At 40.3% G+C, this 115,343-nt stretch carries 115 protein-coding genes, 1 pseudogene, 1 riboswitch and 1 other annotated feature (1 of these 118 running past the window's edge); of the genes and pseudogenes, 73 read left to right on the top strand and 43 right to left on the bottom strand.

The genetic code is table 11. The features are described from left to right. Window positions 1-328 precede the first annotated feature (328 nt). The 4 genes from Q4550_RS16725 to Q4550_RS16740 form a co-directional block, all read right to left on the bottom strand. On the bottom strand, window positions 329-898 hold the full coding sequence (locus tag Q4550_RS16725; RefSeq protein ID WP_303534710.1) for a manganese catalase family protein: 570 nt from the start codon (window positions 896-898) through the stop codon (window positions 329-331). Window positions 899-918: 20 nt separating this feature from the next. After that, window positions 919-1,182, bottom strand: coding sequence for a spore coat protein CotJB (locus tag Q4550_RS16730; protein WP_226612532.1), 264 nt, complete (start codon window positions 1,180-1,182; stop codon window positions 919-921). A 3-nt stretch (window positions 1,183-1,185) separates the two neighbouring features. Continuing rightward, a complete protein-coding gene (locus tag Q4550_RS16735) occupies window positions 1,186-1,401 on the bottom strand; it encodes a spore coat associated protein CotJA (protein ID WP_303534712.1) in 216 nt (71 codons plus the stop codon). A gap of 112 nt (window positions 1,402-1,513) precedes the next feature. Then, window positions 1,514-1,708: a hypothetical protein gene (locus tag Q4550_RS16740; RefSeq protein ID WP_194221130.1), complete on the bottom strand. Its 195-nt coding sequence runs from the start codon at window positions 1,706-1,708 to the stop codon at window positions 1,514-1,516. 189 nt (window positions 1,709-1,897) lie between these two features. Here Q4550_RS16740 and addB point away from each other — a divergent pair, with 189 nt between their 5' ends. From addB to Q4550_RS16780, 8 genes are all read left to right on the top strand, one after another. Next, window positions 1,898-5,398, top strand: a complete 3,501-nt coding sequence (gene addB / locus Q4550_RS16745; protein ID WP_303534715.1) for a helicase-exonuclease AddAB subunit AddB — start codon at window positions 1,898-1,900, stop codon at window positions 5,396-5,398. Next, a complete protein-coding gene (gene addA / locus Q4550_RS16750; RefSeq protein ID WP_303534717.1) occupies window positions 5,382-9,104 on the top strand; it encodes a helicase-exonuclease AddAB subunit AddA in 3,723 nt (1,240 codons plus the stop codon). The genes addB and addA overlap by 17 nt, the downstream gene beginning before the upstream one ends. 77 nt (window positions 9,105-9,181) lie before the next feature. Beyond that, window positions 9,182-10,342, top strand: a complete 1,161-nt coding sequence (locus tag Q4550_RS16755) for an exonuclease SbcCD subunit D (RefSeq protein WP_303534719.1) — start codon at window positions 9,182-9,184, stop codon at window positions 10,340-10,342. 14 nt (window positions 10,343-10,356) lie between these two features. Beyond that, a complete protein-coding gene (locus tag Q4550_RS16760) occupies window positions 10,357-13,707 on the top strand; it encodes an SbcC/MukB-like Walker B domain-containing protein (RefSeq protein ID WP_303534721.1) in 3,351 nt (1,116 codons plus the stop codon). Between the two features lie 122 nt (window positions 13,708-13,829). Beyond that, window positions 13,830-14,480 carry a hypothetical protein gene (locus Q4550_RS16765; protein WP_303534723.1) on the top strand — a complete coding sequence of 217 codons (651 nt, stop codon included), beginning with the start codon at window positions 13,830-13,832 and terminating at the stop codon, window positions 14,478-14,480. A gap of 23 nt (window positions 14,481-14,503) precedes the next feature. Continuing rightward, window positions 14,504-15,652, top strand: coding sequence for an efflux RND transporter periplasmic adaptor subunit (locus tag Q4550_RS24590; RefSeq protein ID WP_303534725.1), 1,149 nt, complete (start codon window positions 14,504-14,506; stop codon window positions 15,650-15,652). A gap of 214 nt (window positions 15,653-15,866) precedes the next feature. Then, the gene (locus Q4550_RS16775) at window positions 15,867-16,739 is read left to right on the top strand and encodes a fumarylacetoacetate hydrolase family protein (RefSeq protein WP_303534726.1); all 873 of its coding nucleotides are present in this window, start codon (window positions 15,867-15,869) and stop codon (window positions 16,737-16,739) included. Window positions 16,740-16,808: 69 nt separating this feature from the next. Next, complete coding sequence (locus tag Q4550_RS16780; RefSeq protein WP_303534728.1) at window positions 16,809-18,233, top strand: NAD-dependent succinate-semialdehyde dehydrogenase; 1,425 nt, start codon at window positions 16,809-16,811, stop codon at window positions 18,231-18,233. A 46-nt stretch (window positions 18,234-18,279) separates the two neighbouring features. On the opposite strand, the gene Q4550_RS16785 is transcribed toward Q4550_RS16780, so the two are convergent. Then, window positions 18,280-19,476: an ornithine--oxo-acid transaminase gene (locus Q4550_RS16785; protein WP_303534730.1), complete on the bottom strand. Its 1,197-nt coding sequence runs from the start codon at window positions 19,474-19,476 to the stop codon at window positions 18,280-18,282. Between the two features lie 173 nt (window positions 19,477-19,649). Between Q4550_RS16785 and Q4550_RS16790 the strand changes: the two genes are divergently transcribed. The 5 genes from Q4550_RS16790 to asnB all read left to right on the top strand — a co-directional run bounded on the left by Q4550_RS16790 (window position 19,650) and on the right by asnB (window position 27,461). After that, entirely contained in the window at window positions 19,650-20,000 is a 351-nt protein-coding gene (locus Q4550_RS16790) for a DUF1516 family protein (protein ID WP_303534732.1), read from the top strand. Between the two features lie 189 nt (window positions 20,001-20,189). Beyond that, window positions 20,190-23,051 (top strand): EAL domain-containing protein, encoded by a 2,862-nt coding sequence (locus tag Q4550_RS16795; protein WP_303534733.1) that lies wholly within the window; start codon window positions 20,190-20,192, stop codon window positions 23,049-23,051. A 119-nt stretch (window positions 23,052-23,170) separates the two neighbouring features. After that, window positions 23,171-24,502, top strand: a complete 1,332-nt coding sequence (locus Q4550_RS16800) for an FAD-dependent oxidoreductase (RefSeq protein ID WP_303534734.1) — start codon at window positions 23,171-23,173, stop codon at window positions 24,500-24,502. Between the two features lie 16 nt (window positions 24,503-24,518). Continuing rightward, complete coding sequence (locus Q4550_RS16805) at window positions 24,519-25,514, top strand: class I SAM-dependent methyltransferase (RefSeq protein ID WP_303534736.1); 996 nt, start codon at window positions 24,519-24,521, stop codon at window positions 25,512-25,514. 105 nt (window positions 25,515-25,619) lie between these two features. After that, window positions 25,620-27,461, top strand: coding sequence for an asparagine synthase (glutamine-hydrolyzing) (gene asnB, locus Q4550_RS16810; protein WP_303534738.1), 1,842 nt, complete (start codon window positions 25,620-25,622; stop codon window positions 27,459-27,461). Window positions 27,462-28,000: 539 nt separating this feature from the next. Here the strand turns inward: asnB and Q4550_RS16815 are convergent. The 3 genes from Q4550_RS16815 to Q4550_RS16825 form a co-directional block, all read right to left on the bottom strand. Beyond that, entirely contained in the window at window positions 28,001-29,401 is a 1,401-nt protein-coding gene (locus tag Q4550_RS16815) for an ammonium transporter (RefSeq protein ID WP_303534739.1), read from the bottom strand. A gap of 22 nt (window positions 29,402-29,423) precedes the next feature. Further along, the gene (locus tag Q4550_RS16820; RefSeq protein ID WP_303534741.1) at window positions 29,424-29,765 is read right to left on the bottom strand and encodes a P-II family nitrogen regulator; all 342 of its coding nucleotides are present in this window, start codon (window positions 29,763-29,765) and stop codon (window positions 29,424-29,426) included. Window positions 29,766-30,008: 243 nt separating this feature from the next. Further along, window positions 30,009-31,742, bottom strand: a complete 1,734-nt coding sequence (locus tag Q4550_RS16825; protein WP_303534742.1) for an alpha-glycosidase — start codon at window positions 31,740-31,742, stop codon at window positions 30,009-30,011. Between the two features lie 296 nt (window positions 31,743-32,038). Here Q4550_RS16825 and Q4550_RS16830 point away from each other — a divergent pair, with 296 nt between their 5' ends. From Q4550_RS16830 to Q4550_RS16850, 5 genes are all read left to right on the top strand, one after another. Then, window positions 32,039-33,322 (top strand): extracellular solute-binding protein, encoded by a 1,284-nt coding sequence (locus Q4550_RS16830; protein WP_303534743.1) that lies wholly within the window; start codon window positions 32,039-32,041, stop codon window positions 33,320-33,322. Window positions 33,323-33,417: 95 nt separating this feature from the next. Then, window positions 33,418-34,701 carry a carbohydrate ABC transporter permease gene (locus Q4550_RS16835; protein WP_303534745.1) on the top strand — a complete coding sequence of 428 codons (1,284 nt, stop codon included), beginning with the start codon at window positions 33,418-33,420 and terminating at the stop codon, window positions 34,699-34,701. Between the two features lies 1 nt (window position 34,702). Then, window positions 34,703-35,545 carry a sugar ABC transporter permease gene (locus Q4550_RS16840; protein ID WP_226612558.1) on the top strand — a complete coding sequence of 281 codons (843 nt, stop codon included), beginning with the start codon at window positions 34,703-34,705 and terminating at the stop codon, window positions 35,543-35,545. A gap of 228 nt (window positions 35,546-35,773) precedes the next feature. After that, window positions 35,774-36,814, top strand: a complete 1,041-nt coding sequence (locus tag Q4550_RS16845) for a LacI family DNA-binding transcriptional regulator (protein ID WP_303534748.1) — start codon at window positions 35,774-35,776, stop codon at window positions 36,812-36,814. 167 nt (window positions 36,815-36,981) lie between these two features. Then, on the top strand, window positions 36,982-37,521 hold the full coding sequence (locus Q4550_RS16850; RefSeq protein ID WP_303534749.1) for a BclA C-terminal domain-containing protein: 540 nt from the start codon (window positions 36,982-36,984) through the stop codon (window positions 37,519-37,521). Window positions 37,522-37,674: 153 nt separating this feature from the next. On the opposite strand, the gene Q4550_RS25190 is transcribed toward Q4550_RS16850, so the two are convergent. The 3 genes and pseudogenes from Q4550_RS25190 to Q4550_RS16860 form a co-directional block, all read right to left on the bottom strand. Next, complete coding sequence (locus Q4550_RS25190; RefSeq protein WP_483298568.1) at window positions 37,675-38,427, bottom strand: DUF11 domain-containing protein; 753 nt, start codon at window positions 38,425-38,427, stop codon at window positions 37,675-37,677. An 87-nt stretch (window positions 38,428-38,514) separates the two neighbouring features. After that, window positions 38,515-39,093: pseudogene (locus Q4550_RS25200) on the bottom strand (hypothetical protein); the annotation flags it as partial. 162 nt (window positions 39,094-39,255) lie between these two features. Next, entirely contained in the window at window positions 39,256-40,125 is an 870-nt protein-coding gene (locus tag Q4550_RS16860) for an SDR family oxidoreductase (protein ID WP_303534753.1), read from the bottom strand. Between the two features lie 145 nt (window positions 40,126-40,270). Here Q4550_RS16860 and Q4550_RS16865 point away from each other — a divergent pair, with 145 nt between their 5' ends. The 5 genes from Q4550_RS16865 (at window position 40,271) to Q4550_RS16885 (ending at window position 45,215) form a co-directional block, all read left to right on the top strand. Beyond that, the gene (locus Q4550_RS16865) at window positions 40,271-41,434 is read left to right on the top strand and encodes a histidine kinase N-terminal domain-containing protein (protein WP_303534754.1); all 1,164 of its coding nucleotides are present in this window, start codon (window positions 40,271-40,273) and stop codon (window positions 41,432-41,434) included. 39 nt (window positions 41,435-41,473) lie between these two features. Beyond that, window positions 41,474-41,576: riboswitch (TPP riboswitch) on the top strand. Between the two features lie 136 nt (window positions 41,577-41,712). Beyond that, entirely contained in the window at window positions 41,713-42,405 is a 693-nt protein-coding gene (gene tenA / locus Q4550_RS16870) for a thiaminase II (protein WP_303534756.1), read from the top strand. After that, the gene (locus Q4550_RS16875; protein WP_226612570.1) at window positions 42,402-42,980 is read left to right on the top strand and encodes an ECF transporter S component; all 579 of its coding nucleotides are present in this window, start codon (window positions 42,402-42,404) and stop codon (window positions 42,978-42,980) included. Before tenA ends, Q4550_RS16875 begins: the two co-directional genes overlap by 4 nt. An 11-nt stretch (window positions 42,981-42,991) precedes the next feature. Beyond that, complete coding sequence (locus Q4550_RS16880; RefSeq protein WP_303534774.1) at window positions 42,992-44,443, top strand: ABC transporter ATP-binding protein; 1,452 nt, start codon at window positions 42,992-42,994, stop codon at window positions 44,441-44,443. Further along, window positions 44,421-45,215 carry an energy-coupling factor transporter transmembrane component T family protein gene (locus Q4550_RS16885; protein WP_303534776.1) on the top strand — a complete coding sequence of 265 codons (795 nt, stop codon included), beginning with the start codon at window positions 44,421-44,423 and terminating at the stop codon, window positions 45,213-45,215. Before Q4550_RS16880 ends, Q4550_RS16885 begins: the two co-directional genes overlap by 23 nt. A 41-nt stretch (window positions 45,216-45,256) precedes the next feature. On the opposite strand, the gene Q4550_RS16890 is transcribed toward Q4550_RS16885, so the two are convergent. Then, window positions 45,257-45,388, bottom strand: coding sequence for a DUF3941 domain-containing protein (locus Q4550_RS16890; protein WP_226612574.1), 132 nt, complete (start codon window positions 45,386-45,388; stop codon window positions 45,257-45,259). A 77-nt stretch (window positions 45,389-45,465) separates the two neighbouring features. Continuing rightward, window positions 45,466-46,320 carry a DegV family protein gene (locus tag Q4550_RS16895; protein ID WP_303534779.1) on the bottom strand — a complete coding sequence of 285 codons (855 nt, stop codon included), beginning with the start codon at window positions 46,318-46,320 and terminating at the stop codon, window positions 45,466-45,468. A gap of 277 nt (window positions 46,321-46,597) precedes the next feature. Here Q4550_RS16895 and Q4550_RS16900 point away from each other — a divergent pair, with 277 nt between their 5' ends. Further along, window positions 46,598-47,446, top strand: a complete 849-nt coding sequence (locus Q4550_RS16900; RefSeq protein WP_303534781.1) for a YitT family protein — start codon at window positions 46,598-46,600, stop codon at window positions 47,444-47,446. Window positions 47,447-47,950: 504 nt separating this feature from the next. Here the strand turns inward: Q4550_RS16900 and Q4550_RS16905 are convergent. Beyond that, on the bottom strand, window positions 47,951-48,211 hold the full coding sequence (locus Q4550_RS16905) for a NifU N-terminal domain-containing protein (RefSeq protein WP_303534782.1): 261 nt from the start codon (window positions 48,209-48,211) through the stop codon (window positions 47,951-47,953). Window positions 48,212-48,278: 67 nt separating this feature from the next. Further along, entirely contained in the window at window positions 48,279-48,737 is a 459-nt protein-coding gene (locus Q4550_RS16910; RefSeq protein WP_303534783.1) for a GNAT family N-acetyltransferase, read from the bottom strand. A gap of 150 nt (window positions 48,738-48,887) precedes the next feature. Between Q4550_RS16910 and Q4550_RS16915 the strand changes: the two genes are divergently transcribed. Together Q4550_RS16915 and Q4550_RS16920 are read left to right on the top strand one after the other, a co-directional pair. Then, the gene (locus tag Q4550_RS16915) at window positions 48,888-49,547 is read left to right on the top strand and encodes a Dph6-related ATP pyrophosphatase (protein ID WP_303534784.1); all 660 of its coding nucleotides are present in this window, start codon (window positions 48,888-48,890) and stop codon (window positions 49,545-49,547) included. Between the two features lie 27 nt (window positions 49,548-49,574). After that, on the top strand, window positions 49,575-50,156 hold the full coding sequence (locus tag Q4550_RS16920) for an SGNH/GDSL hydrolase family protein (protein WP_303534786.1): 582 nt from the start codon (window positions 49,575-49,577) through the stop codon (window positions 50,154-50,156). Between the two features lie 75 nt (window positions 50,157-50,231). Here Q4550_RS16920 and Q4550_RS16925 read toward each other — a convergent pair whose 3' ends face one another. From Q4550_RS16925 to Q4550_RS16935, 3 genes are all read right to left on the bottom strand, one after another. After that, a complete protein-coding gene (locus Q4550_RS16925) occupies window positions 50,232-50,447 on the bottom strand; it encodes a DUF3813 domain-containing protein (protein WP_303534787.1) in 216 nt (71 codons plus the stop codon). A gap of 2 nt (window positions 50,448-50,449) precedes the next feature. Then, a complete protein-coding gene (locus Q4550_RS16930; protein WP_303534789.1) occupies window positions 50,450-50,593 on the bottom strand; it encodes a hypothetical protein in 144 nt (47 codons plus the stop codon). Between the two features lie 91 nt (window positions 50,594-50,684). Next, window positions 50,685-51,524, bottom strand: coding sequence for a Cof-type HAD-IIB family hydrolase (locus Q4550_RS16935; protein WP_303534791.1), 840 nt, complete (start codon window positions 51,522-51,524; stop codon window positions 50,685-50,687). A 182-nt stretch (window positions 51,525-51,706) separates the two neighbouring features. Between Q4550_RS16935 and Q4550_RS16940 the strand changes: the two genes are divergently transcribed. The 3 genes from Q4550_RS16940 (at window position 51,707) to Q4550_RS16950 (ending at window position 53,322) form a co-directional block, all read left to right on the top strand. After that, window positions 51,707-52,024 carry a hypothetical protein gene (locus tag Q4550_RS16940; RefSeq protein ID WP_194221169.1) on the top strand — a complete coding sequence of 106 codons (318 nt, stop codon included), beginning with the start codon at window positions 51,707-51,709 and terminating at the stop codon, window positions 52,022-52,024. A 128-nt stretch (window positions 52,025-52,152) separates the two neighbouring features. After that, window positions 52,153-52,920, top strand: coding sequence for a prolyl oligopeptidase family serine peptidase (locus Q4550_RS16945; protein ID WP_303534793.1), 768 nt, complete (start codon window positions 52,153-52,155; stop codon window positions 52,918-52,920). Window positions 52,921-53,001: 81 nt separating this feature from the next. Continuing rightward, entirely contained in the window at window positions 53,002-53,322 is a 321-nt protein-coding gene (locus tag Q4550_RS16950; protein ID WP_194221171.1) for a metal-sulfur cluster assembly factor, read from the top strand. A 93-nt stretch (window positions 53,323-53,415) separates the two neighbouring features. On the opposite strand, the gene Q4550_RS16955 is transcribed toward Q4550_RS16950, so the two are convergent. Beyond that, complete coding sequence (locus Q4550_RS16955) at window positions 53,416-55,089, bottom strand: LysM peptidoglycan-binding domain-containing protein (protein WP_303534795.1); 1,674 nt, start codon at window positions 55,087-55,089, stop codon at window positions 53,416-53,418. Between the two features lie 136 nt (window positions 55,090-55,225). Between Q4550_RS16955 and Q4550_RS16960 the strand changes: the two genes are divergently transcribed. Genes Q4550_RS16960 through moaD form a run of 4 tightly spaced genes read left to right on the top strand, consistent with a single transcriptional unit; the run spans window position 55,226 to window position 57,676 of the window. After that, on the top strand, window positions 55,226-56,482 hold the full coding sequence (locus Q4550_RS16960) for a molybdopterin molybdotransferase MoeA (protein WP_303534797.1): 1,257 nt from the start codon (window positions 55,226-55,228) through the stop codon (window positions 56,480-56,482). Continuing rightward, entirely contained in the window at window positions 56,482-56,982 is a 501-nt protein-coding gene (gene mobB / locus Q4550_RS16965) for a molybdopterin-guanine dinucleotide biosynthesis protein B (protein ID WP_303534799.1), read from the top strand. The genes Q4550_RS16960 and mobB overlap by 1 nt, the downstream gene beginning before the upstream one ends. A 2-nt stretch (window positions 56,983-56,984) precedes the next feature. Next, a complete protein-coding gene (locus Q4550_RS16970) occupies window positions 56,985-57,446 on the top strand; it encodes a molybdenum cofactor biosynthesis protein MoaE (RefSeq protein WP_303534801.1) in 462 nt (153 codons plus the stop codon). Continuing rightward, window positions 57,443-57,676, top strand: coding sequence for a molybdopterin converting factor subunit 1 (moaD, locus tag Q4550_RS16975; RefSeq protein ID WP_194221175.1), 234 nt, complete (start codon window positions 57,443-57,445; stop codon window positions 57,674-57,676). Before Q4550_RS16970 ends, moaD begins: the two co-directional genes overlap by 4 nt. Window positions 57,677-58,434: 758 nt before the next feature. On the opposite strand, the gene Q4550_RS16980 is transcribed toward moaD, so the two are convergent. Continuing rightward, entirely contained in the window at window positions 58,435-59,124 is a 690-nt protein-coding gene (locus Q4550_RS16980) for a Crp/Fnr family transcriptional regulator (protein WP_283152363.1), read from the bottom strand. Window positions 59,125-59,245: 121 nt separating this feature from the next. Further along, entirely contained in the window at window positions 59,246-60,040 is a 795-nt protein-coding gene (locus tag Q4550_RS16985; RefSeq protein WP_303534803.1) for an undecaprenyl-diphosphate phosphatase, read from the bottom strand. Between the two features lie 172 nt (window positions 60,041-60,212). Between Q4550_RS16985 and Q4550_RS16990 the strand changes: the two genes are divergently transcribed. Beyond that, on the top strand, window positions 60,213-60,401 hold the full coding sequence (locus Q4550_RS16990) for a YjzC family protein (RefSeq protein WP_194221177.1): 189 nt from the start codon (window positions 60,213-60,215) through the stop codon (window positions 60,399-60,401). A gap of 59 nt (window positions 60,402-60,460) precedes the next feature. On the opposite strand, the gene Q4550_RS16995 is transcribed toward Q4550_RS16990, so the two are convergent. Together Q4550_RS16995 and Q4550_RS17000 are read right to left on the bottom strand one after the other, a co-directional pair. After that, the gene (locus Q4550_RS16995; protein WP_306558496.1) at window positions 60,461-60,640 is read right to left on the bottom strand and encodes a YjzD family protein; all 180 of its coding nucleotides are present in this window, start codon (window positions 60,638-60,640) and stop codon (window positions 60,461-60,463) included. Window positions 60,641-60,715: 75 nt separating this feature from the next. Continuing rightward, on the bottom strand, window positions 60,716-61,177 hold the full coding sequence (locus Q4550_RS17000) for a TspO/MBR family protein (RefSeq protein WP_303534807.1): 462 nt from the start codon (window positions 61,175-61,177) through the stop codon (window positions 60,716-60,718). Between the two features lie 212 nt (window positions 61,178-61,389). Here Q4550_RS17000 and Q4550_RS17005 point away from each other — a divergent pair, with 212 nt between their 5' ends. Beyond that, complete coding sequence (locus Q4550_RS17005) at window positions 61,390-62,112, top strand: hypothetical protein (protein ID WP_303534809.1); 723 nt, start codon at window positions 61,390-61,392, stop codon at window positions 62,110-62,112. 1 nt (window position 62,113) lies between these two features. Here the strand turns inward: Q4550_RS17005 and Q4550_RS17010 are convergent, their stop codons facing one another. Beyond that, a complete protein-coding gene (locus tag Q4550_RS17010; protein ID WP_303534811.1) occupies window positions 62,114-63,304 on the bottom strand; it encodes an NAD(P)/FAD-dependent oxidoreductase in 1,191 nt (396 codons plus the stop codon). 109 nt (window positions 63,305-63,413) lie between these two features. On the opposite strand from Q4550_RS17010, the gene Q4550_RS17015 reads away from it, so the two are divergent. Genes Q4550_RS17015 through Q4550_RS17030 form a run of 4 tightly spaced genes read left to right on the top strand, consistent with a single transcriptional unit; the run spans window position 63,414 to window position 65,279 of the window. Continuing rightward, entirely contained in the window at window positions 63,414-64,331 is a 918-nt protein-coding gene (locus tag Q4550_RS17015; protein ID WP_303534813.1) for an NAD-dependent epimerase/dehydratase family protein, read from the top strand. A 16-nt stretch (window positions 64,332-64,347) separates the two neighbouring features. After that, window positions 64,348-64,902 (top strand): DinB family protein, encoded by a 555-nt coding sequence (locus Q4550_RS17020; protein ID WP_303534815.1) that lies wholly within the window; start codon window positions 64,348-64,350, stop codon window positions 64,900-64,902. Between the two features lie 44 nt (window positions 64,903-64,946). Further along, window positions 64,947-65,123, top strand: coding sequence for a ComZ family protein (locus Q4550_RS17025; RefSeq protein ID WP_194221184.1), 177 nt, complete (start codon window positions 64,947-64,949; stop codon window positions 65,121-65,123). 12 nt (window positions 65,124-65,135) lie between these two features. Next, window positions 65,136-65,279 carry a hypothetical protein gene (locus Q4550_RS17030; protein WP_159782169.1) on the top strand — a complete coding sequence of 48 codons (144 nt, stop codon included), beginning with the start codon at window positions 65,136-65,138 and terminating at the stop codon, window positions 65,277-65,279. Window positions 65,280-65,310: 31 nt separating this feature from the next. Here the strand turns inward: Q4550_RS17030 and Q4550_RS17035 are convergent, their stop codons facing one another. Then, window positions 65,311-65,664 (bottom strand): YppG family protein, encoded by a 354-nt coding sequence (locus Q4550_RS17035; RefSeq protein ID WP_303534818.1) that lies wholly within the window; start codon window positions 65,662-65,664, stop codon window positions 65,311-65,313. A 178-nt stretch (window positions 65,665-65,842) separates the two neighbouring features. Here Q4550_RS17035 and Q4550_RS17040 point away from each other — a divergent pair, with 178 nt between their 5' ends. The 3 genes from Q4550_RS17040 to Q4550_RS17050 all read left to right on the top strand — a co-directional run bounded on the left by Q4550_RS17040 (window position 65,843) and on the right by Q4550_RS17050 (window position 69,536). Continuing rightward, complete coding sequence (locus Q4550_RS17040) at window positions 65,843-66,781, top strand: beta-ketoacyl-ACP synthase III (RefSeq protein WP_303534820.1); 939 nt, start codon at window positions 65,843-65,845, stop codon at window positions 66,779-66,781. Window positions 66,782-66,812: 31 nt separating this feature from the next. After that, window positions 66,813-68,051: a beta-ketoacyl-ACP synthase II gene (gene fabF, locus Q4550_RS17045; RefSeq protein ID WP_303534822.1), complete on the top strand. Its 1,239-nt coding sequence runs from the start codon at window positions 66,813-66,815 to the stop codon at window positions 68,049-68,051. A 738-nt stretch (window positions 68,052-68,789) separates the two neighbouring features. Further along, on the top strand, window positions 68,790-69,536 hold the full coding sequence (locus Q4550_RS17050; RefSeq protein WP_194221188.1) for a YjbA family protein: 747 nt from the start codon (window positions 68,790-68,792) through the stop codon (window positions 69,534-69,536). A 94-nt stretch (window positions 69,537-69,630) separates the two neighbouring features. On the opposite strand, the gene trpS is transcribed toward Q4550_RS17050, so the two are convergent. Next, a complete protein-coding gene (gene trpS / locus Q4550_RS17055; RefSeq protein ID WP_303534825.1) occupies window positions 69,631-70,620 on the bottom strand; it encodes a tryptophan--tRNA ligase in 990 nt (329 codons plus the stop codon). Window positions 70,621-70,680: 60 nt separating this feature from the next. Then, window positions 70,681-70,907 (bottom strand) — a binding site (T-box leader). A gap of 53 nt (window positions 70,908-70,960) precedes the next feature. Then, entirely contained in the window at window positions 70,961-71,332 is a 372-nt protein-coding gene (locus Q4550_RS17060; protein ID WP_283152353.1) for a DUF3899 domain-containing protein, read from the bottom strand. 462 nt (window positions 71,333-71,794) lie between these two features. Here Q4550_RS17060 and Q4550_RS17065 point away from each other — a divergent pair, with 462 nt between their 5' ends. The 6 genes from Q4550_RS17065 (at window position 71,795) to Q4550_RS17090 (ending at window position 78,326) form a co-directional block, all read left to right on the top strand. After that, window positions 71,795-73,480, top strand: coding sequence for a peptide ABC transporter substrate-binding protein (locus Q4550_RS17065; protein WP_303534826.1), 1,686 nt, complete (start codon window positions 71,795-71,797; stop codon window positions 73,478-73,480). Window positions 73,481-73,656: 176 nt separating this feature from the next. After that, a complete protein-coding gene (gene opp3b, locus Q4550_RS17070) occupies window positions 73,657-74,586 on the top strand; it encodes an oligopeptide ABC transporter permease (RefSeq protein WP_303534827.1) in 930 nt (309 codons plus the stop codon). A 5-nt stretch (window positions 74,587-74,591) separates the two neighbouring features. Beyond that, window positions 74,592-75,614: an oligopeptide ABC transporter permease gene (opp3C, locus tag Q4550_RS17075; protein ID WP_303534950.1), complete on the top strand. Its 1,023-nt coding sequence runs from the start codon at window positions 74,592-74,594 to the stop codon at window positions 75,612-75,614. Window positions 75,615-75,625: 11 nt separating this feature from the next. Further along, window positions 75,626-76,696, top strand: coding sequence for an ABC transporter ATP-binding protein (locus Q4550_RS17080; RefSeq protein WP_303534828.1), 1,071 nt, complete (start codon window positions 75,626-75,628; stop codon window positions 76,694-76,696). Beyond that, a complete protein-coding gene (locus Q4550_RS17085; RefSeq protein ID WP_303534829.1) occupies window positions 76,689-77,621 on the top strand; it encodes an ABC transporter ATP-binding protein in 933 nt (310 codons plus the stop codon). The genes Q4550_RS17080 and Q4550_RS17085 overlap by 8 nt, the downstream gene beginning before the upstream one ends. Window positions 77,622-77,927: 306 nt before the next feature. Further along, window positions 77,928-78,326, top strand: a complete 399-nt coding sequence (locus Q4550_RS17090; RefSeq protein WP_303534830.1) for a hypothetical protein — start codon at window positions 77,928-77,930, stop codon at window positions 78,324-78,326. On the opposite strand, the gene Q4550_RS17095 is transcribed toward Q4550_RS17090, so the two are convergent. Next, the gene (locus tag Q4550_RS17095; protein WP_303534831.1) at window positions 78,323-78,859 is read right to left on the bottom strand and encodes an HD domain-containing protein; all 537 of its coding nucleotides are present in this window, start codon (window positions 78,857-78,859) and stop codon (window positions 78,323-78,325) included. The genes Q4550_RS17090 and Q4550_RS17095 overlap by 4 nt on opposite strands. Window positions 78,860-79,037: 178 nt before the next feature. On the opposite strand from Q4550_RS17095, the gene Q4550_RS17100 reads away from it, so the two are divergent. After that, window positions 79,038-80,246: a putative glycoside hydrolase gene (locus Q4550_RS17100; RefSeq protein WP_303534832.1), complete on the top strand. Its 1,209-nt coding sequence runs from the start codon at window positions 79,038-79,040 to the stop codon at window positions 80,244-80,246. 83 nt (window positions 80,247-80,329) lie between these two features. Here the strand turns inward: Q4550_RS17100 and Q4550_RS17105 are convergent, their stop codons facing one another. Beyond that, window positions 80,330-80,509, bottom strand: a complete 180-nt coding sequence (locus Q4550_RS17105; protein WP_303534833.1) for a hypothetical protein — start codon at window positions 80,507-80,509, stop codon at window positions 80,330-80,332. Window positions 80,510-80,665: 156 nt separating this feature from the next. Here Q4550_RS17105 and Q4550_RS17110 point away from each other — a divergent pair, with 156 nt between their 5' ends. After that, a complete protein-coding gene (locus tag Q4550_RS17110) occupies window positions 80,666-81,229 on the top strand; it encodes a GNAT family N-acetyltransferase (RefSeq protein ID WP_303534834.1) in 564 nt (187 codons plus the stop codon). Between the two features lie 33 nt (window positions 81,230-81,262). Beyond that, window positions 81,263-81,391, top strand: a complete 129-nt coding sequence (locus tag Q4550_RS17115) for a hypothetical protein (protein WP_255462008.1) — start codon at window positions 81,263-81,265, stop codon at window positions 81,389-81,391. A 47-nt stretch (window positions 81,392-81,438) separates the two neighbouring features. On the opposite strand, the gene Q4550_RS17120 is transcribed toward Q4550_RS17115, so the two are convergent. After that, window positions 81,439-84,504, bottom strand: coding sequence for an efflux RND transporter permease subunit (locus Q4550_RS17120; RefSeq protein ID WP_303534835.1), 3,066 nt, complete (start codon window positions 84,502-84,504; stop codon window positions 81,439-81,441). Window positions 84,505-84,515: 11 nt separating this feature from the next. After that, the gene (locus tag Q4550_RS17125) at window positions 84,516-85,718 is read right to left on the bottom strand and encodes an efflux RND transporter periplasmic adaptor subunit (protein ID WP_303534837.1); all 1,203 of its coding nucleotides are present in this window, start codon (window positions 85,716-85,718) and stop codon (window positions 84,516-84,518) included. 288 nt (window positions 85,719-86,006) lie between these two features. On the opposite strand from Q4550_RS17125, the gene spxA reads away from it, so the two are divergent. Beyond that, window positions 86,007-86,402, top strand: coding sequence for a transcriptional regulator SpxA (spxA, locus tag Q4550_RS17130; protein WP_098443134.1), 396 nt, complete (start codon window positions 86,007-86,009; stop codon window positions 86,400-86,402). 196 nt (window positions 86,403-86,598) lie between these two features. On the opposite strand, the gene Q4550_RS17135 is transcribed toward spxA, so the two are convergent. Further along, the gene (locus Q4550_RS17135; RefSeq protein ID WP_303534839.1) at window positions 86,599-87,276 is read right to left on the bottom strand and encodes a TerC family protein; all 678 of its coding nucleotides are present in this window, start codon (window positions 87,274-87,276) and stop codon (window positions 86,599-86,601) included. Window positions 87,277-87,545: 269 nt separating this feature from the next. Between Q4550_RS17135 and mecA the strand changes: the two genes are divergently transcribed. The 3 genes from mecA (at window position 87,546) to pepF (ending at window position 91,513) form a co-directional block, all read left to right on the top strand. Continuing rightward, the gene (gene mecA / locus Q4550_RS17140) at window positions 87,546-88,229 is read left to right on the top strand and encodes an adaptor protein MecA (protein ID WP_194222276.1); all 684 of its coding nucleotides are present in this window, start codon (window positions 87,546-87,548) and stop codon (window positions 88,227-88,229) included. A gap of 186 nt (window positions 88,230-88,415) precedes the next feature. Continuing rightward, on the top strand, window positions 88,416-89,597 hold the full coding sequence (locus Q4550_RS17145; RefSeq protein ID WP_283152343.1) for a competence protein CoiA: 1,182 nt from the start codon (window positions 88,416-88,418) through the stop codon (window positions 89,595-89,597). A gap of 92 nt (window positions 89,598-89,689) precedes the next feature. Beyond that, window positions 89,690-91,513: an oligoendopeptidase F gene (pepF, locus tag Q4550_RS17150; protein WP_303534842.1), complete on the top strand. Its 1,824-nt coding sequence runs from the start codon at window positions 89,690-89,692 to the stop codon at window positions 91,511-91,513. A gap of 49 nt (window positions 91,514-91,562) precedes the next feature. Here the strand turns inward: pepF and Q4550_RS17155 are convergent, their stop codons facing one another. The 4 genes from Q4550_RS17155 to Q4550_RS17170 all read right to left on the bottom strand — a co-directional run bounded on the left by Q4550_RS17155 (window position 91,563) and on the right by Q4550_RS17170 (window position 93,880). Beyond that, window positions 91,563-91,742 (bottom strand): hypothetical protein, encoded by a 180-nt coding sequence (locus tag Q4550_RS17155; protein WP_226612623.1) that lies wholly within the window; start codon window positions 91,740-91,742, stop codon window positions 91,563-91,565. A gap of 133 nt (window positions 91,743-91,875) precedes the next feature. Then, a complete protein-coding gene (locus Q4550_RS17160; RefSeq protein WP_303534953.1) occupies window positions 91,876-92,700 on the bottom strand; it encodes a ClpXP adapter SpxH family protein in 825 nt (274 codons plus the stop codon). 92 nt (window positions 92,701-92,792) lie between these two features. Beyond that, window positions 92,793-93,188 (bottom strand): globin domain-containing protein, encoded by a 396-nt coding sequence (locus tag Q4550_RS17165; RefSeq protein WP_371017520.1) that lies wholly within the window; start codon window positions 93,186-93,188, stop codon window positions 92,793-92,795. A gap of 116 nt (window positions 93,189-93,304) precedes the next feature. Next, a complete protein-coding gene (locus tag Q4550_RS17170; protein ID WP_303534843.1) occupies window positions 93,305-93,880 on the bottom strand; it encodes a CYTH domain-containing protein in 576 nt (191 codons plus the stop codon). 140 nt (window positions 93,881-94,020) lie between these two features. Here Q4550_RS17170 and Q4550_RS17175 point away from each other — a divergent pair, with 140 nt between their 5' ends. The 4 genes from Q4550_RS17175 to Q4550_RS17190 all read left to right on the top strand — a co-directional run bounded on the left by Q4550_RS17175 (window position 94,021) and on the right by Q4550_RS17190 (window position 96,879). After that, complete coding sequence (locus Q4550_RS17175) at window positions 94,021-94,401, top strand: UPF0738 family protein (RefSeq protein ID WP_303534844.1); 381 nt, start codon at window positions 94,021-94,023, stop codon at window positions 94,399-94,401. Between the two features lie 26 nt (window positions 94,402-94,427). Further along, window positions 94,428-95,063 carry a GTP diphosphokinase gene (gene yjbM, locus Q4550_RS17180; RefSeq protein ID WP_194221210.1) on the top strand — a complete coding sequence of 212 codons (636 nt, stop codon included), beginning with the start codon at window positions 94,428-94,430 and terminating at the stop codon, window positions 95,061-95,063. A gap of 26 nt (window positions 95,064-95,089) precedes the next feature. Continuing rightward, window positions 95,090-95,890 carry an NAD kinase gene (locus tag Q4550_RS17185; protein ID WP_194222277.1) on the top strand — a complete coding sequence of 267 codons (801 nt, stop codon included), beginning with the start codon at window positions 95,090-95,092 and terminating at the stop codon, window positions 95,888-95,890. A 113-nt stretch (window positions 95,891-96,003) separates the two neighbouring features. Further along, window positions 96,004-96,879, top strand: coding sequence for an RluA family pseudouridine synthase (locus tag Q4550_RS17190; protein WP_483298569.1), 876 nt, complete (start codon window positions 96,004-96,006; stop codon window positions 96,877-96,879). Here the strand turns inward: Q4550_RS17190 and prpE are convergent. Both prpE and Q4550_RS17200 read right to left on the bottom strand, forming a co-directional pair. Further along, entirely contained in the window at window positions 96,863-97,597 is a 735-nt protein-coding gene (gene prpE, locus Q4550_RS17195) for a bis(5'-nucleosyl)-tetraphosphatase PrpE (protein ID WP_303534848.1), read from the bottom strand. The genes Q4550_RS17190 and prpE overlap by 17 nt on opposite strands. Before the next feature lie 96 nt (window positions 97,598-97,693). After that, window positions 97,694-98,878, bottom strand: a complete 1,185-nt coding sequence (locus Q4550_RS17200; RefSeq protein ID WP_283152336.1) for an FtsW/RodA/SpoVE family cell cycle protein — start codon at window positions 98,876-98,878, stop codon at window positions 97,694-97,696. 272 nt (window positions 98,879-99,150) lie between these two features. Between Q4550_RS17200 and mgtE the strand changes: the two genes are divergently transcribed. The 4 genes from mgtE to fabI all read left to right on the top strand — a co-directional run bounded on the left by mgtE (window position 99,151) and on the right by fabI (window position 103,539). After that, on the top strand, window positions 99,151-100,512 hold the full coding sequence (mgtE, locus tag Q4550_RS17205; protein ID WP_303534849.1) for a magnesium transporter: 1,362 nt from the start codon (window positions 99,151-99,153) through the stop codon (window positions 100,510-100,512). A gap of 39 nt (window positions 100,513-100,551) precedes the next feature. Further along, entirely contained in the window at window positions 100,552-102,399 is a 1,848-nt protein-coding gene (locus tag Q4550_RS17210; protein WP_194221214.1) for a monovalent cation:proton antiporter family protein, read from the top strand. Between the two features lie 120 nt (window positions 102,400-102,519). Then, a complete protein-coding gene (locus Q4550_RS17215; protein WP_303534851.1) occupies window positions 102,520-102,672 on the top strand; it encodes a hypothetical protein in 153 nt (50 codons plus the stop codon). A gap of 90 nt (window positions 102,673-102,762) precedes the next feature. Next, window positions 102,763-103,539 carry an enoyl-ACP reductase FabI gene (fabI, locus tag Q4550_RS17220; protein ID WP_194221216.1) on the top strand — a complete coding sequence of 259 codons (777 nt, stop codon included), beginning with the start codon at window positions 102,763-102,765 and terminating at the stop codon, window positions 103,537-103,539. Between the two features lie 33 nt (window positions 103,540-103,572). Here the strand turns inward: fabI and Q4550_RS17225 are convergent, their stop codons facing one another. Then, on the bottom strand, window positions 103,573-104,106 hold the full coding sequence (locus Q4550_RS17225) for a hypothetical protein (protein WP_303534853.1): 534 nt from the start codon (window positions 104,104-104,106) through the stop codon (window positions 103,573-103,575). A 245-nt stretch (window positions 104,107-104,351) separates the two neighbouring features. On the opposite strand from Q4550_RS17225, the gene Q4550_RS17230 reads away from it, so the two are divergent. Next, entirely contained in the window at window positions 104,352-104,573 is a 222-nt protein-coding gene (locus tag Q4550_RS17230; protein ID WP_303534855.1) for a hypothetical protein, read from the top strand. Between the two features lie 58 nt (window positions 104,574-104,631). Beyond that, window positions 104,632-105,543: a glycosyltransferase gene (locus tag Q4550_RS17235; RefSeq protein WP_303534857.1), complete on the top strand. Its 912-nt coding sequence runs from the start codon at window positions 104,632-104,634 to the stop codon at window positions 105,541-105,543. A 12-nt stretch (window positions 105,544-105,555) separates the two neighbouring features. Here Q4550_RS17235 and Q4550_RS17240 read toward each other — a convergent pair whose 3' ends face one another. Beyond that, window positions 105,556-106,620, bottom strand: coding sequence for a glycosyltransferase family 4 protein (locus Q4550_RS17240; RefSeq protein ID WP_303534859.1), 1,065 nt, complete (start codon window positions 106,618-106,620; stop codon window positions 105,556-105,558). Between the two features lie 90 nt (window positions 106,621-106,710). Further along, window positions 106,711-107,127 (bottom strand): hypothetical protein, encoded by a 417-nt coding sequence (locus tag Q4550_RS17245; protein ID WP_303534861.1) that lies wholly within the window; start codon window positions 107,125-107,127, stop codon window positions 106,711-106,713. A gap of 192 nt (window positions 107,128-107,319) precedes the next feature. Between Q4550_RS17245 and wecB the strand changes: the two genes are divergently transcribed. Genes wecB through Q4550_RS17275 form a run of 6 tightly spaced genes read left to right on the top strand, consistent with a single transcriptional unit; the run spans window position 107,320 to window position 112,841 of the window. Then, on the top strand, window positions 107,320-108,414 hold the full coding sequence (gene wecB / locus Q4550_RS17250) for a non-hydrolyzing UDP-N-acetylglucosamine 2-epimerase (protein WP_303534863.1): 1,095 nt from the start codon (window positions 107,320-107,322) through the stop codon (window positions 108,412-108,414). After that, window positions 108,404-109,390, top strand: coding sequence for a polysaccharide biosynthesis protein (locus Q4550_RS17255; protein ID WP_303534864.1), 987 nt, complete (start codon window positions 108,404-108,406; stop codon window positions 109,388-109,390). Before wecB ends, Q4550_RS17255 begins: the two co-directional genes overlap by 11 nt. Next, window positions 109,390-110,217 carry a dTDP-4-dehydrorhamnose reductase family protein gene (locus tag Q4550_RS17260; protein WP_303534866.1) on the top strand — a complete coding sequence of 276 codons (828 nt, stop codon included), beginning with the start codon at window positions 109,390-109,392 and terminating at the stop codon, window positions 110,215-110,217. Before Q4550_RS17255 ends, Q4550_RS17260 begins: the two co-directional genes overlap by 1 nt. After that, on the top strand, window positions 110,210-111,070 hold the full coding sequence (locus Q4550_RS17265; RefSeq protein WP_303534869.1) for an NAD-dependent epimerase/dehydratase family protein: 861 nt from the start codon (window positions 110,210-110,212) through the stop codon (window positions 111,068-111,070). The genes Q4550_RS17260 and Q4550_RS17265 overlap by 8 nt, the downstream gene beginning before the upstream one ends. A gap of 17 nt (window positions 111,071-111,087) precedes the next feature. Further along, window positions 111,088-111,804 carry a glycosyltransferase gene (locus tag Q4550_RS17270; protein WP_303534871.1) on the top strand — a complete coding sequence of 239 codons (717 nt, stop codon included), beginning with the start codon at window positions 111,088-111,090 and terminating at the stop codon, window positions 111,802-111,804. Window positions 111,805-111,851: 47 nt separating this feature from the next. Next, complete coding sequence (locus Q4550_RS17275; protein ID WP_303534872.1) at window positions 111,852-112,841, top strand: glycosyltransferase family 4 protein; 990 nt, start codon at window positions 111,852-111,854, stop codon at window positions 112,839-112,841. Between the two features lie 9 nt (window positions 112,842-112,850). Here Q4550_RS17275 and Q4550_RS17280 read toward each other — a convergent pair whose 3' ends face one another. Further along, a complete protein-coding gene (locus Q4550_RS17280) occupies window positions 112,851-112,982 on the bottom strand; it encodes a hypothetical protein (RefSeq protein ID WP_303534873.1) in 132 nt (43 codons plus the stop codon). Between the two features lie 74 nt (window positions 112,983-113,056). After that, window positions 113,057-113,851 carry a hypothetical protein gene (locus tag Q4550_RS17285; protein WP_303534874.1) on the bottom strand — a complete coding sequence of 265 codons (795 nt, stop codon included), beginning with the start codon at window positions 113,849-113,851 and terminating at the stop codon, window positions 113,057-113,059. 129 nt (window positions 113,852-113,980) lie between these two features. On the opposite strand from Q4550_RS17285, the gene Q4550_RS17290 reads away from it, so the two are divergent. Beyond that, window positions 113,981-115,156 carry a BMQ_0737 family morphogenetic spore coat protein gene (locus tag Q4550_RS17290; protein WP_194221229.1) on the top strand — a complete coding sequence of 392 codons (1,176 nt, stop codon included), beginning with the start codon at window positions 113,981-113,983 and terminating at the stop codon, window positions 115,154-115,156. A gap of 102 nt (window positions 115,157-115,258) precedes the next feature. Further along, window positions 115,259-115,343 carry the start of a hypothetical protein gene (locus Q4550_RS17295; RefSeq protein WP_303534876.1) on the top strand. Its footprint extends 815 nt past the window's final position, so only the first 85 of its 900 coding nucleotides appear in the window; the start codon lies at window positions 115,259-115,261; the stop codon falls past the right edge of the window.

Here is a 115,343-nt window from a genome sequence, read left to right on the forward strand (position 1 = left end):
TCGTTTCACCCAATCGATTGAGACAAAAAGCGTCTCATTCTCATGGGTTCCAACGCCCTGCGGATTTAACCGCCCACATCCGCATTTCGTGTCTAGCTACAGTGGGCAAATCCTCCGGTCGTTTCACCCAATCGATTGAGACAAAAAGCGTCTCATTCTCATGGGTTCCAACGCCCTGCGGATTTAACCGCCCACTTCCGCATTTCATGTCTAGCTGCAGTGGGCAGACACTTGGTCACTTCACCCTATAACTCGAACACAAAGACCGTGTGCAATTTATAGGGTTCCAGTGCCTGCCGTGTCTAACCGCCCACTTCCGCATTTCGTTTTAAAATATCCTTTTCTTATCTTTTTCTTCTTTAAGTATTTCAACGGCTTCTCTGAAGCGTTGGGAGTGGATGATTTCTCGTTCTCTTAGGAAGGCGAGGGAGTCGTTTAGGTCAGGGTCGTCTGAGAGGTCGATGATCCATTGGTAGGTGGCTCTTGCTTTTTCTTCTGCGGCGATGTCTTCGTATAGATCGGCGATTGGGTCTCCTTTGGCAGCGATGTAGCTTGCTGTCCATGGGACGCCAGCGGCATTGGAGTAGTATAGGGCACTGTCATGATTAGCATAGTGGGCGCCGAGTCCAGCTTCTTTCATTTGATCTGCGGTTGCGTCTTTTGTGAGTTTGTAGATCATTGTAGCGATCATTTCGAGATGTGCAAATTCTTCTGTTCCGATATCGGTTAATAAACCGACAACCTTATCGGGTATAGTATACCGTTGATTCAAATAACGGAGGGCTGCTGCTAGTTCACCATCAGCACCGCCATATTGCTCAATCAAAAATTTGGCAAGCATCGGGTTACATGTACTGACTTTGACGGGATATTGTAATTTCTTTTCATATAGCCACATTGATTTTCACCCTTTCCAGACTAGACTTGCCATGGCCACGGTGCGTCGCCCCAATTCCATGGGTAGTTTGAATAGCTGTTGCCGTATTGTTGAAGGGGACCATATTCCTTTTCATAGCGTTTCTTAAGGTGCCTACTTCTTTTGGCATATTCATTGAATTGTTGAATGGCTTCGTAGTCATCCGGGTGTGTATCAAGGTAAAGAGTCAGTTCAACGAGAACGAAATCAGTGGCCTGCAGTTCCTCTAACAGCTCATAATAGGCTTTCGGTAGCTGTTTAGACATGTTTTACTCCCCCCGCTTTGAAGGATAAGGATAGGGATCATAGAAAGCTTTCCAGAGAGTACCTCGAGTGAGAGCTTCACGTGCAGAATATTGCTCTAGTCCTGGGGGCTGAAATCCCATATAAAGATTAGGAGGAGTGGAATAAGATTTCACTCGAATAGGGGGACAGGGATCAAATGGACTGACGTAAGGCTCGTAATACTTTTTGTGGGTATACATCGTTGACCTCCTTCTATACAAATCTCTACTCTTTAGTTGTATGAAATTATGGAAAAAACATGATCTCTAAATATAAGGAGCACCCCCTAAAGTGGGAGTGCTCCTCATCCTTTTACATTTTATTAACGGTATTGTTCCACGTAGCAAGCATATTCTTTAGGTCATGAAGATCTGATTTAAATGGATAGTTCGATGCAACACTTCTTTTTTGACCTTCGTCGAGCTTTTCGTAGCTATGCACAAATTCGGTCATGTCTCTTGTGAGTCTATTTAGCTCCCATTTAAATGTTTCGAATTCTTTTTCCATTGTCAAAACTCCTTTGTAAATAAGTTCTTATATTTGATATACCCTGACGGATCATTCTAAAAACCATCGAGTATGATAATTTACAAATAATGTCGCATTGGATGCGAACGTATTTTCTTGTCTTGCTATCCAATTGAAGAAAAACATGAGATAATAGACTAAGAATTTACGGTGTAGGAGGTAGAATACATGGCGGTACAGTTTGTTATTGGTCGGTCTGGAAGTGGAAAAACAGAGCATTGCTTATCTGAAATGCAGCACGAATTGATCGATCGCCCGCTTGGTGAAGATATGATCTATCTTGTACCAGAGCAAATGACTTTTCAATCAGAATATGAACTAGTACATAATAGAGGATTAAAAGGAATGATTCGTGCTCAGGTTTTTAGTTTTACAAGACTGGCATGGAAAGTTCTTCAAGAAACGGGAGGGATGGCCCGCCCCCATTTAACGAGCGTAGGAACAAGTATGATGTTACGTCATATCATCGAAGAGAATAAACAGAAGCTAAGAATTTATCAGCGTTCTTCTGAAAAAACAGGGTATGTGGAACATTTGAATGACATGGTCACCGAGTTTAAGCGGTATTGTCTTGAACCGGAAGATATAAAACGTTTTGCGGATGATCTTTATGATGAAGATGAGCGAAGCTTACTTCGGGATAAGCTCTACGATCTTCATCTTGTTTATGATGCTTTTCAGAAGGAAATGCTAGGATTTTATCTTGATTCGGAAGACTATTTGGCATTGCTTGCTGAGAAAATCGAAGCGTCAAGCTACCTAGAGAATGCCTCTATCTGGATTGATGGTTTTCATAGTTTTACACCTCAAGAGCTTCTTGTGCTTCAGGCTTTAATAAAAAAAGGCACAAACCTTACATTTACTATCACAATGGATCCCGAGATGAATCCTTCAAGCATTCATGAACTGGATCTCTTTCATGAGCCAGCGAAAACATATCAAACACTTCAAGGACTAGCGCATGAAGAGGGGGCTGCTATTAAGGAGCCGCTAATTTTAGCTGATCAAAAGCGCTATAACAATAGTGAACTTGCGCATTTAGAAGCCAACTATGGTGAACGACCACCAGTTCTTTATAATGGAAGTCTTCAGCATATTCAAGTGCATCATGCGGTGAATATCCGTTCCGAAGTTGAAGCGGCAGCACGTGAAACGCTTAGATTAGTACGCGATGAAGGCTATCGATATAGAGACATTTCAGTCATGGTACGCAACATGGCTTCTTATTATGAACTTGTCGAAACGATCTATGCAGATCACGGTATTCCTATTTTTTCTGACCAGAAAAGAACGATGCTGCATCACCCGCTAATTGAATTAATAAGGTCCAGTCTAGATATTATTCAATATAACTGGCGCTATGAATCTGTATTTCGCTGTGTGAAAACAGAATTGCTTTTTCCAGACGATACAGAAGAAAGTGTCGAAACCATTCGCGAGCGCATGGATGAACTCGAAAATTATGTGATTGCTAAAGGCATTAAGGGCTATCGCTGGAAAACGGACGAGCGCTTTAAAGCGAATATCTACAGACAGCTTGAAGATGATGAAACGATTACCTCAGATGACCTCGAAAAAATGGAAGATCGACTAAACGAAACGAAAGAATGGATTGTTACACCGCTCGAGAAGTTTGAAAGAAAAATGACGAAAGCAAAAACCGTTCGCGAGATGTGTGAAATTCTTTATTATCTTCTAGAGAATAGTCATGCTGCAGAAAAAATAGATCGGTTGAAGGTACAAGCAGAAGAAGCAGGTCAGCTTTCGAAAGCACGGGAGCATGATCAAGTTTGGGATGCTGTTATTGCACTGCTTGATGAAACGGTTGAATTGATTGGTGATCAAAAACTTTCAATAGAGCAATTTACGAAGCTTCTTGAAGCTGGGATGGAAAACATGAAGTTTGCCCTTGTACCTGCTTCACTTGATCAAGTTGTGATCGGTAGCATTGATCGAACGAGATTTACTGATGTGAAGTGTGGTTTTTTGCTAGGTGTCAATGAAGGAGTTTTACCATCAAGAATACAGGAAGATGGGCTTTTGAATGAACAGGATCGAGAAAAGCTAGAAGAACAGGGGATTCAGCTAGCACCCGGATTAAAGCGACGTCTTTTAGACGAAGAGTTTCTAATTTATCATTCTTTGTCAACGCCATCTGATGCCCTGTGGGTAAGTTGTCCTCTTGCGGATGAAGAAGGAAAGGGATTGCAACCATCTATTGTGATGAATCGATTGAAAGAGATGTTTCCTGAGCTTATCATTGGTTTGAAATTTGCTGAACCAGGTGAAGAATCGAAAGAAGAGCTATCGTTTATAACGAACCCGGCGAAGACGATTGGTAGATTAACAGGTCAGCTTCGTCAATGGCATCGCGGGTATCCGATTGATCCGATTTGGTGGGATGCCTATAATTGGTTCGTCACGGCGTCATCACAAGAGAATCGAGTACGATTGATTGAAAGTCTTTTTTATCGGAACAAAGCAGATCGTCTGACTGAAGATACGAGTAGAAAACTGTATGGTTCAAAGATTCAAACAAGTGTTTCTAGAATGGAAAGATATAAATCCTGTGCCTTTTCGCAATTTGCTTCTCATGGTTTACGGTTGAAAGAACGGTCAACATTTAAGCTAGAAGCACCAGATATCGGTCAGTTATTTCACGCGGCGCTTAACATGATGGCTGAAACAATTAAGCAGCGTCATTGGGATTGGGCAAAGCTTTCATCGAATCAATACTATGAACTATCAGGTCAAATCGTAGAGCAACTTGCACCGAAATTGCAAAATGAAATTCTATTAAGTTCCAATCGCTATCACTATATTATGAGAAAACTTTCTCAGGTAGTAGGTCGAGCCTCTTCCGTTCTCGGTCAACAAGCGAAGAAAAGTGGTTTTCAGCCAGCGGGGCTCGAATTAGGATTTGGCCCAAACCAGGAGTTGCCACCAATCGAGTTTACGCTTAAGAATGGGGTGAAAATCCAGCTGATCGGACGAGTGGACCGCGTTGATCAGGCGCTAAATGGAGAGGAACTTCTTCTCAGAATTATTGACTACAAATCAAGTGGAACTTCTCTTGATCTCTCAGAAGTTTACTTTGGCTTAGCGCTTCAGATGTTAACGTACCTGGATGTTGTGATTACAAACGCAAACATCTGGCTCGGTCGTGATGCAACGGCAGCCGGAATGCTTTATTTCCACGTTCATAATCCCATGTTGCAGGCATCAGCGCCAGGACAAGCTGCACTTCAACAGGAACTTTTCAGAAAGTTTAAGATGAAGGGTCTTTTGCTAGCTGACAAAGATGTCGTAAGCTTGATGGATCATGACATTGAGAAGAAAAAATCTGACATTATTCCAGCTGCTCTAAAGAAGGACGGTAGTTTTTATAAAAATTCTTCTGTTTTATCTTCCGATGATTTTCAGGCGCTCAGGTCATTCACACGGCAAACCATCCAAACGATTGGAACTGAAATATCAGACGGACGTATCGATATCGATCCTTACAAGATGAAGGATCGCATCCCATGCACATTCTGTTCCTATCGCTCATTTTGTCAATTTGATCAGGCGATGGAGGATAATGACTATCGACCGATTACTGTACAGGATGATGAAACAATACTGAGACGGATGAGAGAGGAGGCGAACGGAAATGACGATAATGAATAAACCCGAAGGCTCGAAATGGACAGACGAACAATGGGAAGCTATTGCTGCTCGTGATCAAGACGTTCTCGTAGCAGCTGCAGCTGGGTCGGGAAAAACGGCTGTTTTAGTTGAACGAATTATTAGGCGTCTTGCTGATGAGAATGATCCTGCTGAAGTTGATCGAATTCTTGTCGTAACATTTACAAATGCTGCAGCGGCTGAAATGAGACATCGAATCGGGGAGGCTCTTGAAGAAAAGTTAAAGGAAGACCCATCTTCCCTTTATTTAAGAAGACAGCTTTCGATGTTGAATCGCGCTTCTATTTCAACCCTTCATTCTTTTTGTATGGAAGTACTTCGACGCTATTATTACGAAATTGATCTTGACCCTGCCTTTAGAGTAGCAGATCAAACCGAAGCGGCATTGCTTCGTGAGGAAGCAATGGAAGAACTGTTCGAAGAGCATTATAGCCAGAAAGAGAACGAGGCTTTTTATGACCTTGTTGATCGCTACAGTAGTGATCGTAGTGATGTGGATCTTCAGCTTCTTGTAGAAAGACTCTATCATTTCTCTTCTAGTCATCCATGGCCAGAGCAATGGTTGCAAGATAGTGTCGCCGTATATGAAGAAGCGAGTGAAAAAGCGTTTGATGAATTAGTCTGGGTAGAGGAAATAAAAAAAGATGTCGTTCTTCAGCTTGAAGGTATGCGTGAAATGCAGGAGAAGGCCATTTCTCTTTCTAATGCACCAGGCGGTCCAGAGCCATACCTTGAGATGTTAGAAATGGAACGTGAAATGACGGAAAGGCTTCTTACCGCTTCCGCTCAAACGTGGCAGGAGCTCAAAAATGAGTTCGAACAAATAACATTTGGTCGCTTAAAGCCTTGCAAAGGGGATCAATATGATTCTGAAATGATTGATACAGTAAAAGGCCTTCGTGATCGTGTCAAAAAGACCATCCAAAGCTTAAAAGAAGAGTTATTCCAACGAAACCCGGAGGAATATGTAGAAGACATCGTTCAGCTTGCTCCAGTACTAGGAACGTTATCTTCACTTGTAAATGAATTTAGACACAAGTATACGGAGCTAAAAAAAGAAAAAGGGCTTGTGGATTACAGTGACCTTGAACATTATTGTCTTTCTATTTTATTAGATGATCGTTCTACTCCCGAGAACCCGGTCCCATCGAGTGCCGCTCGTGAATATCAAACACAATTTGCCGAAGTACTGATCGATGAATACCAAGATACGAACTCTGTTCAGGAAACAATCCTAAATGCCATTAGCAGAACTTCTGACTCAGGAGGCAATCGCTTCATGGTAGGGGACGTGAAGCAAAGTATTTACCGTTTTAGACTAGCAGAACCTGGCTTGTTCCTCTCTAAGTATAAAACGTTTGGTCGATCGTCTGACGAGCCATCGAAACGAATTGATCTTGCGCGCAATTTCCGTAGTCGAGAAGAAGTGTTGAATAGTACGAATTTTATCTTCAAACAAATTATGGACGAACGTGTTGGAGAAATAGAGTACGATGAAGCAGCTGAGCTCATTCCTGGCGCAGAATACCCTAAGTCTGAAACGGTTGTTCCGGAAGTTCATATCATTGATAAGAGTGCCCAGAAAGAGGAAGACGAAGAAGAAACTGAAAAGGTTCAGCTTGAGGCTCGGCTTATTGCTTCTAATATTAAAGATATGATGGGGAAGAGTGAAAGCGAACGAACAAAAGTATACGATCGGAAGGAAGATCGTATGAGACCAATCCAGTATAGGGATATGGTGATTTTAATGCGTGCAACAGCAAGCTGGGCACCTGTGATCATGGAAGAATTAAAGCAAGCTGGCATCCCATCTTATTCAGATCTTGCAACAGGATATTTTGAGGCAACAGAAGTCGCGATTATGATGAGTCTTCTTAATGTTATCGATAATCCATATCAGGATATTCCGCTTGCCTCCGTGCTTCGTTCACCCATTATCGGGTTAACAGAGGAAGAGCTTTCCCTTATTCGTATCAATGAGAAACATTCAAGTTATTATCTTGCCTTACGATCTTATTGTGAGACTGAGTCGAACAAGCTATCGGAGACATTATCGAAGTTCATCACAAACTTGAACAGGTGGCGAGAAGCGGCAAGGCAGTCTTCTTTAAGTGAGTTAATTTGGCAGCTTTATCGAGAAACGAACTACTATGAATTTGTTGGTGGAATGCCTGCCGGCTTGCAGCGACAGGCGAATTTACGAGCGCTGTATGATCGGGCAAGACAATACGAAGCGACTTCGTTTCGTGGCTTATTTCGTTTCCTGCGCTTTATTGACAGGATGAAAGAGCGTGGGAGTGATCTTGGCACTGCGCGTGCTCTTGGAGAACAAGAGGATGTTGTCCGAGTGATGACCATTCACAAAAGTAAAGGACTTGAATTTCCTGTCGTCTTTATTGCAGGAATTGCAAAGCAATTTAATATGAGAGATATGGCCAATCAAATGCTGATGCATAAAGAATTTGGTCTTGCCACCAAATTCATTGATCCAATTCAGCGTATTAGCTATCCGACATTGCCTTACTTTACACTGCAAAAGCGGATGAAGCTTGAGCTACTTGCTGAAGAAATGCGAGTTCTTTATGTTGCGTTAACGAGAGCGAAAGAAAAATTAATTTTAGTTGGTACGGTAAATGATTGGGAGAAAGAACGATTGTCGTGGGCAGGAGCAGCTGGAGATGAGTGGCTGCTATCGGATTACGAACGATCGAAAGGGAAGACCTATCTGAGCTGGATTGGACCCGCTATTATGAGACATAAAGATCTCGCTTCTATAACTGAAGGGATGGCGAATTTTTCAAAACACGATGAGGTATTTCAACATCCGGCACGGTGGTCACTCACTCTTCATAACGCTTCCTCCTTCGCTGAGATTGAAGCAGAAGATGTTCATAAACATCGAGAATATGAAATGCTACTACAGAAGAAAGAGCCTATCCCTGAAGTGAGCTCCTATAAAGATGAGGTGAACCACCGTCTTGATTGGACTTATCCTCATCAAGCAGCGTCTGAAACAAGGTCGAAACAGTCGGTAACAGAAGTGAAGCGCCAACGTGAGATCTTTCAAGATGAACGAAGTGATGACAAGCTAGTCAAAGGATTTAGCCAATCATTGAAAGAGCGACCTCGCTTTCTTCAAAGTAAGCAGTTAACGCCTGCTGAGCGAGGAACGGCAATGCACATTGTCATGCAGCATCTGGATTTGCAAAAGTGGCATGATCGTGATGACATAAACGAGTTAGTCGCCAAACTTGAGCAAAAGGAATTGTTAACGACTGAACAGGGAAGAGCCATTGATGTCGAGCAAATTCATCAATTAATGGATTCAGAGCTTGGCCAGAAAATGAGAAATGCAGCTGAAATATATAAAGAGGTTCCTTTCAGCCTAGGAGTAGATTCAAAGTGGATCTATCCTGAATTTGAAGGAGACCAAGAAACCGTGGTTCTCCAGGGTGTGATTGATTGTATACTTCGCGATCAAAACGGAGAATTGGTGCTTGTCGATTACAAAACAGACGTGATAGCGAATCGTTTTACTTCTGATGAACAAGCAATGGAAACAATGAAACGGCGCTATACAACACAGTTACAATTATATGAAAAAGCCATTAATGAGATCTGGAAGGTACCTTGTAAGGAGAAAATATTATTTTTCTTTGACGGGGGTCGATCTCTCTTAATCGATTAACAAGTAGCCGGGCTTATGTCCGGCTGTCTTCTTTTCGGTGGAGTTAGAATAGAAAACGAAATAAAGGAGTGATTAATATGAGGTTACTTCATACTGCAGACTGGCACCTGGGGAAAACATTAGAAGGAAGAAGCCGTCTACCAGAACAAAAGGAGTTTCTTGAAGAATTAATGGTGATTGCTGATGAAGAAAACGTAGACGCTATTTTAATGGCTGGAGACGTTTTTGATACTGTCAATCCGCCCGCTGCAGCTGAAACGCTTTTTTATGATGCGGCAGTAAAGTTAACTAGTCGTGGCGAACGCCCTCTAATCATCATTTCAGGTAACCATGATAATCCAGAGCGGTTGTCGGCATCACGTCCCCTTGCTCAAACAAATGGTATAACGATTATTGGTTTTCCCACAACAGATCCGATAGAAGTGACGGTTCGAAATGGGCAAAAGCTCACTATCGCTGCACTTCCTTATCCATCGGAATCCAGACTGAATGAATGTTTAACAGCTAGTCAGGAAGAAGAGGCACTTCAGCTTGCCTATGATGACCGAGTGAAAAAGCTATTTAGTGATCTGACAGAAGCTGGATCAGAGGAGGCTGTTCATATTGCTATGAGCCACATTTATGTAGCCGGAAGCAGAGAGAGTGATTCTGAACGACCGATACAAGTTGGTGGCGCTTATACGGTATCAGCGAATTCTCTTCCTGAACAAGCGCAATATGTCGCGCTCGGGCACCTACACCGTCCTCAAACAATTACAAGAGCTTCAGCACTTGCACGGTATTCCGGATCCCCACTTGCTTACAGCTTCTCAGAAGCAAATCAATCCAAGTCAGTTACAATCGTTGATGTGGAGCCAGAAGGACTTGCTCATATAAATGAAATCCCTATACAATCAGGCAAGCCTCTCGTTCGATGGATCGCTGATCAAGGAATCGACCAAGTATATACGTGGCTAGAAGAAGGAAAAGATGCGGATGCGTGGATTGATCTCGAAATCCATTTAAATGATACGCTATCAATAGAAGAAATACATCGCCTTCGTAGTCAGCATGATGGATTTATCCATATTAGACCTGTTTTTGCAAAAAAGGATCAGCAAAAAGAAGTTTCAAATGCTAATCTTCCAATAGAAGAGCTTTTCAAACGATTCTATGAACGACAAACTGATGGAGCTGAGCCAGAACAAGATCTTGTACAGCTTTTTCTAGAGCTAACACAGTCAGATGATGATGAGTAAGGGGGACTGAAGACATGAGACCGATACACCTGTCCGTTTCAGGACTACATAGTTTTCGAGAGAAACAAGAAATTGATTTTGAATCACTTTGTCAGGGAGGAATCTTTGGGATATTTGGTCCTACTGGCAGTGGGAAATCTTCTTTGCTTGATGCGATGACTCTTGCCCTTTATGGGAAAGTTGAACGAGCAACGAATAATACTCAGGGCATTATGAACCATGCAGAAGACACGTTGTATGTTTCGTTTACATTCGCCCTAGGAAACGAATTGCGCTATCGGGTGGAGCGAAGTTATAAACGTTCTGGAGATGTTTCCATTCGTTCGGCCAATTCAAGATTAATAGAACTTGGTGAAGAAAATACGGTTTTAGCGGATAAAGACCGTGATGTTTCACAGCAGATTCAAGAAATTCTAGGGCTAACGATTGATGATTTCACTCGTGCTGTTGTATTGCCACAGGGGAAATTTGCAGAATTCCTTTCTTTAAAAGGCACTGAGAGAAGACAAATGTTACAACGTTTGTTCCAGCTTGAGAAATACGGTGATCAATTTAATCGTCGTTTAAGAGCAAGAGTGGATGAGAAAAAGTACCAGCTGAACGAAATAACCGCTGAGCAAACGGGACTAGGTGAAGCTTCTAAAGAATCTCTTAAAGAGGCAAAAGAAGCTTTTCTTGAGGCTGAAAAAGCTGCTCAGAAAGCAAAGGACGATCTTATTGCAGCTGAGAAACAAAAAGAAAATGTAACAGAGATTTGGAACCTTCAAAACCAGCTTGATGAACTTCGCAGTAAGAAAAAGGCGATAGCTGAACAAAGAGCTGAAATCGAAACGCTTGAAATAAAGATCAATGAAGCAAATGCAGCGGGGCAAATAAAGCCTTATTTAGATGCTGTTGAAGCCACAGAAAAAGAAGTACAAGAAGCAAAGAATCGTTATGAAGAAACAAAGCGTCAACTAGAAGAAGCTACAAAGCTGTATCAAGCAAGAAAGAATGAGCATGAAAGCAAGCAACGAGATCGGCAAGAGCAGGAGCCTCTCCTATTAAAAAAATTGAACGAACTTGAGCGTGGGTTGGAGCTTGAAAAAGAAATATCTCAAGTGAAAACAAAGCGTGCTGGTGTGGAAAATCAATCAATCATGTTAGAAAAAGAGTCGAAGGTAAAAGCGGAAGAGACGAAAAAAGCACAAGAGGATTTAACGAAAGCGCGCACGCTTCAAGCCGATCTTAATAGAGATTTGACCACTCGGCAGGTCGCCCCTGAAGAACGTAAGCGAATTCTAAGAGCTCAGAGTTTGAAGCAGGAGTTCCAATCTCTACAAAAGCAGCTAGATGAAACGCGTGGTGAAGAAGAAAAACAAGTGAATGCTCAAAAGCAACTTCAGCCTCTTTATGATGATACGATGCAAAACTTGAAGGTGTTAAAGGAGAGCTATGCAGGTTATTATAACTTGGTTCTTTCAACATATCATGCCATATCCTCTCATAAGCTTACGCTTGAGAATCACATCCGTAACGTTCAGGATGAAATCGATCAAACGAGTCAAAGACTTGAACAAAATCGTACACATGTCATTGCTATACGTCTTGCGAGAGAACTAGAAGAAGGGCAGGCATGCCCTGTTTGCGGTGCGAAAGAACACGTTCAGCTTGCAGAAGGTAATGATAACACACCTGATTTGAAGGAAGATCTAAAGGAAAAAGAACAAAGGCGTGAACGGTTAAAAGATCAACTTCAACATGCTAAACAGCTCCAATATCAGCTAGAGCAAACGTCTGACCTGATGACAGATCAGGATGAGCAACTGGTTAAGGCGCTAGATATAAGCGATGTCGATCGAAACCTTACAGAAACGGCTGTTATTACAGAAATGAAATCGCTCGCTCAGGATGTTCGAGAAATAAAAGAAAAAGTTAAAAACGCTAGTAAGAGTCTTCAGGAGCAGAAGTCAAAAGCGACCGAATATGCTTATCGTCTAGAACAAGTTCAGAAAGATCTAGAAGTTAGAACAGAAAAGCGGATTAATTTAAGTAAAGAAACAGAAGAAATAACGAAAACCATTCAAGAGGAATTGTCTCTTTCTGTTCATGAGATTGAAGACGAAATGAAAAAAATTGAAGAGATGGATAAAGAAGCAACCATCATTAGAGATCGTCTCGAAAAAAGCGTTCCTTATATTGAGAAAAAAGAACAGCACCTTTTAGGGCTTCAAGAACAGGTGCAACAACATACTGTGCGTAGAGCTGAATTAACAAGCTCATTACAACAGCTTACAGAACAAATCAATAAGATGGTAGCTGATCACAATGGCATCGTCGGTAACACAACAGCAGAAGAAGGGTATAAAGCAACGAATGAGCAATTACATCTTCTTCGAAAACAAGAAAAAACGGCATATGAGCGATTGCAGCTAGCGGAGGAAAGTTATCAGCAAAATGAACGACGTTCCGCTGCCGATCAAAATTACAATGACGATGCTCAACTACGTTTAAAAAAATCACTTGAAACATATCAAGCAGTTGAAAAAGACTCTATTTTTGAGAACCGTATGCAGGTTAGAGATGCAGAAGTAGATAATGAACAGAAACAGAAATGGGAAGAGCAAGTACAAGCCTATCGAAAAGAACGAGATCAAACGGAGCATTCGATGGTGGAGCTTGAGAAGAAGCTTTCAGGGAGAGCCATTACTGAAGGAGAATATTATGAAACGATCGAGAGAGCAGAAAGTGCAAAAGCTAATCGAGAGGAAGCCTTATCACATTATGCGGCATGTCGACATCGTGTAGAAGATATAACAAAAAGGCATGAACGCTATAAAGAGCTTGAAGGGGACCGTCAGTCTTTGAGTGAAGAGCTTGAAAAGCTTAATAAGCTTCAAACCGTTTTCCGGGGAAATAGTTTTGTGGAATTTATTGCTTCTGAACAGCTAGAGCAAGTTAGTTTTGACGCGTCACAGAAGTTAGGCGATCTAACCTCTCAGCGATACGCCATTGAGGTAGACTCAGGAGGCGGATTTTTAATTCGGGACGATGCAAACGGAGGAGTAAAGCGACCAGTCTCAACATTATCAGGAGGAGAAACCTTCCTTACATCGCTTGCTCTTGCCCTTGCACTGTCAGGACAAATTCAATTGAGGGGTGCTCATCCGCTACAGTTTTTCTTCCTTGATGAAGGATTTGGTACCCTAGATGAATCACTTCTAGATACCGTTATTACAGCACTTGAAAAGCTACAGAATGAGAGCTTATCTGTCGGTGTCATTAGTCACGTGCCAGAGCTTCGCGCAAGGCTTCCTCGGAAAGTCATTGTGACCCCATCAGAACCATCGGGGCGTGGAAGTCGTATTGAAATGGAGACACTCTAGACATAGGGAACATATCCAAATGGGTATGTTTTCTTTTTTTTCTTGAAAGATACTGTCAAAATACGAGAGTTTATGTAAAAATATGAATAGTAGTTGAGGTAATTTACATAGGAGGAACATGGATGTCGCATTCTATGAGACTAGTTTTAGGAAGCTTTAAACCTTTTTCACACTTTCGTCCGCTTCAATCAGCCTACAGATTAAAAGGATCCTGGTGGCGCATATTCTTATTAACGATCGTAGCCTTTTTAGTAGTTGGAATAACATCGTTTATGAACATTAAATATGCTGGGGAGATGCCTGAATATGCTGGCATTGTAGCAGATGATCGATTGCTTTTCGTTCTAAGTGAAGTGATTACAGATGGTTTACTTGGACTCATTACGTTTGTTCTCGTAGTTTTAGGAGGAGCATTACTATATTGGCCATTCTTTCAGGAAGTTGGATTTAAAAGACTTGCTTACATACATAGCTATGTCGTGTTTATTTTGTTAATCGGTATGGTGCTTCAATTGCCGTTTATTCCTTTTCTACATGAGCCTTCACTTATATCTCCTTACAGTTTAGGTGTCTACGTAGACTTGATAACAAATAGCCCATTCTGGCTTTATTTTAGCTACAGTCTTTCCATATTTTTAGGATGGGGGACTTTTGTTCAGTACGCTGCGCTTAAGCAAAGTACAACTCATGCGAAAAGGTACGTTATGTTTTGGACAATCGGCTTAAATCTAGTCATCGTTGCAATCATCGCTTATATGAGAACGGCATTTTAATGAAAAAGTTGGAGGGTTCATCTGTGAATCGTAAGTCACTTTTGATTAGCATTAGTGTAACTCTTGTTGTCCTTCTTTTTATTACGGTTAACACATTGATTATCCAAAGTGTGATCGCAGGTGAGAAGAAGCTGGAGACGGTTACTGTAGAAGAGAAAACTTATCAAGAACTTGCTTCTTTCGAAGGAGTTCTTATTCCAGAATTAGAAGAGTCATATTATTATCAAGCCTCACGCGGTAACATGGCAGATGTGCTCGTAAGTGAAGGGGATCTTGTTTCAACTGGTACTGCCCTTTTTGAATATGAAGAAGAGATCACTGTTAATACTTCAGATTTAAAGGCACAATTAAATAAAGCTGAAACAGCCGTTTCTGTGCTTGATGATCAGCTTAGCGACGTGACTATGCAGTCTTCACGTATTGATTCTAATGAGGATCTAGAGGATGAGCAGAAACTACAACTGCAATTAGATGTAGAAGAGCAAATGCGAGAAACAGAATATAAGAAAAGACTTGCTGAGCTTGATGTAAAAGAGTTAGAACGTCAAATTGCTGAGGCAGATACAAAACAAGTAGATCTTAAGGTGGAGTCAACACTCGACGGTACAGTTGAAGAAGTGAATCGTACTCCTAAAGACGGCGAGCCGGTTGTCAAGGTATTATCTAATAAGATCACTGTTCAAGGTTCCGTCAATGAATTAGATTATCCAACTCTTGCTGTCGATCAGGAAGTACTGATTCGGGCGAGTGCTTATCCTGGTCAACCAGTCACAGGAAGAGTGACAATCTTAGAGGATCGTCCATATGAAGTAGATGAAGAAACGGGACTGAGTTTGTATCATTTTAATGTCATGATTGATGAGGAAACAGAGATGAAGTCGGGTACACACGTATCGATCGATATACCTCTTCATCAAAATGAGAATGCCCCATCCGTACCTGAGGAAAGTATTATAATAAAAGATTCTACTAGTTATGTTGTCGTGTTTGAAGAAGAACAACTTTACTTAAGAGAAGTAGAACAAGGACGAGAAGAAAATGGCAAAGTTGAAATCCTATCAGGTCTTGAAGTTAAGGAAAAAGTCTTAACTGAGCCAAGAGAGGCTTTTACTGAACTGCTTTCAGAGAAAAAGGAAAAAGAAGAGAGTCAAGAAACAGAAAGCAAAGGATAAAACGAGAGGACCTGTAGAGATACAGGTCTTTTTTGTTGTTAGAGAAATTCTTATTCGCTTAAAGCGTGATTATCGCAATATTCATGAAAATGAATGGGACTTCATGTCATAATAGCAGTATTAAAGTAGAGGACGTTCCTCTTAATATGTAACGAGCTTTAAGATTATTGAATGGTTTCCCTTATAGGGGACAAGAAAAGGAGAGAATGTTGAGATGAAGTTTGTTTCTTTTAGAAACCACGGTGTGTCTTACTTCGGTATATGGAAAGAAGGTAATCAGATTGTTAATTTAAGCGCTTATTATCAAGATCAAGGAAACCACATCCCTGATTTACGATCATTTATTCAATCAGGAAAATTCGATTTAGCTGAATTGATAGATGTGGCGTCTAAGTATGAAGTAAATGTTGAAGATGTTCAATTAGAAGCACCCATTCCAAGACCATCTAAAAATGTGTTCTGTGTAGGGAAAAACTATCGCGATCATGCTATTGAAATGGGAAGTGAAAAGGATATACCAGCTCATCCTATGATTTTCACTAAAGCCCCAACGACAGTTAGCGCTCCAAATAGCGTCTTAGCATTTGAAAATGAGCTATGTGAAGCACTTGATTATGAAGGTGAGCTTGCGGTTGTTATTGGCAAACAAGGAAAAGGAATCAAAAGCGATGAGGCCATGGACTATGTATTTGGATATACGATCATCAATGATATTACAGAGCGCGACATTCAAAAAAAGCATGGACAATTTTTTGTTGGGAAAAGCCTTGATGCGTCGTGTCCAATGGGGCCAGTTATTTTACATACATCTGCTGTTCTAGACCCGCATCAACTGCCTATTAAGACTTTGGTAAACGGAGAGCTAAGACAGAGTGGTAATACTTCGGACTTTATTTTCGATATCCCAGAGCTTATTCACGTTCTTTCGAAGGGGATGACGTTGGAGGCAGGAGACATTATTGCAACAGGCACTCCTGCAGGTGTAGGAAAAGGATTTAAACCTCCAAAATTTCTTCGTGATGGTGATGTGGTCGAGATTCAAATTGAAGGAATTGGTACTTTACGTAATGAAATAAGAAAGAGATAACGTTCTCGTGTTTAATTATTGCTAATAAAAGGAATTGTTATCCAGAGAATCTACTAGGAGGGTTAGCGTATGGAAAAGTTTCATTACATTAATGGTGAATGGACAGGTCAGGATCTTGAAAAGCTTGAAGTGAACAACCCGGCAACTGGTGAACTCGTCGGTACTGTACCGGTTGGGGGGAAATCGGAAACGAAGAAGGCAATTGACGCTGCGCATCAGGCATTCCCCGCATGGTCAAGCCTCACCGCATATGAGCGGTCGTCATACTTAAAGAAACTCCATAGTTTGATGATGGAACACGAAGATGAATTAGCCGAGCTTATGACGCTTGAAATGGGAAAACCTCTTCATGAATCAAAAGGAGAAGTGGCTTATTCTGCCTCATTTGTGGAATGGTTTGCTGAAGAAGGAAAACGCGTTTATGGTCGTACCATACCTCCTCATAAAGAAGAGCGTATGATGGAAGTTCGCAAACAGCCAGTAGGAGTTGTTGGTGCGATTACGCCATGGAATTTCCCAGCTGCCATGATCGCAAGAAAGCTTGCTCCTGCTCTTGCTGCAGGGTGTACCTTTGTTGTTAAGCCACCTTCTGCAACGCCACTAACAGCAGTGCGTTTAGTGGAACTTTGTGAAGAGGCTGGTATACCTAAAGGTGTTGTAAACCTCGTCACTGGGAAATCTTCAGAAGTAGCAGGCGAGCTAATGAGTAATCCACACGTTCGTAAAATAACGTTCACAGGTTCAACAGAAGTTGGTAAGAAACTAATGGAACAGGCTGCTGAAACAGTGAAAAACATTTCTCTTGAGCTTGGTGGACATGCACCGATCATCGTTCTTGATGATGCAGACATTGACAAAGCCGTTGACGGCGTCGTTGCTTCTAAGTTTAGAAACGGTGGTCAAACGTGCATATGCGGTAATCGTGTCTATGTTCAAGAAAAGATTTATGATGAGTTTATTTCGAAATTCGCAGCTAAAACGAAAGAACTTAAGGTTGGAAATGGATTAGAAAAAGGCACTGACATTGGACCGATGATTGACAAAGATGGCTATAATAAAGTAGAAAAGCATGTTCAAAATGCGCTTAGTCAGGGAGCTGAATGTGTTGTTGGAGGAGAAGGATACGAAGAGAATGGCTCCTACTTCTACCGTCCAACGATTTTAAAGGATGTAACACCTGGCATGTTAATTATGAATGAAGAAACGTTTGGACCAGTTGCTCCAATTCAAAAGGTTAAAACAGATGATGAAGCGATTAAGTTTGCAAACCAAACGCCATTTGGACTTGCAGCTTACGTCTTTAGTGAAAGCGTTCGAAGAGGAAATCACGTCGTAAATGGTTTGGACTACGGGATTGTAGGCTGGAATGACGGGGTTCCTTCAGCTGCTCAGGCGCCGTTCGGTGGTATGAAGCAAAGTGGTATTGGTCGAGAAGGTGGCCACGAAGGACTTGAAGCTTATTTAGAAACAAAATACGTTTCGATCGGATTATAGAAAATAAGAAAGCCTCGCTATAGCTAGCGAGGCTTTCTTCGTTTCCTTATTGTACAGACAAAACATCTGTAATTTGTTCGATGGCCCAGTTTAAATCCTCTTCATTAATAATAAGAGGAGGCGCAAAACGAATGACCGTTTCGTGAGTCTCTTTACATAGTAATCCTTTTTCTTTCAGCTTCTCGCAATACGGACGAGCAGCTTCATGAAGCTCAACACCTATGAAAAGACCGCGACCACGGACTTCTTTAATCATAGGATTCTTAATTTCTTTTAATTTATTTTGAAAGTAATTTCCTAGTTCAAGAGAGCGGTCTGCAAGCTTCTCATCCTCAAGAACTTCTAAAGATGCCACCGAGACTGCACATGCTAGAGGATTTCCTCCAAATGTTGAACCGTGAGATCCTGGGGTGAATACGCCAAGAACTTCTTCATTAGCGGCAACACAAGAAATCGGGAATACACCTCCACCTAGTGCTTTTCCAAGAATGTACATATCAGGCTCTACATTATCCCAATCGCAAGCAAAACGTTTACCAGAGCGGCAAAGCCCTGCTTGGATTTCATCAGCTACGAAAAGCACGCGTTGCTCCTTACAATACTCATAAGCTTCTTTAAGAAAACCTTCTCGAGGAATATTGATCCCAGCTTCACCTTGAATTGGCTCAAATAAAAACCCTGCTGTATTTGGCGTAATGGCTTTTTTCAATGCATCAAGATCACCATAAGGAATGAGTTTAATGCCTGGAAGCATTGGTCCAAATCCTCTTTGGTATTCTTCTTCAGATGAGAGGGAGACAGCTGTCATTGTACGACCGTGAAAGTTACCCTCACAGGCAATGATTTCTGCTTTATCTTTCTCAACACCCTTCACTTCATAAGCCCAGCGGCGCATCGCTTTAACAGCTGTTTCAACTGCCTCTGCACCTGTGTTCATTGGAAGAATCATATCTTTGTTTGTAAATTCAGAAACTTTTCGATAAAAAGGTCCGAGCTGATCATTGTGAAATGCACGAGAAGTTAATGTGACACGATCTGCCTGGTCCTTTAGAGCTTGAATAATCTTAGGATGTCTGTGCCCCTGGTTGACAGCTGAATAAGCACTTAGCATATCCATGTAACGATTTCCTTCGGGATCTTTCACCCAAACACCTTCTGCTTCTGCAATGACTATAGGCAGTGGATGATAATTGTGTGCGCCGTATTGCTCCGTCATTTGAATAATATCCTGCGTTTGTACCATGTTACGGTTCACTCCCATCTTTTAGTTGAAGCTTCCTTTATAGTATAACAATGAAATCGTTTTCTTCCCATCATTTGAAAGAAATTGGGAGGAATGTTTCATAATCTTCTCATCTAATTGTTTCATGATATGATAGAGAGGAATCTGTACATAGAAAGAGGGAGAGATCGTTTATGTTGCATGCCCATTATTCTGCTTGGGGATTAACCTTGATTCTTTTTCTAGTTAGCTATTTTTTAATGAGAGCTGGGAAAGGGAAATCACAAGAAATAACCCATACGATTCTTCGAATATTTTATATTTTAACTGTTATTTCAGGAATGTTTCTTGTAATAGGCTATGAGTTTTGGGGGCCTTCCATTGTGAAAGGTGTCGTCGCTCTTTGGCTTATTTTCTCGATGGAAATGATCCTAGTAAGAGGAAAAAAAGAGAAAAAAATCTGGCCATTTTGGCTACAATTTATGTTTGCTTTTCTCCTTGTTATTTTTTATGGGTATTCTGTACTGCATCTTTATCAGCTATAAGTCCTAAAACCACCTTCGATAAGGTGGTTTTTTTGTATTAAACGTTTGGTTTCTTTACGCCGATATAAGAAGAAGGGTAGATTGGCATATTTCTGGTATAAGTGTATTCGAGCTTTCTACTTTTTGATATTATAGACATAAATATAAAAGCTTCGAATTAAAGGGATTAAAGGATGAGGTGTGTATAGCTTGAGGACATTTTCAGTCATGATTCATCATGATCACGATTTGCTAGAATGCATTAATAATCAACCGGAACTGTTTCAGGCCCATGCCGTACTCATTCAATTATTTTCTTTGTCAGGTGACAGGAAGCGAGCTAAAGCAGTCGCGCAACAAACAATGACATTCCTTCCTCATGCCGTTCTTATTGGGTCCACAGCAGGTGGCGCTTATTATCAAAAGGACTACGTGAAAGAAGGGATACTCGTTTCCTTTACGACTTTTCAACACGCCGAGATCAAGCCGTTTGATTTGGAAGAGAATGCTTCCACTCTTATGAATGAGAGTACTGCACATGATGAACTTGTCATTCTTTTTAATAGTCATTTAGAAGAGCGTGCTTTGTTTGAAGGTATAAAACCAATCCGATTAATCGGAGGTAGAGCCCATATTATTAATGAGGATTCCTTTGTGATCAAAGGTAATCAACTGCTATCGAAAGGCGTCGCTGCTGCTAAAATTATTGGAAGTGACCTTGAAGTTAAGATTTTCGAAGAAACGTTCTGGAAACCAGCTGGTCGAACGTATGAAGTGACAAAAGCGCTCGGGAGGCGTATTTTTGAAATTGAAGGTCTGACGCCAGTGCAGTTTTATGAGAAGTATTTAGGTTATGATGTTGCGAATAAACTTCCTCAATCAGCAGTCCACGTCCCGTTGCTTCAGCAAGATAATGGGAATGTGAAGCCGATTACCATTATGGAGAAACATCGAGATGGATCGGTTACGTCGAATCGTGTACTAACACAAGGGAAGAAGCTACAGTTCTCATATGGAGACGCTGCACAAATTCAATCGTCCTATGAGCGCATTGACCAAATCGCTAGTGATTCATGGAGTCAAAGTCTATTTACTTATTCATCTGCTTCGGTTCGTGCTCTATTTTCAAACGGCATAATTACTTATTTAGAGAATCTTGAAAAGCGATGTGATCTTACATCTGTTTTTCTTGCGTCGGAATATTATTCAGATACCCAAAAAGTACAAATTGGAAATAACAGCATGGTTTTTGCGCATTTCAATGAAAAAAATGCTCGAATGAAAGACATCGGGCATCAACCATTACACAATCAGGAGATGAAGGACTTGGATGGTTTAATGGCATTATCACATTTAATTAAAGCTTCAACAGAGGAATTAGAGACGTTAAATTTAAACTTACAGCAATCAGAACAGCGCTTCAAATCTCTGTTTGAACAAAATCCGAATCTTGTTTACTCTGTGGATGTATACGGTAAAATTACGAGCGTAAATCCTGCATTAAAATCATTGCTAGGTTACTCGTCTGAAGAAGTTATGAGTAAGCATTCTCTTCAGTTTGTTTCTTCAGAGGATGCAGAAATGACTAGGAAGAAATTCTATCAAACGTTTCAGGGGATGGCTCAAACATATGATGCCCATCTTGTACACAAGTCTGGAATGAGCGTTCTCTTTACAATTACGAATATCCCAATCATCGTTAATGGTGAAATTACCGGAGCGTATGGAATAGCCAAAAGCATCATGAATCAACGGAAAGCGGAGGAGAAAATCGCTCATCTCGCTTATTATGATGTGTTAACCGAGCTTCCTAATCGTTTGTTATTTGAGAACTTACTAAATGAATCACTAAAGAATCCCGATGAGAAACTAGCTGTCATGTTCATAGATTTAGACCGTTTTAAATTGATTAATGATAGTTTGGGCCACCAAAGAGGGGATCAGATCCTCAAACAAGTGACAACTCGAATTAAAGAAGCTATAAAGGATGATGCTGTCCTTGCTAGATTTGGTGGTGATGAGTTTACTGTTCTCTTACCTGGACTGAAGTGCGAAAAAGATGCACTTATGCTTGCGAGACGCGTCATTGATCATTTGAAGCAGCCTATCGTCTTTGACGAAGTTGAGTACTTTATGACAGTAGGCATCGGTATCAGTCTTTTCCCTCATGATGGATTAGAACTTGATACGGTTATGAAAAATGCTTATATCGCATTAGATCGCGCCAAGCAACAAGGTGCTAATTATATTGAATTCTATACCGATGAAATGACCGATCAGGCTTTTGAGAGATTAGAACTTGAAAGTTATTTACGTCGAGCCCTAGAGAAAGAAGAACTGACCCTTTTCTATCAGCCACAAGTTAATCTAGACGAGCAGAAAATTTATGCTTGTGAAGCGTTGATTAGGTGGAATCATCCAAAATTGGGACTAGTTTCACCTGCGCAGTTTATACCACTTGCAGAAGAAACGGGGCTAATCGAAGAAATTGGTATTTGGGTATTGAACGAAGCATGCATGCAAACGAGCAGATGGCAGGCGCTTGGATATGATGACTTATCGATTAGTGTGAACGTGTCTGGAAGACAGTTTCAAAGCGAGAAATTCGTTGATTCGGTTAGGGAAGCATTAGTGACATCTGGTCTTGATCCTCAATCGCTACACCTTGAAGTAACAGAGAGCACAACGCTGGTCAATACGGATTATAGCATTTCGATGCTAAATGAATTAAGAGAAATGGGTATTAAAGTGTCCATTGATGATTTTGGTACCGGTTATTCTTCGCTTAGTTATCTGAAGGATTTCCCATTAGATATATTGAAAATCGATCAATCCTTTATTCGAAACCTTCAGGAAAACAACGCAGATGCTGCGATTGTTAAAGCGGTGATTACGATGTGCGAAGGTTTAAATTTATCAATTGTAGCGGAAGGAATCGAGACGAAAGAACAGGGCGATATTATTAGAAGCTTCGGGTGTAATTTTGCGCAAGGATTTTTCTATAGTAAACCTTTGAATAAGGATCGTTTCGAGAAACTGCTTCTATCAAAGCAATTTCCTTTAGCAACTTAACTAAGGTCGACCCAATGTGGTCGATCTTTTTTTGTAGAGCGTCCTGTCTCCAATGTGCTCCAGCTGTTTCAACAGATAGCTGGCAGGGAATAGGATCTTAGCGAAGAGGTGATAAAGAGATGGATTACGATGTCATGATTATTGGAGGAGGCATATCGGGCCTCACACTTGCTGTCAAATTAGGGAAAAGTAATGTGAAAACGCTATTAATTGAAAAAGATAAAAGAAGCGGGTTGATTTATAAAGGTGAACTTCTTCAGCCAAAAAGTCTTCAAGTCCTTGAACGAATTAATGTTTTAGATGTAGTAAAAGAAAATGGTTTTCACTTACCTTCGATTGAATTCCATGAGTATAACCAAAAAGACGATGGCACGATGGAGCACCTTAGTTCAAATGAATTCCGCTACGATGTGATTCCATCTCTATACAATACATCGCTTATGATTCCACATGAGAGGCTAAAAGAGCTTCTTTTCGAAGAGGCTTCAAAATATGAATCTGTTGATTATATTCAGCCTGCTAAATTTACGGGCTTTACTGAAGATGAGCCTGAGAATAAGAAAGCGATCATTCAAACAAAAGAAGGGGAACGTGAAATTCAAGCAGGCTTTTACGTTGGTGCTGAAGGAAGAGCTTCTCCAACAAGAACAGCTATGGAAGTGGAGATGAAGAATACAAAGTATAATCATCATTTCTTGACGGTATCGTTTCCCCGCCCGGAGACGCTAAATCAGTCAACCATCATCACGACTCAAAATAAATTTGTCGGATTATTCCCACTTCCGAATAATGAAGTAAGAAGTGTTCTGTTGATTAAACCAGGCGAGTTCAAATCGATGCGGGAAGAAGGATTACAGTCCTTTTATCGTGCTTATTGTGAGCTAATGCCTGAGCTTGAGGGCTATGTTCATCAAATTGATACGTGGAAGAAAATTCAACTCATGATTCCTGTTAGGCACAATGTCTCCAATTACGTCAAAAATAATTTGATCTTAACAGGGGATGCCGCTCATAGCGTACATCCTATGGCAGGGGAAGGAATGAACTTGGCGATTCAAGATTCTGATGTATTAGGAGAACTTCTTTGCTGGATGTTTAAAACGAACCAAACAGAATGGAAGCATCTAAAGTGGTATGAGAAAGTGAGAAAACCGCGAGCGGAATATGTGTCTACGCTTAGTCATCAAGCTGCACTACTCTACTCTTTCCCTTATCGACCGTGGCAGAGACTTCGAATTAAAGGGGTCAATCAAACAGAGCATTCGCCTCTTCTGCATTATAAGCAGATGTTAAATACGTCGGGTCTCGGCATTTGGAAATTTAACCTGTTGGATCGATTGAAGCAAGCAGGAATAATTCCAGCTACAATAGGGAATGGGAAATTAAGTAAACGCCCAAATGAGAAAGTAATGTTCACGAAAGAGGATGATTATCCGTGGTATTGCAAATGAGACGGGAGGAAAAGATATGAAAGAAATAAAAAAGATTTGGCGTGCTAGAAAGTGGATGAAAAGCAATGAACCTTTTTTATACGCCTGGCATGCTCATGTAGGCTATGTACATGACTTATTCGATGAGTTCGAATCAGGAACAACCGTCTCTGCTGTTGCGACTAAACGAGACATGAATGAACTGCTATTAACAAGATGGGCTGAAGTGGGGGTGGCAATCGGTCACTTAAAAACTGAAAAGGATGGAAAGATCCGTTCTAAGAAACATATGGTTGAATCGATTTCAAAAAGCAGTGAGCACTCTGTTGGTATCTTATTAAAAGAAATGATGGAGTTACATATTCCGATTTTGCTTTCCTATCCTGATTTATTAAGCAATGATCAACCCGCGCGATATGAGGACGAAGATTATGGGGGAACTGTTGCAGCAACATCCAGCTTTATTGAACGATTTGCTTTTCCGAAGATTTATCAAGCGATTAAGACGACGAATGCACAATCCGTTATCGATTTTGGCTCAGGTTACGCAGGGTATTTATCGCGTATTGGAGCAAAGCTAGAGGACATGAAGCTTGTTGGAATTGAAAAGAATCGATCCGTCTGTTTAGATGCAGAAGCTAATATCCATTTTCCGCTAAAATCACCGCTACACCTTTATCCTGATGATATGATGACATGGAAATGGGATGGTGCCCCCTTTGATATGGCGATGATGAATAATTTACTTTATTATTTCGCACCAGAAGATCGATTGAAGCTGTTTCAGAAGGCAAATGAGGTAACAGGTGAAGCTGGTCAGCTGATTATTATCACCCCTATGCATGAATCTAAACACGGGCAGGCTTTCTCGGCCGCGTTTAACAGCTTTATGAGTGCTCATGATAACCTTTATCCATTGCCAAGTCGTGATGAAATGGACGATTTAGCAACGAAAACAGGATTTAAGCTTAAACAAATAAAACCAGTTGTAAAAGAAGGCGCATGGTACTTTTTGCGTTTTCAGAAAGTGTGAGGCCTATCAAAAGGTCTCTTTTTTTCGTTCGTTCAAAGACATTTTGCACCAAAATTGGGCGTATGCATAATGTGAACAGAGAGGAATGAGAGGAGGGAGATCTTTTTGTGTGGGATAACAGGATGGGTGGATTGGAAGCAGAATCTGACAGGAGAAGAGAAGGTTCTTAGACGAATGGCGAATACGTTATCAAGACGTGGTCCTGATGCTTCAAACAGCTGGGTTAGCGCGCATTGTGGCTTTGGGCATACTCGTTTGATTGTCGTAGACCCAGCTGGTGGAAGTCAGCCAATGACTAGGACACATGACGAAAAGCAATATACGATTTGTTATAACGGTGAGCTATATAATACGGAGGATTTACGTAAAGTTCTCCTTGCAAAGGGTTATACATTTCAATCTCATTCGGATACAGAAGTTCTTTTAACTTGCTATGTTGAATGGGGAGAGCAATGCGTTGATCATTTAAATGGTATTTTTGCCTTTGGGATTTGGGATGGAGAGAAATTATTCCTTGCAAGAGACCGCCTTGGTGTTAAGCCATTATTCTATCGACAAAGTGGTAGCTCGCTGCAATTCGGTTCAGAGCTTAAAGCCATTCTAGCTCATCCCGATGTGAAGACGGAAGTTGATCGAGCGGGGCTTCAAGAAATTTTTGGTTTAGGACCTTCGAGAACACCAGGACATGGGGTTTTTCGAGGCATAAATGAACTGCGACCTGGATTTGCGATGAAGTTTGAGCGGAGTGGTCTTCGCAAATGGCGCTATTGGAATGTGAAAAGTAGTGAACATACTGATGATCTTGATACAACTGTAGATAAAGTAGGAGACCTTTTAAAAGATTCCATTAAGCGACAGCTTGTAGCGGATGTACCAGTTTGTACGTTTTTATCTGGTGGAGTTGATTCAAGCGCCATTACATCCGTTGCTCAATCGGCATTCCTGGATGATAATAAGGGGACATTACGTTCCTTTTCGGTGGATTATGCTGATAATGATAAATACTTTAAGAGTAGTGAATTTCAGCCGAATTCAGATGCTCCGTGGATCAAAAAAGTATCAGCAGAGCTTGCAACTGATCATACGAACTGTGTGATTGATACACCTCAGCTTGTGCATCATTTAAAGGAAGCGATTGAATGTCGAGACCTGCCTGGTATGGCAGATGTAGACTCTTCATTATTGTGGTTTTCAAAGGAAATTAAGAAACATGCGACTGTTGCTCTTTCTGGTGAATGTGCTGATGAAATATTTGGTGGGTATCCATGGTTTCATAAGCCGGAGCTTTTAGATCAGGAGCAGTTTCCCTGGATGAGATCGACACTTGAAAGACAGGCGATGTTAAAAGAAGATGTTCGGAATAAATTGAAGCTAGAAGATTACGTGACGGAAAGATATCGTGAGTCAATGAAGGAAACGCCAGTACTTGATGGAGAAAGTGAGATTGAAGCAAAAAGAAGAGCTCTCTTTTACTTGAATTTAAATTGGTTTATGACAACACTTCTTGAACGAAAAGACCGTATGAGCATGGGAGCTAGTCTAGAAGTAAGGGTGCCGTTTTCTGATCACCGTATCATCGAATATGTGTGGAATGTCCCGTGGGATATGAAAATGCTTGATGGTCGAGAGAAGGGACTTTTGCGAAAAGCGATGACAGGAACGCTTTCACATGATGTTCTTTATCGAAAAAAGAGTCCATATCCAAAAACCTATAATCCTGCTTATACGAAAGCCGTTTCTTCATGGCTTCAAGATACGCTCGATAACAAGCAGGCGCCGCTTCTTGAATTGATCGATAGAAAAGTTGTGCAAGATATCGTAGATTCAGAGGGAAAGGCGTTTAAAGTTCCCTGGTTCGGTCAGCTTATGGCAGGACCTCAATTGATTGCGCATCTTGCTCAAATTAATTATTGGATGGAGCACCATAATGTAAATTTAGTTGACTAAGAAAAGGATCGAAGCTCATGGCTTCGATCCTTTTCTTTAAAAGATTTTATTATTGCTCGTTCCCGCTTTATTGGGGAGGGTTTCGATCGCTTCACCCTCTAAAAGGAACACAAAGAGCGTGTTCTTTTTAGAGGGCTCCAGCGCTTGTCGAGGCTAAGCGGGCGCGTCCGCTTTTCGGTGTCTAGCTGCGCGGGCCAAATCCTCCGGCTGTTTCACCCATTCGAATGAGACATGAAGCGTCTCACTCTCATGGCTTCCAACATCCTGCGGATTTAGGCGGGCCCGCTCCGCTTTTCGTGTGTCCAGCTGCGACTCGCAGAAACTGCGATATTTCACTCTTTCACCAGAACACAAAGGGCGTGTTCTAGTTCAAGAGCTCCAATATCTCTGTTTCTAAACGCTCGTCTCCGCTTTTCGTGTCTAGCTGCAGTGGGCAGACACTCGGTCACTTCACCTTTTCATCCGAACACAAAGACCGTGTTCAAATGAAAAGGCTCCAGTGCCTGCCGTGTCTAACCGCCCACTTCCGCTTTTCGTGTCTAAACGCTTCCTTCTGCTTTTCTTTTTTCAACTGGTGCTTGTTCGAGTCCGTTGAGGCGTTCGACTAGGTTGTGGCCGAATGGTGTTCCAGCAGAAGGGCTTTCGTTGTTGTTTAGAAGGCCTCCTCTAAGCTCGTAAGCTGTTGAGCCGTGCTCTGCGAAATCAAGTCCCTGAATTTCTTCTTCACGAGAAACGCGAATGGAAGAGAAGCGAGTATAGATGAATAAGAAAATACCTACTGTACCAATCGTCCACGCCATAACTGCAAGAATTCCGATTGCTTGAACGAGTACAAGGGAGGCACCGCCTCCGTAGAATAAACCACCATCGATTGCGAAAAGTCCAACGGCTAGCGTGCCCCACGCACCACACACTCCGTGAACAGCTATCGCTCCAACTGGGTCATCCAATTTTACGCGACGGTCAATCAGTTGAACGGCTTCAATCAAGATTACTCCAGCGATAAGACCGATGAAAATAGCGCCAATTGGAGATACGCTTGCTGTACCTGCTGTAATTCCGACAAGCCCAGCTAATGCGCCGTTTAGAGTTAAAGAAGCATCAATTTGCTTATAGCGAATATAAGAATAAAGGGCACTTCCGATTACACCACTTGAAGCAGAAAGAAGTGTTGTTGCTACGATTGTAGGGATAAGTGCGTCGCTTGCTGACAGTGTACTACCTGCATTAAATCCAAACCAGCCGAACCAAAGAATGAATACCCCTAGTGCGCCAAGTGGAATGTTATGACCTTGAATAACGTTTACTTTACCGTCTGAGTATTTACCAAGACGTCCTCCAAGAAAGGCGACAGCCACAACCGCACCAAGTGCACCTGTCATATGAACGACCGTTGAGCCAGCAAAGTCAACAAATCCTAGTTCTGAAAGCCATCCGCCACCCCAAATCCAGTGACCAACAACAGGATAAACAAATCCAATCATGGCAACCGTTACAGCAATATAACTGATTAATTTCATTCTTTCAGCTACTGCACCAGAAATGATTGTCGCACAAGTTGCGGCAAAGACGGCCTGGAAAACAAAGAAGCCGATGTTTTCAGATTGTCCTAGAAGAAGGAAGCCATCACTACCAATAAAACCGCCGGCTGAAGAACCGAACATCAATCCGTATCCGATTATAAAGTAGAGCACAGCGCCAATTGACATTGTTAGGAGATTCTTCATTAGAATATTTAAGGCGTTTTTAGAACGGGTAAATCCAGTTTCAACCATCGCAAATCCAGCGTGCATGAAGAATACTAGAAAGGCTGCAATCATAATCCATACGGTATCCATTGAAGCACTCAAGGCGGTTACAGCGGAGGCATCGCCTGCTGCGAAGACATGTCCTCCTGAGAGGAGAAAGAGAAGCGCGAACAAACCAGTGATTTTTTTCATTGTTTTTATCATCCTTTTTGATTTATTTAAATGCAGTGAGTCCGTGTTCACCAGATCGTATACGAATGACATCTTCGACAGGATAAACAAATATTTTGCCGTCGCCAACTTCGCCGGTTGCACATATATCGCGAATATGCTTGACAACATGATCAAGCAGGTCATCATCAAAAACGAGCTCTACTTTAATTTTTGCCTGAAGTGAGACTTCAAAATGACTTCCTCTGAAGACACCAGTTTGTTTTTTTTGTAATCCACATCCAGCTACTTCAGATACTGTCATGCCAGTGATACCTTCATTTCTTAATCGATCTCTTAGGTCCTGAAATGCCTCAGGGCGAATAATGGCTTCTACTTTTTTCATGTAAGACCCTCCATGTCAGTTTTTCTAACATTGCCTTTTTTCTATATCCTAATATTATGCGGTGAAAACAAGAAATTCAAGGTTATTTTTTGAAAATTTAAAATAGTGTGTTACATAATCTAACCTTAATAAATGTAAGTAATCAAAATATTCCAAGTGGGGTAAGTGTGGTTGCGCTTTCAGTTGATTTCGAATTCTGAGGCATAAAAAGAAGCTCCTGGGTGATGACCAGGAGCTTGTTGCTTATGAAATGTCTAAAATAGTGAAGCCAAATGGTTCAAGATGAAGAAGGCTAGAGTCGTGCTGACTCCCTAAAAGAGTTTTTGCGTTCAAATAGTTGAGTGAGAGATCAGTAGTTATAGTCTTTTCTGAGTTGTTTAATAGAAAGAGGAGCGTTTCATTATTCGTTTGCCTCTTATATTGAATAAGCGTTTCATCTGTATACACCACTTCGAAAGTTCCATCGTTCCGAAATGCAGGGTGTTGATTGCGTAGGGCGATCAGTTCTTTTAAAAACTGAAATAGTTCAGTGTCCTGGTCTTTTTCATCCCAAATCATACATTCTCGACAACCAGGATCAGCGCCACCTTTCATCCCAATTTCGTCACCATAATAAATACAAGGTGTTCCTGGGAAAGAGAATTGGAGGATATACATAAGCTTCACGACCTCCTTTTTCCCGTTTGCTAGTGTGAGGAGTCGCGGTGTATCGTGACTTCCTAATAAATTAAAGGCAACCTCATTCACATTTGCAGGATAAGAGTGAAGGAGTGCGGATAGTCGGTTCCCCATTGTTTCGGCAGAGATTTTTCCATTTGCATAATGATCAAGTAGGGCAGCAGTTAAAGGATAGTTCATTACAGCATCAAACTGATCGCCCTGTAACCACGGCATCGAGTCGTGCCAGATTTCACCAAGAATATAAAGCTCAGGCTTAACTCGCTTTACCTCTCTTCTAAATTCACGCCAGAAGCGGTGATCAATTTCATTTGCAACATCAAGTCGCCACCCGTCAATATCAAATTCTTCTACCCAGTAGCGACCAACTTGTAGTAGGTACTCTCTCACTTCTGGGTTCTCAGTATTAAGCTTAGGCATTGTCGCTTCAAAGGCGAAAGTATCATAGGAGGGAAGAGGTTTTGTTTCAATTGGATAAGATCGAACGTGAAACCAGTCTCGATAGCGTGATGCTTCTCCGTTTTTTAATAAGTCCTGAAAAGGTTCGAAGTAATATCCGCTATGATTGAAAACAGCATCAAGCATAACTTTAATGCCTCTTTCATGACAGGCTTTGACGAGCTCTTTAAATGTTTCTTTATCGCCAAATTGTGGGTCAATCTCCATGTAATCGATTGTATCGTACTTATGGTTTGAGGCCGCTTTAAAAATAGGTGTGAAGTAAATGCCGCGAATTCCAAGGTCTGTTAAGTGATCAAGATGATTTATTACCCCCTGAAAGTCTCCCCCGAAAAAGTTGTTACGCTCCGGAGGGTATTCACCCCATGGAAGCGTATCTTTTGGATTTAAGGAAGCATCCCCGTTAGCAAATCGTTCGGGAAAGATTTGATACCATACTGTGTCCTTCACCCATTCAGGAGCTGTAAAGATATCAGCTTCATTTAGGAAAGGGAAACTATAATAGTCGTTTGTATCTGATGGCTGTTCCGTATAGAATCCTTTTTCAGTATGATAATATGCTTCATTTTTATCTTCTAGATAGAAGCCATATCTCAATCTACGATAAGGAGGTTGGATCGCTACACTCCAATAATCGAATAGAGAGTCTGAGCCAGTTACTTTCATTGTTTTAGAAGTGAACTGCCATGCGTTGTCTTTCCAATCATACGGATCTCCATAAATAAGGGAAGTGGATGTCACATCATCTTTCTTTGTTCGGATCATCAGGTGTAGCGTTTTCTTATCATATGCGTAAGCATAGTTGTTCTTTGGGCGGTGATAAATGGCTTCTTTAAACATAACTAGATACCTCCATGTGCAATCGCTTGCATTTTGATAATAGGAAACTCTTTTCAAGAACTAATCGAAATGGAATGTTGCTTCTATATAAATGTAGAAGATCAAAGTAGGTTAGTCAAATGTAAAAAACAAGGTGAATTTACTGTTTCGAAAAAATTTTGAAAAAACTTTGTGCAAACGGTTGCGAAAATTTTATAGCCATGTATAATAAGTTATAGAAAGACAGTGCAATCGTTTTCATTAAGTTATATGAAAGCGCTTGTACTCCTATCGTAAAATTAAGAGGGGGTTAACACATGAAACGCTTTTTCGCTTTGTTTCTTACACTAGTTCTTGCAATCGGCGTTCTTGCAGCATGCGGACCGCAAAACAATGAAAACGCTTCTAGTAACAACGGGGGCAGTGATTCTGAGGGAGAAGATGCAAATAAACCTGAGAAGCTAGTTGTTTGGGAAGATACAGATAAAGGGATTGCACTTGAACCGGCTATTGCTAGTTTCGAGGAAGAGTACGGAATTAAAGTTGAATTTAAAGAACTAGGTATGGCTGACGAAATTAGAGAGCAAATTCGTCTTGATGGTCCAGCAGGTACTGGTCCTGACGTTATTACACTTCCGCACGATCAAATTGGACAAGCTGCAGTTGAGGGACTCATTTCCCCAATCGAAGTTGAACAGTCTGTGATTGATACATTTACAGAATCTTCTATTCAAGCTGAAAACTTTGACGGTAATCTGTATGGACTACCAAAAGCAACAGAAACACCTGTATTCATTTACAACAAAGATCTCATGGACAAAGCTCCGGAATCAATGGATGAAGTCTATGATTTCGCAAAAGACTTCACGAAGGACAAGCAGTATGGCTTCCTTGCGCTATGGGATAACTTCTATTTTGCGAACGCTGTGCTTTCAGGATATGGCGGCTATGTGTTTGATCGCACTGATGAGGGATTAAACCCAGATGACATCGGTCTTAATAATGATGGTGCTATTGAAGGAACGGAATACATTCAGAAATGGTATCAGGAAGATCTTTTCCCTAAAGGCCTAATTGGTGAAAACGGTGGATCTACAATGGATGGTCTGTTTAATGAAGGGAAAGCAGCTTCCGTTATGAACGGACCATGGTCTTTCCAGGGTTATAAAGATGCTGGAATTGACATTGGTGTTGCGCCGATGCCTACACTTCCAAACGGAGAGAATTTCAAAACGTTTATCGGTGTTAAAGGCTGGCACGTAAGTAATTTCTCTGAGAACAAAGAATGGGCTACGAAGCTTGTTGAATGGTTAACAAATGAGGAAAATGCAAAGATTCGTTACGAAAAAACAGCAGAAATTCCTCCTGTTAAATCACTAATTGAAGATCCAGTTATTGCTGATAATGAAGGTGCAAGTGCCGTAGCACTTCAATCTCAATATGGCGTTCCAATGCCTAACATTCCAGAAATGGCTGAAGTATGGGAGCCAGCAGCGTCTGCTCTACAATTAGTAGCAACAGATAAGCAAGAACCAAAAGCGGCCCTTGATGAGGCTACAAAAACAATTAAGTCTCAAATCGAGCAGAATCACAGCAACTAAAGTTTTGAAAATTTAAAGCGGTACTCCGGAAACGGGGTACTGCTTCTCACTTTAAAGCTAGAAAAGTGGGGAGAAGAAAGGGGATTGCCATCACGATGGAGGCAACTGAGCGTCAAACAAAGCATCGAAAATCAGCACTTGCTTTATCACTAATACCTGGATTCGGTCAGTTTTATAACAAGCAGATCCTCAAAGGACTTATGTTCTTCATCTTAACGGTTTCATTTGCCGTTGCTTTTGCTGACTTAATCAACATTGGATTATGGGGGATCGTTACCCTGGGGGAAAAGCTACCACGAGATCACTCCATCTTCTTGTTAACACAGGGAATTATCGCTGTCCTTGTTATCCTGATTGGATTGGTTATTTATTTCTTAAACCTAAGGGATGCATATTTGAATGGAAGAAATCGTGATCTAGGCATTCCCTTAAATTCTGTTCGAGAGCAATACCGTAATGTTTCTGAACAAGGATTTCCTTACTTAATGCTATCACCTGGATTTTTCTTATTAATTTTTGTTGTTATTTTTCCGATATTGTTTGTTATTTTACTTTCGTTTACAAACTACGATCTTTACCATTCTCCACCAGCTAATTTAGTAGACTGGATTGGGATTCAAAACTATATTGACATATTTAAGCTAGACATCTGGCGCGATACTTTCATCGATGTTTTCTCATGGACAATCGTATGGACATTTGTTGCGACAACAGGACAAATAGCGATTGGTATTTTTCTAGCCGTTTTGATGAACCAGAAAGACCTTAAATTTAAAGGCATCTTTAGAACAATCTTTATCTTGCCTTGGGCCGTACCAGCTTTCGTATCAATCCTTGTGTTTGCGGGGATGTTTAATGAGACGTTTGGTGCGATAAATAACGACATCTTAGCAGCGTTCGGTATCGATGCGATACCATGGCTTACAGAGCCATTTTGGACTAAAGTTGCTTTAATTCTTATACAGTTCTGGCTTGGATTCCCGTTTATTTTCGCTATGGTAACGGGTGTGCTTCAATCGATTCCAGATGAATTATATGAAGCTGCAACAGTAGATGGTGCGAATATCTGGCAGAAGTTTAGAGGAATCACGCTTCCAATGGTTCTTTTTGCAATCGCGCCAATTTTAATCACACAATATACATTTAACTTTAATAACTTTAACGTTATTTACCTGTTTAACGGTGGTGGTCCTGCCGTATCTGGTCAAACAGCAGGCTCTACTGACATTTTGATTTCGTGGATCTATAAGCTTACGTTTACGTCTGCACAATATGGCAAAGCTGCTGCTATTACCATGATTCTATCCGCCATTGTTATTGGTGTAGCACTGTGGCAGTTTAGAAGAACGAAATCATTCCAAGAAGAGGATATGATGTAATATGAGTCCAAAAATGCAGAATACCTTACGTTTAACACTGTCCTATATTGCCATCGCTATAGCTTGTGTCATCATCTTGTATCCAGTTCTGTGGATTGTAGGGTCTTCCTTTAATCCTGGTGACAGTCTATCTGGATCATCCATTATCCCGAAGGATGCAACATTGGAGCATTACAAATCGTTATTTAATACCGCTGAAAGTGATTATTTACTTTGGTATTGGAACACATTGAAGATTTGTATCATCACAATGATTCTAGCCGTAGCGATGATCTCCTGTATGGCGTATGCCTTCTCACGCTATCGTTTCGTCGGTCGTAAAAATGGATTAATGACTTTCTTAATTCTTCAAATGATCCCGAACTTTGCAGCACTTATTGCGATCTATGTATTAGCTTATACAACGGGTTTGTTAGATACGCACTTTGCGCTGATTCTTGTTTATACAGGTGGTTTACTACCAATGAATACCTGGCTTGCTAAAGGATACTTTGATACAATTCCAAAAGAGCTTGATGAATCAGCTCGAATCGATGGAGCAGGTCATTTCCGTATCTTCTGGCAAATCATATTGCCACTTGCGAAACCGATTCTTGCTGTTGTAGCATTATTTAGTTTCATTACACCGTTTACGGACTTTATTCTTGCTCAAGTTATTCTTCGTAGTGAAGATAAATATACGCTGGCGGTAGGTCTTTACAAAATGATTTCTGATCAGTTTGGTAATGAGTTTACAACGTTCGCCGCAGGATCAGTATTGATTGCGATTCCAATATCAATTTTATTCCTATCGCTCCAACGTTACTTTATATCTGGCCTTACTGCTGGAGGAACGAAAGGATAGATCAAGACGTGAGAAAGAAGAGAGAGAGGAAAGCTACTCTTGCAGCTTCTTTCTCTTTTTTTATCCTAACCTTTTGTTTAGAGACCTTTAATAGGCACGATTGTTTCTCTATAGTAGATGTCATTTTCAATAGAAATCGTTTACAATGAATCATTAGATAGTTAAGATAGACCAATTACTTATCATATGAAACGAACAAGCGAAAGCTTTGTATAGGAGGAAATCCCAATGGCAGTAACGATTAAAGATGTAGCGAAGCTTGCCAATGTTGCGCCATCGACGGTATCACGTGTGATCGCAAATAATCCACGAATTAGTGAGCAAACGAAACGTCGTGTCAGAGAGGCGATGGAAGAGCTTGGCTACCACCCTAACTATAATGCAAGAAGTCTAGCGAACCGGAGTACACAAACGATTGGCCTTGTTATGCCGAGTTCAGCAGATAAAGTATTACAGAATCCATTCTTTCCGGAGGTTCTTCGGGGCATTAGTACGAAGGCTCATGAAAAAGATTATACTTTGTATATGTCTACTGGGGCAACAGAAGAAGAAATGTTAGAAGGCGTAATGGGGATGGTTCACGGGCGCAGAGTGGACGGTATTGTAATGCTTTATTCAAGAATCGATGATAAAATCATGACGTTTCTACAGGAACAAAATTTTCCGTTTACCGTTATTGGGAAGCCACTAGTAAATCCAGATTCAATCACTCATGTCGATAATGATAATTTTAACGCGGCAAAAGATGTAACCGAGCATTTTATTGGCAAAGGTCATGAACGAATCGCATTTGTAGGAGGGAATTTAGATCTAGTCGTAACCGTGGAGCGGTTACACGGTTATGAAAAAGCCCTACAGGAAGCGGAAATCCCACTCCAGGACGATTATGTTGTTCATGTCGAGTTTCTAAAAGAAGGCGGACAGGAAGCGGTAATGGAATTATTTTCGTTAGAAAATCCTCCAACCGCGCTAGTTGTTGCAGATGATCTCATGGCCCTAGGTATCATGAGCAAGCTTGATGAGATTGGTCTTTCTGTTCCTGAAGATGTTTCTATTATTAGTTTTAATAATGTGATGCTCGCTGAATATGCGAGTCCGCCGCTTACTTCAGTTGATATTAATATTTTTCAACTAGGTTATCAGGCTGTGAACTGTTTACTAGAGAAAATTAGTGATCCTGAATCAGGAAACAAACGTGTTTGTGTACCACACCAAGTTGTGGAGCGCTGGACCGTTAGGACAATCAACCAGAATGAGAGTATGAAATAGCCACGAAGGTGGCTATTTATTTTGGGGATTTTTTGAGAAGGGTGTTAAAGGATTGAATTTAAGTAATGAAAAAATAAAACTTTGAACAAGCAGTCACTTGCCGTTCCAACTTACATTACTCCAACGTTTACTATTAGTAAGTGAATTTATTTAAGTGGGGTGAGAATATGGGATGTTCAGGATGTGGTGGAAGTTATGCAGGAGGTGCATTTCCTAGACAAGGAGCACAGGGAATTCCAGGGCCTCCAGGTCCAGAAGGTCCAGAAGGTCCAGAAGGCCCAGTAGGACCAGAGGGACCGTCAGTGACTTCAACGTCCGGATTTGCCGCTAATACTTCGAATGCTAATATAAATACCGATATTTTAGGGACGGATTTAACTTTGCCGGATTCACAAAGTTTGCCACTAACGATAACTGTCGATGGCACTAATACTTTCTTTACAGTCCAAGAAGATGGAAGATATCGTCTTTCGTATCATATTAATCCAGAAGCTGCTTCTATCATAAATTCTAGAATAGTCGTAAATGGAGTGGAGTTACCACAAACTGTTATTTCTCCGACGGTAGCATCGACTAAATTTAGCGCAGAAGCCATAGTTTCTTTATTAGCTGGAGATGTTATTTCACTGCAACTATTTGGAGTGGCTACCTTAATTATACTAGATTCTGGCGTAGGGGCTTCACTAACAATTATGAGAGTAGAATAATCGACTATATTTAATAAGAAACATGCTAGATCATATTGTTTTGGCTCAATGCAATTGGTCAACACAGATCATAAATCAGCCCAAGGGCGGTCAATAGCTAATAGAAAAAGGATCGCGTGATTAGCACGCGATCCTTTTTAATATAGGATTAAATTAACATACAGTAGATATTGCCTGGTTACTAGTAGCGATTTTACCACAGCTGAACTCGACTTCGGCTACATTAAGAACAAAACAGTTACATCGTTTCACAACAATCTGGAAGAAAATTGTAACGGTATCACCGACATCAATATCATCGAGGTCAATACCATATTGGGGATTACTACCTGGATATTGCACACCATCAATATACAAACTGTTCTCAATAAATTGGGTGCAAGCTGGAAGGTAATCAGTAAAGATTACGTTAATAGCGGGAACAACGCCGTTGTTTGTAATGGTGATCGTATACGAAAGCACGTCAAGATAGGTGGAAAATGGCTTATCAACGGTTTTCACGATATCTAAAATGGCATCCCCCTCGTCAATTTGAACGCCTAGTGCATTAGGCATATAAGCATCACCTGAAGATGTGAAGCGGAAAACAGCCGTTGATTGGTTGTTCGGTAATAGGCCAGCCCCACTGACGTTTGTAATATCCCATCCCTGTCTTCCGGCAACAATATTCGTTAATGTAAAAGGATCCTGGTTCCGAGTGCCAAATGTTCCGCTTGTGTCAAGATTTCCTGTGTCATCATTAATTTGAGAGCCGAAAAAGTTCCCAACTGGATTATTAGGTCCTGAGAGAAGGGTTAATGTACCTGCATCAGGCCCAAAAAGAGCTTGATCTCCTCCTATATTCGCGTCACCTTCTTGAGCTGAGATGAGTAAACGGGCATCTACCGTACCTGAAGGAGGAGTCATAAAACCTGAAATGGGAATATCAATAATAGGATTCAAAGGGTTAATAACGATACCATCTGCCCCAACAAATAAATTTAAAGATCGATTTGGTAATGTACTATTCGCATAAACAACAGCAAGCGTCCATCCTGCATGGTTCGTATCAGCTGTGGAAGCTTGTAGAGGATCAAGCAGTCCTGGTACGCCACCAGTGGTGTATGTACCAGCACCAGCTGCTTGAACAATTGATGTAACATCATTGGAACGCATGTAAAATCCTCTCGTGTTTGGTCCAAAAGTAAATGTAGGTTCATTACTAGTTGTTGGATCGGGACTAATTGTGAAGTCAGTCCCATTTGGATCAGTGAAGGTAACAGAATTATTAATTTCAGATGTAATATCTTCGTTTACTGAAAGGTAATTTCCTCCCCAGATTAATTCAGCATATAAAATAGTGCTTCCTGCTGGTATTACGAGATTAGCCTCTGAGTTATTTAAGGTATAATCAAGAGTGGTTCCTGGTGGAAAAGTTGGCACTTGAAGTGTTGTATCAGTTGTAATAAATGCTCCGATACTACCTTGTGTTCCTGCTTCATTAGCGTTAAGTAACTGACTTAAACCTAACGTATTTCCTGTAAATGTCATGGCTCCACACGTTCGGGTGGAGTATCGATTGATAAGAACCATAATGACAACCCCTATTGAACATACGTGTTCAAATATAGTCTAAAATTATTTTCTCTATACTATATGAATGCAGTAAAAAGACGTATAAACTCTTGTCCAATTGAATCTTAAAAATCATTTTTTATAGAGTAACTAATATAAAAAAACCTCCCAAAGGAGGTTTTAAGATGTTAAAAACTGTCCGCCATTAATGTGAATGGTTTGACCGGTCATATAAGAAGATCCGTCCGAACCAAGAAGAACGTAAGCTGCAGCCAATTCTTCTGGCTGACCCGGTCTCCCCATAGGTGTATTCGTACCAAAGTTTTTCACTTTTTCTGCTGAGAAGGTGGAAGGGATAAGCGGTGTCCAAATAGGACCAGGTGCAACGCTGTTGACACGAATTCCTTTTCCAACGAGCGACTTTGCGAGACTCCTTGTGAACGTAGTGATTGCGCCTTTTGTACTAGAGTAATCGATCAGCTGGTCATTGCCTTCATAGGCGGTTACGGAGGAAGTGTTAATGATTGCACTTCCATTTTTTAGATGGGGAAGAGCGGCTTTCGTCAGATGAAACATGGAAAAAACGTTGGTGCGGAATGTTTTTTCGAGCTGTTCAGCACTAATTTCTTCTATTCCCTGTTGGGGGTGCTGTTCTGCTGCATTATTAATTAAAATATCGAGCTGTCCGAAATGATCAATCACCTGTTTAATCAAATCGTAAGCAAAGCTTTCACTTCCAATGTCTCCCGGCAACAATAAACATTCGCTTCCGACTTCTTCGATTTTTTGCTTCGTAAGTTGCGCATCTTCATGTTCGTCAAGATAAACAATGGCGATTTTTGCTCCTTCTTTTGCATAAGCAATCGCAACGGCTTCACCTATCCCACTATCTCCTCCAGTAATGAGGACGACTTTATTCGTTAATTTTCCTGATCCTTTATAATCTGGGTCTTCCATTAAGGGCTTTGGATTCATTTCTTGCTGAGATCCTGGTTGATGATTTTGATGTTGTGCTGGTTGTCCATCCGTTTGTCTAAAATCTGGTCGCATGGGATAGCTCCTTTCAAATCATATATATGTAAGGAGTTTCCAATAGAGAGAATTTCTAAACCTAAAGTCTGAGAATATAATGATGACATTTCCATTACATGATAAAATGAAACAAACCTATAATGTAGTTTGTGAGGCGAGAGGTATGAATTTTGATTTAAGCGAATCTGAATTTGAAGAACGATTTGCGTCGTTTTTGGAACAAAGTCAGCCCGAAATTGTAGAAAAGTGGCTGCTTGGCGCAAAAATTTCTCAAGAGGATCCTTATTATGAAGAAATCATTAAGAATGGGAAACGAACGGTTGAACTTATCTCTCGTTATATTCGTCTTCAGGATGAAAGCTGGATTATGACATTAACTAAGAAAATTGCCAATGAGCGAATTGAAGCAAATGTTAATATCGGAGAGTTTATTGCGAATATTAATTTTGGGAGATCAGTGGTGATCTCTGTCTTAAACGAATCATCATTTGATAGAGATGAACTTTCGAAAGGTATTCAAATCATTAATAATTACTTTAACGCCTATTCGTATCATTCAGTGACGGAATACACGAAGGTGAAGGATAATATCATTCATGATAAAAACAAATTTATACAAGAAATGCATAGTGATCGTTTAACCATTCTTGGTCAGCTAGGTGCGAGCTTTGCTCATGAGTTTCGCAATCCTCTTACCTCCATTAAAGGATTTTTAAAATTATTAGAAGATGATAGTGATGCTAATAATTTAATCGAGAAACATTATTTCGAAATCCTTAATAGCGAAATGAAAAGTCTAGAAGAGAAGGTAAGTCAATTTCTTTTCTTATCAAAAATGCGTGGGAGCGATGATCGCCCTCTTTCATTAAATTTAAGTGGATTATTAAGATATACTATTGAAATTCTTTATCCAAGACTACTAGAATCAAAGATAGAAGTGGAAACAGCAATTCATCCAGACATTCCACTGTTCGGTGTAGAAGAACAAATCAAACAAGTCATTCTTAATATTATGATTAACTCGATTGAAGAGTTAAATGAAAATAAAATCGATCATCGAAAAATTGAGATGAGCGCAAAAGAAAACCATGGACGAATCACGATTGAAATTTCCAATAACGGACGGCAAATTTCATCGCATCTTGTTGAAAGTATCTTTCAACCGTTCATTAGTACAAAAAAACTAGGGACGGGTCTTGGATTGTCTGTTTGCAAGCAAATTATTGAAAAGCACGAAGGTGTGATTTCAGTGCGATCAAATCCAGAAAAAACAACTTTTGTTATCGAACTTCCAGTAATGGTTGACAAAGGTGTGAAAGAAGAGTAGCTTAATAGTTATCAAACTATCAATCAAAAAAGCTTTTTATATATCCACTAGGGGAGTCATTTATATGACTGAGACAGGATGTCCTGGACCCTTTGAACCTGATCTGGTTAGCGCCAGCGGAGGAAAGTGGAGACGGATGCCACCGCAGCCGCTCCATTTTTGGAGCGGCTTTTGAACGTTGTAAAATAACGTTGAGTCGCTTCAGAAATGACGGAACAACGGCATTCAAGCTCCTTTCCTCTTTATCAGTTGGATGAAAAGCGGAGAGGAGTTTTTTTATGTCGTTTACTGAACAGTTAAGAGAGGAAGCAGCACCAATTTTTGAAGGAATCTTTAACCATCCATTTGTAAGAGGAATTGCGGAGGGAAAGTTAGAGAAGGAACAGCTTGTTCACTATGTAAAGCAGGACTTTGAATATTTGAATACATTTGTTCGAATCTATGGCATTGCGCTATCGAAATGTGAAAACAGAGAAGAGATGGCGCTTTTCACTGAACAAATATCATTTGTACTCCATAGTGAGGTTCATCCTCATAATAATTTGTGTCAAGCTGCAGGCGTCACTTATGAAGAACTGCAAGGCTATTCCCTCGCCCCGACGGCACACCATTATACGAGGCATATGCTTGACGCTGCTCATTCAGGTACGCTCGGAGAAATCGTTGCAGCGCTTCTGCCATGTCCATGGACATACCTTGAGATTGGTCAGCGTTTAATGGAAGAGGTTAATCCTAAAGAAGATCATCCTTTTTATGATTGGATTACGTTTTACGGAGAGAAGTCAATGGAACCAGTGACGGATCAACTAAGAAAAATCCTCGATCAGTGGGCTGAGACGGCACCTGAAAGAGAATTGAAGCGAATCAGGGACTATTTCATTCTTAGCTGTCAGTTGGAATATGGTTTCTGGGAAATGGCTTATCAAGTAGAAGAGTGGCCAATCTCCCTCCAAAAAGGTGAGCGGGTATGAAACGACTAAAGCTTTCGGACATTTTGATTACGATCGTGATTGCCCTTGTTTTTGGGATTATTTATAAATTGTGGGGACCGGTCTATAACGTCTTTAAACCATTTGGCCTTCATATTGGTGATGTGATTTACGGAATGTGGTTTATTGCGGGAACTGTGGCAGTGCTTCTTCTTCGTAAGCCTGGTGTGGCACTACTTGCAGAAACAGCTGCAGCTTCTGGTGAATTTCTTGTTGGTTCAGAATATGGATTATCTGTTCTTCTATATGGAATTGTTCAAGGATTAGGAACGGAATTAATGTTTGCCTTATTTGGCTATAAACGATACACCGCATTTGTTGCGGCGCTTGGAGGGATTGCTGCTGCGGTAGGCTCCATTGTCATGGATGCTGCCTATGGATATGTGATGGACCTTGCTCTATGGAATTTACTACTTCTCATTGGTGCTAGGTTAATAGGTGGTTTTCTACTAGCTGGGCTACTTGCTTATTTCCTTGTAGAAGCTCTAGAGAAAACAGGTGTTACTAGCTTGGTTAGACCAGCAAGTGATGAAGATTATAAGGCGTTAGATCAGTAAGGAGTGGTTATATGAAAGTGGGTGTATCAAACCTTCGTGTAAAATATGCGGGAGCGGAAACGCTGTTATTTAATAAATTATCTCTTGAGATTGCAGAAGGGGAAAAGGTCTTATTTCTTGGTCCGAGCGGTTGTGGTAAATCCACTCTTCTGCAAATATTATCTGGGTTAATACCAAATGCCGTTCCAGTGCCTATGAAGGTAGATGCCAAAAGCATTCCAAAATCTTCAGGCGTCGTATTTCAAGATCCTGATTCTCAGTTTTGTATGCCATATGTGGATGAAGAGATGGCATTCGTACTGGAAAATCGTGCTGTCCCGCAACCTGAAATGGAAGGGTTAATTCGTCATTATCTTGAGAAGGTAGGTCTTTCCTTTAAGGATCCGCATATTGAGATTAATTCACTTTCACAAGGAATGAAACAGCGACTAGCCATTGCATCCATGCTTGCACTTGAGCCAGACGTGATTTTTTTGGATGAACCGACCGCATTACTTGATCCTGCAGGTACTTCTGACGTATGGAAAACAATTAAGCAAATTAATGCTACACAAACAATGATTATCGTGGAGCATAAGATTAATGAAGTGATTGATTTTGTTGATCGCATCGTCCTTTTCGATGCAGAGGGAAGGATTATCGCAGATGCCGACCCAAACAGTATCTTCTCCTTTTATAAACATAAGATGAAAGAATATGGGATTTGGTATCCGGGCGTATGGGAAGAACATACAAGTGAAAAAAATCTTCCTGCATCGTATGTTAAAGGGGAAGAAATTCTTGAGATTAAACAGTTAAAAGGGTATCGTGGCAAAATCCCAAAAATTGAAGTGCATAATGGATCAGCTCATGAAGGAGAATGGATTGTGGTTACCGGAAAGAATGGAGCAGGTAAAAGCTCCTTTCTTTTAAGTTTAATGAATGTGATGAAAACGTCCGGGAAAAAGAGAGTAAAGAATCAGGAATTAAAATCGATCAAAGATTCCCGTGAGCAGCTAGCTTTTGTTTTTCAAAATCCAGAATTTCAATTTGTGACGAATTCTGTCTATGATGAACTTGCTTATTCCCTTGAAATGATAGGAGATGTGGAAGTAGATCAAAAAGTAGCCCAGTGGCTTCAAGCATATGATCTTAAGCAAGTGCGAACTCTTCATCCGTACCAGCTTTCTACGGGGCAAAAAAGAAGGTTAAGCGTAGGAACGGCCATGTTTGGTTCTCAACCGATTCTCTTGTTAGACGAACCAACATTTGGTCAGGATGCAAGTAATACGTTTAAGTTGCTAGCTTTATTTGAACAATTAAGGTCAAAGGGAATGCTCATTATCATGGTGACGCATGATGAGGAGATTGTTCAAAATTATGGGACGAGAGAGTGGGTCATTGAAGAGGGTAAGCTAACCGCTGATCGAGAACTTCTGAGAAGGGAAGAGAGGGAACATCATGCAGTGGACTCTACAATATAAAGAAACATGGCTTCATCGTTTAAATCCTGCTTTCAAATTGGTGTTCATTTTAGCATTATTTATCCTTCTTCTATTCGTTCACAATCCAAATTTGATTAGCAATGTAACAGTGGTTCCATTAATTCTCGTCTTGTTCGCCACAGGACATCAGAAAAAGATACTAGCGATCTTAATGATTCCATTTTTGTTATTATTTTTCTCAAGTGCTTCTAGTATGATGTTCTTTGGTCAAGGAACAACGACTTGGTGGAAGTGGGGAATCGTTCATATTACAGAAGAGAGCTTCTTTCGAGGTCTTCACATCGGGTTTCGAGCTTTAAATTTCGCCTTGCTCGGACTTCTATTCGCTTTGACAACGAGGCCAGTATTTCTCTTCTATTCCCTCGTTCAACAGCTTAAAGTACCGCCTCGGTATGCCTATAGCTTTATGGCTGCTGTTCGGATTCTTCCTGTTATGATGGAGGAATTCCAACAGCTAAGAGCTGCATTACTTATTAGAGGTATAAAAAAGAAAAAAGGGTTCGCTCGAATCATGCAGTCTGTGACGCTTTATGCGGTGCCATTGCTTTCTCAAAGTATTCGTAGAGCTCATCGCATTGCAGTTGCCATGGAAGCGAAGCAATTCAATAATAAGGAACGAACTTATTATTACAAACAGACCTTTTCGAGAGTAGACGTATATTTTATACTCTACATCACGCTAGGTTTTTCTCTTGCTTATTGGGGTGGTCTAACATTTCCTTACTTCGATATCACAGATGTTAGAAATTAAGAAACCGGCTGGTTAGCCGGTTTCTTTTCATTGCTTGATCTCTACAAGTGGTCAGTATCCTTAGAATACTGGTGTTTCCCGCCTTCACGGTTTTCTTCTTTCAACTTGTTTTTCAACATTCGTTTAGCATTATGATCAACTGCTTTTTTATTATTATCTTTTGTTGATGACACGTTATGTCCTCCCTTGCTAGGATTGCCATGCACAATAATAGAGTACGCGATTATACGACATCCTATGTAAAAGGAAGTTATTTATTTAAGAAAAACAATGCAAGTGTTCCTGGTCCTGAGTGAGAGCCAATCGTAGCGCCTACTTCATGAATGACAAAGTGCTCACTCCCATATGTGTCTTGAATCGCACTTTTTAATTTTTCAGCGCTTTCAAGGTCATCTCCATGTGATATGCCGATTAATTGAGACTGAAGATTAACACCGCGTTCTTGCATGATCTCAACCATACGCTTTGTGACTTTGTTTTTTCCACGAATTTTTTCAATCGGAACAAGTTTCCCGTCTTCAACGTGGAGCACCGGTTTGATTTTTAACATTCCACCAAAGAAGGCCGAAGCTTTGCTGACGCGACCGCCGCGCTGAAGGAACTCCAGGTCGTCTACTGTGAAAATGTGTTCCATGTGCGTTAAATACTTGCTGTTTAAGCTTTCTGATATTTGCTCAAATCCTTCACCTTTTTCAGCAAGCTCTGCAGCGTGGATCGCCATAAGTCCGTAGCCGAGAGAAGCAGCTTTGGAATCAATGACCTCCATTTGTACGTCAGGGTATTCTTCCTGTACTTCATTTTTTATGATGGCAGCGGATTGGTATGTACCTGAAATGCCAGAAGATAGCGCAATATAAATAAAAGGCTGACCCATTTTAGCGTATTTCGTAAATGTCTCTCGTATCCGTGCTGGAGGAATTTGCGACGTTTTGGCCATTGTACCTTCTCGCAAAGTCTTATATAACTCTTTTGCTTGGATCTCTTCACGGTCATAATACTCCTGATCTCCGATAATGACCATTAGTGGCATGATGTCGATGTCGTGCTTTCGTGCGAGATCCTCTGGCAAATCGGAGGCGCTATCTGTAATGATTTTAACTGTCATGGACGATCGTCCCTTCTTCATTTTTAAGTCAGTATGTAAATGAATGTTTGTTATAATCAAGTTTATCCCATTAGTAAAGAGGAAATCAATCCTATTGATGGGGTTGAATAGAAAACAGTTGACGTAGATTAGATAGTTTGATTAGATATACTTGGCTTAGTAGATGTGGCTTTACCTAATCGTCACTTATAAAGATCGGATCCTGAGAGTATTGTCAATCGGATCAGTCTCTACTTATATTCTGTAAACGAGTTAAATCTCTGTTTCAAAAAAGAAGGTGTTCTTATTGGAAGAAGTAAAAAAAATTATTGTCATTCTCTTAGGTGCGATTCTTGGTGCAGTTTCTTTGAACTTATTTCTTATCCCTGCCAATGTATATGCTAGTGGTTTTACTGGTATCGCACAGCTCATTTCTAGTGTACTAAGTGATTATACGCCTATTTCAATCTCAACGGGTATTTTACTTATGTTACTAAATATCCCTGTAGCTATTCTGGGGTGGAAGAAAGTGGGCAAGTCTTTTACATTATATAGCGTCATTAGTGTAGGAGCTACTACCTTTTTCCTTGAAATCATTCCAGTTCAGGCTCTGTCAGAAGATATACTGCTCAATGCAGTGTTTGGCGGAGTAATTGCAGCGATTGGTATCGGTTTTACATTAAAATGGGGGGCTTCCACCGGGGGAATGGACATCGTAGCCATGATTCTATCCCGCATGAAAGACCGTCCAATCGGTACGTATTTCTTCAGCATGAACGCGTTGATTATCCTCACCGCAGGAATGCTTTATGGCTGGGAAAAAGCCCTTTATACGCTCGTTACCTTATACGTATCATCTCGAGTAATCGACGTCATTCATACACGTCACGAAAAACTAACAGCTATGATCGTAACTTCCAAAGGAAATGAAATGCAAAAAGCCATTCATGACCGTCTTGTAAGAGGAATCACCAAGCTTCCTGCCAAAGGTGCTTACAGAGGAGAAGACAAAGAAATGCTCATGATCGTCGTCACACGTTATGAACTATACGACCTCGAGCACATCATCCAAGACATCGACCCAACCGCCTTCACCAACATAGTCAACACCACAGGCATCTTCGGATTCTTTAGAACGGATGGTTAAGAAAAGCGGAAGTGAGCGTTTAGGGACGACAAGCGCTGGAGGCCCTTCATTTGAACACGGTTTTTGTGTTCGGATGAAGGGCTGAAGCGATCGAGTCCCTGCTCACTGCAGCTAGACAATAAAAGCGGAAGTGCCCGATTAGCCTCGACAAGCGCTGGAGCCCCACAAAAAGAACACGCCCTTTGTGTTCATTTTGTGGGGTGAAGCGATCGAGAGGCTGGGCGCTGCAGCTAGACAAGAAAAGCGGAAGTGGGCGTTTAGACACGGCAGGCACTGGAGCCTTTTCATTTGAACACGTTTTTTGTGTACGAATGAAAAGGTGAAGTGACCGAGTGTCTGTCCACTGCAGCTAGACAAGAAAAGCGGAAGTGGGCGTTTAGACACGGCAGGCACTGGAGCCTTTTCATTTGAACACGTCCTTTATGTTCTACTAAAAAAGTGAAACATCTCACCTACTACTTAACAACACAAAAAAAGTTCCTCGGGTATCCGAGGAACTTTTTTCTATGCGTTATTAGAGATTGTTTCTTTTACTTCTGGAAGTAATGTATCCCAATCTGCCTCTGGCATCTTATTAATTGTAATAAAATCCTGGTATCCAAACACATTATCAACACCATCTAATTTAAGAAGTGCAGCAGCCATTTGGTGATCAGGATTGTCATTCTTCTTGAAAGAATGGCTTGAAGTTCCTTCGAAAAGCTGTTGATCTGCCGTGATTTTAATAGCATTTGGGTTTGGTGTGCGATCTACGCGTAATTCCATTTTATAAACGCCTCCTTTCTCTACCATCTCTTAGTGTATCAGAAACAACTCTTTCAGCAAATAATCTTTAAGAAGAGAAGGTAAACCCGTATCTTTTTGAGATAATGTCATGGAAACCGAGGGAATTGTAAAGGTGTTTTGTAACAGCGTTATGAATTCCTGTCTCAAGTTCAATGCCCTTAATACCTTCATTCTCAGCCCAATAAATCACATGAAGTAGTAATTTCCTACCAATACCTCTATTTCGTGCATCTGGATCAACAAATAATTCATTTAACCAAATATATGGACCACCACTAGAGAGGCTGACGCCGATATTAAAAAACGCGACACCATGAACTTCATCATCAGACTCTGCGACAACGATTCGTGATGCTGTCTGTTCATCAAGAGCAAGCTTTACTCCTTTAATGAGTTTATCGTAGCTTCCATCTTGATCAGAACGAGTAATTTGCTTCATTAATAACTTTGAAACCTTTTCAATCATGTCTTCATCTGTCTGGCTAGATAATTGGTACACATTCATTACCGTTCCACCTCCGTCATACTGTTTCGACTTAAAACACTTCAATTCCTTTTTAAGAAGGTTTGAATAAAGTTTTTAATTAATTTCAAGATATTTGAAACATTCAGCCTTTTCTATTCGTCTATATAGAGTAAGAAAGGAGCTAATACATTGAATTTAATTTTTTCATGGAGCTCTGGGAAGGACAGCGCCATAGCTTTATTCGATTGTTTAAAGCAATCACATCTTCAAGTGAAAGGATTATGGACGACCGTCAACGAAACAAATGGTGCCATCCCTTTTCACGGAGTACATGCAGCGCTTCTTGAAAAGCAGATAGCTGCTATTGGTCTTCCTCTAACGATAACCAATTTACCAGATAACTGTACAAATAAGCAATACGAGAAACTTGTTAGCGCACAATATAAGGTGTTTAAAGAAGCAGAAATAGAAGGGATCGTTTTCGCTGATTTATTTCTAGATGATATTCGTCGTTATCGGGAAACGCTTTTACAGGAGTGCAAACTGAAGGGTATATACCCATTATGGCAACATTCCACTTTACATACGGCAAAAAGATTCGTCTCCACAGGTTTTAAAGCAGTGATCACAACGGTTGATCAGTCAAAAATATCTCCTGATTGGATAGGAAAACCATTTGACGATAACTTTCTTCAATCCCTTCCAGACCACGTGGATCCGTGCGGTGAAAATGGAGAGTTTCATACGTTTGTATCGGACGGCCCAATTTTTGAAAAAGAAGTGATAGTTGAAATTCAAGAAATCGTAGAACAAGGCAAGTATCGAACAGCCATTTTAAAGACCTGGTAACAACGGAATGAAAGGGGGAGGAAAGAAATGCCTGTACTTGTTTGTTTTGGCGACTGCCTGACAGCGAGAGAAGTAGATGATAAAGGAAACGAACGCCTTACATCAAGGATAAGAGGGGCTCTTGATGAATGGATCGTGATTAATGCAGGTTCAACACCAACTTCTAGAGAAGGGGTATCGCGTTTTCAGTCTGATGTTCTCAGCTACAAACCGGATTATGTAACCATTTTCTTTGGAACGCAAGAAGCTTGTTTAGGACAAGGTTCAGATTTAAGTGAATTTGAAAGAAATATTGAGTACATGGTTAAGAATCTCCCCTCAGAACGAGTTATTCTTATATCGCCATCACCAGTAATGAATGAAGGAAATTTCTCCATGACCAATCAGAAAATAGAGGGTTATGCTGATCGAATTAAACATTTAGCAAATAAGCTTGGAACAAGACATATTGATCTCTGGAAACTGATACGTGAAAATAAGAAAAGTAAAATGCTTTATGAAAAAGATGGTCTTCAGCTAAATGCAAAAGGATATAAGCTGATAACGAAAGAAGTACTGAATTTGCTTGGCAGACGAACAAAATTTAAACCAGTCATTAAACTTTTTTAAAATGGTGTGACTATAAATGAACGCATTTCCACAAAGAAGAACCCGTCGCACATGACGGGTTCTTCTTTGTGGAAATTAAAAGGGTTTATTGGATGATTCATGGCTAAGTTCTTGTATAACTTCCTGGTAAGATGTGAGCTGTTCTTTTTCTGCGCTTGTAGATTGGTGAAAAGCTGCAGAAAGATTATTTTGGGCCACATCGATTTGGTTTTGCAACTCTGGATGACCTGCGGCCATTTGCTCCGCTTTTGCAACGGCTTCTCGAGCAAGCTGAAAATGACGATTACCCATCGTTATTCACCACCTGACAAATTTTCTTGTTGTTGTTTCTTACGTTGTTCATTGCTGAAGCTTGTCAGGTCGTGTTGGTCCATGTTTTGGACAACTCGATCCGCACCTTCTTTTACCATTCTCTTTGTTTTACTATTCTTTGCCATGATTAATCCCTCCCTTTCTTTTATAGGATGAGTTCAGCGATCTGTAATTATTCGATTTCCATCCTTATTTCATTAAACAAAAAAAGACAGCTTATGATAGCTGTCTTTTATCAGGTAGGATGATGTTTAGCCTTTCTTCAAGGAAGGAAGCAACACCATCTTCTTCATTGGTCATCGTGATTTCGTTAGAGATATTTTTTAATTCAGCAATCGCATTGCCCATCGCCACGCCAGTTCCAGCATATTCGATCATTTCAAGATCGTTATCTTCATCCCCGAAGGCAATGATTCTTTCTTGAGGGACATTGAAATGCTCGGCTAACCGTTTAAGTCCTACTGATTTGTTTAATCCCGCTCGAACAATTTCAATAATGTTTAAGGGAGCAGCCCAAACGCGATGCTCGATCATCTCAGCGTGATGCTCTTTTAACATTGACCGAAGATCAGCGAGCTGCTGTTCATGTGGATGAATGAGAAGAGATGTAGGATCGTCTTTAAGGTTTTTATGAATTTCACCTGTATAGATAGAAGATTCGTTCATAATCATATTTTGCATAATTAATTCATCATGCTGATGCAAATAAACATCATCCAACACTTCGGCCATGATGTTTTTTACGTTAATTTCACTACAAGAAGAGACGATGGATCTAGCCGTATTTAATTCCATTGGTGAGTGATACGTCCCGAATGAGCGATCAAGAGGATGATGTACAAAAGCTCCATTGAAATTAACTATTGGAGAATCGAGTGCCAATTCATTGTAATAGCGCACGCTTGCTCGATAAGGCCTTCCTGTTGCGATAGCAACATGGTGTCCCTGTTTTCTAGCTTCGGCAATAACAGATTTTGTGCGTTCAGAAATATTCTTTTCGCTGTTTAACAACGTGCCATCAAGATCAATTGCGATTAGATGCGGTTTAGTTGTCATAGAAGCTCCTTTGAAAAGTGTCATTTGGTGTTTACACACTAATTGTACATGGCATCCATATATGTGTCTATTTAGGAATATTAAAATTTTGACAAGAATGTTAAAAGGATATGATAGCCGTTTGAGGAATTGTTAAGAAGGGTACACTTTAACTATCATTCCATTGGAGGTGGCAGTCGATTATGACTAAGAAACAGACATTGCTAATATCAAGTATTGCGGCAGGGACAATCGGCATTTCATCCTATTTGCTTAAGGATGAGGAGAAGAGAACGAAATTAAAGTCAAAAGCTAACGATATTAGGAAACAAGTGACTAAGAAGTTTAACGATACCTTACCAATTGAGAAGGCGGGTAACCCAACAACACCGGATCAGTCAGACGATAGTGGTGACAGCAAGATGGTGTATGAGGGATCACAGTTTCCAACTCAATACTACAATAAGCTTGAAAATATGAAATCAGTTGAAAAAAGTCACGAAGAGCAAATCAAAAATTAACAAACGGAACATGCAAGCGACTGCTTGCATGTTTTTACGTTTTCTATACTGTCCTTAAATTTCTCAATCAACTATATGAGTGGTACGATAGAGTAGAATGAGGGTTGCTAAAGGAAAGGGGCAAGATGATGATAACAATTGTTAATGAATACATAGAGAATATACCTGTCTTACACATAGTGGACGCTAATCTTGCTGAAGATAAGCTGCCATTAGTTATGTTCCAACATGGATTTACTAGCGCTAAAGAACATAATCTTCACATCGCATATCTTCTAGCAGGCGAAGGATATCGTGTTCTTCTGCCCGATGCTGTGCACCATGGTGAGCGTGAAGATGACCTATCAGGGAAAAAGAGGCAATATGTGTTTTGGGAAATTGTGATCCAAAGCTTAACAGAACTTGATCAACTAAGGCAGCATTTTGTGGATCGGAACCTGGTTCAAGAAGACCGAATCGGTATGTCTGGTACATCTATGGGCGGAATCCTTACATTTGGTGCTCTTACACAGTATCCGTGGATTAAAGCCGCCGTCTCCTTAATGGGTTCACCTTCTTACTTCAAATTAGCTAACGCACAAATACGTTATTTAAAGGAAGAAGGATTTAGTCTCCCTATTTCTGAAGAAGAGATGATAACACAAATTGAAGGATTGCAGTCCTATGATCTTTCTCTTCAAGAAGATAAACTTAATGGTCGTCCACTAATGATGTGGCATAGTACTGTAGATAAAGTTGTTCCTTATACTCTTACTTACGACTTCTATAACCAGATTAAACCGCTCTATAATGGGAAAGAAGACCGTCTGAAGTTTATTAAAGATGAGACTTCTGGCCATAAAGTTTCACGTGAAGCTGTCCTTGCTTTAGTGGATTGGTTTAAAACTCATTTATAGAATTAAGGCTTTTTGGTTTAAGTTAAACCTCAATTTGTTATAATGAAGGTTGGAAGCACATGTATGAAAGGAGAGAATGCTATGTCTGAACAAACAGATCAAGAAATGAGAGATAAATTATTTGAAGCTCTTGAGAATGTTATTGACCCTGAGCTTGGGATAGACATCGTGAATCTTGGCCTCGTATACGAAGCCGATCTAAATGATGAAGGTGTTGCACAAGTCGTTATGACATTAACAGCAATGGGTTGCCCATTAGCAGGCACAATTGTTAACGATGTAAAGCGAGCACTATCTGACGTGGAAGAAGTGAACGATGCTGATGTTAACATCGTTTGGAATCCACCATGGTCAAAAGATAACATGTCACGCTACGCAAAAATTGCGCTAGGCATTAGATAATGAAAGTAGGAAAGGAAGAGGGGCTCCTCTTCCTTTTTTTATTTTAGATATGAGTAATCGCTTATTTCAGCGAGGATGAGAAAATGACGTTTTCTATTCCGTACGCTCTACTACAATTTTGTCATTAATCATATTCCAAATAGCAGGGTCTTCCATACCCAATCTCCAAAGCGCCACGCCCTGGACACCAAGTTCATTAGCTAAGCGGATTTTTGCTTCTATGCTTTGTTCATTTTCAAACCAAACCTCGTGCTGATTTCCTTCTTCATCTTTATATCTGAAAAATGGCGTTTGACGCTCCTCGTTAAATTGAACTTCTGCATTGTGTTTCTTTTTCAATTTCATTGCCATGTCATAAGTGACATAAGTGCTTTTATCCGTATCAAGATTGAAATCAAACCCAAATACAGAGATAGCGGATACTAATTTCTCAGGGGGGATTCTCGTTTTAGCATAAGTCATTACTTTTTTCATCCACCCAGCCGTTACTGCAGGACCAGCTGGACTGCCAGGCCAGCCAAATTCGTTATAGAGCATCACAATAAATTGATCAACAGCTTTACCAATTTCGGCATAGTTAAATGGGTCTGAGAATGGATTCACTAATTCATCTGATGCTCTCGATGGAACGCTTGCTGAAAAGAAATATCCCTTCTTATGAAGCTCTTCCCCGATCGTCTGATAGAGAAGCGTCAGTTTATCCGCATCTTCGATATAAACATCCTCTATGTCGATGTCAACTCCATCGAAATTATACTTCTCAATTAATTTAACTAAGTTTAATGCAAATGCGCGACGATTTTCTTCACTTGAAACGAGTGTTTGAACAACTTTCTTACTCGGTTCGGTATCGCCTTTTTTGTATAGCAGGTTATGAACAACCGGCATAATTTTGATGTTTTGATCATGTGCCAGTTGAACGAGTTTCTCGATCTCCCTATCGCTAAACTTTCCAAACTTCTCAATCGTTGTTGGATTTGACTCGCTAATTCGAAACAGAAATAAAGCAAGTTGAGATAGAGCAGAACGGTTTGACACGAACGACTTATACGAAGAAGGAAGGGATGGACCTTCTTCAAGCGTATAGTATCCGATAATTCTTGATACAGGCAACTCATCACCATATGCATTAAAGGTAACAAGGCTATCAGAGATCCATCCGCTCGTGCCATCATATAGCTGGACTTTGTACCAATTTCCACGAATACCTTCGACAGCGAGCTTAGCCCCATTTCTCATTTGAGCAATGATGTTATACCCTTTACCAGGACCAGTTCTGACATTCGCCCGATCTGCCTTTACGACAACTTCTGTATATACTGGAATTTTAAGCGTTTGGCCAATGGAAAGATCATCTGTTGTTAAGTCGTTCAATACTTTAATACTCTTCGGTGTGGTATTGTTGTTCATAGCAATTTGATAAAGGCTATCTCCTGCTTTTACTGTATAATTGATTCGCATTGAGCGGTTTGCCGGAATATTAAGATGTTGACCAACGTAGATGAGGTTAGATGGCAGTTGATTTAATTCTTTTACTTCTTGAACAGGAATTTGAAAACGATCGGATATGCTTAACAATGTATCTCCAGGTTGAACAGTGTAAGATGGATAATCAGTTGCTGAAGGAATCCGTAACATTTGACCTACATAGATAATATTTGAGTTCAGCTGATTGATTTGTTTGAGATCATTGACAGATTGGTTATGAGAATCCGCAATTCTAAGCAGTGTATCGCCTGGCTTTACCCGATATTGAATTTGAGGCATGATCATCACTCCTTTCCATATAAGATGCATCACTAACAATCTATTCAGCGCAGAGTCTATTCATTCGAATTTTACTTCTAGAGTCTTGATCTTTGTTACAATGAAGAGGAAAATCATAACAGATGGAGATGAGATAATGGTAGAGAGAAGGAAGCCAATCACTGTAGAAGAAGCAATTCAAAAAGTGATGAACCTCTCTTATGAAGGAGAAAGCGAAATGGTTCCGCTAGAAGAAAGCGACGGACGTCATCTCGGTGTGGCTTTGAAAGCCGATCATGATGTTCCGCCGTTTGATCGTTCCCCTTATGATGGATTTGCTATAAGAGCAGAAGATACATACGAAGCAGGAAGAGACAATCCAATTCAATTAAAAGTAATTGAAGAAATAGGAGCTGGAACGGTTGCATCAAAGGTTCCAGAAAGAAATGAAGCGATTCGGATTATGACAGGAGCAGCAATACCAGAAGGGACAAATGCTGTGATCATGCTTGAACTTGTTCAAGAAGTAGAGGATGATGGTCAGTCATTTATCCAGCTGAAACGCAAAGTAGCAAAAGGAGACAACGTTTCCTTACAAGGAGAAGATACAAAAGCAGGTACAGTTTTGATTGAGAAAGGCTCACGGATTACACCTGGTGTGAAAGCACTTCTTGCCACATTTGGCTATGCGAATGTGCCCGTGGCTCGTAAACCACAAGTTGGGATATACGCTACTGGTACAGAGCTATTGAATCCTGAAGAAGCTCTTCAACCAGGAAAAATTCGTAATAGCAACTCCCCCATGATTGAAGGTCAAGTTAAAGCGGCTGGAGGCCTACCCCTTTATTTTGGAAAGCTCGATGATGACTTTGAGACGTGTTTTACTTCTGTAAAAGAAGCGTTAAGTAAAGTCGATTTTCTCATTACAACAGGGGGCGTTTCTGTAGGTGATTATGATTATCTTCCTGCTATTTATGAAAAATTAGGAGCAACTGTCTTATTTAATAAAGTAGGCATGAGACCAGGAAGTGTAACGACTGTAGCAGAATGGAATGGTAAACTCTTGTTCGGACTTTCTGGGAATCCTTCCGCTTGTTTTGTAGGATTTGAATTATTCGCAAGACCAATCATCAAGCGTGCCCTTTTCTCGAAATTTCCTTATCGTATGAGAAGTAAAGGAACGTTACTAACTGATTTTCCTAAACCGAATCCATTTACCCGATTTGTACGAAGTAAGACAGAGGAAAGGGAAGGGCGTATATATGTAAAGCCAACGGGTCTTGATAAATCAGGAAGCGTCACGTCACTTGCTGAAGCCAATGCTTTCACCGTACTACCTGGCGGAACACGAGGATTTAAAGCGGGTGATACCGTTGATCTCCTTCTTTTACGTGAGGAAGGATCTGAGTCCTAATGAGAATACCAATCTTACAAGTAATCGGTTATCAAAATAGCGGAAAAACGCTTTTTGCGGAGAAATTTATAGAAATGGCTACCTCAGCTGGTAGGAAGGTTGGCGTTATTAAGCATCACGGTCATGGCGCTCCTGACGTCTATGATCAGAATAAAGACACGGGTCGTCATCGCGAGGCTGGTGCTACAGTGACCGGAGTTAGCGGTGGTGGAATGGTATCTGTTCAAGCAATGCAAGAAAATGAATGGGAGCTTAATCAGTTAATACGATTATATGAAATGTTTGAGGTTGACCTCATTCTTATAGAAGGCTATAAAGAGGAAAGCTATCCTAAGGTTGCTATTATAAGAGATGCCGAAGATCTTCATCTTTTAGAAAAAAGCCATATTATTGGATCAATTGTAAAAGAGCAGCTTGAGGTTCCTATGAAGAATAGCTATCGATATGAAGAAATGGATCGTTGTATAAATGATGTATTGAAGGTTTTAAGGAGAGATTGAAAATGGAATATTACTCGATTACTTCTGAGGAAATAGATGTAAATAAGGTGATTAGTAGTGTAATCCGTCCTGAGGCAGGGGCGATCAACACGTTTATTGGAACAGTAAGAGAATTTACTGGTGAGAAGCAAACGGTCTCGCTACAGTATGAAGCTTATCCTTCCATGGCAGAAAAACAGTTGAAACGAATCGGTGGAGAAATTCGTGAGCAGTGGCCAGCAGTCCAAACTTCTATTGTGCATCGAATCGGTAAATTAGCGATTAGTGACATTGCCGTTGTGATTGCTGTCGCTTCCCCACATCGCGCTGAAAGTTATGAAGCCAGTCGCTATGCGATTGAGCGTATAAAGGAAATCGTGCCAATTTGGAAAAAAGAGTACTGGACCGATGGGGAAGAGTGGATTGGTGATCAGCTTGAAAAGACCTCATACAAAAACAAATGGCCAAAGGAGGAGAAGAAATGATTACTGTTCTTTTCTTTGCAAAGCAGCAAGAGCAAATCGGGAAGGAAAAGCTAGAACGATCGGAATCACAGCTTGTGGTTTCTGAGCTGAAACAAATTCTGATGAACGATTATCCAGATCTTTCTCTGGATCATACGATGACGGCGATTAATGAAGAATACGCAGCGGAAGATCAGGTAGTGAACGATCAGGACATTGTTGCGTTTATTCCTCCAGTTAGTGGAGGATGAATGAAGAACACCCGCTTGGGTGTTTTTTTATTTTGAGATTTTTTAGTGAGAGAGGAAGTGACAGCTGGAACGAAGGTGTTTTGGGTTTTTAGATGAACACAAAGGGCGTGTTCTTTTTATGGGGCTCCAGCGCTTGTCGAGGCTAAACGGGCGCTTTCGCTTTTCGTGTCTAGCTGCGACTCGCAGAAACTGCGATATTTCACTCTTTCACCAGAACACAAAGGGCGTGTTCTAGTTCAAGAGCTCCAATATCTCCGTTTCTAAACGCTCGTCTTCGCTTTTCATGTCTAGCTGCAGCGCCCAGACACTCGGTCACTTCGCCCTATAACTCGAACACAGAAACCGTGTTCAATTTATAGGGCTCCAGTGCCTGCCGTGTCTAAACGGGCGCTTTCGCTTTTCGTGTCTAGCTGCAGCGCCCAGCCTCTCGATCGCTTCACCCCATAAAATGAACACAAAGAACGTGTTCTTTTTATGGGGCTCCAGCGCTTGTCGAGGCTAAACGGGCGCTTTCGCTTTTCGTGTCTAGCTACGACTCGCAGAAACTGCGATATTTCACTCTTTCACCAGAACACAAAGGGCGTGTTCTAGTTCAAGAGCTCCAATATCTTCGTTTCTAAACGCTCGTCTTCGCTTTTCATGTCTAGCTGCAGCGCCCAGACACTCGGTCACTTCGCCCTATAACTCGAACACAGAAACCGTGTTCAATTTATAGGGCTCCAGTGCCTGCCGTGTCTAAACGCTCGTCTTCGCTTTTCTTATAACCTACATATCGTTATTGGGCAGTCTTCGCAGTGGATGGCGCAGCGGAGGAATTCTAGGTTGTGGATGGTGATTTTGCTGTGGGTGATGGAGACGATGTCGGCTTTTTTGAGTTCGCTTAGGATGCGGTTGACGCTTTCTCTTGTTAGGCCGCAGAAGTTGCCTAGCTCCTGATTTGTGAGAGGGAGGTCGATGAGAATGTTATCTTCTTGATGAACGCCATATGTATTGGATAGTCGAATGAGAGTAGAGTAGAGTGCTCCTTTTTTTCCATGTAGGAGTAGATCTCGGAATTTTGATTGGTTTTTTCTGAAGTTTTCTCCCATGAACTTCATAAATTCAGTTGCGAGTAGGGCGTTTGTGGTTAGAGTCTTTTCTAGGTGAGCTTGTTTCACAAAGGTTGCTTGTACATCATCTACTGCCCATGCGTTGGAGGAGAAGTTTAATTGGCCAGTGTAAAGAGCAAGTTCGCCGATAAGATCACCTGGTTGACAGATTTGTAGCGTTAATTCTCTACCTTCAGATGTGAGCTTATTTAAACGAACGTTTCCAGATCTTATAAGAAGAAGACGGTCCGCTTTCATTCCATCCATATAAAGGGGCTCGTCTTTTTGAAACGAAATGGATTCGCCTGCTTCAGCAATCCACTTTTTTAGTGGGTCTGATGTAATCGTATCTTCTTTCATTTTCATCCTCCTTTGATCATTTTTTACTATTATCCCATGTAATCCTTTCTTATCACAACCAACATTTCCTTTTATACGAAGGGAATTTGATAGGGCAAATAAAAAAACCGGCGATAGCCGGTTAGAAAATAAGGACAAATGCGCCAACGATAAAGCAATAGATAGAGAAATAAATTAAGTTTCCTCGCGCCATAATATTCATAAACCATTTTAATGAATAGTAAGAAGCTGTAAGAGATAGAAGGAAGGCTACGATATATGGGATAAGCATGTCACCAAATTGGAGATCTCCGATGCTAAGGATCATCGAACCTACGCTTACAGGTATGAATAATAGGAACGAAAACCTTAGAGCTGTTTCTTGTTTCATTCCAAGTCCCATGGCGGCTACGATTGTTGCACCAGAGCGACTAATACCAGGGATTAAAGCGACAGCTTGTGCCAGACCTACAATAAGGGCATCCTTGATACTAAGTCCTGCTTCGCCTTTAGAGCCACGAAGGTTACGAATGAGCCAAAGTGCGATACCTGTAATAATGAGAGTAGCTCCAACAACTTTAATGCCCTTCAGTTCTTCTCCAATAAAGTCATCGAACAAAATACCAAGTACAGCGGCAGGAATAGTTGCAATAACAAGGTAGACGATAAACATAAATTCGCTTTTTGACTCTTCTTCTCGAGAGACAACGTATCGTATTCCATGAGAAGTGAGGCGAATAAGGTCATTGCGATAAATAAGAAGAACGGCAAGTAAGGATGCAAAGTTCATTAAGATCTCAAAACTAAGTCCTTCGATTTCTAAATTAAATAATTTTTGTGCTATGACAAGGTGTCCACTTGATGAGATTGGAATGGGTTCAGTGAAGCCTTGAAGTAAACCAAGAAATGCGTACTTAAGTAGTTCCAACAGTTCCATGAGTAATGTTCCTCCAGTAATGGTTACAAGATAAATTGACACATGTAACCATTAAACACCAGTCCTTCCATTTTTGTAAAGGGAATTTTGTATGTCAGGTTACATAAAACATTATTCGATGATGAATGCTGATAAAGGGGGCAAAAGTTGATGAGTGGAAGGAGGCAGTAATATGGGCGGAGAAAATCGTCAGTTTACACCTGGACAAAAAGCGCCAAACAATGGTGTATATATTGAAATCGGAGAGACAGGTGGAATGGTGAAGGATCCACAACAAATTGAACTTCGTGCAGGTGAAGCGTTCCCTGAATGTTCAAATCAAAATCGAAAGTGGTCAAGGGAACCGAAGCCTCATCATTAATAAGAATCGGGCATAGGTACAGGCAATAAAAAAACAAGCGCCGTAAATGGCGCTTGTTTCTATTGTTCTGCTGGATCGGAAATTAGACCTTCTCCAAGAAGCGTTGCCGCAATAGCCAGGATAATTCCGAAAAGTGATGCAGGGCCAAACTCATAATGACCACCTTGCATAGAAGCAAGTACATAGAATATCATATTGCTAAGTAGAACTCCCCAGATAATTGCCCAAAGATAACGCAATAAATTCACCTCATTTGTAAACGTATTCTATCGTTTATCATACCACAAAATATTTAAGTGCAACATCTATCAATTTTAATTCATGTAATAAAATAGCCAGGATAAATAGGTAGCAAACGCCGTCCAAAGAAAATAAGGAAGTAATAGCCAACCTGCTAACTGATTTTGTCTGCCTGCAAGAAAAATAAGAATCAATGAAGTGATTGCAATAAAGAGGGCATCCATGAACGTTGCAAACAGGGCATGCTGATCAAATTGCAAATAACTAAATGCTTGATTCAATATGTAGTTTATCCCGAGTAGTAAGAGGTACTCACTATTATGACGGCCGAAGCTACGCTTTTGGTAGACAATGGCGGTTGATAAAGCGATTAACCCAAACAGTAATGCCCAAATGATTCCGATAACGGAACCGTCTGGTGTCCAATCAGGTTTAGCAAGCGACGTATACCAATCAGCATCATAAGGGAATAGGAATCCAGAAATGCTAAATAGAAGGTAAACAATCATAAATACGAGTACGGATGTTTTTTTCATTTTTATCACCACCTTCTTTCCCATACCCAATCATATCCAATTTTATGCAAGGACATATATAGAAATAATAGTGCATATCATGACTAAGGGCGCTTTCTAATGACGTGGGATGAAGAAGATATGAAATTCCCTCAAAATAGGCACTTCACCCTTTCTTCCATATGTAACTTGCATAGGTTATACAGAAAGTGATAAAAGGGCGAGGGGAGAGTATGTGTATTCGTAAACGAGCCTATCAATTAGACGGGGAGTGGACGATCGTTCTTGTCCCTGAACGGCCTAACGGGTTTGGCATATTTATTATAGGTGGCTTAACACATTTCGTTGATGCTGATACAAGTTTCTGGTTGCAGAACCATACGCGTGAAGGGATGATTGCCGATTTTCTAGAGGCAGGGTATACAGTCTATACGAGCAATCTATATGGAAGGCACTGGGGATCGCCAAAAGCAGCGAAATTAACTGAACGAATTTATCATCTTGTTCACAAACAGGAAATTCTGAATCCAAGGATACATGTTGTTGCGGAAGGTATGGGAGTATTGGCAGCAAATGCTTTTTTAAACAATCGTCATACCTTAGTTAGATCAGCGGCATTATTAAACCCTTGTTTTGATTTGAAGCGCCTAGTCAGACAAGAACAAGTGAACCGTCTTTTCTATAAACGGTTACTACGAGAGATGGCACAAGCTTATGAAATTGAGAATGACGAGGTTTTAATGAGAATTGACAACAAAGAAACGGAAGCATGTCCTTGTCCAGTTAAAATTTGGCACCATTCCATGAAAAGTCCCTATTCGTTAGAACAAATTAGAGAATACGAGCGTCTTCAACAGGAGGTAGGATACCCCGTTGACCTTGCTTTGTTGAGTGATAGCTATCAATTTCTTGGTAGGAAGATGATTCGTTTTTTTCAACAGTATGAGGAATTGTGATTTACGATCGATTCAGTTGTGTTATTTCCATTGCTGGATGATGACCATATAAAATAAGATCTTTTAGTATCTCGGCACCAAGCATGCTATAAACCGTCCCGTTTCCACCATATCCTAACATGAAATAGACACCCTCGTACTTTGGGTGTTTTCCTATGTAAGGTAGTCCATCTTTCGTTGAACCAAATATGGCGCTCCATTCATATGCGATTGACGTTTGGATAGAAGGAAACATTTCATGCAGTTTAGCAAGTAATCGCTGTCCTTGTTGTTCGAGTTTTTCTTCTTTTTTAAGATTAGAATCAAGTCCACCAATGAGGATGCGATGATCAGCAGTTGTCCTTAAATAGTAATAAGGGCGATCGGTTTCCCAAATAAGGGCTTGATTGTGCCAACCAGGAAACTTCGGTATGGGTTCAGTCGCAATGGTATAGGTGCGCTCGAGTAGTGCGCCTTTTGTTTTGGCAAACTCCTGCGTACCATAGCCAGTTGCGTAAATTACATGTTTTGCACGAATTTCTCCTTTTTCAGACTCGAAGATTAAATCATTTTTATTAAATTGATGAGAGAGGATCTCGGTATGCTCAAACACTCTTAATCCTAGTTCCCTGGCGCTGCTTGTAAGGGCAAGTGCGAATTTATACGGGTTTACTTCCGCCTCACCTTTCGTATAGATCCCTGCAGGGGCAGTGAAGGAGAAGAGACTTTCGATGGCGTGACGATCAATATAATCTGCTTCAAACCCATGATGTGTTAAAGCTTCGTATTCTTTCTTGAGTTTTTTTGCGTGATGATCGTTGCTTGCGAAATAAAGGCTTTCTGCTCGTTTAAATTCAGCTGATTCACTTAAAGAGCCTGCAACCTTTTCCAGTTCGTCTATTGCTTTTAAGCAAAGTTTATAAAAATAAACAGCCTTCTCTTTCCCGAATTGATCGATCAAATCTACAAGCATAGCATCATTAGAAAATTGAAGAAGGCCAGTATTCGCCGAAGTACTTCCAGAGCCGATCGTATCTTTTTCTATTAAAACAGTGTCAACATGATAGTCAGCAAGCGTCTTTGCCAGAATACTTCCCGACATACCACCGCCAATGATTAGGACATCACAGGTGATGGATGAAGTGAGTTCAGGAAATGTAGGGGGCTCTGTTACAGTTGTTGGCCAGAATAAATTTCCGTGATGAAGCTGCATGAAAGTATCCTCCTTAAAGGGTTTGTTAACTTAAGTTAGACAAATGATATCTTTCTTAGAATGGTCAGATGGGATAAAAAGTATTCGATCTAAACAGAGGTGAAAACTAGTGAAGAAAGTATTTGTAACAGGGGCATTGGGATTCATTGGCTTTCATTTAACAGAATTTCTACTAGGCAAAGGCATTGAAGTAGTAGCAATTGATAATAAATTAAATACCCTAAGAAATGCTGAATATGAAATGAAGGAAATGATGTTACTTCGAAACGCTAATTACAAACAAATCAACAGCTCTTTAAGTGAAGCTTCTCTTGTCCAGATTTCCAAAGAATGTGACACGATTTTTCATCTTAGTCATCCAGGGCTTGAACATGTTCGCGGCTCTAAGATCATCGAAGAAGGATTACAGAACACAAGCAAGGTCTTACAAGCATCCAACGGAAAAGTACTCGTCTACTTATCGAGCACGGAAGTTTTCGGAACACGTTATGGACAAATTACAGAAAAAACTCCTCTACACCCTACAACAATGTCGGGCAAGTTAAACGCTGAAAATGAACAAGTTTTATTGAAGTCTGATCAACGAGATGGTGTTGTAAAAGTACTTCGAGCTCCGCTTGTTTATGGACCTTGGCAACCTACTCAGTATGTTTATCAACATTACTTTCTAACTAAAAAGCTACCGTCATCGTATGAAAATGAGGGGAAGAAATTTCATCATGATGCGGTTTATGTAAGAGATGTGTGTTGGGCTTTGTATCAAGCAGGATGTCGAATCGATCAGTCAGAATCGTTCAATCTAACAAGTGGAAGAGAAGGAGAATGGCAAACCGGAGTCGAATGGTGTATAGAAGATCCAAAGGAAATGCGTTATCAGAGTAACTTGAAGTGCAGGGTTTCTAGCAAAGAATGTGTCAATAAGCTTGGGTTTAAGAATGTGACACCTATTGATGAAGGATTGCATCTGCAACGAGTGCATACGGAGAAAATGATGGCGATTGATCCTTCGATTTATTTGACTGATTGAGAAGGGAAGATGATGAATGATTGAAAAGACGCTCGGTAATTATGATGTCCACGATTCCTCTCATGGGCTTCAAGCTTTAAAAGAAACGAGAGAAAAACTTCTTTCGATGGTAAGTGACATTGAATTTCAGGAACTTCACTATGGGTATTCAAGTTTTCCTACAGTTGGAGCTTATATACTACACATTGCACAAATTGAGCTTTGGTGGGTGAAAAATGCCCTTATGGGAGAAAGTGTAACAGAAGATGAAAGAGAGCGATATTACTTTCAAGAAGAGCAAGTGATCTCTGCTCCTGATGATAAAGATCTATCCTGGTTTTTAGCTCGCCTTGCAGAGGCGCGCGAATTGATAAAATCTTATTTCAATCATCTATCTGATGTAGAGTATCGAAAACCAGGACCTGAAGTTACGATTAATGGAGAGGTGCATCGTTACTCTCCTGAATGGATCATAAGCCATTTAATCGACCATGAAGCTTACCATAGAGGACAGGCTGCGATGGTATTAAAGATGGTTTCTGGACAGCGGGAAGATTGGGAGCATTTCAATACACCGTATTTGTCGTTATAATAGAAGGGAGCCGTACAGGCGAAAGTAAATTAGGAGTGAATGAAATGGATCAAAACATGAAGTTTATGCAAATTGCAATGAAGTATTTACCTGAAGCGAAGCAGTCGCTTGGAGAGCAAGAAATCGAATTAGATCTTGAAAAGATGCAGCCATTGCTTCAGCTCTTTCTTAAGGCTATGGAAGATGCCTATGAGCTCGGGAAGCAGGATGCACAGGAGTAAGGAGAGAGTATTATGGGCCGTAAAGCTTTCTGGATTTGGTTTGTCCCACTAGGTGGTTTGTTAATAGGAATATTGATCGGTAGTTTTAGCTTAATGGTCATTTCCGGAATTTTACTATTTATAAGTGCAGGAAGCATGCTGTTTCTTTCTAAATGAATAGAAGAGACGTGGAAACACGTCTTTTCTATTATTTAACGAATAAATTTAGCAATGAGCCCATTTGCTTCACCATCGGCGTAATTTGTTGAACGGTATTCATCATTTTAGGAAAATCATACTGTCCATTTTGCTTTTTAAATTGATTCATAAATGGCTGTCCGCCCTGGTATCCTTGCTGAGGAAAGTATGGTTGCTGGGCTTGCTGGTAGTAAGGGTGTGGATAGTAGGGCTGAGGCTGCTGATGAATAGGCTGCTGATAATGATGTGATTGGTAGGGGTCAAATGACTGATATGGCGGATAAGGTGTGAAAGGCTGTTGCTGATAGTGATGATATCCAGGCTGTTGGTGAAAATAAGGCTGTTGTTGATTATACGGATACATCTATCTATCCCCCTTCGTTCAAGTTTACTTATGTTTAGTTTATGAATGTCACGCAAGAATGGTGAGTCCCACCAAGAAGCAGTTAGGTAGACAAACACACACTTATGAATTAAAATTAGTACCAGCTACTAAAGATTGGTTTTAAGTTAGAAAATATCCTATAAAGGGGAAATTCATGATGAACGCTGGTTTAGTAGGTGTAGGACATTATGTACCTGAACGTGTATTAACCAATCAAGATTTAGAGAAAATGGTTGATACATCTGACGAATGGATCCGCACTAGAACAGGAATAGAAGAAAGAAGAATTGCAGACGATGATATGAATACATCTGATATGGCTTATTTAGCTTCAAAAAAGGCCCTTGAAGATGCTAATATAAAAGCGGAAGACTTGGATCTTATTCTGGTTGCCACAGTAACTCCGGATTATCCATTCCCATCAGTAGGCTGTTTGCTTCAAGAAAAACTTGGTGCAACGAATGCGGCTGCGATGGATTTAAGTGCGGCTTGTGCTGGATTTATGTATGGCATGATTACAGCTGGTCAGTACATTAATAACGATACTTATAAAAATATCCTAGTAGTTGGTGTAGAGAAACTTTCGAAAATTACTGACTGGGAAGATCGAAACACAGCCGTACTATTTGGAGATGGAGCAGGAGCAGCAGTAATTGCGCCTGTTACAGAAGGAAGAGGTATTCTCTCATTTGAACTAGGTTCGGATGGATCTGGAGCTAAACATCTTTATCAAGAGCCAAATGGTTTTATGGCTATGAATGGTAGAGAAGTATTTAAGTTTGCCGTTAGACAAATGGGGCAATCAGCGATTAATGTAATCGATAAAGCTGGTTTAACGAAAGAAGATGTGGATTTCCTTATTCCTCACCAAGCAAATATCCGCATCATGGAAGCGTCAAGACAGAGACTTGAACTTCCGATTGAGAAAATGGCGACAACGGTTAAGAAATACGGTAATACGTCTTCGTCCACGATTCCAATCGCACTTTCAGAGGCGATGGAGGAAGGCCGCGTTAAGGAAGACGATGTGGTTATTCTTGTTGGCTTTGGCGGCGGTTTAACATGGGGAGCAGTTGCCCTAAAATTAGGACGTTAATGAGTAGTAGAGAAAAAGGAGCGCTGGTAAAATGAAAAGAAGAGTAGTTATTACTGGGTTGGGAACTGTTTCTCCACTCGGAAATTCAGTAGATGAAACGTGGACAAATATAGTTAACGGTGTTTCTGGGATTAATCCACTAACACGATTAGATAAAGATCAATTTGCAGCAAAAGTATCAGGTGAAGCTCTAGAATTTGATCCCGAAAATTTCATGGATCGTAAAGATGTTCGAAAAATGGACCGTTTCACCCAATTTGCCGTTGCAGCTTCTCAAATGGCAGTTGAAGATGCAGGATTGAAGATTAATGATGAGAATGCTGAAAGAGTCGGTGTTTGGATCGGTTCTGGTATTGGCGGTATGGAAACTTATGAATCCCAATTCCGCACGTTCATGGACAAAGGCGCTCGTCGTGTAAGTCCATTCTTCGTGCCAATGATGATTCCTGATATGGCTTCTGGCCAGGTTTCGATCATGCTTGGTGCAAAAGGAATTAACTCATGTACAGTGACAGCATGTGCCTCAGGAACAAACTCCATTGGTGATTCTTTCAAGGTGATCCAGCGTGGAGATGCTGATGTGATGATTACTGGTGGTTCAGAAGCACCTATTACTAGCATGAGCGTAGCTGGATTTGGCTCGATGAAGGCTTTATCTACTAATCCAGATCCTGCATCAGCAAGTCGTCCATTTGATGCGAATCGTGATGGGTTTGTTATTGGTGAGGGTGCAGGAATCCTTGTCATTGAAAGCCTTGAATCTGCTGAAAAACGCGGCGCTAAAATTTATGGAGAAATTGTAGGGTACGGTTCAACAGGTGATGCTTATCATGTTACGCAACCGGCTCCTGAAGGGGAAGGCGGCGCACGTGCAATGCAACAGGCTATTGATGATGCTGGTCTTACGCCTGCTGACATTGGGTACATTAATGCCCATGGGACAAGCACGGATTATAATGATAGGTACGAAACAGCAGGGATTAAGTCTGTCTTTGGAGAGCATGCTTATAAGCTTGCGGTTAGTTCAACAAAGTCAATGACTGGTCATTTGCTTGGCGCTGCAGGTGCGGTTGAAGGGGTTTTCTGTGCGAAGGTGCTAGAAGAAGGAATCCTCCCACCTACAATCAATTATGAAACGGCTGATCCAAACTGTGATCTCGATTATGTTCCAAACAAAGCACGTAAAGCTGAAGTAAATGCAGTCATGAACAATTCACTTGGTTTTGGTGGTCATAATGCGACATTGGTGTTTAAGAAATTTGTAAAGTAGATAGGTTGTAACCCCCTGGGAGATTTCCCGGGGGGGTTTTTGTGTTTAGGTGGAGTGGGCAGGGTCTTGGCCACTTCACCTTTTAATTCGTATACGAAGGACGTGTTCTTTTGTTAAGGCTCCAGTGCTTGTCGGGTCTAAACGGAGGCTTCCGCTTTTCGTGTCTAGCTGCGACTCGCAGAAACTGCGATATTTCACTCTTTCACCAGAACACAAAAAGCGTGTTCTAGTTCAAGAGTTCCAATATCTCCGTTTCTAAACGCTCGTCTCCGCTTTTCATGTCTAGCTGCGCGGGCCAAATCCTCCGGCTGTTTCGCCCAATCGAATGAGACAAAAAGCGTCTCAGTCTCATGGGCTCCAACATCCTGCGGATTTAAGCAGGCCCGCTTCGCTTTTCAGTCTAGCTGCGACTCGCAGAAACTGCGATATTTCACTCTTTCACCAGAACACAAAAAGCGTGTTCTAGTTCAAGAGTTCCAATATCTCCGTTTCTAAACGCTCGTCTCCGCTTTTCATGTCCAGCTGCAGCCTCCTGACCCTCGGTCACTTCACCATTTCATCCGAACACAAAGACCGTGTTCAAATGAAAAGGCTCCAGTGCCTGCCGGGTCTAAACGGAGGCTTCCGCTTTTCAGTGTTCTATTAATCTTTTCTTAATAATATACTTATCATGGAATAATTTGACTTGGTCCTGACTATACTGTTTTTACAAACAGTAGCGAAGTGAGGGGTAGCCAGATGTTGTATTTGCGAGATGTTTGGGTGAATTGGTTTGAAGGTGAAGAGAATGGGTACAATGTTTGCAATTTTCATGAATGGCGAAAAGATGATTTTATTGAGTTGCTGGATCAGGTGCCTGTTATTAAGGTGGAGTCACTACTGTATCATTACATTGAGAATGATTTGACGGAGCTTCCGGAGAGTTTACTTAGTGATGTTTTTCAACAGAGCTATATACGTAAAAATAATGAACGATCACCTTTAGAGTATTGCTTCTTGGCTACGGACGGCAGAGGGGTTATTGTCATTGATACATTAGGGTATAAGATTCCGATTCGCAAAAGTCGAGTGATACCTAGACAAGAAAAAGCAGTTTATGAAATGGTGGCAGATGTTGAAGCTATCAGTTATCCATTTGAATCAGATCAACCTTTGAAAGAACATCATATTCTTTCTCCAGGACCAGACATTATGATGGGACTTACTAGAAAAGAAAGACAGTTGAAGCAGCTTTTGTTTATGGCACTAGATCAACTATATTCTAGTGGTAACTCGGCTGAAATACGTTATTGGTTTACAGAATGTCAGCCGAAACAGTATGTGCAAATCCAAAGTATGGAAATGGACGAGGCATGGGAAGGGCTATATAGAGAAGTGAAGGCAGGTTGGTCAGCTAAGCATGAGCAAATCTGTGAGCGAATCATCAAAGGGCAGCCGTATTTCGAAAAAATATGGGAGCTTGAAAAAGGAACACACGTGAATTAACGAAAAGCTTAGATCTTTAGTCTCTCAATTATTGACTATTATTGATTTGGATAAAGCAAAAGGAAGGTTGCCCAGTGCAACCTTCCTTTTTTCTTTATCTTCTTTTTCTTTCAAGCCCCATGGCACGTTCTGCTTTTGTAAGCATTTTAGATGCTTTACGGTTCGCTTTCTCCGCCCCATGATCAAGGATGTCATCTAGTTCAGATGAAGAAATGAGATCATTATAGCGATCCTGAATAGGTTTTAACATATCAGCGATTACTTCACCAAGCTCCGCCTTAAAGTCACCATATCCTCGACCTTCATATAGGGATTCAATTTCTTCAACGCTTTTACCTGAGCAAAGAGAGTAAATCGTAAGCAGGTTAGAGATCGCTGGTTTGTTTTCTTTGTCGTAATGGACAACTCCATCTGAATCAGTAACCGCACGTTTCACTTTTTTAATAATAGTAGTTGGCTCATCAAGCATTGAAATAAACGCATTTTGATTGGAGTCAGACTTACTCATTTTTTTAGAAGGATCTTGTAGTGACATGATTCGTGCCCCGACCTTAGGAATGCGCGCATCAGGCATAACGAAAATGTCATTAAATTTACGGTTAAAACGCTCAGCAAGATTACGAGTTAACTCAATGTGCTGTTTCTGGTCATCTCCAACAGGGACAATCTCTGTACCGTAAAGAAGAATATCAGCAGCCATAAGTGGGGGATATGTAAGCAAACCTGCGCTTACAGCTTCTTTTCCAGTTGATTTATCCTTAAATTGGGTCATGCGCTCTAATTCACCTATATAAGAAACGCATTGTAACATCCATGCCAGCTGAGCATGAGCTGGTACCTCAGATTGAATGAAAAGTGTTGATTTTTCAGGATCAATACCTGAAGCAAGGTATAATGCAGCAAGACTCCTTGAATTCTGTTTTAAAGCTTGTTTTTCTTGAGGTACTGTAATTGCGTGCTGGTTTACAACGCAGAAATAACACTCATTCTCATCCTGAAGATCAGTAAAATGCTTCATTGCTCCAAGATAGTTCCCTATTGTTAATGTTCCACTCGGTTGAATACCCGAAAAAATAACGCTCATTGTGTGTAGCTCCTCTCATTTTCTAAAAAAGCATACAAAAAGGCCCATTCATCCCTTAATGCTAGGGACGAATGGACCGTGGTGCCACCCTGCTTATCCAGTAAGTCTGGATCACTTATGGTATTAAATACCGGTAGTGGTAACGTGAATGCTCACGCCAATGCCTACTAAAGTCTTCAGCAAAGGGGCTCAGAAGTCCATTCCAAAAAGTGTGATACCTATTTCCACCAACCATAGGCTCTCTATAAATCACATCAGTTTGTACTACTCTTCATCTTAGCCGTTCTGTATCCTTCTTCTTTAACTAGTATAGCGCAACTAAATCATCGCATGCAACAAGTTAGCTGCTTATAAGAACGATGGAAATGATAATAGTGAGTATGACACAAAATCCGCCTGCCATTAAGAGTGGATAAGTGATTGGGTTATCATAATCAAGTTTGTAATGAATTTCGGAAGTATCCTCCTCAATCATTTGTCGCTTAGCCGTATTTCTAAAATACCGTTTAAATGAATAGACAATTCCGTCGAAAAACCCCGTTTGAACTACGTGAAGAGCAGCACCAATAAGTACCATAGCAAGTGCAATCATAAAGAGTATATCTGATATGGATTGGATGCCAAGGCCTCCGTCAGAAGTAAATGAGATAATCATTGACGCGGTAATCGCAAGCACAATTAAGATACCTGATTTTAAAGTAAGTGATTTCATAGTAGCCCCCATTTTCTTTCTACTATCAAGTATAAAAAAATAATTAGTCAAGAACAATATAAAGAAGTTAGAAATGTGTAACGGTTTAATACATTGTTTACATTTCAGAATATTTCGCGATATGCATATAGTATACACCAAAGTATACTATATACTTTTAGGTAAGGGGGTGTAGATAGATTTTCATACATTTGACTGTAAAATATCAAATCTTACCCAGAAACCAGAGAATTTATACCAGGACTAAAGAACTATTTTTTGTTATGCAAACGTAATCGTGGCGCGGTTTTTGTAAATGAGTGTAAAAATAACGTATGCAAAATAATTAGAAAACTTGTATAATACGAGTTGTGGGCGGAACGAATCAGATTATTCTCACGTAAATAGTTAGATAATTTGATGAATTCCGTCATGCGGATCACTAGCTTTTATAGCTACATATTTTAAGGGAGGTCACACAGCATGAAGAAATCAAGATGGACTCTTGTCCTATCTCTTGTGCTTGTATTGAGCGTATTCCTGTCGGCTTGCGGCGGCGGCTCAAACAACGGGGGGAACAGCGGCGGCGATGGAGATGGAGACTCCGCTTCTGAACAAGTACTTAACCTAGTAGAAACTGCGGAGATTCCTTCAATGGATACTACGCAAGCTACTGATGCAACATCTTTTAACGCAATGAACCAGGTTTTCGAAGGACTATATCGTCTTGACGAAAATAACGAGCCTACACTTGGTATGGCTGCTGAAGAACCAACAGAAGAAGAAAAAGACGGTGAAACTGTTTACACATTTACAATTCGTGACGACGCTAAATGGTCTGACGGATCAGATGTAGTAGCAGATGACTTCATCTATGCATGGCATAAAGCGCTAAACCCAGATACAATTTCTCCTTACGCTTCTATGTTTGGTACTGCTGGAATCAAAAACGGTAATGCAATCATTACTGAAGGCGATCCACTTTACGGTAAAGTAGAAGAGCTTGGAGCTAAAGCAGTAGATGAGAAAACACTTGAAATTACTGTAGATACAAAAGTTCCTTACTTTAAATCACTACTAACTTTCGCAACATTCTATCCACAACCTAAAGCATATGCTGACGAACAGGGCGAGCAATTTGCACTTGAAGCAGATACAATGCTTTACAACGGACCATTCGTTTTTGCTGAGTGGAACCACGGTGAAGGATGGACTTTTGAAAAGAACGCTGAATATTGGGATGCTGAAACTGTAAGTCTTGAAAAGATTACGACTAAAGTAGTGCAAGATACAGCTACTACTGTAAACCTTTATGAAACTGGTAAGATCGATCGGGCAGGTCTTTCGGCAGACTTCGTAGATCAGTTTAAAGATAATGAAGAATTCTCAACTATCGTTGAGCCAACAATGTACTTCATGCGTATGAACCAGGAAACAGAAGCACTTGCTAACAAAGATATTCGTAAAGCACTATACCTTGCTTACGATAGAGAAGGACTTGTTAATGTACTTCTAAACAACGGATCTGTAGCTGCGAAGTATTTCGTACCTAAAGATTTCGTTAACGGTCCAGACGGCGATGATTTCCGTGAATTCTCTCCAGACGGCTTCTATGCTGATCAAGGTGAAGAAGAAGCGAAAGAAGCTTGGGAAAAAGGACTTGAGGCACTTGGTACAGACTCTGTAGAACTAGAATTCCTAACAACTGATAACGATCTCGCTGCTAAAATTGCAGAATACGCTAAAGATCAGTTTGAAACGAAGCTTGATGGTCTTACATTAACAATCAACAAGCAGCCTTGGAAGCAGTTCCTTGAGCTTGAAGATTCTGGTGACTTTGATATCTCAACTGGCGGTTGGGGACCTGACTATCCAGATCCAATGACGTTCCTTTATATGTTTGAAACAGACGGCGCATATAATCGCATGGGCTACTCTAGCGAGAAGTATGACGAGCTAGTTTCAGGAGCTAAGAAAGAAACAGATGAAGCGAAGCGTTGGAAAATGATGCAAGACGCTGAGAAAGTTCTAATGGAAGAGGACATTGCAATTGTTCCTACTTACCAGAAAGGTAACGCGGTCCTTAAGAAGGATTACGTTAAGGACTTCTATGTACACACATTTGGAGCAGATTACTCTTACAAATGGGCTAAGATCGAAGGTAAATAATTTCAGTTTTTCAGGAGAGTATATGTCATCCTGACATATGCTCTCTTTTTTACCTGTAATAAGAAATATGTCGAAACGATAGCTAGAAGTGAAATAGATAGAAAATTTTTTCTAGTGAAATTCCATTTTTCGACTTATACTATATAAGCAGGTATCTTTTGAGGAGGTTGGTTGTAGTGGGACGTTATATTGGCGGAAGGATCATTTCAATGTTGATTACCTTCCTAATTATTGCTTCGCTAACATTTTTTCTAATGAAGCTTCTCCCTGGTACACCGTTTAACAACCAGGATAAGCTGACAGAAACACAAATTGTGCAGTTGAATGATAAATATGGTTTGAACGATCCCGTTCCTGTACAGTATTTCAATTACATGAAAAACTTAATTTCCGGTGATCTCGGTGTTTCCTTCCAGCAGGATGGCCGTGAAGTGTCAACGATTATCGGTGAACGTATTGGACCTTCAGCTTATCTAGGACTTCAATCACTAGTAGTTGGAACAATCATTGGTCTATTCCTAGGGATCATTGCAGCATTAAGACACAATACATTTCTTGATTATGGAACAATGGTTATCGCAGTTCTTGGTATTTCAATTCCGAACTTCGTTATCGCTGGCCTAATGCAATACTGGTTTGGTGTTAAGTGGCAGTTGTTACCGGTTGCTTACTGGGATGGCTTCGCTTATACAATCATGCCAACGATTGCAATTGCATCGATTGTTGTCGCAACAATAGCTCGCTTTATGAGAACAGAAATGCTAGAAGTTCTCGGACAGGACTATATTACAACAGCGAAGGCAAAAGGCTTAAGTAGCACAGCGGTTGTTATTAGACATACAATCCGTAATGCTTCTATACCTATCATTACTATTATGGGACCACTGGTTGTAGGTCTAATGACAGGTACTCTAGTAATTGAGCAAATCTTTGTCATACCAGGGCTTGGTGAGAAATTTGTTAACTCGATTTTAACAAACGATTTCCCAATTATTATGGGTACAACGCTTTTCTTTAGTGCACTATTTATTTTTGTAATTCTAGTGGTAGATATCTTGTATGGTATTGTCGATCCTCGAATTCGTTTAGCGGGAGGTAAGAGTTAATGAGTATGAAACAAGAGAAGCTACACGACATTTCAGACGACATGTTTCAACCCGCTAAAACAGATTCATTAGAAAATGAACAAATAGCACGTGAAAGCACAGGGTTTTGGAAAGATGCGTGGAGAAGATTAAAAAAGAATCCAGGGGCTATTACTGGACTCATTATTATCGTTGCCATTATTCTATTGGCAATTTTCGGACCCGGAATGAATGAACACTCATATTCTGAACAGGAATTAACAAGAGCGAAGCTTCCTGCTAAAGTTCCAGTGCTTGAAAATGTTGATTTTCTAGGAGTTAACGGAGTTGATATCCGCGGAACAGATCAGTATGAAGCTAAAGGCTATGAAGACGAATACTTCTGGTTCGGTACGGATGAATTCGGACGAGATCAGTGGACGCGTGTTTGGCAGGGAACGCGAATTTCTCTATTCATCGCTGCAGCAGCAGCCTTTATTGATTTTGTGATTGGTGTCGCTTATGGTGGTATTTCTGCCTATTATGGTGGCCGAGTTGATAACATTCTTCAGCGTATTATTGAAGTTTTAGTAGGTATACCAAACTTGATATTAATTATCCTCTTCATCTTAATTTTTGAACCTGGGATATTCTCAATTATCTTAGCCCTGTCTGTCGGAGGATGGATTGGGATGGCACGGATTGTGCGTGGTCAAGTCTTAAAACTTAAATCGCAAGAATTTGTTCTAGCGTCACGTACTCTAGGAGCTACTAGTGGACGGGTTATTGGAAAGCACTTGATTCCAAATGTACTAGGACAAATCATTATTACAACGATGTTTACAATTCCGAATGCGATTTTCTTCGAGGCATTCCTAAGCTTTATCGGTCTTGGACTACGACCGCCGGAAGCTTCACTTGGTTCCATCATTAACAGTGGATTTAAGAGTCTACAAATTTATCCGCATCTTGTGCTATGGCCATCGATTATCATTTCATTGATTATGATTGCCTTTAACCTTCTTGGTGACGGCCTTCGAGATGCATTTGATCCAAAGCTACGTAAATAGGGGGGATTAGAATGGAAAAGATTCTAGAAGTGAATGATTTGCACGTCTCCTTTGATACGTTTGCTGGAGAAGTGCAAGCCGTTCGTGGAGTAAACTTCCATTTAAATAAAGGTGAAACATTAGCAATTGTTGGAGAGTCTGGATCAGGGAAATCCGTTACATCAAAAGCGGTTATGCGTTTGATTCCAAACCCACCAGGACGAATTAAAGAAGGTGAAATTAAGTTCGGCGATCGTGACTTAGCTCATCTTTCCGAAAAAGAAATGCAAAAGATTCGTGGATCTGAAATCTCAATGATATTCCAAGATCCAATGACTTCACTTAACCCGACCATGACTATCGGGAAGCAAATCATGGAAGGTCTAGTGAAGCACCAAAATATGAATAAATCAGAAGCGAAGGAACGTGCGATTGAGCTTTTGAAACTCGTTGGTATTCCGAATGCAGAGGGAAGAGTGAATGAATTTCCACACCAATTCTCAGGTGGTATGAGACAGCGGGTAGTTATTGCCATTGCTCTTGCATGTAATCCTCGTGTTCTTATTGCAGATGAGCCAACAACAGCTCTAGATGTTACAATTCAGGCTCAAATTCTTGAGCTACTAAATGATCTTCAAGAAAAAATGGGTACGTCGATTATCTTTATTACTCACGACCTTGGGGTTGTAGCTAATATCGCAGATCGCGTAGCGGTTATGTATGCAGGTAAAATTGTTGAAACTGGAACGGTAGATGAAATATTCTACAACCCTCAGCATCCTTACACTTGGGGGCTTCTTGGTTCAATGCCAAGTCTAGACTCAACAGATGAAGAGCTTATTGCTATTCCAGGATCACCGCCAGATCTACTTGATCCACCTAAAGGTGACGCATTTGCTCCGCGTAATCCATACGCAATGAAGATTGATACAGAAATGGAGCCACCGTTGTTTAAGATCTCAGATACGCATTATGCAGCAACGTGGCTATTGCACGAGAAAGCACCTAAAGTAGAACCGCCTGCAGCAATTAAAAAACGTATGCAGGGAATGGCTCCAAGTGAGCCGATCATTGGCGCGAAAGATGGTGGGAAGAATGTCTAGTCAAGAAAAACTCCTAGAAATTAAAAACTTAAAGCAGCATTTTAAAGTAGGTAAAAGCACAGTAAAAGCTGTTGATGGCTTAACATTTGATATTTATAAAGGCGAGACGTTCGGTCTAGTTGGAGAGTCTGGTTGTGGAAAATCCACAACTGGACGTACTATTATTCGCCTATACGACGCAACTGACGGTGAAGTTCGATTTAATGGAGAAGATGTGCACGGAAAGAAATCTGCGAAAGATCTTAAGAAATTTAATCAAAAGATGCAGATGATCTTCCAAGATCCATACGCTTCTTTAAATCCGAGAATGACCGTTTCTGATATTATTGCGGAAGGCATTGATATTCACGGTCTCTCAACGTCTAAGAAAGCCCGTATGGACAAAGTGGTTGAGCTTCTTGAAACAGTAGGGTTGAACAAAGAGCATGCGAACCGTTATCCTCACGAATTTAGTGGCGGGCAAAGACAGCGTATCGGAATCGCTCGTGCTCTTGCGGTTGATCCAGAGTTTATTATTGCGGATGAACCTATTTCTGCTCTAGACGTTTCGATTCAAGCACAGGTTGTTAACTTGATGAAGAAACTTCAAAGAGAAAAAGGCTTAACGTATTTGTTTATTGCGCATGACCTTTCTATGGTAAAATACATTAGTGATCGTATTGGTGTTATGTATCGTGGCCAAATCGTTGAGCTTGCTGAAAGTGAAGAGCTTTATCGAAACCCACTACATCCCTATACTCAGTCTCTTCTATCTGCGATTCCACTTCCGGATCCAGAGTATGAGCGCTCTAGAAAACGTAAAGTTTATGACCCAGATAAGCACCTTCCTGAAAATGGAGAAGAACGAGTTCTTCGTGAAGTAGTGGAAGGACACTGGATCGCTTGTACTGAAGAAGAGTACCAAAAGTACCAAGTAACAGTTTAAAAGGTTAGGACCTCATTTCAACTGAAATGAGGTCCTTTTTTAGTGCTTTTTATGACGAAATTTTATGACTAGATAACCTATGTAGAGTAGAATTGGAACAATCAGAAATCCTTTTACACAAAGGGATAAGTCAACGGGAAGCGAATAGTCTACTAAAATAAGTCCGCACAGAATAAAAGTAGAAATAAGCAAACTAATTTTTAATGTGATCATAAACTCTCCTTTCAGAAAAGCTGTAGTTACTTTGTTCGTTTTACTGAGATGCCTTTTGTGAAATCATACAAAGCAAAATAGAGGAGGATCCATATGATTTTTTACACTTACAATTCAGAGTTTGATGAAGAAACGCTCGAGTCGATTAGATCAGAAAATATGGCAAGGTTACAGTTACAGCCTTCTTCTCATTCTATCGTATACTTATTTGAAGAAAAAGAACAAAACGTAGGATATGTTTGGATTGAAACATTTGAAGAGTATGTTGAGGCTGTGGAATTTTTTTATAAAGGCAATGAAAAGAAGAGGTGGGGTTTGTACGAATTTATCGTTCAATTGGCTTATAAGCAGAAAAAGAAGAGGATTATGATGAGTGTGCCTAATAGTGAGTACGGAATGACTTTTGTAAAGAAGTGGGAAGGGGAGATAAGGGAAAGGGATGGAAAGGATTTACATATCGAGATCCCTTTCCTGAGCTATAGTGGTTCTTAAACACTTTGCTGCCACTCCTTTTGACTGTTCAAGCTCTGTTCAATCAAGTGATCGAGTGCAGCGAGCTCATTTCTCGCTTCTTCTTCAGAGATAACTTTATAGTGGTGATTACCACCAGGTTCTTCGTCCGCTTCATCAGCCATTGCAACTACTTCTTGAAGAGCATTACGGTTTACAGTTCCCATAAAGTAGGAATCCGTGTGGAATAGGATTGCGACGGCAATTTCCTTTGCTGAAACTGGATTTTCACCAAGACGTATCAGCATTTTGTGAGCACGCTCAGCCCCTTTGATCGCATGAATATCATTTTGTTTATATAAGTTATAATCCCATTTTCCATTTCGGTACCATGTATAGTGACCTATATCATGAAGTAATGCTGCTTTAGTAGCAAGATCAGGATTGACATCATGTTCACTCGCGAAATGATAAGCGTGTTTGGCCACAGTAATCGCATGAGCCAATCCAGCGCGTTTTAGATACTTTCGTGCAAATGGTAGTTGATAGATATCAGTTAGTGTTACGTTTCTCATGGTTATGGCCTCCTCACCAATCTAAATTTATTTTTCTAAATATCATACCATTTGATAAAAAATAAAGCAATTTATATCGTTCACGAAAAAGACATGAGAAATTTTACTGGAAGTTCTTTCAAAGAGCGTTTATTCATCTTATAATAGAGGAGGCAAACTAATAAAGGGGAGAGAAGCTGTGCGTATTTTTAATGTGGGGTTGAAAGGCCTGCTCGCGTCAGTTTTGCTTTTTTCTGCTTTTGGGCAATCGGTACAAGCAGATGAAGCATTATCAGCGACAAATCTTAAAGGGATTGAGACAGAAAAAAAAGAACTAACGTTACCAGATCGACTACCAAGATTCGTTTATGATTCTGGTCTTGATTTCGAATATCCTGATGCAGTTCGAGGTATTTACGTAACAGGAAATTCTGCAGGTGGAAGTCGATTCAGCAAGCTCACAAAATTTGTGAACTCAACAGACTTAAATGCAATGGTCATCGATATTAAAGATGATTTTGGAAATCTTACATATGAACCAAAGAAGGATTCTCCATTAGCAGAGTATGAGATTGGCAAGCCTTATATGAAAGATCCTCGCAAGGTTTTAGAAGAGATGGAGAAAAACGAGATCTATCCAATCGCGCGAGTAGTTGTATTTAAAGATACAGTGCTTGCAGAAGCAAGACCAGAACTTTCATATAAAGAAGGTGGCTCTATCTGGAAAAACGGACGTGGAGAAGCATTCGTTAACCCATTTAAGGAAGAGGTATGGGATTACAATGTTGAAATTGCGATAGAAGCAGCTAAAATGGGCTTCAAAGAAATTCAATTTGATTACGTCCGTTTCCCAGAAGGATTTGAAACACGTGAAGACACATTAGAATATTCGATGGGCAAATATGCAGATATGGATATGGACAATGTTCAAAAACGTGTGGAGGCTGTAACGGACTTTGTAGCATATGCGAATTCAAAACTTGAGCAGTACGATGTTGATGTATCGGTTGATATTTTTGGTTACTCAGCAACGATTCCTGAAGCGCCTGGTATCGGACAGAATTTCTCTAAGATTTCTAGTAACGTTGATGTTATTTCATCTATGATTTATCCAAGTCACTGGGGATCCTATTTTGGAATTTCAAAGCCTGATTTGGAACCATATAACTTAATAAATGAGTATGCAAAAGTAGAGAATGAAGTATTAGGCAAATTGGATAATGCTCCTACAAGCCGTCCATGGATTCAGGATTTCACTGCAAGTTATCTTGGTAGCGGAAATTACTTGAACTACGGAAAGGCGGAAGTAGAAGCTCAAATTAAAGCCTTGAAAGATAACGGTATTAATGAATATCTACTTTGGGACGCAAGTAATAGTTATACAAAGAATGTCGACTATACACCGTGATACGTAAAGAAGAGGATTGCCTGTGAAGGCAATCCTTTTTCTCTATATACGATTCCCTTACGTGTAATGCTCAATGTGCTGGTTTAGAATGAATCTTTCGTTAATTTCCTCCAGTTTTTCTGACTATCTTCTAAAGGCTGTTGGAAGGAGGATTTTTGTTTAGAAAAAAGGAAACGGCCTGATGCATTTAAGAAGATAGCAATAAATGCTGTGAAGCTAATGAGTAGAATAGCGAGCATGATAAACTCAGCAAAAAAGTTCATTTCATTCCTCCTTAGCATGTTTGATATTAGTGTACAGTATGTTTACATAACTGAGAAGAGGGGAAAATAACTACTGCCTTATCTACCTTAGCACTATTTTACTGGATAAATGTGTTATACTATTAGTGACGAATTAATTTAAAAGGGAGTAGATCAATGAACTGGTATGAGAAGCTGAAGCAATATTTCCCCATTGAAGAGATGAAATCAAAAGAGCATATGGACTTACTGCTTGAAGAAAAAGGTGACATTTACAATAAGGACGAGGGGCCGCACCATGTTCTAATGTATGCCGATCTTCCTGATTTCATATTCGTGGATTATATTTTCGTTTCCAAGGATGCCAGAGGTCAGGGGCTAGGAAAGAAATTAATTGAAGAACTTAAAGAAAAGAATAAGCCCATTATTCTTGAGGTAGAGCCTGTTGATTATGATGAAACAGATACTGAAAAAAGACAGCGCTTTTATTTGAGAGAAGGATTTAAACACGCGAAGTCGATTGGCTACCGAAGAAGATCTCTTGCTACAAACGAGATCAATGAAATGGAAATTCTTTTCTGGTCTCCAAACGAAGCTGGTGAGAAAGAAATTTACGAAGCGATGAAGCATACGTATCAGGAGATTCATACTTACAAAGATATGCAGTTGTATGGTGAGTCTTATCAGCCTGTTGAGGAAGTGCTGAGTCTTAAAGAAGATAAGGAACTCATTGAAGAATAAGAGTATTGTTTTCGATCAGGAGGGAACCTTCTTATGAAGAATCGTGAGAAGAAAAAGCAAAAGAAGCGCGAATGGTTGAAGGATTTATTGAAACGACGTTGGAAAACCTGGAAACCGCAGTCTTCGAAAGAGCCCGCCTCAAATACGAGAACATCAGCTTAAAGAATGTAACAAAAAACCGAAAGCCCCAGCTGGCTTTCGGTTTTTTTCTATTCATTTGTTTCTAATTTTTTATCCAATCGTTTCTGACGACGTAGATCAATCAAGTAATAAACAACAGGAATAAATACTAATGTTATAAACGTTGCTACACTCAATCCGAATACGATGACGATGGCCATCGGTTGCTGAATTTCTGTACCTTCACCAAACCCGAATGATAAAGGAACTAGACCGAGAATCGTCGTTAAAGCTGTCATTAAAATCGGTCTTAAGCGAATGGGGCCTGCTTCTAAAATCGCTTCACGAGTTCCCATCCCTGTTTCACGAAGCTTATTAATATAATCAACGAGTACAATCGCATTATTGACTACAATTCCCGTTAAAATGAGCATACCAACGAGCGAACCTACTCCAAGAGGCTGGAAGGAAATAAGTAGGCCGAATATAATCCCGATTGCTGTGAGCGGAACAGAGAACATAATGATAAATGGATAGAGAAACGATTCAAACTGTCCTGCCATAACCATATAAACAAGAACAATGGCAAGAGCAAGAGCGCCTGACAATTTAAAGAAAGCATCGTTCATTTGTTCATCTTGTCCACCAAAAGTAATTTTATATGAATTACCAGGGAGCGGAACGTCTTTGACTAGTTTTTCGCGAATTTCATCTGTTACCGTTCCAAGATCTCGACCCAATAGACTCGCTGTTACTTCCACTTGCCTTAATCGATCCGAACGTGTAATTTCCGATGGACCAAGACCCCGTTTAATCTCGGCAACAGCAGAAAGGGGGATTTTTTCCCCAGTTTGAGTCTCGATTAATAGGCTAGATAGAGAATCAAGGGAATCTGTATATTTATCTTCAACTGCTAAGCGAATATCTAATTGATTGCCATCTCTTGCAAGATTGCTTGCTACAAGTCCTTTTGTGGCATTAGAAATCGTTGTTGAAATTTGTGAGCTGCCTATTCCGTAGCTCGCAGCCTTCTCACGATCGATTAGAATTTGAACTTCTGGATTGTTGGATTCGATACTCGAAGTTGGTTCTCTTACGCCATCGACTTCTGATAAGCTCTCCATCACATCATCCGAAAGTTCTTTCAAAACATCAAGATCAGGTCCGATGATGTTAATTGAAATAGGATCAGCGCTAAATCCAGAATCACTGGCAGATACAGAAATATCGGCGTTCGGTATACCTTTAAGCTTCTTTCGGATATCTTCGGCTACTTCTAAGTCAGATTGATCTCGTTCATTGATTGGAACGAGCAGGACGCTGTAGCTAGCCCGGTTCGTTTGACTGCCAGCTCCAACACTAAAGTTGTCAGTTCCTCCAGCTGTTAAATAGGATAGATCAACTTCAGGAGTTGACTTTAAGACGTTATCAATTTCCTCTGTGACGGTTTCAGTGGCGTCAAGAGAGCTTCCTGCAGGAAGATTCGCTGATATATTCACAAAGCTCTGATCCTGTGCAGGAAGGAATTCTGTCCCAATAAAAGGCGTTCCTGCTGCTGAAATAGCAAGGAGCAGAACGGTGAAGCCGATTGTTTTTTTAGGATGAGACAGTGTTTTATCTAATACTCGACGATACCAATTATTAACCCGATCAAATTTAAGTTGAAAAATCGATTTCGATTCGTTTCGATTCATCAGAAGAGATGATAACAAAGGCACAATAATAAGTGCTGTAAATAGTGACGCTAATAGTGAGAAGGTAACAGCAAGAGCTAATGGTTTAAAGAGCTGGGCAGCGAGCCCAGTAACAAACACAATTGGTAAGAAAACGACAACTGTAGTGAGTGTAGATGCAATGATTGCACTACCAACTTCTTTCGTACCATCTACTGCCGCTTCTTTAAGTGATTTACCTTCCTGCCTTAGTCGGTAAATGTTTTCTAGAATAACAATAGAGTTGTCTACCATCATTCCAACTCCGAGCGCGAGGCCGCCTAGTGTTAGGAGGTTGATGGTTTGACCTGAGAAATACATTAAAATAAATGCACTTACGATCGAAATAGGTATGGATAAACCAATAATTAGCGTACTGCGAATATTGCGTAAGAACAGATATAGAACGGCAGCTGCTAAAAGACTTCCAATAATAATATTCCATACAACAGCACGGATTGACTGATTAATAAATTTCGCCTGATCGAATACGGTTTTAATTTCCATGCTTTCTGGTAGGGAAGGCTGAATTTCTTCAAGCTTCTCATTAATTTGCTTCACTACTTGAACGGTGTTTGCTCCAGATTGTTTTTGGATTGAAAAACCAATCGCCGGCTCACCATTTAAGAAACTTTCTTGAACGGCAGGTTTCATCATTTCTTCGATTTCAACGAGCTGATTAAGCTTGACGGTCCCATTCTGTGTGGGCACGGATAAGTTTTTCAAATCATCAACGGATTTAAACTCCCCTGTTACGCGAAGAGGCAGGTTTTTATTCTCTGTTTCGATAGACCCGCTTGGTAAATTAAGATTTTCTGACCCAATTAGCTGCTGTAAGTTTGTAAGGGTGACGCCATACTGACTTAATTTATCTGGATCAGCAGTTAATCTAATCTCCTTCTCTAACTGACCTTCGATCGTAACAGCTGCAACCCCTGGTACTGAATCAAGTGAAGGTTTAATTTGATCTTCAATTACTTTTTTTACTGCAGTAAGATCTTCCTCCGATCCAGCCACTCCAAGTTGCATGATAGGAATATCACTAGGATTAAAACGCAATACTTTAGGAATTGGTACTTCAGAAGGTAGAGAGTCTCTAACTGCATCAATTTGTTCCCTCATATTTAACGTAGCAAAATCCATATCTGTTCCCCATTCAAATGAAACGAGGATCAGGGCACCACCATTTTGTGAGACGGACGATATACTTTCGACATTCGGTAAGGTTCCCATCACGTTCTCAAGAGGGGAGGCTAGTAAGTTCTCAACTTCTTCAGGACCAGCACCATCATATGTAACCGTTACGGCTGCAACAGGGAAAGTTAGATCAGGAAACAGATCAACTGGCATGTTACGTAGTGATACTGTTCCGATAATGAGGATGAAAATAATCACCATCCCCATAGCAATTGGACGAAAGACGGAAAGCTTAGCAATATTCATGTGTGTTCAACTCACTTCTGTACCTGGATTTCAGATGCTTCGTTTAAACGATCTTTACCTTTAGTGATGACTTTATCACCTTTTGAGAGACCGTTTGTAATTTGGATGCTTTCATCAGTCTCTGCTCCGAGCTCGACGTTAACTTGTTTCACTTTTTTTCCTTGTGGTGCGTAAACATACGTTTCATTATCACCATAGATAATTGCATCCTTAGGGACAGTTACAGCGTTCTCTATGACATCTGTTTGTATGGTCGCAGTTGCTTTCATACCACCTTTGATTTTCAAGTCTTTGTTTTCAATTGGAATCTCAATTAGAAATGAACCCGTTTGTTCATTTGCTGTAGGTGGGATCGCTTTTAATTTCCCATCAAAAGAACCATCGACACCGTCAAAAGTGATCTTCACTTCCTGATCTTTTTGTAACTGTGTAATTTGAAAGCTATTTACTTGAAAGGCAGCTTTAATCGGATTTAAATTAACGACGACCGCAAGCGGGGTGCTTGGCACTGCTGCAGCATTTTCTTCAGCATTGATTTGAGAAACGATTCCATTAATAGGTGATTCAATTGTAGTTGCATTTAAGACGTCCCTTGCCTGGTTAAGGCTTGCTTTTGTTTCGGACAACTGTGTTTCAAGCTGTGTCACATTACCTGCTGACATTGAAGGAACCTGGGCTGCAGCTTGGGATAATTGTGCCTGCTTTATGGTTATTTCAAGACTTTCCTTTAAAACATCAGCAGCAGTCACTTCTTCTGAATCAAGTTCATTAAGTAGCTCCTTAGATCGTTCGAGTGACGCATTTAATTCAGATTGAAGATTCTTTAACTCTTGAGCACTTTTTTCTGCTTGTCCAGACAATTCTTGAGCCTGGCTAACGGCTTTTTCAAGCTCATTGACCGCATTCGTTAGCTGGTTGACATTTTCTCTCGCTGTAGAATCGTCGAGAGAAGCAATGAGATCACCTTTTTCCACAGTGCTCCCAACAGTCACGTTAATTTCTTTTACCTCTAGAGGGGAAGGGGCAGCGAGCGGGATCGTCACTCCAGGAGTAGCTTGTCCGGCTAATTCAAGTTCATTCGAAATGTTTTTTTGTTGAGCAGTAGCGACTTCAACTGGAATCGGTTCATTTGAAGTTTCTTCATTTGTAATTTCCTGTGTCGTACAAGCGCTTGCAAAGACGAGTATACTTACAAGAAACAGAGCCTTTTTCATATTATTCACCTCAGAATTAGTGTATCTCTTACGAATCGTATCATGTGAAAGAAACTTTTTTCAGATAAAAAATCAAACATTTTTAAACAATAAAGGTTTGGGAGAGTGAAGAAGGGGTATATAGGAGTTAGACTTAACATAAATCATTTGTATAGTTATTGTATAGCTTTTATGTAATTTTTGTCATCCTCTATTTATTTGATAAGAATTGTAGTATAATACAAATTGTGAAAAGATAATTTTTCTAATGTAGATTTGACGTTTACTTATAGAAAGGAGCAATTCCTTATGGTAACACTCTATACATCACCAAGCTGCACATCTTGTCGAAAAGCGAAGGCGTGGTTGCAGGAGCACGATATTCCGTTTACAGAACGTAACATTTTTTCTGAACCTCTTACTATTGAAGAAGTGAAAGAAATTTTACGTATGACTGAAGACGGAACAGATGAAATTATATCAACTCGCTCAAAAACTTTCCAGGAATTGAACTTAAATCTTGATACGGTTTCTTTACAGGAATTATTTGAGCTAATTAGCGAGCATCCAGGATTGCTTCGCCGTCCAATCATTTTGGATGAAAAAAGACTCCAGGTTGGTTATAACGAAGATGAAATTCGTCGTTTCCTACCTCGCAAGGTTCGTACTTTTCAACTTCAAGAGGCACAGCGTCTCGTTAACTAATTAGCTATATTAGCTTATATTGTTGATTCTCGATTTTTGACTCTTTACCCCTGTGATAACCAATCATAGGGCATCACAAGGCGAAGTATCAACAATATGCATAAACATAGCCAACTAATTAAAAACTTCTACAGGATTTCCTGTAGAAGTTTTTTTGTCGATAGGAATGACTATCTCCTCATACCAAGAGTACAGATTAATAAATATAAAGGATGTTTCCTTTTACCTTCTTTACTAACCACCCTCCAACAATCACAATGAGAAGAAATATAATCTCGGTAGCTATTTCCATGGAAGGGTATGTATAAAAGAAGGTTTTTAATTCTGCTGCGCTTGTTAACATCCTTGCGGAGGTAAAAGCTAAAATGCCTGCACCAATGTAAATTAATACAGGAAAATGATCAAGGGCATGCATGATCATTCGACTCCCCCATACGATAATAGGGATAGAGATGAATAATCCAAAAACGACAAGCGGCAGTTTCCCCTCGGATGCACCAGCGATCGCTAGTACATTATCAAGCCCCATAATGAGATCTGCTATGACAATGGTTCGAATGGCTCCCCAAAACGAAAAGGTGGATTGGACCGTTTCATTACTTTCACTATCTATTACCAATTTGAAGGAAATGTAGAGAAGAAAGAGGCTACCAACAATTAATAAGAAAGGGAGCATCAATAAATAGACAGCGACAATGGTTAGTGCTATTCTAAGTCCAACAGCAATGGCTGTTCCCATCATGATAGCTTTATTGCGATGAGAATCGGGGAGATTACGACACGCGAGGGCGATTACAACTGCGTTGTCACCACCTAGGACGATATCAATACCGATAATAAACAGAATCTGAGTCATGGTTTCTAAGGTAAGCAAGGAATCCACTCCCGAATAGCGAATTTTTAATCATATGACAGGAGCACTTTAGGGCAAGCTATACACATAAATAAATATATCGTGTATATGGTTTAATATGAGTGAAAAAATCAAACGATTTTTTATTTCCATTCTTTGATGGTTTATCATAGAATGGTATTACAAGAGAAAAAGTGGTTAAACTCAAGCCACTTAAGGGAAAGAGAAAATTAGGAGTATCCCAGAGGGAATAGCCTTCCGGTTAACTAAACAGGAGGGAGAGAGTGCACATGGAAATCGAACGCGTCAATGCGAATACTTTAAAATTCTTTATTACGTATAGAGATATTGAAAATAGAGGGTTCGATCGAGAAGAAATTTGGTACGATAGAGAAAGAGGAGAAGAATTGTTCTGGGAAATGATGGACGAAGCACATCAAAGGGAACAGTTTTCACTTGAGGGTCCACTCTGGATACAAGTTCAAGCACTTGAAAAGGGTCTTGAAATCATTGTGACACGTGCACAAATGTCAAACGACGGGTCCAAACTTGAACTTCCGATGTCAGAGGATAAGCAGCTTGATCTTCCGCTCGATGAAAATATGGATAAAATTCTTGATGATAAATTTGCGCTTCAGAACAATTTAGATCCAGAAGACGAGCCTGAGCCGCTAGAAGGTGAAGAGCTTTCCTTTATGATCGGATTTAGAGACTTTGAAGATGTGATTTCATTGTCACACGGATTTGATTCAACTGGAGTCGAAAATGGATTGTATCATTATGAGGACCGTTATTATCTCCATGTTGTCTTCGACGAAACATTGATAGAAGAAGATCAGGACAATCGATTGAGTCAGCTGTTGGAATACGGATATGAAACAGACCTGACCATTCACCGCATTCATGAATACGGTAAGGAGATTCTCTCTGAGCAGGCTCTTGAACAACTCCGCGGACACTTCCCACTCTTATAAGGTGAGGCCGATTTCTATGGAAATCGGCTTTTTTTTATTTCTCCAATCCTTGGAGGGGCCATAAAAAAGCAGCCTTGGCCATGTGGTCAAGCCGGTTATCTCATTCAAATAAATATAGAAACTGTAGAGGGATGTTTCTCTAGGAAGAGAATTATTGTTAGGAACGAATAAAAGAGAGGTGTTGTGATGTTAACTGCTTCAACTATAAATGGATCATTACTCAATCTTGCCGACCGTTGCTTCAGCCTTGATGAGCTACGGAAATTAAGGCGTTCCACACCCTATTATTGTCCTGGGTGCCGTGAGCGGGTTGTCATGAAGCTAGGTGAAAAGAAGATATGGCATTTTGCTCATCAAGGTTCCCCCCCTTGTGAAATGGAATGGGAGCGAGAATCTAATTATCACCTAACCGGAAAACAACACCTTTATGATTGGCTTAGAGAAGATCACCAGGATGTGCAATTAGAACATGTGTTAATTGCCTCTAATCAACGCCCCGATCTATTTATCCCCTCATCTCGTACGGCGATTGAATTTCAATGTGCCTCAATAGAAGCGAGACTGCTTACGAAACGATCATTTGATTATAACGCTACAAACATTCATGTAACGTGGATTCTTGGAGCAAAGCGACTCAAACGACTATATTCCCTCATTCACACCCTTACAGCTATGGACTGGGCAGCAGCATCTCACCATAGAGGTTCTCCTTCTATTTATTATTATTGCCCCGAAGAATGTACCTTCGCGAACCTAACGATCCACTATAGCTTAACCCCTACAAAATTCATCTGTACAACCACTTATCATAGCGCTTCATCTATTTCTTATTTCGATTTATTTAAGTCTCATACTCCTTTTACTAATCATGAATCCGTGCCCATATGGTTTAAGCAAAAACAAATTTGGCGTCAAAATCCCCACGGTGAAAAATCATTCATTTATTACTTCTTACGTAAACGACTCTATCTTAGCGGAAAGTCTATTCGATCTTTCCCCTCTGAAGCTGGCATCCCATCTTCACAAAACTACTGGATTGAAACCCCCTCTTATTTATGGCAAACGTGGATTATTATTTGCTATCTTTCTTTCATTCCTCAAAATAAATCGTTCTCTATGCAGTCATTAATAAATGCCTTCCAACAAGTAATCGATGCTACTCTTATTAAAGTAAGAAATGGCCCTCACAAGATACAGGGTGAAGGAGTGTCAGCGGCACTAAAGGGATATATTGATCAATTAGTTCGGTTAAAAGTTTTGAAAGAATGGGATAATGAACGATATGAAAAGCTTTATCAACCTGAGGTTCACCAGCAAGTTGAGCGATGCACTAAAAAAGATCATGAAATTCTCGGGAAACTTGTGTGAAACTGCAACGTTTGTCGAGCGAAATTGTAAGAATCCTAAGAGGAATATGGTACGATAATGTATGTGAGGTAATTATTTGATGGAGGTGTCTAATGATGGAAGAGAAAAAAGTAAACGCTCTACCTAAACGAGACGAAATTCCAGTAGAAGATACTTGGGATCTTGAAGCCATTTACGAAAACGATCAAAAATGGGATGAGGAATTTAAAGAAATAAAAGCACTTCTCCCGGAGATGGAAGAATACAAAGGGAAGTTAGCCGATTCTGCAGATACGCTTTATGCGGCCCTTCAAAAACAAGATGAAATTACAATTAAGCTTGGCAAGCTGTATACATATGCCCATATGCGCTATGATCAGGATACAACTAACTCGCATTACCAGGGTCTTAATGATCGTGCAGCTAATCTTGCGACGCAGGTGAGTAGTGAGCTCGCTTTTGTTGTACCAGAAATTCTAAGTGTTCCCGAAGAAACCATCAAACAGTATTTGAACGAAAAGAAAGAACTGAAACTTTATGAGCAAGCATTAGATGAAATTAATCGAGAGCGTCCGCACGTTCTATCTAAGGAAGAAGAAGCCATTCTGGCCGGGGTTAGCGACGTAACGAACAGTTCAAGCAACACGTTTGGCATGTTAAATAATGCAGATATGAAGTTTCCAACGATTAAGGATGAGAATGGGGAAGAAGTGGAAGTTACACACGGACGGTACATTCGTTTTCTTGAGAGTAGCGACCGTCGTGTAAGGAAAGATGCGTTCAAGGCAGTCTATGAAACGTATGGGAAATTCAAGAATACTTTTGCTTCTACCCTAAGTGGAACAGTTAAGAAAGACAACTATTATGCTAGCGTGCGTAATTACGATTCGGCAAGACAAGCTGCACTTGATAGTAATAACATTCCAGAAGACGTCTATGACAACCTTGTGGAAACAGTGCACAATCGCCTTGATCTATTGCATCGCTATGTAAACCTTCGAAAGAAAGCACTTGGTCTTGATGACATTCATATGTATGATCTCTATACACCACTTGTACCAGAAGTGAAGATGGAGGTTTCATATAAAGAAGCGAAAGATTATATTCTCAAAGGATTATCTCCACTAGGAGAAGAGTACAAAGAGATCTTAGAAGAAGGCTTCTCAAACCGATGGGTTGATGTGCAAGAAAATGTAGGTAAAAGAAGCGGGGCTTACTCTTCAGGTACGTATGGAACTCGTCCATATATTCTAATGAACTGGCAAGATAACGTGAATAATTTATTTACGCTCGCTCACGAATTCGGCCATTCGGTTCATAGTTATTACACAAGAGAAAACCAACCTTATCCATACGCAAATTATTCCATTTTTGTAGCTGAAGTTGCTTCAACAACAAATGAATCGTTACTCAATCATTATTTGCTTGAAAACACTTCAGACAAAAAGGAAAAGCTTTATTTATTAAACCACTATCTAGAAGGATTCAGAGGAACGGTATTTAGACAAACGATGTTTGCTGAGTTTGAGCATGCGATTCACAAAAGAGCGCAAGATGGTGAGCCGTTGACGCCAGATCTTCTTTCCTCGATCTACTATGATCTTAACAAAAAGTATTTTGGTGACGATCTTGTGATCGATGATGAAATTGCTCTCGAGTGGGCTCGTATTCCTCATTTCTATTACAATTACTATGTATTCCAATATGCGACTGGATTTAGCGCAGCTGCATCCCTCTCAAATCAAATTCTTGAAGAAGGCGATGAAGCAGTCTCAAGATACATTGATTTCTTAAAAGCAGGAAGCTCAGATTATCCGATTGAAGTCTTGAAGAAGGCCGGAGTAGATATGACTTCTTCTAAACCAATCAGTGACGCACTAGATGTATTTGAATCCATTCTTAACGAAATGGAGAATTTGTTATTCGAAGACGAATAGGCTCCATAGGCCGCAAAAAAGCCTTCTCTACTACTAGAGAAGGCTTTTTTTAGCGATTAAATCCTTTGAATTGGTTTCTGGAATTGTACATGCTAACGGTAAAAAGAATAGAGAGAAATAAAAGGGCTCCACCAATAGGCACAGGAATAAATCTTAATAATCCCATAATAAACATGACAAAGCTAACGATGATGAGTGCCACACCTAGTAAGATGAAAAAACGCGTCATAAAATTCCCTCCTCGTATTATAGTTATGAGAAATGATGATGCATATACTTACTTGGAAGAGGAGAAGTAATTGAATGGTAAGAACAAAAAAGGAATGAACCATGCTGGTTCATTCCTTTTTTGAAGCCCGATTTTAACTTTTTACAGTGCGCCAGAAACATCCGTGTTTCGCGGGCACTTTCTCTACCTTTTGCTTCAAGGCGAGCTTCTTCATAGCGGCATCTGCCTCGTCACAACTCATGTCGTAAACGACCGCCACTTCTTTTGTTGCGACAAAGTGATAGCGTTCCATGAATTCATCTAGCGACGGAAGAGGCTCTGGCGTTGGTTTTGTTTTAAGCATTTCTGTCAGAATTCTGACATACACATCATATTCATAAAGTCCTGTAATTTTAAGACCTTCTTCTTCAATATTTTCATTGAAGAAAACAAGGGTAGGAAGCTCATTAACTTCCATTTCTGAAGAGATCTTTAAGTCACATTGAAATGCTTTTACAGCAGCTTGAGAGTGAAGATCTTTCTGGAATTCCTTTACATCAAGTCCGGTTTCTTTTGCTGCTTGAACTAGATTTTCTTCTTTAGTCATGTTTTGCTTTTGGATAAAAAGAAGTTCTCTCATTTTCCTTAGGAAACGAAATCCTGGAAGCTTTCCCTGAAGCTCTGCAGCCTTGATAGCAATTGATGCGATATAAGGGGTATCCATAGGGTCCTCATACCACAAATCACCGTCACAGGACATCCCAGAGCGACTGGCTGTACGTTCCCAACGCTCAGCGACATCAGCGTGTGTTGTGATGCCTTCATTTTTTCGTTTAAACGAGTTAAATGATTTTATATTTCCGCCCACTAGATGTCTAATGCGGAAGGTATGTCCATATTCTAGGTGTAATTTCTTAATGACCGGTTCGAGACCCCAGCAGTCAGGACAAAGCGGATCAATAAATGAGTAAATCTCGATAGGTTTACCTTTTTGAGATGTAGTCGTGCAAGCTGTATCGGATTGTCCATTTGGATTGTAAGAATCGCAATAGGAACCAGTAGCATTCGGTGTCAATTCGATTCTCCTTTCTCTTCCTGATCACCCGAGTTAACCATATGATGAGCAGTAAACGTTAACCTTGTTAGGAGATGTTCTCGTAAATCTTCGTCTAGTTCAACCTCATCCATTGCTAACTCCATGCAAGAAAGCCATGCTGTCGCACGTTTAGGTGTTATCTCGAATGGGAGATGCCTAGCTCTTAACATAGGGTGCCCATGTTCTTCGGAATATAGAGGCGGCCCTCCGAGAAATTGAGTTAGGAATTGAGTTTGTTTTCTAGCTGTTTCAGTTAAATCATCTGGAAAGATAGGTTTTAATTCGGGATGCTGTGAAACCCGATTATAAAAAGCAGTCACTAGCTGTTCAAGCTGAGCACCGCCGATATGATCATACATGTTTTGTTTCATATACATTTTCCCCTTTGGAAGGTAGAACTTAATTACAATTTCATTTTAGCAACCTCCCTACGTAACAGCAAATAATCCGATTTGAAATCATTGCCAAACAAAAAGAACAGGACCGTTTAGGCCTGTTCTTGGGATGCTAGAAAGAATCGAAGAATCTTATTATTTGTCTTTCTTTTTGGAATTTGATGCTGATGAAGAACGGACGTGAAGGCGCGCTCTCCTGTCGTGAAATCAGAGACTTCAAACTCAAGTTCGAAATCTTCTCTCCCGAGGTATTCACTATGGTCGAGGACGAGCAGTCCTTCAGTCGTTTGGTATTCAGCTCTATGTGTCGTTAATCGTCCTAAGTGGTCGAGCGGAGATGGAATTCCTAGTTCGTTTAGCTGCGATGCTACTTCTCCATCAGGAAGTGTGCCGTCCTTCTTGATCTTTTCAAAGGTTTCTTGTGATACGGCTTGATGTGTCTCAAGGAGTCCTTCCTCGGCAGGCTGCTTTAATGTTAATACGAATTTGTCATTCTTGTTTCTAATGCGTAACGCAGCCCCCTTTTCACGAATCATAAAATTCTTTGTATCAAAATAATCATTCGTTTGTGTTTTAATGTTCTCTTCTAATTTATAGTAATCAAGCAAAGAGGCATACTCTTCTTTTGTGAGCATATTTTTAAATTCGATTTCTACTTCCTGTGCCATAAGTGAACCCTCCATTTAGATGAATATAAAAGAATTATGGCATATGTCTTTATTCAGAACAACAACGGTGAAATCTCCCACTGCATTGTGATAAACTATTAGGTGATACATACTTGGAAATAACGAAAGGAGAGGTATTTGTGCCAGAACAATACTACATTATTACAGGAGAATTATCAGATCACACACTTACCTTTGGTTTGAATGAAAAAGTGGATCTTACTTCCTATACAGCTACTGGAAATATGTTAGTGGACTCCGATTCTTTGTCATTTGTGTATTTGCTTGATGGTGGAGAAGGGTATACATATATTCGATTTCAAGAGGAAGTATGGCCAATGTTAGCAAACGTGCTCGATCAGGACGTGAACGTGGTTATTACTTCCGGGGATGACGCATCAATAGAACTTACTGATCTAAAAGAGGAACTATCCTATCTTGTTGAGAATATTAAAGATAATTCAAATTATGGAGAAGTGATGAATCAAGCTGTTGAGAAAGTATTCCTAACAGCGTCATAATAGATATCGTCGTTGGTGGTGGTTGGATGAAAAATTGGGAAGAATTTTTAGCACCGTATAAACAAGCAGTAAATGAATTGAAAGTGAAATTGAAAGGCATTCGAGAGCAATTTGAAAAGGCGGATGATCATTCACCTGTTGAATTTGTTACTGGGAGAGTAAAGCCGATTTCAAGTATTCTTGATAAAGCGAAAACGAAACACATACCGCTCAACAGACTGCAGGAAGAAATGCATGATATTGCAGGTGTTCGTGTGATGTGTCAGTTTGTAGAAGATATTAATAAAGTCATTCATCACCTTCGTGGTAGAAAAGATTTTGATATCGTTGAGGAACGGGATTATGTGACGAATCAGAAAGTAAGCGGCTATCGATCATACCATGTCGTCGTTCAGTATCCGGTTCAAACGATTCAAGGAGAACAAATGCTGCTCGTTGAAATACAGATTCGGACACTTGCTATGAATTTCTGGGCGACAATTGAGCATTCTTTGAATTATAAATACAATAAGAAAATCCCTGATGATGTCAAAAAGCGTCTTCAACGAGCCGCTGAAGCAGCTTCCAAACTTGATGATGAAATGTCTGAAATACGCGGTGAGATTAAGGAAGCTCAGAAAATCTTTATGCAAAAGAAAGAAAATGAACAAAAAGAAAGCTGAAAACTAAACTAGACGAGGTGCCTAAATTGAAATTTGCGGTAAAGTCAAAAGGGGATCAAACCTCCAATCAACTTCAGCAGCGCATCAAAAATTATTTACGTGATTTCGATCTGGACTATGATGAAGCAGAACCGGATATTGTCATTTCGGTTGGCGGTGATGGGACACTCTTACACGCTTTTCATCATTATCAAGATCGCCTGGATCAAACAGCCTTTGTAGGTGTTCATACAGGACACTTAGGTTTCTATGCGGACTGGACCCCTGAAGAAGTCGAAAAGCTCGTCATCCATATTGCAAGGACTCCTTTTCAAATCGTAGAATATCCATTGCTTGAAGTAACGGTTCGCTATTTGAATAGTTCCAAAGAGAATCGCTATCTTGCGCTAAATGAATGTACGGTCAAAAGTGTAGAGGGATCTTTAGTGATGAATGTTGAAATAAAAGGTGATCTGTTTGAAACGTTTAGAGGAGACGGCCTCTGCATTTCAACGCCTTCTGGTAGTACAGCCTATAATAAAGCGTTAGGCGGGGCCATCATTCATCCTGCACTTCCTTCCATTCAACTTTCAGAAATGGCATCTATCAACAATCGCGTCTTTCGTACTGTAGGATCTCCACTTGTGCTTCCGCAGCATCATACATGTCTACTGCGACCGGTGAATGATGCTGATTTTCAAATTACGATTGATCATCTTTTCTTATTGCAACAAGATGTAAAGTCCATTCAATATCGAGTAGCAGAAGAGAAGGTAAGATTCGCGCGTTTTAGACCGTTTCCTTTCTGGAAAAGAGTCAAGGAATCATTTGTCGATGAAGTATATTAAAGCGAGGCAGTACTGTTCATGAGTTGAACGGTGCTGTTTTTTTCGCTCTATTACAAAAGAATGCCTATCATGAAAAATTTAATTACACGAGGTGAGTTTGCTTGAGCGTTAGAATGAAGTGGAGCGTAGAAGAGAAGAATGAAGGGATGCTGCTAAGGGAATACCTTCTAACGGAAAAGAATTTATCGAGAAGTATGTTAACGGATATTAAATTCAATGGAGGACAACTTACGGTTAATAACATCAATCAAAACGTTAGAGCTGTTTTAAGGAAAGGCGATACGGTGGAAGTCTTATTTCCAAAAGAAACTGTGAGCGAAACGATGGTAGCTAAAGAGATGGAGCTTCGTATTTGTTATGAGGATGAACACTTTTTACTTATCAATAAGCCAGCAAGCCTACCGACGATCCCATCTCGACATTCAATTGAATCACTCGCAGAGGGTGTTCTCTACTATTATCATACGCATAAGCTAGATCGTACCATCCACGCTGTTAATCGTTTGGATCGAGATACATCTGGACTCGTTTTATTTGCGAAGCACCGCTATGCACATGACCTTCTTTCCAGACAGCAGAAAAACAAAGAGATGAAACGACAATATGTTGCACTTGTTCATGGCGAAGTGAAAGGAGAAGGCGAAATCGATGCGCCAATAGGGAGGAAAGAGGGGAGTATTATTGAAAGGGCTGTTCGCCCTGATGGACAACACGCATTAACGAGTTATCGCACAATAAATCATTATAAAGGATTCTCCCTTCTTGAATTATCCCTAAAAACGGGGAGAACCCATCAAATTAGAGTTCATATGTCTTATCTTGGTCATCCGCTCTTAGGAGATGATCTTTATGGTGGAACGCATGCATTAATAAATAGACAAGCGTTGCATAGTGCGAAGCTTGAGTTCTATCATCCTTTCCTAGAAAAAAAACTCCGGTTTGAAGTAGAGGTTGAAGAGGATATGTTATGTCTTATTCGAAAGAAGTGAATTTCTCAGGAACATAAGACATTGATGATTGGACAGAAGTTGTTTTCAATTCCGGATAGCTAAGCGAAGTCAATTTGCCTCCAAACACGCATCCTGTGTCAATGTTTATTGTATGATTCATCCACCTTGGTTCTTTTACTGGAGTGTGCCCATAAACAATAAGAGCTTCTCCGTTGTAATGCTTAGCCCAGTCTCTGCGAATAGGCATGCCGTTCGGATGAGATTCGCCTGAAATGTCACCGTAGAGGACAAATGTTTTTACTTTTTTTCCAACTTGGCCGATATAATGCGCGGGAATTCCTGCATGTGCAGCAATTAATTCCCCGTCATCGAGGGATAAATAGAGTGGTGCATGTTCATAAAGAGAGATGAATTTCCTTTTCACAGCCTCTTTCTCATCATTTTTGAGAGCATTTAGTTCGGCAACCGTTGTCTCCAGTCCATGAGTTTGCTGAACGTTTCGACCAATAAAATACCGATAAAGTTTATTGCAATGGTTCCCAGGGCAATAGTAAGCCTGTCCAGTGCTAACGAGTTGTGAGACTACTTCAATCACAGCAAGAGATTCTTTTCCTCGATCGGTGATATCACCAGGAAAGACGAGTTTTCTACCGTCAGGATGGACGGGAAGTCCACTTTCCCATGAATATCCGATTCGTTTGGTTAGTTCTGTCAGTTCTTCATAACAACCGTGTATATCGCTGATAATGTCTAACAATTGGCACCCTCCTATCTCATCTCTATATCATTACCCTATTGGACGAGTATGTATCAAGGTTAAAGGCTAAATAAAATAACCTGCCAATATGGCAGGTTATTCAAACATATACGTTTTCGTTCGAGATCGGACGTTTAATACGAGTCCGACTGCAATCATATAGGTTAAAAGTGCACTTCCTCCATAGCTTACGAATGGTAATGGGATACCAGTAATTGGCAATATCCGAATGGTCATTCCAATGTTTTGGAATACCTGGAATGTTAGCATTCCGATAACTCCTGCGCACAAATAGCTTCCGAAGGACTCATTGCTTTCAAGGGCTGTATGAATCATTCGGTAGATTAGCATGAAGAAAATGGAGATCGTAATACTTGCTCCGATGAATCCGAATTCTTCTCCAATCACAGCAAAAATAAAGTCAGTGTGCGCTTCAGGGAAGTAAACAGTACCGTCAGCGTATCCTTTCCCTTCTAATTTACCAGAGCCGATGGCAAGGATCGCTTTCGTCGCTTGATAGCCTGCATCTGTATACTCTTCAGGAGCAAGCCAGCCATAGAACCGAGCGAGCTGGTATTCATCAAGTAAGTAGGCTTTAAAGAAGGCCGGAAACTTAAAGAAAATAAAGACAAGAGCAGATATTCCTGCAACCCCTAGTAAACTTAAAAGAGAGAGAAGTCGCCAGCGAACGCCTGATACTAATGTAATACTAACAACAATAGCAGTAAAAACCATCGCTGTTCCGAGGTCAGGCTGGGCCATAACGATTAGAAGAGGTGCAGCTGCCACACCGAAAATTTTGGCTAATAATAAAAGGTCTGTTTGAATGGTTTTTGTTGGGTTCTTTTCATGATGATTCACCGCTGTAGAAGCGATCGTAATAATTAAGAAAATCTTCATAAACTCTGATGGCTGTACACTTCCTAAACCAGGCAGCACAAACCAGCTTTTTGCCCCATTTCGAATCGGAGCAATTTGATAACTTCCAATATACTCAGGACTAACCGCAAGCAAGATTAGAAGAAGAATTCCAAATCCATAGAGATACCAGGATAATTGTTTAAAGCGATCAAAATCAATGACCAGTGTGAGCGAGAGGACAAACGCACCAACGAAATACCACGTTAGCTGTCTTCCTGCAAAGTTGAAGTTTTTTAATTCTCCAGGTAGTGAAGCTTGTGCACTATAAATAGCGACAGTACTAATGCACATCAGGAGAAAGACAAAGAATAAAAGTGTGAAATCTATTTGTTGCCATGGTGTTTGATTGTCATTGTTCATGATATAATCCTTTCTAAAGAAAAGCGTTCCTTCTTTTAATCACAATTCCTATCTTATCTGAAATCCTTCCATTTGCAAATCGGTTCCTGTATTTATTTTTGACAAAATAACTACACACCGACTAAGATAGGAAGGTAATTTTACTTTATGACACTGATAAGTAGAAAAAACATCGATCCTTAGAAAAGCTTATCGGAAATAAACGATAAATGATATAGCCATATTTGAGTATTTACGCACTTTGTTACTAAAACATCAAGGAGGTGTGCAGAGTGGCTTACCAGGAGCAAGAAACGCAAGCTTTGTACGAAGCACTTATTCATCATTTAGAACAAGAGAGAATCGATGCCTTTCGAGAGTTGTTTCTAGAAATTCATCCTTATGAACAATCTCAATTCTTCTTAACCGTATCCGAACAAATCAGGCTACTTGTGTACACCTATTTATCACCAAGAGAAATGGCCGAGATCTTTCAGAATTTTGATATTGAAGAGCAAGAAGAATACATTTCGGAGATGGAGCCAGCTTATGCGGCTAAAATGCTTGCAGAAATGTATGCCGATGACGCAGTAGACGTCTTAAATGAACTAAATCCTGAACAGATTGCAAGTTACTTAACCATTATGGATGATGATGCAGCTGACGAAATTAAGGAACTTCTTCATTATGAAGAAAAAACAGCTGGTAGTATCATGACAACAGAATTTGTATCGATCCGAGCACATCAAACGGTGAAGCGAGCGATGCAAATACTGAGACGTGAAGCACCTGAAGCAGAGACTATCTATTATATATTCGTATTAGATGAACAGAAAAGGCTCGTTGGTGTTATTTCTCTTCGAGATTTAATTATTGCAGAAGAAGATACGTTAATAGAAGAGATTATGAATGAGCGGGTTGTTTCCATTTCGGTCGGTGAAGACCAGGAGGAAGCAGCTAGAATTATGAGAGATTATGACTTTCTAGCACTTCCCGTTCTCGACTTCCAAAATCATTTACTCGGTATTATCACACACGATGATATTGTCGATGTTATTGAGGAAGAAGCTTCAGAGGACTATTCAAAGCTTGCCGCTATTTCAGATGACGGTTCGTTTGACCGCAATCCATTTTCATCAGCTAAAAAAAGATTGCCATGGCTCATCATTCTCTTATTTCTTGGAATGTTGACAGCCAGCTTAATTGGTCAGTTTGAGGTAACCCTCGATAAAGTCCCATTGCTAGCGGTATTTATTCCACTTATTGCAGGAATGGCAGGAAATACAGGAACACAAGCGCTTGCTGTTGTTGTAAGGGGTCTTGCTACTGGAGATTTTGAAGAGAATAGTAAGTGGGCGTTAATAGTAAGAGAAGCAGGAACTGGACTGATTACCGGTGCAACGTCAGGAGTTCTCGTCACCATTATTATTTTCTTGTGGAAAGGAACCTTTTTACTTGGTTTATTAGTTGGTTTTTCGTTATTATTTACGTTGATTGTTGCGACTCTTGCTGGTGCGCTAGTCCCACTCTTAATGCACAAACTTAACATAGACCCTGCGGTTGCTTCAGGGCCGTTCATTACAACTATTAATGATATTATCAGTATACTTATTTATTTTGGAATGGCGACTGCATTTATGAGTCAATTAGTCTAAAGACTAATTGACTGTGCAGACGTTTGAAGGAGGAAAGAAATGGAACACGGTGCATCCGTATCATCACTTGTTATCGTAGTCGTAATCGCATTTTTAATACCGTTTATCTTACACCGCTTCAGACTGAACTTTTTGCCAGTCGTAGTTGCCGAGATTATCGCCGGGATTTTCATTGGACAAAGTGGATTTAACCTTGTTCAAGGAGATACATGGCTTGATACGCTATCAACGCTCGGTTTTATCTTCTTGATGTTCCTGAGTGGTCTTGAGATCGATTTCTCGGTTTTTGCGAGTAAAAAGAAAAAAGTAAAGCTTCCAAGCGGTAAACTCGAACCGAATCGTGTACTCGTATCGTTTATCGTCTTTATTTTTGTATTTCTTGTATCGTACCTATTGTCTCTTCTATTCGTTGTACTTGGATATACGGATAATGCCTTCTTTATGACGTTAATCATTTCAACTATATCGCTTGGTGTAGTGGTTCCTACGTTAAAAGACGCAAACATTATGAAGAGCAGTATAGGTCAAACGATTCTATTAATCGCCGTTATAGCTGACCTGGCAACAATGATTTTACTGGCGATTTTTGTTTCCCTGAATTCAGGGGGCGAAGGAAACATGTGGCTGCTTCTCATACTCTTTGGAGCAGGAATTTTGCTTTATTTCCTTGGGGCTTATTTCCGACATCTTTCCTTTATCGAGACGATGTCCAAGGGGACCATTCAGATTGGTACAAGAGCCGTCTTTACGTTAATTATCGTATTAGTCGGTATCTCTGAAACGGTTGGAGCGGAAAATATTTTAGGTGCCTTTCTTGCCGGTGCACTCGTTTCCTTGCTCTCACCTAATACAGAGCTCGTGCAAAAGCTCGATTCATTTGGATATGGCTTTCTTATTCCTATTTTCTTCGTAATGGTTGGGGTAGAGCTAGATATCTGGTCACTTTTCCAGGATCCTAAAGTATTAATTCTTATTCCATTACTGTTGATTGCGCTCTTTGCTTCAAAATTAGTGCCCGTTGTTGTATTGAAAAAATGGTATGATACGAAAACGGTTCTAGGTTCTGGCATGTTGCTAACATCAACACTTTCTCTCGTTATTGCAGCAGCTGAAATCGGGGAACGAATTGATATCATTGATGATCAGCTGTCATCTGCTTTAATCTTAGTGGCGATTATGAGCTGTATTCTAGCACCAATTCTTTTCAAGAAACTAATGCCGAAGCCAGAAGAAAGCTCTCATGCGAAGAAACTTGCGATCATCGGAGCAAACCAAATCACTTTGCCGATCTCGCTTGAACTTAATCCTGCCAATTATGAAACATCGATTTATCATACGAAGCAGGAAAAAGTGGATTCTGAGAAACAAAGCAGTCATTTTAAAGTAATTGAGCTTTCGGATTATAGCATTGATACACTAAAGAAAAGCTCTGTCTTCGATGCTGATATCCTCCTCATTTCTTCTGGAGATGATGAAACGAATTCGGATATTGCTGTATTCGCGAAAGAATATGGAACAGATCGCGTTATTGCTCGAATTGAATTAACAGAAATAGCCGATCAGCTAAGGGAGCTTAATATTGACGTTTTCTCCGTGTTCTTCTCAACAAAAGCCTTGTTAAAAGCGCTCATCGAGTCTCCTGGAGTCGTTAATATCTTCACTCGTGAAGAAAATGCGCTATATCAAATTAACATGAACAATGTGGAATACAACGGTGTGCCACTGCGCAGCTTCCCGTATCTCGGCGATACGATCATTGTACGAATTTTCCGAGGCAAGGATTCGATTGTCCCTCATGGTGACACTGAACTACGAATTGGCGATCGCTTAATTGTGACAGGAAGTAGCGATAGTGTAGAAGAAGTTCGAACGTTGCTAAGTTATTAATTTTCAACCCCCTTCTCTTAAAGAGAGAGGGGGTTTTTTTCGTTTAAATAAAGGGAGCATAAATGCGACGAACAAGGTGATACTTTTTACCATAAGGTTATAAATGGAGGGTGAAGGTGAATGGATGTTGAAAGTCTGAAAGTGGTTTGTCCTGTATGTAAAGAAAGTTGTGATATGGAAGATTCTCTTACAGCTCAGTCAAATCAAAACGTCATATTTGAGTGTCCAACTTGCGGTTATGAGAGACGAAATATTCAAACAAGTAAAGGATGAAGAAATCCACATGGTGCATGTTCACTAAAGCATGTTATACTTAGGACGTGGTGCTAATAACTAATAATAAATTCGAGGAGGAGCATGGATATGAACCTGTCTCTTGAGAACCGTACATATGTTGTCATGGGCGTTGCAAATAAACGAAGCATTGCCTGGGGAATTGCGCAGGCGCTTAGCAGTGCTGGTGCTAGATTGATTTTTACTTACGCAGGTGAGCGTCTAGAGAAGAATGTTCGCGACCTTGCTGGAACGCTAGATCGTGATGATTCTATTATTTTACCGTGTGATATTACGAATGATGAAGAAATTGAAGCGACGTTCGCTCAGATTAAAGAAGAAGTTGGGGTTATTCACGGACTTGCTCACTGTATCGCTTTCGCGAAAACAGAAGAATTAAAAGGCGAGTATCTTGAAACGACGCGCGAAGGTTTCTTGCTAGCGCATAACATTAGCTCATATTCACTCACAGCTGTTTCAAAAGCAGCTCGTCCACTTATGACTGAGGGAGGAAGCATCCTTACGATGACTTACCTTGGTGGCGAACGTGTTGTGAACAACTACAACGTGATGGGTGTAGCAAAAGCATCGCTTGACGCAAGTGTGAAATACCTTGCGAACGACCTTGGAAAAGACAACATCCGTGTAAATGCGATTTCGGCTGGGCCGATCCGTACACTTGCAGCCAAAGGAATTAATGATTTCAACTCTGTAATTAAAGAGATTGAAGAGAAATCTCCAATGCGTCGAACTGTTACGAAAGAAGACGTAGGAAATACAGCGCTATTCTTAATGAGTGATCTTTCTGGAGGAATTACTGGCGAGATGATTCACGTAGATAGTGGGTATAATATTATCGCGACATGAATGAAAAAACCACGACAAATGTCGTGGTTTTTTTTATGCTTGATCAGCGATTGAGATGCCACTTAATGAATTTGTATCAACAATATAAACCTGTGGAGATACGTCATTACAAGATTCATAAGTGAATTTTGCACAGTTAGTTTTATGATTATAGCTAACGAGTGTAAAAGGTGTTGGTCCTTTTATTCCTGTTTCAAGCATAACAAACCCTGCTGTACCTTTCATTTGAAGATAAACCTGTGGTCTTCTAGGAAGTAGCAATTCATGATGGTGGTGCGCTAGTTCTTTCAAGAGAGAAGAGATGCAATCGTGTTCTTTCTTATCATGCTTTTCCTCACATTTTGAATGGTGTTCCTCTTTTTCACACTTGCAATTACAGTGTACTTCTAATTTCCATTCTCCATCATGCTTCGTCCATTTTGAATGATGGTCGTCCTTATCGCATTTGCATTTACGCTGCTTATCTTCGTCTTTCTTATCGCACTTTGAATCATGCTTACGAGCCCACTTAGAATCGTAATATTTTTTACTCTTTGGACAGAATTCATCTGAGAATAAAGTACTCAATTAATCGACATCCTTTCTAAACATATTTACCCGATACTGAAAAGGTCAGGTCTACTATAATGTATTAAAGAAGGTACAAGTTGCACCGGATATTCAACCATTTATTAGAAATTAGGTGCAACGCTAGATAGAATTCGTCCAATTTTCTTTAGATTGAGCATATTGTCCATACAAGCTTGTATTGCTTTCATATGATTAATAGAACGGGAGTGGTACTACCGAAATAATAAAAAAGGATGGATGATATGTTACGACTTAAAGGACTTTTGTGCCAGATGAAGGCAAGCAATACTACAATTGACTACGTTTATACATTTAACACTCAAGAAGAATTAGGGGATCCTTATCTTAGTGGGGTTACAGTACAAGAAGTAGGGCATGACTTCGTTATTTTTAATCAAGTGGGATCAGGCGGATTTGGAACACTTGTAATGCCAATCGATAAAATAGTATGTATCGAATACTAATAGGTATTTAAAAAAGGTTTCAGATTTTGAAACCTTTTTTGAATAGGAGTGGAACTAGTTGAAGAGAATATCGATTCTTTTTATAACAAATGATGTTTCACATTATATAGATAAAAGTACTTCGTATTTAATTGCAGAATTACAAAAACAATCTGCTCTCACGATTTGGCATAGTCATGGCGACATTCAATCGATTCTATCCATGTTAAGAGTGAAGCCAGATTTTATTTTAATGAATGATTTTCATCCTACTTATGGCCGTTACATTACAGGATTAGAGAATACCGATATTCCGATCGGTATCATGATGCATGATTTGCATTACAAAGTTGCCTCACGTAAAAGAATGATGAAACGTGTTCAACCATCAGTTATCTTTACTCATTACCGAGACGCATTCATGGAATCATTTCAAGAATTTCAAAGCGAAATGGTCTGGTTTCCTCATCATGTACCCAAGGATATTTTTCATGACTATAAACTTATAAAAGATACGGATATTCTAATGATGGGATCCATGATACCGAAGCTATACCCATTCCGGAATCAAATGTACCGTCATTTAAAACAGAGGAAGGGATTTCTTTACCATTCTCATCCTGGCTATGACAAGGAGATCGAATCTGGAGTAGTAGGAGAAGTATATGCCCGCGAATTAAACCGTGCTAAACTGTTTCTGACTTGTAATTCCATTTATCACTATCCATTACTTAAATATGTTGAAACGCTCGCTTGCAATACGCTACTACTTGCTCCAGTAACTAAAGAACTAGAAGATTTAGGATTCAAGAATGAAGAAACCTTTGTGGCAATTGATAACAGCAATTTCTCTGAGAAAGTAAATTATTATTTAGTGAACGAGACAGAAAGACGGCACATCGCTCAGAAAGGCATTGAAATGGTGAGAGCACGGCATCTAACCTCAATAAGGGTCGCAGAAATGATTAAGCACATTCATAACGTAATATGAATGTGCTATTTTTTATGAGTTTTTCATCATATCAATAAATCGAGAAGCGTATTTTTTTGGATCCAAGTTGTAAGCGATGTGATTCTTCGCTTGAAATTTAAGGGCATTTCTTAACGTTTTATTTGTCAAAAGGTCTATACCTTGATTGACAGCATCACTCATATCGGAGAGGTCAATAAGTTTACCTGATTGATTATGAAGAACAAAGCTTCTTACACCATCTGAATCTGTCGTTACGACTGGACAGTGACAGCTGATCGCTTCAACTAATGCATAACCAAAGCCTTCCACTAACGAAGTAGAGCATAAAAATCCTCCTGAATCACCGATCATGGAAAAATACTTGGCCATTTCTACATTCGGTACATTGGAGTAACAAGTGATGATGTCTTTCAGTCTGAGTTTACTGCATGTGATTTCAAATGCTGTCTTTTCGCTCGCAACAGCCAATGTTGGGTCATGAAACATCCATATGACTAAATGAGGTTGTTTTTTTCGTAGTTCAAAAACGTATTCCAGGAAGCCACGCCAATTTTTATTGGACTCCAGCCGACCTACCCATCCGATAATGGGGACAGAAGAAATCGATGAAGAGCTGCTATATTTGAATCGATCTGTATCAAAACAATTATGGAAAGAATAAACTGGGAAGTTTGGGATGTATTTTCCCACTAATTTAGCAAGGTGAGGTGTGCGTGGATAAAAAATGGCATCGGCGTAGGTTTTCACATGTTGATTGGCTTTTTGCATCCAACGTTCAGCTTCTGATATTGTGCCGAGGCCTTGTATTTCATAAATTAACTTTCCTTTATATCCCAGAGAACGAATACGCTTAAGAAATAAATGATCGGAGCAAACCATTATAAGCGTATAGTGATTTTTTTCGATTAATGCTTTGATCTCTTGATCATTATTCGTCACATAAACAGGTATATCACGAATATTGGCATAGCCGCTTCCTTGCTGCATATACAGAAGTTCGCATGAGACGCCTGCTTCTTTAAGTGCAAGACATCTTTCTCGATTTAATGTTTCAACACCACCACTCGGTAAATAATAGACAAAAAGAACTTTCATCGTTAGCCTCCCATCCTGCTTTTATTACGTTATGCATGAAGGAAAAAATATCGAATAAAAAACGAGACCAATTTCGGTCTCGTTTTCTCATTATCCAAACGAAATTCCAGTAAAAGTTACGGGGCCAACTGCATTGGCGCTATCAAGAATAATAAGGCTTTGATCTAACTCTGCTCGTAGAGAGTAGTCATAATAACCGCCTGGAGGATTATTGTCGACCGCAGTGAAAGATATCGTTTGATAGTCTGCTACGCTCACATCAATGGAAACACGTGTACTGAAAATGACCATAGAGTTTCTGTAGATGGTAACTAGTACAGTTGGATTTAAAGCAGTCGCTCTAACCCCGATAGTCGCATTGAATTCAACTTCACTTACTTGATTCGGAACGTATAGTCCGAAGCTAGCTAGCGTAACACGGGAAGGTGAGCGTGGAATGTTTCGAACGATTGAGTTGCTAAAAGCTGTTGGAATGCTTTTGTTATAATCAAAAATTTGCTTAGGCATAAAAGACCTCCTCCCTTATAAGGATAGCTTATCCTATGCGGACTACAGAGGGAGGGAATAGACAGGCCTCTCCCTTTTAGAAAAAAGGGCATTAGAAAGTAGTTTTTAAAAATTAGGAGATTGTCCATTGCGGGTTACCATTTCATACATAAGTTAATTAGTGTAAAAAAAGTGTAAGAAATGAGGGCCGACATGAAGGTTGCGACAATACTGGGCACACGACCAGAAATTATTAGATTAAGTTTGATCATTGAAAAACTCGATCAATTAGCTGATGAACACATCCTCATCCATACAGGACAGAATTCAGCACCTTCTCTCCGAGATGTGTTTTTTAAAGAAATGGGCATTCGATCACCAGATTACATGCTTTCAAATACAGCTTCTTCATTAGGAGAACAGCTATCTTTCATGTTCATGAAGGTAGAGAAAATTCTTCTCACACATCAACCAGATCGTATATTAATTCTGGGAGACACGAATTCAGCTTTATGTGCTGTGCTTGCGGAGCGTTTAAACATCCCTGTTACCCATATGGAAGCTGGAAATCGCTGTTTTGATCTTGAAGTACCTGAAGAGAAAAATCGTAAGGTGATCGATGCTGTATCTAGCTATAATTTGCCCTACACACCTCAAAGTAGAGAAAATCTATTAAGAGAAGGGTTTCCATCTAACCGAATTTACGTTACTGGTAATCCTATTCTCGAGGTACTAACACACTATGAAGCTTCTATTCAACAAAGTGACATTTTAAGTTCGCTAAAGCTAGAAGAAAAAGACTATTTTCTAGTGACGATTCATCGAGCTGAGAACGTAGATCATCCTAGAAAGTTGAAAGAAATCTTTGATGGGTTAACGCTCATTGCGATGGAATATAAGAAGAGAATTATTTGCAGTATTCATCCAAGAACCAAATCAAAATTAACGGCCGAATATGCTGATAGCTTGGACTCGCTTATTGAACTGCATGAACCGTTTGGGTTTATAGACTTTGTGAGACTTGAGAAGTCAGCGTTCTGCGTTCTAACAGATAGCGGAACAGTGCAAGAAGAATGTTGTTTGTTCCGAGTACCAGCTGTTACAGTTCGATCCACCACTGAACGTCCTGAGACGATCGCATGTGGAAGCAATATGATCTCAGGCATTGATGCTGCGAGTATAAAACGAGCTGTTGATGTGATGCTTTATCATCAACCAAATTGGATGATTCCAACTGGTTATGAGGATTTAAATGTGTCAGACCGCGTAGTGAAATTTATTTTAGGAGGAATACAAATTGTTCCGTGACCAAACGATACTGGTAACAGGAGGAACTGGATCCTGGGGCCATGAGTTAATTAAACAGCTGTTGCAGAAATCGCCAAAAGAAATTCGTGTTTTATCGAGAAATGAAACGAGCCAGGTTGAAATGAAGAGGGAATTTCATCAAGACCCACGACTAACATTTCTAATCGGAGATATTAAAGAAAGAGAAGGTTTATTAGAAGCTGGTAAGGGCGTTGATTATTTATTTCACCTTGCTGCATTAAAGCACGTGCCTGTTTGTGAAGACCAACCGATTGAAGCTTTAAATACAAACGTTATCGGCACACAAAATGTGATTAAAACGGCCATCGAGAATAATGTGAAGAAAGTTGTTTACATTTCAACAGACAAAGCTGCAAATCCATCTAATTTCTATGGGTTTTCAAAGGCAATGGGTGAGCGGTTGATCATTCATGCGAACACGCTCAAGTCGAATACTACCTTTGTATGCGTGAGAGGTGGAAACGTCCTAGGAACAAATGGAAGCGTCATTCATGTTTTTAAGAACCAAATTCAAAACAAAGCTGAGATCGGCATTACTCATCTTGAAATGACGCGTTTCTTCTTAACAATTGAAGATGCCATTAAACTACTATTCAAAGCCACATATGAAAGTAGAGGCGGCGAAATTTTTGTTATGAAGATGCCTACTTGTAAAATAATTGATCTTGCGGAAGTTCTCATCGAGTCCTCTGGCGTCAAGAATGTGAAAATACGTGAACAGGGAATAAGACCAGGAGAGAAGCTCCATGAAATTCTTTTCTCGGAATATGAGAGTCAATCAACAGTATACTACGACAAAGAGTACTTCGTTATCTTGCCTGCAATCAAAATTACTGGTTTGAATGAGAGATATGCGAACTTTCAACCTGTTACTCTAAAAAACTATAACTCTGGTGAAGACGTTATGACGAAAGCAGAAATCAAAGCCATGCTTATTAAAGGTGGGTTCATCTAATGAAGCTGCTAGTACTTGGAGGAAAAGGAATGGCAGGTCATGTTCTGACTGCCTATTTCAAAAAAAAGCATAAAGACGTTTATTTCACTTCAAGAGATGCTAGTGATCCGCACGGGTATGTGTTAGATGTTCTTGATACCGTGCAATTAGAGTCGGTAATCGATGAAGTCCAGCCGGATGTTGTGATAAATGCGATTGGGGTGTTGAATGAGTCTGCAGAACAAAATGAGCAACTTGCTTTTCAGGTTAATGCATTACTGCCACATCAACTTGTGAAATTAATGAACCGGAGAAAAGGTAAAGTTGTTCATATAAGTTCAGATTGTGTCTTTAAAGGAGATAAAGGCAACTATACAGAATCAGATCAGCCTGATGGAATCACGGTTTATGCCAAATCGAAGGCGCTCGGAGAAGTGACGGAATTCCCTCATTTGACAGTCCGAACTTCCATTGTAGGACCTGAACTAAAGGGAAATGGAATTGGTCTCTTACAATGGTTCCTCAAACAGAAAGGCGAAATAAAAGGGTTTGATCAGGCGTTCTGGAATGGGGTTACGACATTAGAGCTTGCGAAAGCGATCGATTCTTTAATCCAACAAGAAACGACAGGGCTATACCATCTGCATGCACCTGAGACAGTTTCGAAATTTGAGCTACTTACTCTTTTTAAAGAAGTATTTCAAAAGAAAGATGTAACAATTGTCCCTTCTAGCGAATTAAAGTTAGATCGAACGATTGTTCATACTCGTACTGATGCTTTTTACGACGTACAACCTTACCGAGCTATGCTTCAGGAGTTAAGAGCATGGATGAAGGATTATGCCTAAACAAACGGTTCTTGTTACAGGAGCAACTGGTTTTACAGGGGCTCATGCCATTAAGAAATTAAAGCAGGACTATCATGTTATTGGAATATCCCGCAGTGCAAATCCTAACATGCTTCGTGTAGATCTTAGCGATCAGTATGCTGTAAATGAAATGATGGCCAAAACAATGCCCGATATGATTCTTCACTTAGCAGGACAGAACCATGTCCAACAGTCCTGGGAAGAACCAATCTCTACTTTTGAAACGAACGTGCTCGCTACGCTTTATCTTTTGGAGGCAGCTAGAAAACACGTCCCAAACTGTCGGATTGTCGTTGTTGGATCTGCCCTCCAAGCAGAAAAATCGTATCCTCACCCATATAGTTTTAGTAAATCACTCCAGGCCAACTTAGCAAAAGCCTGGGGAGATTTATATGGAATGCAAACAATCTTAGCTGTTCCATGTAACTTAATCGGCCCGGGTCCATCTACTGGTGTTTGTTCAGCGATTGCAAGGCAGCTAATTAACGAAGAGAATCGGGATAAAGAGAAAGAAATACAATTATCAAATGCTTTTGCTACGCGAGATTACCTTGATGTGAGAGATGCAGTGAGAGCATATCAAATGCTTCTAGAGTATGGTGAAGTAGGCATAGCTTACGAGATTGGAAGTGGGTGTTATCGAACCCTAGAAGAAGTTATCGCTGAATTTCAAAAGCTAATACCATACCCTATAAACGCATCATATCTAGAACGCAAGAAGGAACAGGCATCAATGAATTCATCTATCAAGATGAACAAACTTGGTTGGAAGCCAACTATCTCATTTGAAAAATCTCTTAGAGATATGATGGAGTATGCCAAAAATTCTTAAAAGAAAAGAGGGAGAGTATGAAGAAAGTATCAATCATAATCCCATTTTATAACTGTGAATATATTGATGCAGCGATTGAAAGTGCGTTGGCCCAGACGTATAAGAACGTTGAAGTGATCGTGATTAATGATGGTTCAACGCTCTATACAGAGAAAATTAAACCTTACTACGGACGAATTCGCTATATTGAACAGGGAAATAAAGGGACAGCAGGGGCGTTAAATATGGGGATTGCTAATGCAACGGGAGAATACTTTACATGGTTAAGCGCTGACGACCTTTATCAACCAAATAAAGTAGAAAAGCAAGTGACTGCGCTCGAACAGTCTAATCACGTTATAGGGTACTCCTCTTATGTATTGATAAATGAATTTGGAACAGTAACGAGCGGATCAGTAGGCGTGGCTTTTCCTAATCGACTATCTTTCTTAAAGCATTTAAGGCAAGGGTGTGCCATTAACGGGTGCACGGTCATGGTGAAATTGGAAGTGCTCCGGGCATTAGGAGGTTTTGATGAAACGTTAAGATTTACACATGATTATGATTTATGGGCACGTATTGCGAAGGATCATGCCTTTTCTTATATAGACGAATGTCTTGTTCAATACCGGGTGCATAGTGAGATGGGAACACAACGGCACAGTGAAGCCATTCGAACAGAACTTCGCCATGTGAAAAAGAAAGTGAGAATGCTCCTTCAAGAAGCGTATCGGAAAGAACGTATGCAATTATGAAATTCACCTTCCCAATCATTACTCTATGTAAAGGCGGCGCACAAAGAATGCTGGCTGAAATAACGAATGGTCTTGTAGACCATGGCCATGAAGTCATCATTTTGATGCCAAAAACCGGTGTGATTGAATATCCAATAAAATCAACTGTCAAACGAACGGCAGAGCTATATGGGATACCAGAATCCTCTTATCCGAAAGCAGATGTTATTGTATCGAACTATTATACGCTTATTGACGCCGCAGAAAACGCTAGTAGGAACAAGAAAGGTATCCACATAAGAATTAGTCTGTGTTACGAACCAACCTTTTTACCTGAACAAGAATTATCATTCCCAAGTTATCATGTAACGCCAAACCTCATTGTATTATCGAAATGGCAGCAAGACCTGATTCGATTAAATCATGGCATTACAGGCTCAATCGTACCTGTAGGGATTAGTGACCAATTTTATAATATGGGTACACGGTTATTAAATAAGGTCCCTAATCTCACAGCGATACTAAGAAGGCCAGAGGGAGGCCATTCCTGGCATCGTGAGCAAGATTACCTGTTAGAGCAACTGGCTATTGTTCAAAAGTCATACCCCAACGCCAAATACACATTGATTAGTCCACCTAATGAGTTGGCTGCTTCTAAAGCGCTTCAAATGATTAAAGCATCAGGGAAGTATCGCTACCTAACACCGGCTGATGATCGAGAGTTGGCTTATCATTACAATGAAGCAGACATATTTGTTAATTCTTCTACTTATGATACGGCTTCACTTCCTGGACTTGAAGCCATGAAGTGTGGAGCTGCACTCGTCACAACGTATAACGGAGGTAATTTAGATTATTGCAAACACGGTGTGAATTCCCTGCTTTCTTACCGCTATGAAAATCGACTAGCAGAAGATGTTATGACACTACTAAGCCAACCAAACTTAAGAAATGAGATCGCATTAAATGGAGAGAAAGAAACAGAGAAATGGACGTGGAAGCGAAGCGTCGACGCCTTTTTGAATGCTGTTCATTCCATAAGAAAAACGACCGGATAATCCGGTCGTTTACTGTGTATTAGGTTTCCAAGTCGTTTTCCCGCATGTGCGGCATCCTTTTATTTGAGTAGGTCGCGACTTCCTCGTTCTTCTTGTACGTTTCACTTTTTTATATAATTCTTGAATATCTGACTTCTTCATCCTTCTCCTCCTGATAGGCTTCTCTATACCTTTGTACATCTTATTCTGCTAGGAAGAGTAAGGTGTGAAGTTGATTACTTCTTCTGTTGAAATGGGTTAATGACTGATGTTTTTCGCTGATTATGATTAAACTTAAATGGATCAAATGGAGAGGGTTCAAAAAGTGTACTAGACTGAGAAAAAGGGTTGATTGGCTGATGATTTTGATTTGGTGAAGTCGTTTGTGGCTCTGTTTTTTGTTGAGGAACGATCGCATCAGGAACATCGGGCCACTCAGACGGAGGATGATCCGTTTTTTGATGTGATGCAAGCGTTGGATTCACTTTTTCTAAAACGTTTGTAACTAATCTTTCATACATACCGATTGAAATGTGATGTACCGGCTTGAAATAGGGTTTCATATAATATTGAATGATCATATAGGAAATCCATTCAATTGCAGTATAATGATCATCTTCTTTAATAAAGCAAGTCATTGTGGATCCATTGAAAGGAAGCCAGGCATTTTTGTGAATTCTTTTTTGTAAATCTAGGCTCTTATAGTCGAGTGCTTTCGGGCGTACTTTTTTGTTTCCAATCAAAATGGATAGTGGAGAAGCGAGGTGAGATGTTACATCCATTGTGATCGATAGGTCACTGTTTTCTTCCATATGTGTAGCATCGATTCCCGTGTGCCTTACTAACTCCATAAGGGAATACGCATAGTGGCTCCACTCGGAAGTGAGATGCAGCTTCTTCCCTTCTAAAGGCATCGTAAGAACATTGTCGTTCATCTGTAGCCCCCAGTATGGGAGAAGTAATAATAGTGCATTTAATTCTTCGCTTGAGAGCTTACAAATCACTTTCTCTTTCCAGATGAGATTTATCAATAAATCTTCTCCTTTCTTCTCCATGAGAAACGCATATGAAATTTGGGCAGCTCCTTCTGTTGCATTTCTGTGCTAATTCCATAGTATGTAGTGAATCAACCTATCATGTGAAAGAAAGGAAGGAACGATATGGGTCACAAACAACATAAGCAACGCACCGTTCCTACAGCTACAAATAGCCTACAGGATGAGTGCATTCGCGTTCAAAAAGTATACGATTGGGTAACCGATCAGCTTTCTGTAAAGAAGAAAATCAAATTTACAGATCATGAGCTTAAAAAGATCGAATGTGCTATGGAAGATCCAAGCCGCCGTCCACTTCGTATTGTATGTAAAACACCAGAAGCACCTCCTTTGTTCCCACTCTCAGGCAGCGAGCATACAGAAGATGACTTTTTCTGTGAACAAATTGGAGAAAAACGGGATGTTAGCGTAGCAATCCCTGGTGGGGGATTTGCAGATGCTCAACTCGTTGACCTTTTATTTACAACTGATGTAAAGGTGAAGGTTGTCGACCGACATGGCGATTTAGTAACAGAGGTCGATTGCAACGCATCTGTTCTTGAATCATTTGTGCTATGCTTCCCGAATGGAACAGATCTCTTCTGTCGAATCACTAAAATTGTATGCCGCATTCCTTCAGGAACTGTATTATTAAACTGTCCTGCACCATCTTCATTTGATCTAGAAGTTATTTTCTGTGTAGACATTCAAGTAGAAGCTGAAGTGAAACTAGAGGTTCTTGCGAAGTTCTGTTCACCTCGTGACAACGATCTAATTGCACCTGACTTGATCGATGAATGTCCTCCAATTGAATTCCCGGAACAGTGTCCAGACATCTTCCCGCGTCCAAGTTGTGATTGCTCACTAAGTGGTGAAGCGAGTGGAGAAATAGACTGTGATGATGATTCTGGTAAAGCAACATTGCTTGTAAACATTTGTGATAATTGTAGTCTTACTGGAAGCTCTATGAAACTTAATTTCCATGACACAGACTCAAGCGATGGAAAGAACGACTTTACATTCACTGCAACGAGTTTTGATCAAGATACTCTTAAGTGCGAAGAATGTGGAGATGGTTTGAAGTTTATCGTTGAAGGTAGCGGTGTAACGGATCGCGGTCGTACGTTTGACTTTAAACTTGCTGTAGTTGACGCAGACGATGATCAGTGGTTTGAAGTGCATTTATTAAACCGTAGAGGAAAAGTTGTCTTTAATACAGGAACTGTGGAAGTTGAAGAAGGCGATCTTACCGTTGATGATTGCATCACATTTGATGATATTAAGTACAAGAAACAGTCATAAATCAGTAGTGCAGGAGATCATATCCTGCACTTTTTTGTTATGAAAAGAGACCTATCACTCATACATATAGAATGTAGCGCTGGTTAGAGAGGGGGAGGTTCCATGCAGGGTGAAAAATTGAGTTATTCTCGCCTCATTTCACGTACGAAATATTTTCAAGAAAAATCGCTGGAACTTGAGAAAGAAC

It is taken from the genome of Anaerobacillus sp. 1_MG-2023 (assembly GCF_030547345.1).
GTDB classification, from domain to species: Bacteria; Bacillota; Bacilli; order Bacillales; family Guptibacillaceae; genus Guptibacillus; species Guptibacillus hwajinpoensis_B.

What these genes read in the sequence shown, in the direction of transcription:
- Q4550_RS16725 (WP_303534710.1), bottom strand. Translation starts at nt 898, where the DNA reads ATGTGGCTATATGAAAAGAAATTACAATATCCCGTCAAAGTCAGTACA.
- Q4550_RS16730 (WP_226612532.1), bottom strand. Translation starts at nt 1,182, where the DNA reads ATGTCTAAACAGCTACCGAAAGCCTATTATGAGCTGTTAGAGGAACTG.
- Q4550_RS16735 (WP_303534712.1), bottom strand. Translation starts at nt 1,401, where the DNA reads ATGTATACCCACAAAAAGTATTACGAGCCTTACGTCAGTCCATTTGAT.
- Q4550_RS16740 (WP_194221130.1), bottom strand. Translation starts at nt 1,708, where the DNA reads ATGGAAAAAGAATTCGAAACATTTAAATGGGAGCTAAATAGACTCACA.
- addB (WP_303534715.1), top strand. Translation starts at nt 1,898, where the DNA reads ATGGCGGTACAGTTTGTTATTGGTCGGTCTGGAAGTGGAAAAACAGAG.
- addA (WP_303534717.1), top strand. Translation starts at nt 5,382, where the DNA reads ATGACGATAATGAATAAACCCGAAGGCTCGAAATGGACAGACGAACAA.
- Q4550_RS16755 (WP_303534719.1), top strand. Translation starts at nt 9,182, where the DNA reads ATGAGGTTACTTCATACTGCAGACTGGCACCTGGGGAAAACATTAGAA.
- Q4550_RS16760 (WP_303534721.1), top strand. Translation starts at nt 10,357, where the DNA reads ATGAGACCGATACACCTGTCCGTTTCAGGACTACATAGTTTTCGAGAG.
- Q4550_RS16765 (WP_303534723.1), top strand. Translation starts at nt 13,830, where the DNA reads ATGTCGCATTCTATGAGACTAGTTTTAGGAAGCTTTAAACCTTTTTCA.
- Q4550_RS16775 (WP_303534726.1), top strand. Translation starts at nt 15,867, where the DNA reads ATGAAGTTTGTTTCTTTTAGAAACCACGGTGTGTCTTACTTCGGTATA.
- Q4550_RS16780 (WP_303534728.1), top strand. Translation starts at nt 16,809, where the DNA reads ATGGAAAAGTTTCATTACATTAATGGTGAATGGACAGGTCAGGATCTT.
- Q4550_RS16785 (WP_303534730.1), bottom strand. Translation starts at nt 19,476, where the DNA reads ATGGTACAAACGCAGGATATTATTCAAATGACGGAGCAATACGGCGCA.
- Q4550_RS16790 (WP_303534732.1), top strand. Translation starts at nt 19,650, where the DNA reads ATGTTGCATGCCCATTATTCTGCTTGGGGATTAACCTTGATTCTTTTT.
- Q4550_RS16800 (WP_303534734.1), top strand. Translation starts at nt 23,171, where the DNA reads ATGGATTACGATGTCATGATTATTGGAGGAGGCATATCGGGCCTCACA.
- Q4550_RS16805 (WP_303534736.1), top strand. Translation starts at nt 24,519, where the DNA reads ATGAAAGAAATAAAAAAGATTTGGCGTGCTAGAAAGTGGATGAAAAGC.
- Q4550_RS16815 (WP_303534739.1), bottom strand. Translation starts at nt 29,401, where the DNA reads ATGAAAAAAATCACTGGTTTGTTCGCGCTTCTCTTTCTCCTCTCAGGA.
- Q4550_RS16820 (WP_303534741.1), bottom strand. Translation starts at nt 29,765, where the DNA reads ATGAAAAAAGTAGAAGCCATTATTCGCCCTGAGGCATTTCAGGACCTA.
- Q4550_RS16825 (WP_303534742.1), bottom strand. Translation starts at nt 31,742, where the DNA reads ATGTTTAAAGAAGCCATTTATCACCGCCCAAAGAACAACTATGCTTAC.
- Q4550_RS16830 (WP_303534743.1), top strand. Translation starts at nt 32,039, where the DNA reads ATGAAACGCTTTTTCGCTTTGTTTCTTACACTAGTTCTTGCAATCGGC.
- Q4550_RS16835 (WP_303534745.1), top strand. Translation starts at nt 33,418, where the DNA reads ATGGAGGCAACTGAGCGTCAAACAAAGCATCGAAAATCAGCACTTGCT.
- Q4550_RS16840 (WP_226612558.1), top strand. Translation starts at nt 34,703, where the DNA reads ATGAGTCCAAAAATGCAGAATACCTTACGTTTAACACTGTCCTATATT.
- Q4550_RS16845 (WP_303534748.1), top strand. Translation starts at nt 35,774, where the DNA reads ATGGCAGTAACGATTAAAGATGTAGCGAAGCTTGCCAATGTTGCGCCA.
- Q4550_RS16850 (WP_303534749.1), top strand. Translation starts at nt 36,982, where the DNA reads ATGGGATGTTCAGGATGTGGTGGAAGTTATGCAGGAGGTGCATTTCCT.
- Q4550_RS25190 (WP_483298568.1), bottom strand. Translation starts at nt 38,427, where the DNA reads ATGACTCCTCCTTCAGGTACGGTAGATGCCCGTTTACTCATCTCAGCT.
- Q4550_RS16860 (WP_303534753.1), bottom strand. Translation starts at nt 40,125, where the DNA reads ATGCGACCAGATTTTAGACAAACGGATGGACAACCAGCACAACATCAA.
- Q4550_RS16865 (WP_303534754.1), top strand. Translation starts at nt 40,271, where the DNA reads ATGAATTTTGATTTAAGCGAATCTGAATTTGAAGAACGATTTGCGTCG.
- tenA (WP_303534756.1), top strand. Translation starts at nt 41,713, where the DNA reads ATGTCGTTTACTGAACAGTTAAGAGAGGAAGCAGCACCAATTTTTGAA.
- Q4550_RS16875 (WP_226612570.1), top strand. Translation starts at nt 42,402, where the DNA reads ATGAAACGACTAAAGCTTTCGGACATTTTGATTACGATCGTGATTGCC.
- Q4550_RS16880 (WP_303534774.1), top strand. Translation starts at nt 42,992, where the DNA reads ATGAAAGTGGGTGTATCAAACCTTCGTGTAAAATATGCGGGAGCGGAA.
- Q4550_RS16885 (WP_303534776.1), top strand. Translation starts at nt 44,421, where the DNA reads ATGCAGTGGACTCTACAATATAAAGAAACATGGCTTCATCGTTTAAAT.
- Q4550_RS16895 (WP_303534779.1), bottom strand. Translation starts at nt 46,320, where the DNA reads ATGACAGTTAAAATCATTACAGATAGCGCCTCCGATTTGCCAGAGGAT.
- Q4550_RS16905 (WP_303534782.1), bottom strand. Translation starts at nt 48,211, where the DNA reads ATGGAATTACGCGTAGATCGCACACCAAACCCAAATGCTATTAAAATC.
- Q4550_RS16910 (WP_303534783.1), bottom strand. Translation starts at nt 48,737, where the DNA reads ATGAATGTGTACCAATTATCTAGCCAGACAGATGAAGACATGATTGAA.
- Q4550_RS16920 (WP_303534786.1), top strand. Translation starts at nt 49,575, where the DNA reads ATGCCTGTACTTGTTTGTTTTGGCGACTGCCTGACAGCGAGAGAAGTA.
- Q4550_RS16925 (WP_303534787.1), bottom strand. Translation starts at nt 50,447, where the DNA reads ATGGGTAATCGTCATTTTCAGCTTGCTCGAGAAGCCGTTGCAAAAGCG.
- Q4550_RS16930 (WP_303534789.1), bottom strand. Translation starts at nt 50,593, where the DNA reads ATGGCAAAGAATAGTAAAACAAAGAGAATGGTAAAAGAAGGTGCGGAT.
- Q4550_RS16935 (WP_303534791.1), bottom strand. Translation starts at nt 51,524, where the DNA reads ATGACAACTAAACCGCATCTAATCGCAATTGATCTTGATGGCACGTTG.
- Q4550_RS16940 (WP_194221169.1), top strand. Translation starts at nt 51,707, where the DNA reads ATGACTAAGAAACAGACATTGCTAATATCAAGTATTGCGGCAGGGACA.
- Q4550_RS16945 (WP_303534793.1), top strand. Translation starts at nt 52,153, where the DNA reads ATGATAACAATTGTTAATGAATACATAGAGAATATACCTGTCTTACAC.
- Q4550_RS16950 (WP_194221171.1), top strand. Translation starts at nt 53,002, where the DNA reads ATGTCTGAACAAACAGATCAAGAAATGAGAGATAAATTATTTGAAGCT.
- Q4550_RS16955 (WP_303534795.1), bottom strand. Translation starts at nt 55,089, where the DNA reads ATGCCTCAAATTCAATATCGGGTAAAGCCAGGCGATACACTGCTTAGA.
- Q4550_RS16960 (WP_303534797.1), top strand. Translation starts at nt 55,226, where the DNA reads ATGGTAGAGAGAAGGAAGCCAATCACTGTAGAAGAAGCAATTCAAAAA.
- mobB (WP_303534799.1), top strand. Translation starts at nt 56,482, where the DNA reads ATGAGAATACCAATCTTACAAGTAATCGGTTATCAAAATAGCGGAAAA.
- Q4550_RS16970 (WP_303534801.1), top strand. Translation starts at nt 56,985, where the DNA reads ATGGAATATTACTCGATTACTTCTGAGGAAATAGATGTAAATAAGGTG.
- moaD (WP_194221175.1), top strand. Translation starts at nt 57,443, where the DNA reads ATGATTACTGTTCTTTTCTTTGCAAAGCAGCAAGAGCAAATCGGGAAG.
- Q4550_RS16980 (WP_283152363.1), bottom strand. Translation starts at nt 59,124, where the DNA reads ATGAAAGAAGATACGATTACATCAGACCCACTAAAAAAGTGGATTGCT.
- Q4550_RS16985 (WP_303534803.1), bottom strand. Translation starts at nt 60,040, where the DNA reads ATGGAACTGTTGGAACTACTTAAGTACGCATTTCTTGGTTTACTTCAA.
- Q4550_RS16990 (WP_194221177.1), top strand. Translation starts at nt 60,213, where the DNA reads ATGGGCGGAGAAAATCGTCAGTTTACACCTGGACAAAAAGCGCCAAAC.
- Q4550_RS17000 (WP_303534807.1), bottom strand. Translation starts at nt 61,177, where the DNA reads ATGAAAAAAACATCCGTACTCGTATTTATGATTGTTTACCTTCTATTT.
- Q4550_RS17005 (WP_303534809.1), top strand. Translation starts at nt 61,390, where the DNA reads ATGTGTATTCGTAAACGAGCCTATCAATTAGACGGGGAGTGGACGATC.
- Q4550_RS17010 (WP_303534811.1), bottom strand. Translation starts at nt 63,304, where the DNA reads ATGCAGCTTCATCACGGAAATTTATTCTGGCCAACAACTGTAACAGAG.
- Q4550_RS17020 (WP_303534815.1), top strand. Translation starts at nt 64,348, where the DNA reads ATGATTGAAAAGACGCTCGGTAATTATGATGTCCACGATTCCTCTCAT.
- Q4550_RS17025 (WP_194221184.1), top strand. Translation starts at nt 64,947, where the DNA reads ATGGATCAAAACATGAAGTTTATGCAAATTGCAATGAAGTATTTACCT.
- Q4550_RS17030 (WP_159782169.1), top strand. Translation starts at nt 65,136, where the DNA reads ATGGGCCGTAAAGCTTTCTGGATTTGGTTTGTCCCACTAGGTGGTTTG.
- Q4550_RS17035 (WP_303534818.1), bottom strand. Translation starts at nt 65,664, where the DNA reads ATGTATCCGTATAATCAACAACAGCCTTATTTTCACCAACAGCCTGGA.
- Q4550_RS17040 (WP_303534820.1), top strand. Translation starts at nt 65,843, where the DNA reads ATGAACGCTGGTTTAGTAGGTGTAGGACATTATGTACCTGAACGTGTA.
- fabF (WP_303534822.1), top strand. Translation starts at nt 66,813, where the DNA reads ATGAAAAGAAGAGTAGTTATTACTGGGTTGGGAACTGTTTCTCCACTC.
- Q4550_RS17050 (WP_194221188.1), top strand. Translation starts at nt 68,790, where the DNA reads ATGTTGTATTTGCGAGATGTTTGGGTGAATTGGTTTGAAGGTGAAGAG.
- trpS (WP_303534825.1), bottom strand. Translation starts at nt 70,620, where the DNA reads ATGAGCGTTATTTTTTCGGGTATTCAACCGAGTGGAACATTAACAATA.
- Q4550_RS17060 (WP_283152353.1), bottom strand. Translation starts at nt 71,332, where the DNA reads ATGAAATCACTTACTTTAAAATCAGGTATCTTAATTGTGCTTGCGATT.
- Q4550_RS17065 (WP_303534826.1), top strand. Translation starts at nt 71,795, where the DNA reads ATGAAGAAATCAAGATGGACTCTTGTCCTATCTCTTGTGCTTGTATTG.
- opp3C (WP_303534950.1), top strand. Translation starts at nt 74,592, where the DNA reads ATGAAACAAGAGAAGCTACACGACATTTCAGACGACATGTTTCAACCC.
- Q4550_RS17080 (WP_303534828.1), top strand. Translation starts at nt 75,626, where the DNA reads ATGGAAAAGATTCTAGAAGTGAATGATTTGCACGTCTCCTTTGATACG.
- Q4550_RS17085 (WP_303534829.1), top strand. Translation starts at nt 76,689, where the DNA reads ATGTCTAGTCAAGAAAAACTCCTAGAAATTAAAAACTTAAAGCAGCAT.
- Q4550_RS17090 (WP_303534830.1), top strand. Translation starts at nt 77,928, where the DNA reads ATGATTTTTTACACTTACAATTCAGAGTTTGATGAAGAAACGCTCGAG.
- Q4550_RS17095 (WP_303534831.1), bottom strand. Translation starts at nt 78,859, where the DNA reads ATGAGAAACGTAACACTAACTGATATCTATCAACTACCATTTGCACGA.
- Q4550_RS17105 (WP_303534833.1), bottom strand. Translation starts at nt 80,509, where the DNA reads ATGAACTTTTTTGCTGAGTTTATCATGCTCGCTATTCTACTCATTAGC.
- Q4550_RS17110 (WP_303534834.1), top strand. Translation starts at nt 80,666, where the DNA reads ATGAACTGGTATGAGAAGCTGAAGCAATATTTCCCCATTGAAGAGATG.
- Q4550_RS17115 (WP_255462008.1), top strand. Translation starts at nt 81,263, where the DNA reads ATGAAGAATCGTGAGAAGAAAAAGCAAAAGAAGCGCGAATGGTTGAAG.
- Q4550_RS17120 (WP_303534835.1), bottom strand. Translation starts at nt 84,504, where the DNA reads ATGAATATTGCTAAGCTTTCCGTCTTTCGTCCAATTGCTATGGGGATG.
- Q4550_RS17125 (WP_303534837.1), bottom strand. Translation starts at nt 85,718, where the DNA reads ATGAAAAAGGCTCTGTTTCTTGTAAGTATACTCGTCTTTGCAAGCGCT.
- spxA (WP_098443134.1), top strand. Translation starts at nt 86,007, where the DNA reads ATGGTAACACTCTATACATCACCAAGCTGCACATCTTGTCGAAAAGCG.
- mecA (WP_194222276.1), top strand. Translation starts at nt 87,546, where the DNA reads ATGGAAATCGAACGCGTCAATGCGAATACTTTAAAATTCTTTATTACG.
- Q4550_RS17145 (WP_283152343.1), top strand. Translation starts at nt 88,416, where the DNA reads ATGTTAACTGCTTCAACTATAAATGGATCATTACTCAATCTTGCCGAC.
- pepF (WP_303534842.1), top strand. Translation starts at nt 89,690, where the DNA reads ATGATGGAAGAGAAAAAAGTAAACGCTCTACCTAAACGAGACGAAATT.
- Q4550_RS17155 (WP_226612623.1), bottom strand. Translation starts at nt 91,742, where the DNA reads ATGACGCGTTTTTTCATCTTACTAGGTGTGGCACTCATCATCGTTAGC.
- Q4550_RS17165 (WP_371017520.1), bottom strand. Translation starts at nt 93,188, where the DNA reads ATGAAACAAAACATGTATGATCATATCGGCGGTGCTCAGCTTGAACAG.
- Q4550_RS17170 (WP_303534843.1), bottom strand. Translation starts at nt 93,880, where the DNA reads ATGGCACAGGAAGTAGAAATCGAATTTAAAAATATGCTCACAAAAGAA.
- yjbM (WP_194221210.1), top strand. Translation starts at nt 94,428, where the DNA reads ATGAAAAATTGGGAAGAATTTTTAGCACCGTATAAACAAGCAGTAAAT.
- Q4550_RS17190 (WP_483298569.1), top strand. Translation starts at nt 96,004, where the DNA reads ATGAAGTGGAGCGTAGAAGAGAAGAATGAAGGGATGCTGCTAAGGGAA.
- Q4550_RS17200 (WP_283152336.1), bottom strand. Translation starts at nt 98,878, where the DNA reads ATGAACAATGACAATCAAACACCATGGCAACAAATAGATTTCACACTT.
- Q4550_RS17210 (WP_194221214.1), top strand. Translation starts at nt 100,552, where the DNA reads ATGGAACACGGTGCATCCGTATCATCACTTGTTATCGTAGTCGTAATC.
- Q4550_RS17215 (WP_303534851.1), top strand. Translation starts at nt 102,520, where the DNA reads ATGGATGTTGAAAGTCTGAAAGTGGTTTGTCCTGTATGTAAAGAAAGT.
- fabI (WP_194221216.1), top strand. Translation starts at nt 102,763, where the DNA reads ATGAACCTGTCTCTTGAGAACCGTACATATGTTGTCATGGGCGTTGCA.
- Q4550_RS17230 (WP_303534855.1), top strand. Translation starts at nt 104,352, where the DNA reads ATGTTACGACTTAAAGGACTTTTGTGCCAGATGAAGGCAAGCAATACT.
- Q4550_RS17240 (WP_303534859.1), bottom strand. Translation starts at nt 106,620, where the DNA reads ATGAAAGTTCTTTTTGTCTATTATTTACCGAGTGGTGGTGTTGAAACA.
- Q4550_RS17245 (WP_303534861.1), bottom strand. Translation starts at nt 107,127, where the DNA reads ATGCCTAAGCAAATTTTTGATTATAACAAAAGCATTCCAACAGCTTTT.
- wecB (WP_303534863.1), top strand. Translation starts at nt 107,320, where the DNA reads ATGAAGGTTGCGACAATACTGGGCACACGACCAGAAATTATTAGATTA.
- Q4550_RS17260 (WP_303534866.1), top strand. Translation starts at nt 109,390, where the DNA reads ATGAAGCTGCTAGTACTTGGAGGAAAAGGAATGGCAGGTCATGTTCTG.
- Q4550_RS17265 (WP_303534869.1), top strand. Translation starts at nt 110,210, where the DNA reads ATGCCTAAACAAACGGTTCTTGTTACAGGAGCAACTGGTTTTACAGGG.
- Q4550_RS17270 (WP_303534871.1), top strand. Translation starts at nt 111,088, where the DNA reads ATGAAGAAAGTATCAATCATAATCCCATTTTATAACTGTGAATATATT.
- Q4550_RS17275 (WP_303534872.1), top strand. Translation starts at nt 111,852, where the DNA reads ATGCTGGCTGAAATAACGAATGGTCTTGTAGACCATGGCCATGAAGTC.
- Q4550_RS17280 (WP_303534873.1), bottom strand. Translation starts at nt 112,982, where the DNA reads ATGAAGAAGTCAGATATTCAAGAATTATATAAAAAAGTGAAACGTACA.
- Q4550_RS17290 (WP_194221229.1), top strand. Translation starts at nt 113,981, where the DNA reads ATGGGTCACAAACAACATAAGCAACGCACCGTTCCTACAGCTACAAAT.